This is a genomic window from Chryseobacterium subflavum (genome assembly GCF_055762745.1).
In genome coordinates, this window is sequence record NZ_JBVTMR010000003.1 from 417,678 (window position 1) to 533,020 (window position 115,343).

111 protein-coding genes, 1 other RNA gene and 1 pseudogene are annotated in these 115,343 nt (G+C 34.7%); 41 read left to right on the forward strand and 72 right to left on the reverse strand.

Going from position 1 to position 115,343, the window contains the following annotated elements; all coding sequences use genetic code 11:
- The 21 genes and pseudogenes from AC0INN_RS15440 to AC0INN_RS15540 all read right to left on the reverse strand — a co-directional run.
- Positions 1 to 344 (reverse strand): annotated as a pseudogene (locus tag AC0INN_RS15440) (glycosyltransferase family 4 protein); the annotation flags it as partial.
- Positions 345 to 410: 66 nt separating this feature from the next.
- Positions 411 to 1,337: a hypothetical protein gene (locus tag AC0INN_RS15445; protein ID WP_172280029.1), complete on the reverse strand. Its 927-nt coding sequence runs from the start codon at positions 1,335 to 1,337 to the stop codon at positions 411 to 413.
- A 32-nt stretch (positions 1,338 to 1,369) separates the two neighbouring features.
- On the reverse strand, positions 1,370 to 2,491 hold the full coding sequence (locus AC0INN_RS15450) for an EpsG family protein (RefSeq protein WP_273649096.1): 1,122 nt from the start codon (positions 2,489 to 2,491) through the stop codon (positions 1,370 to 1,372).
- Positions 2,492 to 2,529: 38 nt separating this feature from the next.
- Complete coding sequence (locus AC0INN_RS15455; RefSeq protein ID WP_306613950.1) at positions 2,530 to 3,729, reverse strand: glycosyltransferase family protein; 1,200 nt, start codon at positions 3,727 to 3,729, stop codon at positions 2,530 to 2,532.
- Positions 3,729 to 4,883, reverse strand: coding sequence for a polysaccharide pyruvyl transferase family protein (locus AC0INN_RS15460; RefSeq protein WP_172280035.1), 1,155 nt, complete (start codon positions 4,881 to 4,883; stop codon positions 3,729 to 3,731). The genes AC0INN_RS15455 and AC0INN_RS15460 overlap by 1 nt, the downstream gene beginning before the upstream one ends.
- Before the next feature lie 4 nt (positions 4,884 to 4,887).
- Positions 4,888 to 6,351: an oligosaccharide flippase family protein gene (locus AC0INN_RS15465; RefSeq protein WP_273649102.1), complete on the reverse strand. Its 1,464-nt coding sequence runs from the start codon at positions 6,349 to 6,351 to the stop codon at positions 4,888 to 4,890.
- Positions 6,352 to 6,364: 13 nt separating this feature from the next.
- Positions 6,365 to 7,573: a UDP-N-acetyl-D-mannosamine dehydrogenase gene (gene wecC, locus AC0INN_RS15470; protein WP_273649104.1), complete on the reverse strand. Its 1,209-nt coding sequence runs from the start codon at positions 7,571 to 7,573 to the stop codon at positions 6,365 to 6,367.
- A gap of 9 nt (positions 7,574 to 7,582) precedes the next feature.
- A complete protein-coding gene (gene wecB / locus AC0INN_RS15475; RefSeq protein WP_306613953.1) occupies positions 7,583 to 8,710 on the reverse strand; it encodes a non-hydrolyzing UDP-N-acetylglucosamine 2-epimerase in 1,128 nt (375 codons plus the stop codon).
- Between the two features lie 133 nt (positions 8,711 to 8,843).
- Positions 8,844 to 10,172, reverse strand: a complete 1,329-nt coding sequence (locus AC0INN_RS15480; RefSeq protein ID WP_306613955.1) for a nucleotide sugar dehydrogenase — start codon at positions 10,170 to 10,172, stop codon at positions 8,844 to 8,846.
- A gap of 73 nt (positions 10,173 to 10,245) precedes the next feature.
- Complete coding sequence (locus AC0INN_RS15485) at positions 10,246 to 12,582, reverse strand: GumC family protein (protein WP_273649109.1); 2,337 nt, start codon at positions 12,580 to 12,582, stop codon at positions 10,246 to 10,248.
- An 8-nt stretch (positions 12,583 to 12,590) separates the two neighbouring features.
- Complete coding sequence (locus AC0INN_RS15490; protein WP_228456987.1) at positions 12,591 to 13,298, reverse strand: polysaccharide biosynthesis/export family protein; 708 nt, start codon at positions 13,296 to 13,298, stop codon at positions 12,591 to 12,593.
- A 213-nt stretch (positions 13,299 to 13,511) separates the two neighbouring features.
- On the reverse strand, positions 13,512 to 14,318 hold the full coding sequence (locus AC0INN_RS15495) for a polysaccharide biosynthesis/export family protein (RefSeq protein WP_273649111.1): 807 nt from the start codon (positions 14,316 to 14,318) through the stop codon (positions 13,512 to 13,514).
- 72 nt (positions 14,319 to 14,390) lie between these two features.
- Positions 14,391 to 16,340 (reverse strand): polysaccharide biosynthesis protein, encoded by a 1,950-nt coding sequence (locus AC0INN_RS15500; protein WP_273649113.1) that lies wholly within the window; start codon positions 16,338 to 16,340, stop codon positions 14,391 to 14,393.
- Between the two features lie 437 nt (positions 16,341 to 16,777).
- On the reverse strand, positions 16,778 to 17,239 hold the full coding sequence (locus AC0INN_RS15505) for a regulatory protein RecX (protein WP_273649115.1): 462 nt from the start codon (positions 17,237 to 17,239) through the stop codon (positions 16,778 to 16,780).
- A 59-nt stretch (positions 17,240 to 17,298) separates the two neighbouring features.
- Positions 17,299 to 18,564 carry a serine hydroxymethyltransferase gene (glyA, locus tag AC0INN_RS15510; RefSeq protein ID WP_273649117.1) on the reverse strand — a complete coding sequence of 422 codons (1,266 nt, stop codon included), beginning with the start codon at positions 18,562 to 18,564 and terminating at the stop codon, positions 17,299 to 17,301.
- 224 nt (positions 18,565 to 18,788) lie between these two features.
- Positions 18,789 to 19,694: an NAD(P)/FAD-dependent oxidoreductase gene (locus tag AC0INN_RS15515; protein ID WP_306613960.1), complete on the reverse strand. Its 906-nt coding sequence runs from the start codon at positions 19,692 to 19,694 to the stop codon at positions 18,789 to 18,791.
- Positions 19,695 to 19,768: 74 nt separating this feature from the next.
- The gene (locus AC0INN_RS15520) at positions 19,769 to 21,289 is read right to left on the reverse strand and encodes a glycosyltransferase family 39 protein (protein ID WP_273649119.1); all 1,521 of its coding nucleotides are present in this window, start codon (positions 21,287 to 21,289) and stop codon (positions 19,769 to 19,771) included.
- 155 nt (positions 21,290 to 21,444) lie between these two features.
- Positions 21,445 to 22,638: an efflux RND transporter periplasmic adaptor subunit gene (locus tag AC0INN_RS15525; RefSeq protein ID WP_172280061.1), complete on the reverse strand. Its 1,194-nt coding sequence runs from the start codon at positions 22,636 to 22,638 to the stop codon at positions 21,445 to 21,447.
- A gap of 31 nt (positions 22,639 to 22,669) precedes the next feature.
- Positions 22,670 to 23,941, reverse strand: a complete 1,272-nt coding sequence (locus AC0INN_RS15530) for an ABC transporter permease (protein ID WP_172280064.1) — start codon at positions 23,939 to 23,941, stop codon at positions 22,670 to 22,672.
- A gap of 59 nt (positions 23,942 to 24,000) precedes the next feature.
- A complete protein-coding gene (locus AC0INN_RS15535; RefSeq protein WP_172280065.1) occupies positions 24,001 to 25,230 on the reverse strand; it encodes an ABC transporter permease in 1,230 nt (409 codons plus the stop codon).
- Positions 25,231 to 25,274: 44 nt separating this feature from the next.
- Positions 25,275 to 25,964, reverse strand: coding sequence for an ABC transporter ATP-binding protein (locus AC0INN_RS15540; protein ID WP_172280066.1), 690 nt, complete (start codon positions 25,962 to 25,964; stop codon positions 25,275 to 25,277).
- A 425-nt stretch (positions 25,965 to 26,389) separates the two neighbouring features.
- Between AC0INN_RS15540 and AC0INN_RS15545 the strand changes: the two genes are divergently transcribed.
- The 3 genes from AC0INN_RS15545 to AC0INN_RS15555 all read left to right on the forward strand — a co-directional run bounded on the left by AC0INN_RS15545 (position 26,390) and on the right by AC0INN_RS15555 (position 29,453).
- Entirely contained in the window at positions 26,390 to 27,364 is a 975-nt protein-coding gene (locus tag AC0INN_RS15545; RefSeq protein WP_172280067.1) for a ribonucleotide-diphosphate reductase subunit beta, read from the forward strand.
- An 82-nt stretch (positions 27,365 to 27,446) separates the two neighbouring features.
- Complete coding sequence (locus AC0INN_RS15550; protein ID WP_172280068.1) at positions 27,447 to 27,734, forward strand: antibiotic biosynthesis monooxygenase; 288 nt, start codon at positions 27,447 to 27,449, stop codon at positions 27,732 to 27,734.
- Positions 27,735 to 27,761: 27 nt separating this feature from the next.
- Positions 27,762 to 29,453 carry a ribonucleoside-diphosphate reductase subunit alpha gene (locus AC0INN_RS15555; protein ID WP_262888817.1) on the forward strand — a complete coding sequence of 564 codons (1,692 nt, stop codon included), beginning with the start codon at positions 27,762 to 27,764 and terminating at the stop codon, positions 29,451 to 29,453.
- A gap of 140 nt (positions 29,454 to 29,593) precedes the next feature.
- Here AC0INN_RS15555 and AC0INN_RS15560 read toward each other — a convergent pair whose 3' ends face one another.
- Entirely contained in the window at positions 29,594 to 32,779 is a 3,186-nt protein-coding gene (locus AC0INN_RS15560) for a TonB-dependent receptor (protein ID WP_172280071.1), read from the reverse strand.
- Between the two features lie 431 nt (positions 32,780 to 33,210).
- Between AC0INN_RS15560 and AC0INN_RS15565 the strand changes: the two genes are divergently transcribed.
- From AC0INN_RS15565 to AC0INN_RS15575, 3 genes are all read left to right on the forward strand, one after another.
- Entirely contained in the window at positions 33,211 to 35,250 is a 2,040-nt protein-coding gene (locus AC0INN_RS15565) for a T9SS type A sorting domain-containing protein (RefSeq protein WP_273649125.1), read from the forward strand.
- Positions 35,251 to 35,347: 97 nt separating this feature from the next.
- Entirely contained in the window at positions 35,348 to 36,238 is an 891-nt protein-coding gene (locus tag AC0INN_RS15570) for a DUF72 domain-containing protein (RefSeq protein ID WP_172280074.1), read from the forward strand.
- Positions 36,239 to 36,426: 188 nt separating this feature from the next.
- Complete coding sequence (locus tag AC0INN_RS15575) at positions 36,427 to 36,657, forward strand: hypothetical protein (protein WP_172280076.1); 231 nt, start codon at positions 36,427 to 36,429, stop codon at positions 36,655 to 36,657.
- A gap of 92 nt (positions 36,658 to 36,749) precedes the next feature.
- Here the strand turns inward: AC0INN_RS15575 and AC0INN_RS15580 are convergent, their stop codons facing one another.
- From AC0INN_RS15580 to AC0INN_RS15605, 6 genes are all read right to left on the reverse strand, one after another.
- Positions 36,750 to 37,343: a hypothetical protein gene (locus AC0INN_RS15580; protein WP_172280078.1), complete on the reverse strand. Its 594-nt coding sequence runs from the start codon at positions 37,341 to 37,343 to the stop codon at positions 36,750 to 36,752.
- Between the two features lie 39 nt (positions 37,344 to 37,382).
- On the reverse strand, positions 37,383 to 38,027 hold the full coding sequence (locus AC0INN_RS15585; protein WP_172280079.1) for an HD domain-containing protein: 645 nt from the start codon (positions 38,025 to 38,027) through the stop codon (positions 37,383 to 37,385).
- A complete protein-coding gene (locus AC0INN_RS15590) occupies positions 38,020 to 38,868 on the reverse strand; it encodes an alpha/beta hydrolase family protein (protein ID WP_273649129.1) in 849 nt (282 codons plus the stop codon). The genes AC0INN_RS15585 and AC0INN_RS15590 overlap by 8 nt, the downstream gene beginning before the upstream one ends.
- An 89-nt stretch (positions 38,869 to 38,957) precedes the next feature.
- Positions 38,958 to 39,851 carry a ribokinase gene (locus AC0INN_RS15595; protein ID WP_172280083.1) on the reverse strand — a complete coding sequence of 298 codons (894 nt, stop codon included), beginning with the start codon at positions 39,849 to 39,851 and terminating at the stop codon, positions 38,958 to 38,960.
- 57 nt (positions 39,852 to 39,908) lie between these two features.
- Positions 39,909 to 40,544 carry a DUF4241 domain-containing protein gene (locus AC0INN_RS15600; RefSeq protein WP_273649131.1) on the reverse strand — a complete coding sequence of 212 codons (636 nt, stop codon included), beginning with the start codon at positions 40,542 to 40,544 and terminating at the stop codon, positions 39,909 to 39,911.
- Positions 40,545 to 40,716: 172 nt separating this feature from the next.
- Complete coding sequence (locus tag AC0INN_RS15605; protein WP_273649133.1) at positions 40,717 to 43,332, reverse strand: valine--tRNA ligase; 2,616 nt, start codon at positions 43,330 to 43,332, stop codon at positions 40,717 to 40,719.
- Positions 43,333 to 43,461: 129 nt separating this feature from the next.
- Between AC0INN_RS15605 and AC0INN_RS15610 the strand changes: the two genes are divergently transcribed.
- Complete coding sequence (locus AC0INN_RS15610) at positions 43,462 to 43,932, forward strand: DUF1573 domain-containing protein (protein ID WP_172280089.1); 471 nt, start codon at positions 43,462 to 43,464, stop codon at positions 43,930 to 43,932.
- Between the two features lie 77 nt (positions 43,933 to 44,009).
- A complete protein-coding gene (locus AC0INN_RS15615; RefSeq protein WP_273649135.1) occupies positions 44,010 to 44,879 on the forward strand; it encodes a PPK2 family polyphosphate kinase in 870 nt (289 codons plus the stop codon).
- 130 nt (positions 44,880 to 45,009) lie between these two features.
- Here the strand turns inward: AC0INN_RS15615 and rnpB are convergent.
- Positions 45,010 to 45,333, reverse strand: an RNA gene (gene rnpB / locus AC0INN_RS15620) — RNase P RNA component class A.
- 214 nt (positions 45,334 to 45,547) lie between these two features.
- Here rnpB and AC0INN_RS15625 point away from each other — a divergent pair.
- The 3 genes from AC0INN_RS15625 to AC0INN_RS15635 are packed head-to-tail and all read left to right on the forward strand — an operon-like array spanning position 45,548 to position 48,391.
- Positions 45,548 to 46,039, forward strand: coding sequence for an RNA polymerase sigma factor (locus AC0INN_RS15625; RefSeq protein ID WP_172280093.1), 492 nt, complete (start codon positions 45,548 to 45,550; stop codon positions 46,037 to 46,039).
- Positions 46,032 to 46,706 carry a beta-carotene 15,15'-monooxygenase gene (locus AC0INN_RS15630; protein WP_273649139.1) on the forward strand — a complete coding sequence of 225 codons (675 nt, stop codon included), beginning with the start codon at positions 46,032 to 46,034 and terminating at the stop codon, positions 46,704 to 46,706. Before AC0INN_RS15625 ends, AC0INN_RS15630 begins: the two co-directional genes overlap by 8 nt.
- 59 nt (positions 46,707 to 46,765) lie before the next feature.
- A complete protein-coding gene (locus tag AC0INN_RS15635; protein ID WP_306613969.1) occupies positions 46,766 to 48,391 on the forward strand; it encodes an AMP-binding protein in 1,626 nt (541 codons plus the stop codon).
- A gap of 43 nt (positions 48,392 to 48,434) precedes the next feature.
- On the opposite strand, the gene rpoN is transcribed toward AC0INN_RS15635, so the two are convergent.
- Positions 48,435 to 49,898 (reverse strand): RNA polymerase factor sigma-54, encoded by a 1,464-nt coding sequence (rpoN, locus tag AC0INN_RS15640; protein ID WP_172280097.1) that lies wholly within the window; start codon positions 49,896 to 49,898, stop codon positions 48,435 to 48,437.
- Positions 49,899 to 50,056: 158 nt separating this feature from the next.
- Positions 50,057 to 51,505, reverse strand: a complete 1,449-nt coding sequence (asnS, locus tag AC0INN_RS15645) for an asparagine--tRNA ligase (RefSeq protein WP_172280099.1) — start codon at positions 51,503 to 51,505, stop codon at positions 50,057 to 50,059.
- 461 nt (positions 51,506 to 51,966) lie between these two features.
- On the opposite strand from asnS, the gene AC0INN_RS15650 reads away from it, so the two are divergent.
- Positions 51,967 to 52,071 (forward strand): helix-turn-helix domain-containing protein, encoded by a 105-nt coding sequence (locus AC0INN_RS15650; RefSeq protein ID WP_273649143.1) that lies wholly within the window; start codon positions 51,967 to 51,969, stop codon positions 52,069 to 52,071.
- Between the two features lie 30 nt (positions 52,072 to 52,101).
- On the opposite strand, the gene rimM is transcribed toward AC0INN_RS15650, so the two are convergent.
- Together rimM and AC0INN_RS15660 are read right to left on the reverse strand one after the other, a co-directional pair.
- Positions 52,102 to 52,644 (reverse strand): ribosome maturation factor RimM, encoded by a 543-nt coding sequence (gene rimM, locus AC0INN_RS15655; RefSeq protein ID WP_172280103.1) that lies wholly within the window; start codon positions 52,642 to 52,644, stop codon positions 52,102 to 52,104.
- A 12-nt stretch (positions 52,645 to 52,656) separates the two neighbouring features.
- Positions 52,657 to 53,226 carry a 30S ribosomal protein S16 gene (locus tag AC0INN_RS15660; protein WP_172280105.1) on the reverse strand — a complete coding sequence of 190 codons (570 nt, stop codon included), beginning with the start codon at positions 53,224 to 53,226 and terminating at the stop codon, positions 52,657 to 52,659.
- A 229-nt stretch (positions 53,227 to 53,455) separates the two neighbouring features.
- Between AC0INN_RS15660 and AC0INN_RS15665 the strand changes: the two genes are divergently transcribed.
- Positions 53,456 to 55,072, forward strand: coding sequence for a serine hydrolase (locus tag AC0INN_RS15665; protein WP_306613974.1), 1,617 nt, complete (start codon positions 53,456 to 53,458; stop codon positions 55,070 to 55,072).
- A 38-nt stretch (positions 55,073 to 55,110) separates the two neighbouring features.
- Here the strand turns inward: AC0INN_RS15665 and AC0INN_RS15670 are convergent, their stop codons facing one another.
- From AC0INN_RS15670 to AC0INN_RS15680, 3 genes are all read right to left on the reverse strand, one after another.
- Positions 55,111 to 55,623 (reverse strand): nitroreductase family protein, encoded by a 513-nt coding sequence (locus tag AC0INN_RS15670; protein WP_273649147.1) that lies wholly within the window; start codon positions 55,621 to 55,623, stop codon positions 55,111 to 55,113.
- A 137-nt stretch (positions 55,624 to 55,760) separates the two neighbouring features.
- Positions 55,761 to 56,210, reverse strand: coding sequence for a hypothetical protein (locus tag AC0INN_RS15675; RefSeq protein ID WP_172280109.1), 450 nt, complete (start codon positions 56,208 to 56,210; stop codon positions 55,761 to 55,763).
- Positions 56,211 to 56,320: 110 nt separating this feature from the next.
- Positions 56,321 to 56,851 carry an SRPBCC family protein gene (locus AC0INN_RS15680; RefSeq protein WP_273649149.1) on the reverse strand — a complete coding sequence of 177 codons (531 nt, stop codon included), beginning with the start codon at positions 56,849 to 56,851 and terminating at the stop codon, positions 56,321 to 56,323.
- 183 nt (positions 56,852 to 57,034) lie between these two features.
- On the opposite strand from AC0INN_RS15680, the gene AC0INN_RS15685 reads away from it, so the two are divergent.
- The 8 genes from AC0INN_RS15685 to AC0INN_RS15720 all read left to right on the forward strand — a co-directional run bounded on the left by AC0INN_RS15685 (position 57,035) and on the right by AC0INN_RS15720 (position 63,827).
- Positions 57,035 to 59,053: a M3 family metallopeptidase gene (locus AC0INN_RS15685; RefSeq protein ID WP_306613977.1), complete on the forward strand. Its 2,019-nt coding sequence runs from the start codon at positions 57,035 to 57,037 to the stop codon at positions 59,051 to 59,053.
- A gap of 68 nt (positions 59,054 to 59,121) precedes the next feature.
- Complete coding sequence (locus AC0INN_RS15690; RefSeq protein WP_306613979.1) at positions 59,122 to 59,853, forward strand: class I SAM-dependent methyltransferase; 732 nt, start codon at positions 59,122 to 59,124, stop codon at positions 59,851 to 59,853.
- A gap of 82 nt (positions 59,854 to 59,935) precedes the next feature.
- Positions 59,936 to 61,366 (forward strand): RCC1 domain-containing protein, encoded by a 1,431-nt coding sequence (locus AC0INN_RS15695; RefSeq protein WP_306613980.1) that lies wholly within the window; start codon positions 59,936 to 59,938, stop codon positions 61,364 to 61,366.
- Between the two features lie 20 nt (positions 61,367 to 61,386).
- Entirely contained in the window at positions 61,387 to 61,746 is a 360-nt protein-coding gene (locus AC0INN_RS15700; RefSeq protein WP_306613981.1) for a hypothetical protein, read from the forward strand.
- Positions 61,746 to 62,054, forward strand: a complete 309-nt coding sequence (locus tag AC0INN_RS15705) for a hypothetical protein (RefSeq protein ID WP_306613983.1) — start codon at positions 61,746 to 61,748, stop codon at positions 62,052 to 62,054. The genes AC0INN_RS15700 and AC0INN_RS15705 overlap by 1 nt, the downstream gene beginning before the upstream one ends.
- A gap of 305 nt (positions 62,055 to 62,359) precedes the next feature.
- On the forward strand, positions 62,360 to 63,343 hold the full coding sequence (locus AC0INN_RS15710) for a serine hydrolase domain-containing protein (RefSeq protein ID WP_306614236.1): 984 nt from the start codon (positions 62,360 to 62,362) through the stop codon (positions 63,341 to 63,343).
- 37 nt (positions 63,344 to 63,380) lie between these two features.
- Entirely contained in the window at positions 63,381 to 63,581 is a 201-nt protein-coding gene (locus AC0INN_RS15715) for a YqaE/Pmp3 family membrane protein (protein ID WP_194304243.1), read from the forward strand.
- A 93-nt stretch (positions 63,582 to 63,674) separates the two neighbouring features.
- A complete protein-coding gene (locus AC0INN_RS15720) occupies positions 63,675 to 63,827 on the forward strand; it encodes a hypothetical protein (RefSeq protein ID WP_306613986.1) in 153 nt (50 codons plus the stop codon).
- Here AC0INN_RS15720 and AC0INN_RS15725 read toward each other — a convergent pair.
- On the reverse strand, positions 63,824 to 64,636 hold the full coding sequence (locus tag AC0INN_RS15725) for a helix-turn-helix domain-containing protein (protein ID WP_306613987.1): 813 nt from the start codon (positions 64,634 to 64,636) through the stop codon (positions 63,824 to 63,826). The genes AC0INN_RS15720 and AC0INN_RS15725 overlap by 4 nt on opposite strands.
- Before the next feature lie 70 nt (positions 64,637 to 64,706).
- Here AC0INN_RS15725 and AC0INN_RS15730 point away from each other — a divergent pair, with 70 nt between their 5' ends.
- The 5 genes from AC0INN_RS15730 to AC0INN_RS15750 all read left to right on the forward strand — a co-directional run bounded on the left by AC0INN_RS15730 (position 64,707) and on the right by AC0INN_RS15750 (position 71,271).
- Positions 64,707 to 65,858, forward strand: coding sequence for an Atu1372/SO_1960 family protein (locus AC0INN_RS15730; protein ID WP_306613989.1), 1,152 nt, complete (start codon positions 64,707 to 64,709; stop codon positions 65,856 to 65,858).
- Between the two features lie 30 nt (positions 65,859 to 65,888).
- Positions 65,889 to 66,689, forward strand: coding sequence for a 4-hydroxy-tetrahydrodipicolinate reductase (dapB, locus tag AC0INN_RS15735; protein ID WP_273649167.1), 801 nt, complete (start codon positions 65,889 to 65,891; stop codon positions 66,687 to 66,689).
- A 126-nt stretch (positions 66,690 to 66,815) separates the two neighbouring features.
- Positions 66,816 to 67,922 (forward strand): TlpA family protein disulfide reductase, encoded by a 1,107-nt coding sequence (locus AC0INN_RS15740; protein ID WP_273649168.1) that lies wholly within the window; start codon positions 66,816 to 66,818, stop codon positions 67,920 to 67,922.
- A 193-nt stretch (positions 67,923 to 68,115) separates the two neighbouring features.
- Positions 68,116 to 68,784 carry a hypothetical protein gene (locus AC0INN_RS15745; protein ID WP_306613992.1) on the forward strand — a complete coding sequence of 223 codons (669 nt, stop codon included), beginning with the start codon at positions 68,116 to 68,118 and terminating at the stop codon, positions 68,782 to 68,784.
- Between the two features lie 108 nt (positions 68,785 to 68,892).
- The gene (locus AC0INN_RS15750; RefSeq protein ID WP_306613994.1) at positions 68,893 to 71,271 is read left to right on the forward strand and encodes a TonB-dependent receptor; all 2,379 of its coding nucleotides are present in this window, start codon (positions 68,893 to 68,895) and stop codon (positions 71,269 to 71,271) included.
- A gap of 21 nt (positions 71,272 to 71,292) precedes the next feature.
- On the opposite strand, the gene AC0INN_RS15755 is transcribed toward AC0INN_RS15750, so the two are convergent.
- Positions 71,293 to 71,652: a hypothetical protein gene (locus AC0INN_RS15755; protein WP_306613996.1), complete on the reverse strand. Its 360-nt coding sequence runs from the start codon at positions 71,650 to 71,652 to the stop codon at positions 71,293 to 71,295.
- Complete coding sequence (locus AC0INN_RS15760) at positions 71,645 to 71,776, reverse strand: hypothetical protein (protein WP_306613998.1); 132 nt, start codon at positions 71,774 to 71,776, stop codon at positions 71,645 to 71,647. Before AC0INN_RS15760 ends, AC0INN_RS15755 begins: the two co-directional genes overlap by 8 nt.
- A 91-nt stretch (positions 71,777 to 71,867) precedes the next feature.
- Here AC0INN_RS15760 and AC0INN_RS15765 point away from each other — a divergent pair, with 91 nt between their 5' ends.
- The 5 genes from AC0INN_RS15765 to AC0INN_RS15785 all read left to right on the forward strand — a co-directional run bounded on the left by AC0INN_RS15765 (position 71,868) and on the right by AC0INN_RS15785 (position 76,064).
- The gene (locus AC0INN_RS15765) at positions 71,868 to 72,500 is read left to right on the forward strand and encodes a TetR/AcrR family transcriptional regulator (RefSeq protein WP_306614000.1); all 633 of its coding nucleotides are present in this window, start codon (positions 71,868 to 71,870) and stop codon (positions 72,498 to 72,500) included.
- Positions 72,501 to 72,589: 89 nt separating this feature from the next.
- A complete protein-coding gene (locus AC0INN_RS15770; RefSeq protein ID WP_306614002.1) occupies positions 72,590 to 73,414 on the forward strand; it encodes a helix-turn-helix domain-containing protein in 825 nt (274 codons plus the stop codon).
- Positions 73,415 to 73,489: 75 nt separating this feature from the next.
- Entirely contained in the window at positions 73,490 to 74,140 is a 651-nt protein-coding gene (locus AC0INN_RS15775) for an NAD(P)H-dependent oxidoreductase (protein ID WP_306614004.1), read from the forward strand.
- A gap of 240 nt (positions 74,141 to 74,380) precedes the next feature.
- Positions 74,381 to 75,580 carry a tyrosine--tRNA ligase gene (gene tyrS / locus AC0INN_RS15780; protein WP_273649181.1) on the forward strand — a complete coding sequence of 400 codons (1,200 nt, stop codon included), beginning with the start codon at positions 74,381 to 74,383 and terminating at the stop codon, positions 75,578 to 75,580.
- 46 nt (positions 75,581 to 75,626) lie between these two features.
- The gene (locus AC0INN_RS15785; protein WP_273649183.1) at positions 75,627 to 76,064 is read left to right on the forward strand and encodes a GNAT family N-acetyltransferase; all 438 of its coding nucleotides are present in this window, start codon (positions 75,627 to 75,629) and stop codon (positions 76,062 to 76,064) included.
- A gap of 26 nt (positions 76,065 to 76,090) precedes the next feature.
- On the opposite strand, the gene AC0INN_RS15790 is transcribed toward AC0INN_RS15785, so the two are convergent.
- The 4 genes from AC0INN_RS15790 to panD all read right to left on the reverse strand — a co-directional run bounded on the left by AC0INN_RS15790 (position 76,091) and on the right by panD (position 78,829).
- Positions 76,091 to 76,759, reverse strand: coding sequence for a TerD family protein (locus AC0INN_RS15790; RefSeq protein WP_172280159.1), 669 nt, complete (start codon positions 76,757 to 76,759; stop codon positions 76,091 to 76,093).
- A 2-nt stretch (positions 76,760 to 76,761) separates the two neighbouring features.
- Positions 76,762 to 77,337: a TerD family protein gene (locus AC0INN_RS15795; protein WP_172280161.1), complete on the reverse strand. Its 576-nt coding sequence runs from the start codon at positions 77,335 to 77,337 to the stop codon at positions 76,762 to 76,764.
- 109 nt (positions 77,338 to 77,446) lie between these two features.
- Positions 77,447 to 78,475 (reverse strand): lysylphosphatidylglycerol synthase transmembrane domain-containing protein, encoded by a 1,029-nt coding sequence (locus AC0INN_RS15800; protein WP_273649186.1) that lies wholly within the window; start codon positions 78,473 to 78,475, stop codon positions 77,447 to 77,449.
- A gap of 3 nt (positions 78,476 to 78,478) precedes the next feature.
- Positions 78,479 to 78,829 (reverse strand): aspartate 1-decarboxylase, encoded by a 351-nt coding sequence (panD, locus tag AC0INN_RS15805; RefSeq protein WP_172280165.1) that lies wholly within the window; start codon positions 78,827 to 78,829, stop codon positions 78,479 to 78,481.
- A gap of 397 nt (positions 78,830 to 79,226) precedes the next feature.
- On the opposite strand from panD, the gene AC0INN_RS15810 reads away from it, so the two are divergent.
- The gene (locus AC0INN_RS15810) at positions 79,227 to 79,517 is read left to right on the forward strand and encodes an HU family DNA-binding protein (RefSeq protein WP_034682524.1); all 291 of its coding nucleotides are present in this window, start codon (positions 79,227 to 79,229) and stop codon (positions 79,515 to 79,517) included.
- 73 nt (positions 79,518 to 79,590) lie between these two features.
- On the opposite strand, the gene pdxH is transcribed toward AC0INN_RS15810, so the two are convergent.
- On the reverse strand, positions 79,591 to 80,232 hold the full coding sequence (gene pdxH / locus AC0INN_RS15815; RefSeq protein ID WP_273649191.1) for a pyridoxamine 5'-phosphate oxidase: 642 nt from the start codon (positions 80,230 to 80,232) through the stop codon (positions 79,591 to 79,593).
- A gap of 24 nt (positions 80,233 to 80,256) precedes the next feature.
- On the opposite strand from pdxH, the gene AC0INN_RS15820 reads away from it, so the two are divergent.
- Positions 80,257 to 80,805: a YqgE/AlgH family protein gene (locus AC0INN_RS15820; protein WP_273649193.1), complete on the forward strand. Its 549-nt coding sequence runs from the start codon at positions 80,257 to 80,259 to the stop codon at positions 80,803 to 80,805.
- A gap of 327 nt (positions 80,806 to 81,132) precedes the next feature.
- Here AC0INN_RS15820 and AC0INN_RS15825 read toward each other — a convergent pair whose 3' ends face one another.
- From AC0INN_RS15825 to AC0INN_RS15865, 9 genes are all read right to left on the reverse strand, one after another.
- The gene (locus tag AC0INN_RS15825; RefSeq protein WP_172280171.1) at positions 81,133 to 81,942 is read right to left on the reverse strand and encodes an aminotransferase class IV; all 810 of its coding nucleotides are present in this window, start codon (positions 81,940 to 81,942) and stop codon (positions 81,133 to 81,135) included.
- A 73-nt stretch (positions 81,943 to 82,015) separates the two neighbouring features.
- Positions 82,016 to 82,402, reverse strand: a complete 387-nt coding sequence (locus AC0INN_RS15830) for an START-like domain-containing protein (RefSeq protein ID WP_172280173.1) — start codon at positions 82,400 to 82,402, stop codon at positions 82,016 to 82,018.
- 189 nt (positions 82,403 to 82,591) lie between these two features.
- Positions 82,592 to 83,773, reverse strand: coding sequence for an aspartate aminotransferase family protein (locus AC0INN_RS15835; protein WP_373428025.1), 1,182 nt, complete (start codon positions 83,771 to 83,773; stop codon positions 82,592 to 82,594).
- A 106-nt stretch (positions 83,774 to 83,879) separates the two neighbouring features.
- Complete coding sequence (locus tag AC0INN_RS15840) at positions 83,880 to 85,625, reverse strand: OstA-like protein (RefSeq protein ID WP_306614013.1); 1,746 nt, start codon at positions 85,623 to 85,625, stop codon at positions 83,880 to 83,882.
- A 3-nt stretch (positions 85,626 to 85,628) separates the two neighbouring features.
- Complete coding sequence (locus AC0INN_RS15845; RefSeq protein ID WP_089027587.1) at positions 85,629 to 86,102, reverse strand: Fur family transcriptional regulator; 474 nt, start codon at positions 86,100 to 86,102, stop codon at positions 85,629 to 85,631.
- 65 nt (positions 86,103 to 86,167) lie between these two features.
- Positions 86,168 to 88,159 (reverse strand): KUP/HAK/KT family potassium transporter, encoded by a 1,992-nt coding sequence (locus tag AC0INN_RS15850; RefSeq protein ID WP_172280177.1) that lies wholly within the window; start codon positions 88,157 to 88,159, stop codon positions 86,168 to 86,170.
- Between the two features lie 103 nt (positions 88,160 to 88,262).
- Positions 88,263 to 89,246, reverse strand: a complete 984-nt coding sequence (locus AC0INN_RS15855; RefSeq protein ID WP_273649199.1) for a pyruvate dehydrogenase complex E1 component subunit beta — start codon at positions 89,244 to 89,246, stop codon at positions 88,263 to 88,265.
- 110 nt (positions 89,247 to 89,356) lie between these two features.
- Positions 89,357 to 89,776, reverse strand: a complete 420-nt coding sequence (locus AC0INN_RS15860; RefSeq protein ID WP_172280181.1) for a DUF2147 domain-containing protein — start codon at positions 89,774 to 89,776, stop codon at positions 89,357 to 89,359.
- A gap of 144 nt (positions 89,777 to 89,920) precedes the next feature.
- Positions 89,921 to 91,849 carry an LTA synthase family protein gene (locus tag AC0INN_RS15865; RefSeq protein WP_306614018.1) on the reverse strand — a complete coding sequence of 643 codons (1,929 nt, stop codon included), beginning with the start codon at positions 91,847 to 91,849 and terminating at the stop codon, positions 89,921 to 89,923.
- 89 nt (positions 91,850 to 91,938) lie between these two features.
- Between AC0INN_RS15865 and AC0INN_RS15870 the strand changes: the two genes are divergently transcribed.
- From AC0INN_RS15870 to AC0INN_RS15890, 5 genes are all read left to right on the forward strand, one after another.
- Positions 91,939 to 92,637, forward strand: coding sequence for a CDP-alcohol phosphatidyltransferase family protein (locus AC0INN_RS15870; protein WP_273649205.1), 699 nt, complete (start codon positions 91,939 to 91,941; stop codon positions 92,635 to 92,637).
- 75 nt (positions 92,638 to 92,712) lie between these two features.
- Entirely contained in the window at positions 92,713 to 93,477 is a 765-nt protein-coding gene (locus tag AC0INN_RS15875; RefSeq protein ID WP_273649206.1) for a 3'-5' exonuclease, read from the forward strand.
- A gap of 2 nt (positions 93,478 to 93,479) precedes the next feature.
- A complete protein-coding gene (locus tag AC0INN_RS15880; RefSeq protein ID WP_273649208.1) occupies positions 93,480 to 93,878 on the forward strand; it encodes a putative signal transducing protein in 399 nt (132 codons plus the stop codon).
- A 69-nt stretch (positions 93,879 to 93,947) separates the two neighbouring features.
- A complete protein-coding gene (locus AC0INN_RS15885) occupies positions 93,948 to 94,553 on the forward strand; it encodes a fumarylacetoacetate hydrolase family protein (RefSeq protein WP_172280191.1) in 606 nt (201 codons plus the stop codon).
- 59 nt (positions 94,554 to 94,612) lie between these two features.
- Positions 94,613 to 95,050, forward strand: a complete 438-nt coding sequence (locus AC0INN_RS15890) for a universal stress protein (protein ID WP_172280194.1) — start codon at positions 94,613 to 94,615, stop codon at positions 95,048 to 95,050.
- Positions 95,051 to 95,128: 78 nt separating this feature from the next.
- Here AC0INN_RS15890 and AC0INN_RS15895 read toward each other — a convergent pair whose 3' ends face one another.
- On the reverse strand, positions 95,129 to 95,362 hold the full coding sequence (locus AC0INN_RS15895; protein ID WP_172280196.1) for a DUF6341 family protein: 234 nt from the start codon (positions 95,360 to 95,362) through the stop codon (positions 95,129 to 95,131).
- A gap of 42 nt (positions 95,363 to 95,404) precedes the next feature.
- Here AC0INN_RS15895 and AC0INN_RS15900 point away from each other — a divergent pair, with 42 nt between their 5' ends.
- On the forward strand, positions 95,405 to 96,310 hold the full coding sequence (locus AC0INN_RS15900; RefSeq protein ID WP_172280198.1) for a DUF6427 family protein: 906 nt from the start codon (positions 95,405 to 95,407) through the stop codon (positions 96,308 to 96,310).
- A gap of 7 nt (positions 96,311 to 96,317) precedes the next feature.
- Positions 96,318 to 96,902, forward strand: a complete 585-nt coding sequence (locus AC0INN_RS15905; RefSeq protein ID WP_172280199.1) for a DUF3109 family protein — start codon at positions 96,318 to 96,320, stop codon at positions 96,900 to 96,902.
- Positions 96,903 to 96,962: 60 nt separating this feature from the next.
- On the opposite strand, the gene AC0INN_RS15910 is transcribed toward AC0INN_RS15905, so the two are convergent.
- The 12 genes from AC0INN_RS15910 to AC0INN_RS15965 all read right to left on the reverse strand — a co-directional run bounded on the left by AC0INN_RS15910 (position 96,963) and on the right by AC0INN_RS15965 (position 110,058).
- Positions 96,963 to 97,649 carry a hypothetical protein gene (locus tag AC0INN_RS15910; protein WP_172280201.1) on the reverse strand — a complete coding sequence of 229 codons (687 nt, stop codon included), beginning with the start codon at positions 97,647 to 97,649 and terminating at the stop codon, positions 96,963 to 96,965.
- A 111-nt stretch (positions 97,650 to 97,760) separates the two neighbouring features.
- A complete protein-coding gene (locus AC0INN_RS15915) occupies positions 97,761 to 99,095 on the reverse strand; it encodes a trigger factor (RefSeq protein ID WP_172280203.1) in 1,335 nt (444 codons plus the stop codon).
- A 137-nt stretch (positions 99,096 to 99,232) separates the two neighbouring features.
- Positions 99,233 to 99,823, reverse strand: coding sequence for a hypothetical protein (locus AC0INN_RS15920; protein ID WP_273649218.1), 591 nt, complete (start codon positions 99,821 to 99,823; stop codon positions 99,233 to 99,235).
- 47 nt (positions 99,824 to 99,870) lie between these two features.
- Positions 99,871 to 102,255 (reverse strand): TonB-dependent receptor, encoded by a 2,385-nt coding sequence (locus tag AC0INN_RS15925; RefSeq protein ID WP_273649220.1) that lies wholly within the window; start codon positions 102,253 to 102,255, stop codon positions 99,871 to 99,873.
- Positions 102,256 to 102,486: 231 nt separating this feature from the next.
- Entirely contained in the window at positions 102,487 to 102,843 is a 357-nt protein-coding gene (locus AC0INN_RS15930; protein ID WP_172280208.1) for a hypothetical protein, read from the reverse strand.
- An 81-nt stretch (positions 102,844 to 102,924) separates the two neighbouring features.
- The gene (locus AC0INN_RS15935; protein WP_273649222.1) at positions 102,925 to 104,865 is read right to left on the reverse strand and encodes an ABC-F family ATP-binding cassette domain-containing protein; all 1,941 of its coding nucleotides are present in this window, start codon (positions 104,863 to 104,865) and stop codon (positions 102,925 to 102,927) included.
- A 159-nt stretch (positions 104,866 to 105,024) separates the two neighbouring features.
- Positions 105,025 to 106,341 (reverse strand): T6SS phospholipase effector Tle1-like catalytic domain-containing protein, encoded by a 1,317-nt coding sequence (locus tag AC0INN_RS15940; protein WP_273649224.1) that lies wholly within the window; start codon positions 106,339 to 106,341, stop codon positions 105,025 to 105,027.
- 153 nt (positions 106,342 to 106,494) lie between these two features.
- Complete coding sequence (locus AC0INN_RS15945; RefSeq protein WP_273649225.1) at positions 106,495 to 107,172, reverse strand: response regulator transcription factor; 678 nt, start codon at positions 107,170 to 107,172, stop codon at positions 106,495 to 106,497.
- Positions 107,156 to 107,854: a sensor histidine kinase gene (locus tag AC0INN_RS15950; RefSeq protein WP_273649227.1), complete on the reverse strand. Its 699-nt coding sequence runs from the start codon at positions 107,852 to 107,854 to the stop codon at positions 107,156 to 107,158. The genes AC0INN_RS15945 and AC0INN_RS15950 overlap by 17 nt, the downstream gene beginning before the upstream one ends.
- Before the next feature lie 65 nt (positions 107,855 to 107,919).
- Positions 107,920 to 108,543, reverse strand: coding sequence for a hypothetical protein (locus AC0INN_RS15955; RefSeq protein ID WP_273649229.1), 624 nt, complete (start codon positions 108,541 to 108,543; stop codon positions 107,920 to 107,922).
- Positions 108,544 to 108,551: 8 nt separating this feature from the next.
- A complete protein-coding gene (locus AC0INN_RS15960) occupies positions 108,552 to 109,280 on the reverse strand; it encodes a hypothetical protein (RefSeq protein ID WP_273649231.1) in 729 nt (242 codons plus the stop codon).
- Between the two features lie 157 nt (positions 109,281 to 109,437).
- Positions 109,438 to 110,058, reverse strand: coding sequence for a DUF5715 family protein (locus AC0INN_RS15965; RefSeq protein WP_273649233.1), 621 nt, complete (start codon positions 110,056 to 110,058; stop codon positions 109,438 to 109,440).
- Between the two features lie 219 nt (positions 110,059 to 110,277).
- Between AC0INN_RS15965 and aqpZ the strand changes: the two genes are divergently transcribed.
- On the forward strand, positions 110,278 to 110,994 hold the full coding sequence (aqpZ, locus tag AC0INN_RS15970) for an aquaporin Z (protein ID WP_273651061.1): 717 nt from the start codon (positions 110,278 to 110,280) through the stop codon (positions 110,992 to 110,994).
- Between the two features lie 33 nt (positions 110,995 to 111,027).
- Here the strand turns inward: aqpZ and AC0INN_RS15975 are convergent, their stop codons facing one another.
- From AC0INN_RS15975 to AC0INN_RS16000, 6 genes are all read right to left on the reverse strand, one after another.
- Complete coding sequence (locus AC0INN_RS15975) at positions 111,028 to 111,573, reverse strand: hypothetical protein (RefSeq protein ID WP_273649235.1); 546 nt, start codon at positions 111,571 to 111,573, stop codon at positions 111,028 to 111,030.
- Positions 111,574 to 111,668: 95 nt separating this feature from the next.
- Positions 111,669 to 112,658: a LuxE/PaaK family acyltransferase gene (locus AC0INN_RS15980; protein ID WP_273649237.1), complete on the reverse strand. Its 990-nt coding sequence runs from the start codon at positions 112,656 to 112,658 to the stop codon at positions 111,669 to 111,671.
- Positions 112,659 to 112,831: 173 nt separating this feature from the next.
- Positions 112,832 to 113,623 carry a UDP-2,3-diacylglucosamine diphosphatase gene (locus AC0INN_RS15985; RefSeq protein ID WP_273649239.1) on the reverse strand — a complete coding sequence of 264 codons (792 nt, stop codon included), beginning with the start codon at positions 113,621 to 113,623 and terminating at the stop codon, positions 112,832 to 112,834.
- 25 nt (positions 113,624 to 113,648) lie between these two features.
- Positions 113,649 to 114,095: a 6-pyruvoyl trahydropterin synthase family protein gene (locus AC0INN_RS15990; RefSeq protein WP_172280225.1), complete on the reverse strand. Its 447-nt coding sequence runs from the start codon at positions 114,093 to 114,095 to the stop codon at positions 113,649 to 113,651.
- 72 nt (positions 114,096 to 114,167) lie between these two features.
- A complete protein-coding gene (locus AC0INN_RS15995; RefSeq protein WP_273649242.1) occupies positions 114,168 to 114,551 on the reverse strand; it encodes an acyl-CoA thioesterase in 384 nt (127 codons plus the stop codon).
- 149 nt (positions 114,552 to 114,700) lie between these two features.
- Positions 114,701 to 115,276, reverse strand: coding sequence for an OmpH/Skp family outer membrane protein (locus AC0INN_RS16000; RefSeq protein ID WP_172280229.1), 576 nt, complete (start codon positions 115,274 to 115,276; stop codon positions 114,701 to 114,703).
- Positions 115,277 to 115,343: the final 67 nt, after the last annotated feature.

Genomic DNA, 115,343 nt, shown 5'->3' on the forward strand with positions numbered 1-115,343 from the left:
TCAAAACTATTTTCATATGAAGCAGTCACTCCGATTCCCCAATATCCAATCTTATATTTTCTATTTCTTCTTAAGCAAAGTAACATAAGACTAATCCATCTGAGATTAGATAATCCAATTACCTCATCATATTGAGATGCAATATTGTACAAATTATCTTTATGAAGCTCAAAAGGTCCTGCTTTTTTAACGGGCAGATACATTGTTTTAAAAGAAAACTTTTTATTTTTAAATTTCTCATCAGAATAGGCAACAGTTAGGTCAAACTCTTCATTGATCAGTTCAAAAATTCTTTCTCGATAAGACCATACTTTGTTGTAAATGATTAAAACTTTGGTTTTCATATTTTTTTAATATTATTCATCGGAAAATTTAATCCGAAATGCCCTTTATTGGTTTAAAATTTAGAATTATTTAGTTGCATTATAATATGTTTTAAAAACATCTAAATCATATTGTTCAACGTCTTTTACATTTGAATATTCTTTCTGAAGTGCTGGGTATTTTTGTCTATTTAAATAAAAATACTTTTGACTATCCCACCATATTACACCACTTACTTTTTTCCCGGAAGAAACACGAGAGGTGATCATCTTATAATAATTTTTAAAAATATCGATTGGAATAAGTGACATCGCCATATTGGAGTTTCCTGAATTTCTCTTTTGCCATATAAATGGATAAACGTCTTTATTGTACTTTTTACCTACCTCTAAAGCATAATCAAGGTTAGTATATAAATAATCCCCACTTCCCACTTCTAATATTGGAGATCGGGCATTATATACTCTTGGATTAGCATTATACATATATAAAGAAGGAGCTATAATATCTACAGCGTTAAAAACCGGAGCCAGCCTCGCATTTACATCTTTCCATCCACTACTGTTTCCTTTGAAGGTTCTAACAGGTAATCCATAAAACCCCCATTTTAAATTGGGACGAAGTTTCTTAGCTGTTTCAACAGCTTTAACGAACTGCTGGATAGCCAAATTGGCACTTTTATCATCAGAACCTGAAATTGCTTTAATGGCAGGACCTTCCCAATCAATAACTGCAATCCCAGTACTTCCAGCAGATGTCTTATCATTAATATTCTTTGTAAATAATTCAACATCAAGATTACTTCCATCTGTTGTAACATCTTTTTGATAAAAGATAATTGCTTTTTCTAACCCATTCTGTTTAATGTATGTCTCCTGCAATTGATTCAGGCCGGTCATTCCTATGTATAATTTAGGTTGTTGTCCATACATTCTGTTTGAAAATACCAACAATATGATTGTTATTAAAAATAACAATGGACTGTTTAATTTTAAGTATTTTGTTGTTTGCATTGTTATAAAATTTAATTATTTCTTATAAACGTTTAATCTGGTATATTTATACTTTTCTCTTTTATTGTCTCTCCTGTACGTTTGTGATATGCATTCTTATTGAGATTGCTTCTATAACTTTTTGGTAGGTGATCTGATGACAAAATATGATATATACTGTTTGTATAAGGGAGATATTGATAACTACTCCAAATTGTTTTAAAAATAGTTAAGCCTATTAATAGATAAAGAGAGTATTTAATTTTGAAATTTGCAGATTTTATAATTATTGCTAAACAAACGGCAAAAAATAGTCCAAAATATAAAGTAATTCTAAAGCCTGTTGGAAAGATCAATAAAATCCTAAATAAATACATGTATAATAATGCAAAAAAATACAGTATATCACCATGAGGATTATTTAAAATTGCTTTTCTATAACGTAACAAAACGAAGAATAAGAAAAACATAATCAATGAACCAATAGTGAATATTGCGTTATTAGATTCCGCTACATAAACATTTAATAATTTATATGCTATTGTTGGAAACAAAGAGGCAAAATAATTTGAAAACTCATTTAAAATTTGTGGAAAAAAACCTATAATACAAGCTATAATATACCAAATTGATAAAGTAACATTTGACCGATATATCATTTTTTTCCTAAATACAACTAGTAAGGATAATAAAATTGGAGCAATTAATGAAATGTGAAATAAAAGTCCTAATAATGCAACAATAATAAATTTAACATACTTCTTATCCAGTAAATATACTGTACTCCAAACTAATATAACTGACCCACACATAAACCTTAAAGGATTATCAATCAGCATAAAAAGGAGGTTATAATTAAGCATGATCCCAATCGCTAAAAACTCACCTTTAATAAATCTTTTTATGAATTTTATAACTGAATATAAATAGAGACATTTTACAAGTCCAAGAAACAACCAAAAATCAGGTATAATATGTCGTATCAAGTATATGAGATAATAAAATCCCTGCTCATAATCTCTTCTTAAAAGGTCTTTATCTGTAGCAAAATTATATAAGTCTTCATAATGTCTCCAGTCTGTTCCAACAGTATAGCCAAAACATAAAAATATATATATCCATACAAGAAATAGCTTCTTACCCAATATATGTTTTCTATCGGGTAGATTATCCATAATGATACACAACAAGAATGTTACAATATAGAAAAGCATTATAATGTATTATATAAATTCAAAATATACTCTTTACCATAAGTGTGATTAAAGCTACTATTTTTTAGTTGGCCATTTTTATAATCATTATAAATTTTTTTAAATTCATTATATATCATACTATGATCACTAATATCTGCAAAATATTGTACATCATTTTTTTGGTAAAGATCATTTAAAACACCAACTGAAGGACTAATGCTAAATATCGGCGTATTGTGAGACATATAATCACCAACTTTAGTAGGCAGAAAAATACCTTCACCACAAGGTGCTTCAATTATTAACGCTACGTCGTACTCTTTTAAAAGTTCTAAACTCTTTTTGTATTCCACAGGAGGTAACAGATTGATTTGATTATTACCTTCCACATTTTTAATTAATTCCTTCAAATCATTATCAAATATTCCTATAAAATCAAGAGTAATATCTTTTGCACCACTTTCTGCAATGAACTTGGCAAATGCCTGAACAACAATCTTAGGATCACGCGGAGATCGAACATTTCCAGAATGAATTAATCTTAACTTCCCGTTGTTTTCTTTTTTTCCAATAATTGGCTCATATGCCAAATGAGGAATTATTACAGTCTTTGACTTATCGGGATTAAGATAGTTCAACATGTAATCTCTTAACCGTTCATTAGGGAAAATATGCTTATCTGCAAAATCCATTATAGTAATAATACCTTTGTTATAAAACGGCATCTTGGCATCTAATCCTCCACCATAAGGAACTGGATATTTAAGTGGCGGATAAGGATCATTCCATGTAGAAATCCATTTTAACCCCAGTTTCTTTTTAAGATAATATCCGATTAAAAAACTAGGCGTATCTTTTGTAATAACATAATCGTATTTTTCATTTTTAAAAAATGACTTATTATTAAAAATGACTTCATAGGCCCAGTGAGCTCCTTTAAATACTGTTCCAAACAAAAAATAAACGTATAAATGCTGAAATAGTGTTTTTAAGGTAAATTTGTTATCTACTTCTACAACAATACTTCTATTAATTTTGACATTTAAATCTTCTAAAGACTGAGTGGACGGATAATTACTCCATTTTATTTTTTTAGAAATGAGGTCGATTTCATATCCATTATTACTTAATAATTCCAGCAGCTTAATGTTAACAATAGCTTCAGGAGAATTAACCGGATATGAACTGGGTGCAATAAAAAGTACTTTCTTTGACATTATTCAAAATTTCTTAAAACATTCAATACATCTTCCACCATTGCGTTTGCTCTGGCATTAAGAGTTTTATAGCTATTTCTTATATTCTCTTGATGTTGCTGATAATTACCTTTTATATTTTGTATGTATTTATCCAGAACAGAGATTTCTTCTTCAGGATTCCAATAATAAAATCCACTAACTTCGTCACAAAGCGCTTTTAGTTTTGGATCAATTCCTAAACATATAGTTGGTATTCCCAGATTAAGAGCAAAAATTGCAGCATGATAACGAGATGTAATTAAAATATCACATTCATTTAAATACACATAAAACTCTACAAATTTGTACTTTAAGGGGTGCCAGATAATGAGATTCCTTATTCCTAAATCAGATCTTTTTTTAACCTGTTGAATTAATACATCATCTTTTGATTCAGAAAACATGAATAAATTTCTTTCGAAATCTTTTTGTTCAGGTAACCAATTAAAGATTTTGCTGTTAATGAGTTCTCCTGTATTGTTATGAGGCCAATCTCTAAGTACTACTCCAAGCTTTAGCCTGTCTTCTTTAGTGGCTTCATGATTTAATGGATATTTATTCTTGAACAAGTCCGTTAAGCATAGATCTGCTCCAAATTGCCTGTTTTTTAAATCCCATTTTTCTAAATATTGCAATGAAATACTATCTCTGCAATAAATTTTATCATACAATGCCAAGTCATTCTTAACATTAACTTCATCCTTCTCTGTACCAAAAGGTCCAAGCCCTATTCCTAAAGCCAGTTTTAATTTGATATCTTTTTTCTTTTTACCTTTTGAAGTTAAAAAGCTGATCAACAAAGATGGTTCTTTTAATAAAAGATTAAAATAAAGTTGGTATCTGGAGCTTAATGATATGTCTCTTTGTGACTTTTCAAATGAAAAGAACTGGGTTCCACCACCTAAAATATAAACATCAGCTGACTCAAAACGAGATGCTGCTAAACTTAGAAATTTGGCATTGCTGAATTGCTGTTTAATATATTTTTCCTTTTTACAAACAATCTTTGCATCTATATTTCGATTAACATGAGAAAGTAGATCCAAAGTCATTTCTAACAATAAATCATCACCTACATTCGCATCTCCATACGCTCCTTTAATTAATATGTCGATTTTTCTATTTCTCTGCATTTGTTCAATTCTTTATATAAACATTATACCACCGCTTAATTGTAAGTAATACCAATAATAAACTCACCAACAATAAAACCACTCTAATAATTACGGAGACATTCATTTTAAAAAGAAAAAGCCCCCCAAGTACAATTCCAAAGTATAATAGATTATACCATGTTAGCACCAGTTTCTTATTTACCAGTTTATTTTTAATAAAATAAGGAATAAATAATACGGTGTTTAAAAAATAGGCAATCACAAAGGCTACTCCTCTGCCAATGGCTCCATAATCAACAAGTAAGTAACTGAATGCTATTGCCGTAATACCCCAGAAACCATTACTAAAAACACTAAACCACATGAAATTACCTGCAGCAAAATTTCTGGCAATACCCTGTTTTTGTGAATTTATAATAGTAAATATAGAAACTAATATTGTCGTAATATACATATCATTGTTATGATACTGTGATCCAAATAAAGAGGAAAATACCTCAGGTAAAAAAACAGTTGGCAGACATATAATTAAACCAAAAAACATTGGATGGATTATATTTAGAAATTCAAACTTTTTATTTCCATTTCCAAAGTTCTTCATAGCGTAAGGATAAAAAACCTGTCCAATAATACTCAATAAAATCATTGAAATTTGTGAGTAGTTATTGCTGGCATTAAAAATACCCATTTCGTATAAACCATTATGATTTCTCTTTATCAAAATACTATTACAAATTAAAATAATTGGGTTAACCATTAAACTGCTAATGAATGCAGGTAAGCTAAATTTTAGTATAATATCAAAATTTGATTTTATATTATCAAGAGAAAACCATATTCCATGTTCTTTGCATACTTTTCTAAGTAATATCGCGGAACATAGCCATATAGAAAAATTAGTGATTAGAAGTGCAAAAGCAAATCCATTCACTCCATATCTTTCCGTTAGTATAATAATTAAAGGAAAGGATAATAATCCATTTACAATATTAATTATAGAAATGGATTTAAAGTTTTCAAATCCTGCCAATGCACCGGTTTGCAAACCATTCAGAGAAGAAAATAAAATAGCAATAGAACAATACAACATAGGTTGCCATATTTCTTCTTTGCCTGTCAATAATACACAAAGCTCCTTATTAAAAAATAAAGAACACACTAACACAAGTATGGCTAGTAAAAAAGAAGATAATCGTACTAAAGAAAATATTTCACTTGTTTTTCTCTTATTTTCATGAAGATTTATAGCAATGTATTTAGTGGCAGTAACTCCAAAGCTTGCAAGACTTAGCAATGAAAAAGTGGTAATATAGGATTGTAGAATCCCAATATTACCAAAATCAGCTACGGACAATTCTCTTGCAACAAAAAACATTGCTAGAAAGCCTAATCCTTTAGAGGCTATTACTCCTAAGAAAGACCAAAAAATACCTTTTATAAGCGTATTTTTTTTAAAATCGTTAATAAGATTTTTAATTTTTATCATTAAATATTAATGATTATAATTTAACGCCACAAAAATCTATAACGATTTTATCGTCAGCAATTTCCAACTTCTTAAATTCATTATGAGCAACAAGGAAAACAATGATATCCGCCTTCTTTACTGCATCTTTGTAATCTGTTAATTTAAAAATCTTGTGTTCTTGTACATTAGGTTCAACAATAAACAAGTCAGCATCTCCTGAATCTTGTAATACCCTTTCTGCAATATGAATAGCTGGAGATTCTCTCAAGTCATCAATATTGGGTTTAAAAGCAAGTCCCATAATAGCTATAGAAGGTTGACGCCCTTGTTTTAATTCGAATTCTAAACGTGCTGTCTTAATTTTTTCAGCACACCAGAATGATTTATAATTATTAGTTGCACGGGCTTGCGCGATGATACGAGATTCCATAGGGAAATCAGCAACAATAAAGTACGGATCAACAGCTATACAATGTCCTCCTACTCCGCAACCTGGTTGTAATATGTTTACACGTGGATGTTTGTTCGCCAATTGAATTAGTTCCCATACGTTAATACCTGCTTTATCACAAATCAATGATAATTCATTAGCAAATGCAATCTGAACATCTCGAGAGGAGTTTTCAGTTAACTTACACATTTCTGCAGTTCTAGCATTTGTCGGATGAAGGTCTCCCTTAACAAATTGACGGTAAAATTCAAGTGCTTTTTCGGTAGATTCTTTATTTACACCTCCAATTACACGATCATTATGAACCAGTTCATACATTACGTTCCCAGGAAGTACTCTTTCTGGACAATAAGCCAAATAAATTTTATTTTCCAATTCCGGACGCTCTGAAAAAATGTATTCCATCATTTTTTCGGTAGTCCCAATAGGGGATGTAGATTCAATAATATACAAGTCTCCCTCTTTTAATAGAGGGATCAACACCTTTGTGGCTGCTTTTACATATGAAATATCAGGTTCATGATTTCCTTTAAATGGTGTTGGAACGACAACCAAATAAGTATCAGCAATCACTGGTTTTGTGTCCGCCTTTAAATAGCCATTTTTAACTGCATCTGCCACAGCTTCATCTAAATCCGGCTCTACAATATGAATTTTACCAGCATTAATGGTATCCACTACATGTTGAGAAATATCTACTCCATGTACTGGTATGTTATTATTAGCAATTAAAGCGGATGTTGGCAATCCGATATATCCTAAACCTATCGTTACTACTTTTGGTTGCATACTTTTATTTTAAATATTACTATTTTGTTTAATGAATTGGACAATACGTTGACATGCCTTTCCATCACCATAAGGATTATGCAAGGCACTCATCATTTGATACCGTTGGGTATCTGTCAGTAAATTTTGTGCTTCAGAAACAATTTTGTTTTTATCAGTTCCTACTAGAATTACCGTCCCAGCATCTACAGCTTCAGGACGTTCAGTTGTATCACGCATTACTAATACTGGTTTTCCTAAGCTCGGAGCTTCTTCTTGTACGCCACCAGAATCTGTAATAATCATATATGATTGTGTCATTAACCAAACAAAAGCCGGGTATGCTAAAGGATCAATTAACTTAATATTATCTATTCCTGATAAAATTTCATAAACAGGCCCTTTAACGTTTGGATTTAAATGTACAGGATAAATAATCTGAACATCAGAATTTACTACCGCTATTTCCTTTAATGCTTCACAAATATTAATAAAACCTTGTCCGTGATTTTCTCTTCTGTGTCCGGTTACTAATATTAATCTTTTGTTAGTATCTACAATATTTTTTAGAGATTCAATCTCATCGTTTTCTATTTTCGTAACTCTTTCTGAGCTATCCAATAATGCATCAATTACAGTGTTCCCGGTTACTAGGATATCTTTCTCAGCTACACTTTCCGAAATCAGATTGCTTTTTGACTGCTCAGTAGGTGCAAAGTGATAATCAGCAATACGTCCTGTAACCTGGCGGTTTATTTCTTCTGGAAATGGAGATCGTTTGTTATGAGTTCTTAAACCAGCTTCTACGTGACAAACTTTTGCACCGGAATAAAATCCAGCTATACTTGCGGCCATAGTGGTTGTAGTATCACCGTGAACATAAATAAAGTCAGGTTGAAAATCGTCCAAAACAGATTTCATTTCTGTAATAATATCTGCTGTTAATGAATATAAATTTTGATTAGGTTTCATCAAATTTAAATCATAGTCAGGTTTGATATCAAAGAATGACAGAACCTGATCAAGCATTTCTCGATGTTGTGCAGTCACACAAACCTTGGTTTCAAAATCAGCATTCTTTTTAAACTCTTTTACCAACGGAGCCATTTTTATAGCTTCAGGACGTGTCCCAAAAATGATAAGATTTTTAATTTTCATAAGTTAATTTCCCATTCTTTTTTTAATAAATCTATGATGAACTCTTAATATTAAAGTTACAATCATCAAAAAACACGTGCGATTTTTAATTTTGCTAATCTACCGCACAGTAATATAATTTTATTTTTTAGGGTTATAGTCTAGAATCGTAATGACTTAAAAAGCCTTTAACATCATAAATGGCTCCCTCTTCCTTTAAAAGTTTTGATAAATCAACGTCTAAAAATTCCTTATGAGATACAGTAAGTACTATGGCGTCAAACTTTTGAGAGCTTATTCTACCATTAATTTGTTCAATATCTTTAATGATTTCAAATCCATACTCCTCTTTGACCTCCTCATTTTTTGCCCAAGGATCATAAGTTGTGACTTCTACACCATATTCTTCTAATCCCTGAATAACGTCAATAACTTTAGAATTACGGATGTCCGGACAATTTTCCTTAAAAGTGATACCCAGGTTTAAAACTCTTGCACCCTTTATTTTAATATCTCTTTTAATCATCAACTTAATAACCTGAGAGGCTACAAATGCCCCCATAGAATCATTTAGTCTTCTTGCTGCCAGTATTAATTCTGAATAATATCCTATTTCCTGAGCTTTTTGTGCTAGATAAAAAGGATCTACCCCTATACAATGCCCCCCAACCAAACCAGGCTTAAAGGGTAAAAAATTCCATTTAGTTCCAGCTGCCTCTAAAACATCATTAGTATCAATGTTCATAAGCGAAAAAACCTTAGCTAATTCATTTATAAAAGCAATATTAATATCCCTTTGGGAGTTTTCAATAACTTTAGATGCTTCTGCAACCTTAATGGATGGAGCCAAATGTGTTCCAGCATTAATGATTGACTTATATAAGTCATCTACAATAATTGCAACTTCTTTTGTAGAACCTGATGTTACTTTCAAGATATTTTCTACAGTATGATTTTTATCTCCAGGGTTTATACGTTCTGGTGAGTATCCTGCAAAAAAATCTTCATTAAATTTTAAACCAGATACTTTTTCTAACACTGGAACACACTCTTCTTCTGTGACTCCGGGGTATACTGTGGATTCGTAAATAACAATGTCACCTTTCTTCAGAACTTTTGCTACCGTTTCTGAGGCTTTATATAATGGTGTTAAATCGGGTCTGTTATGTTTATCAACAGGTGTAGGTACTGTGACAATATAAATGTTTGCTTCTTTAATATCATCTACTTCTGATGAACAATACAATCCTTTTTGTGAGATGTTAGAGTTTGAAGCCTCTTTAAAAGGGTTTGTTTTAGATAAGACAGATTGTAGTATATTGTTATCTACTTCTAATGTATGATCTGTGCCGTGATTTAACTCTTCGATTCTTTTCTGGTTAATATCAAAACCAACAACTGGATATTTCGTAGCAAATAAACGTGCTAATGGTAACCCAACATATCCTAAACCAATTATACTAATTCTAATCTGTGTATCCATCAATATTGTACCTTCTAAAAGTCACTCCTAATATTATAATATCTCTTGTTAATCCCATAGCTTAGTAACAAAATTATTTTTTAAATAATCTTTGCCACCAGCTTTCCTTTTTATCTTTAGTATATCCATATCCATAACCATAATTATATCCATAACCTCCAGCACTTTTGGATACATCATTAATAACAAAGGATACATTAGAAAGTTTAGAATCTTTAACTAAATCATTTGTAAAATCTATTAATACATTTCTTGACACCCCAGACCTTACCACGTAAAGAGTTGTATCCGCAACATCTGCAATATTAAGAGTATCCGATACTAGTACAAGGGGTGCAGAGTCGATAATAATATATGCATATTGTGATTCCATTTGGTGGATAAGTTTTTGGTATCTACCATTAGAAAGAAGTTCCTGAGGATTAGGAGGAATACTTCCAGCATAGATTACATCACAATTTGGATTGGTATCTGAAGTATGAATAAGATCTTGGACATTAGTTGATTCATCGTATAGATATTCTGTAAGCCCCTTTCTTTTCACTGGTTCACTATCATAACGCTGAATCTGCGGATTTCTGATATCAGAACCAATAAGTAGAGCCCGCCCATTTTTATTTCCTAATGTAAGTGCTAAATTAACTGATACTAAAGTTTTTCCCTCTCCCTTAACAGATGATGTAACCATAATAATTTTAGCTGATTCCTTAACAGGTAGCACAAATTTAAGATTGGAAACCAATACTCTGAAAGATTCTGCTAATTCAGAAAAATCATTTTTTTGCACTAAATGATTTTCTTTATCATTTAATGTTGGTATATCTGCTAAAATACCTAAAGAAGAACGCTCCTTAATATCGTCACGATTATAGATTTTATCATCCCACATAAAGAACAAATAAAATATGGCAAAGGGAAGCAGTATTCCAAGGAACAGAGCTCCCAGAAAAACAATACTCTTTTTAGGTGATATGGGAATATCATCGGTAAATGCGGGATTTACAATTTTTGCTTTTGGAACATTTACAGATAAGTTGATTGCATTTTCTTCTCTCTTCTGTAATAAAAATAAAAATAGTTGCTCCTTAAGATTCTGCTGACGCTCTATTCCACGATACACTTTTGATTGTCCAGGTACCTTCTCAATAAGTCCGTTACTTGTTGCAATCTGATTATTAAATTGTGATATAGTTGCCTGCACAGTCTCCTTTTGCTGGCGAATATTCTCACGAACAATCTCTTTTAATGAAGCTATTTCTTTATTCATTTCCACTACAGCAGGGTTTTCATTAGTCGCCTGCTTTAGTGTTTTATTTCTGGTAATAAGAAGTGTATTATATTGAGAAATAGCTTGTTCCAGTGAAAGATTGAGTCCAAGATTGGAAGGCATGAGCTGGTTTCCCCCTTTTGCAGCTTCTTGCGCTAAAGAGTTCAAAAGCTCCAGCTGCGCTTGTTGCTGTAAAAGCGCTTTGGTATTATCGTTTGTATTTTGAAGTGCCAATTGTGCCTGGATTTCAAGATCAACGATACGATTGCGATTCTGGAAATCCTCCTTTTGATTTTCTACTCCAGATAGATCACGGGTAATAACCTCTAACCTTTTATCAATAAATTCTTGTGTATTTTTTGCCTGTAAATTTTTATCTCTCAGACCATCCAAATTATATTGCTTTGTGACTTCATTTAGAATAGCTTCTGATTTTTCCGGAACTCCACCTATCAAACTGATATCCATCAACAATGCTTTTTGATCCGGTAGATCTACTTTAATCTTTTCCTCTAATTTTTTAACTCTCTCAATCGGATTCCAAAATACTATTATATATTTTGAACGAAATTTAATTCCAGAATTTTTATGTAGAATAACTGTTCCGAACTTCAAATGTAGAGGTTTGTCAAATTCTCCTTTAAACTCAGCTTTCTTATCATCAATTAATGTAAATTGATGATCACCTACTTCACTAACATTATATTCTGCAGATTTAAATTTCTTTTCATTTTTAAATGAAAGTATTTTACCTGTAATCGGTATCTGTGTAAATAATTCCGAATCCTTAATTTCTCCCGCACTAAAGTATTGAACACTTAGGTTTAAGTTTTTAACAACCTGCATAAGTATTGGACGGGATGTAACTACAGCTACTTCACTTTTCATCTCATCAGCATTTCCTAAGCCTATCCCCAAATTATCCAAATCCGCAAGTGCAGAAGTAAGATCTGTTTCCTTTTTATCAAATTTAAGAGTAGTTTTTGATTGATATTGAGGAATAGAATATCTTAGATAGATGTAGGCTCCAATCATAAACATTAAAATGGATCCAATAAACCAGGGCCATTTTCTTAGATATTGCCCGATAATTTTCTTTATATCTAATACTTCTTCTTTTTCCTGAAATTCTATATGCTGCATGTTCTAGTTTATCGGGTTAAAGAAATAACGAGGGTTGCTGCTGCCAATGCTGAAGCAATAATTTGAAATGTAAGAGCTCTATTTGGATTAGAGTTTGCCTGTATTTGCTTATTATGATCAGGTTCTACATAAAGAACATCATTTTGTTTCATGTAGTAGTAAGGTGAATTTACTATATCCGATCTTGATAAGTCTAAATTAACAACCTGATCCGAACCATCGTCTCCTGAACGAATAAGTTTTACGTTTGTACGATTTCCAAAATCTGTCATATCTCCCGCAAGACTTAATGCCTGAAAGATATTAAGCTTTTGTGTAGGACTTTCTTTTTGGCCAGGAAGCTTAACCTCACCTAAAACACTAACATTGAAATTTTTCAAAGTAATGGTAACTAAAGGATCTGTAAGATATCTTTTTAAACGGGACTCTAATTCCTGCTTTAACTGTATTTGTGTCATCCCTTTTGCATAAACATTTCCTAACACAGGAAAATTAATATATCCTTCTTCATTTACCATATACTCACTGGGTTGTACATATTGAGTTATACCATTTGGAGACTCACTTCCAACACGATTTGCAGTATTTAGGTTAAATGGTTTTACTGCTATCTCATCAAGCGCAGAAACGAGAATCAGAAGCACATCACTTTCTTGTATATGTAACCCCTGAAATTTTGCTTTAGCCACTTCCTCCTCCATATTATGCTGTGCCATATATACCATATTTTGTTTAGGCTTGCAAGATGCCAAAACCGCTGACAAAATTATAAGGTAAGTAATAATAGTTTTATTCATGATATTATTTAATCTACTGTCGCTTGACTTTAATTTTATTTATTGATTACATTCCGTACAAGCTATTTTTTTCTACTAATTTGTGATTTAATGTTCACCTGCTGGTGACAATCTATTCTAAAATTTTATTTATTAATTTTTAATCAATGCCAATATCCCCACAGTTATTGAAGCAATTACAGAGGCAACAGAAATGTAAAGTCCAGTATTAGGATCTACCCTAGCTGCTTTTTCCCTGTTAGCATTTGGCTGAACATATACTACATCATTTTGTTTCAGATAGTAGTAAGGAGAATTTATAAAATTAGCACTTGTAAGATCTATTCTTTCTTTGCTGATCTGTCCGTCAACATTTCGAACAATTAAAATATTATTTCTTACTCCATATGCAGTTAAATCTCCTGCTAGACCAATCGCACCTAATAAAGTTGTATTTCCATCAGGTATTACATAAGTTCCGGGTTTAGCAACCTCACCAAGAACAGAAACTTTAAAATTAATCAGTTTTATGTCTACAATAGGACTTTTTACGTACTCCGAAATTAATCCCGTAAGCTTGGTTCTTAATGTTTCAATATTTTCGTTTTTAGTGCTTATTTTTCCAATCTGAGGAAAAACAATATCACCATTGGTATCTATAACATAAGTCGGTCCTGACATAGGAACCTGTTGAGGAAGATTATTGGAACTCGGCAAAGTATACTGAGCAACTGTACTAGCTGAAGAATAATTCTGATTAAAAGGCTTTACTACATCCATATCTTTTGCTGAAACTGTAATAATTAATTGATCCCCAGGCTGAAAATCAACTCTGCTATTTTTAATCGAATTTTCGAGTGTAATACTATCAATATCTTTCATATAATTGATATCCTGTCTCGTTGTACAAGAAAACATTGCTAAACTTACAGCACCATAAATAAAATACTTTAAACTCATTCCTGATAATTTTTCCACAAAAATAGGATAATTATTTTTTTACAAACTATTCATTGATTTCATTGCACTCAATTACTCTTCTACTAATGGTTCTTTATCCAAAATTTCAAACTCGGAGTTATTGCTTATAAACTCCTGAACAATAGTTTTTAAAATTCTAACTACCTGTAATTTATCTCTTTTAACAGCAGCTAATATAATCTGCTTGCATAGCATATCCACCTCATCGAATTCCATTATAGGATCTCTTGAGATCAAAATCTTTTCATGGTGTGTAGGAATGGTAACAGTATTATTACTTAAAAGTTCCTCATATAATTTCTCTCCCGGTCTTAAACCAATGAAGGTAATTTTTATATCTACATCTGGCGTATAACCAGATAGTTTTATCATTCTTTTAGCAAGATCTAAAATCTTAACAGGTTCACCCATATCAAATACATAAATCTCTCCTCCATTACCCATAGTTCCTGCCTGAAGTACAAGTTCACATGCTTCAGGAATTGTCATAAAGTAACGAATAATGTCCGGGTGAGTAATCGTAACGGGACCTCCCTTTTCTATTTGCTTTCTAAAGTGAGGAATAACCGAACCGTTTGATCCCAATACATTCCCAAAACGCGTAGTAATAAACTTAGTAGTATTTCCCGGTGAATTCTGTAAAGACTGAACAAACAATTCTGCTGCTCTTTTTGACGCCCCCATAACATTGGTAGGGTTAACAGCCTTATCGGTAGAAACCATCACAAAACGGTTTACTTTATACTTTTTTGATAATAAAGAAACGTTCTTTGTCCCTAAGATATTTACAAAAATAGCTTCATGCGGATTTTCTTCGATTAACGGAACGTGCTTGTATGCAGCGGCGTGATATACCATTGAGAACTGATAGTCTTCAAACACTTTTTCTAATCTGTAACTGTTAGAAATATCCGCCAGTACAAATTTAAACCGTTGCTCAGGAAATTTTTCCAGAAGCTCTAATTCCAATTCATATAATGGGGACTCTGCCTGATCAAGAACTACAATTAATGCAGGATTGAACTGCGCAACTTGCCTAACAATTTCACTTCCAATAGAACCAGCACCTCCTGTAACTAAAACATTTTTATCAAAATGTCTCTTTTTTACGTCTTCACTCTCTATTTTTATAGGTTTACGATTCAATAAATCTTCAATCTGAAGCTGGCTGATTCCTCCAACGAGATCACTATCTCTCATTTTACTAAGTGTCGGAGCTTTCAGTACTCTCAAACCGCTGTCCAAAGCTAAGGTCATCCACTCTTCGATTTCCTGCTTTGTCATAATCTCCTTAATCAACAATACAGCATCAAACTGCTTGATTAATTTTTCGCTTTTAAAAAACTGATTTTTATTATAAATCTTGTAGCCCAATAGTAAAGCTCTGTTTGAGTCCGATCTTCCTGTAAGAAAACCCTGCAAACGATAGGGATAGTTAGGATTATGCATAATGGCGCGAGCCAATGCTACAGAAGCCTCTCCAACGCCTACCACTGCTATTCTTACTTTAGAAGAAGCACCTTTAATATCAATTAGCATATTAAAGAATTGCTTAGTAACCATCCTAAAAAAGAACATGATGGATACCGAAATAAGGAAATACAAAAACAGATTAGGATACAGGAAAAGTGATGTACCCATGGCCATCTGTGAAATGTAATTGATAATCAAAAGACTGACCAATGTACTTCCTGATGATAGTATAATCTTGAAAAAATCAAAGAAAGTAGAATGTCTTATAATACCTGCATAGGTTTTGAAGACATACATAAACAGGATATTAATCCCAATTACTAAAATCCTTTTCTGAACAACATATTCCGGAAAATTAACTTTTACATCCAGATTCCTTAAGAAAAGACGTGAAAGCAAAATTGAAAAAAAGATAATTAAAATATCGATAATGATAACCAACCATCTCGGTATATATCTCAATTTCGTGATTTTCACAATGTTATCGCCATTGTAAAGAGCATTAAAAGCTTCATGCAACTTTTTCATTCAACATTAGGTGATTTTATTAGCGGGGCAAAGGTAATAGATATTATTCATAATTTTAATGCAATTGTTTAATTTCTTTTTTCTACTTTATCTATTTCCAATAAAAACTATTTCTAACACATATTATTGTCTATAAAAAAATTTATATACAATCTCCATACTTTTTACGCTATTTATATCATATTTTCATTGTTTTTCAGATATAAATTTCAAAATATAAATATTGCAAACCACATGCATTTTTCGTGCCACTTACTTTAATTTCTATTAAAATTTTAATTTTTTTTTAAGGAAACAATGTAAGATATTACATATAAAAGTCTTATAAAAACCAATACTAAATTCACAGTATAATTATTATAATTTATTATCCTTAAAATTTCAACAAAGCTATTTTTTTTAAACAGAAAATAAACGGAACGTAAATTACATATATATTAATTCTCAAGAACCTGCAGGATTATTTCATATTCGTACCCCTTGCCTATTAAATAACTGATTGTTTTCGTTTTTCTCTGGTACTCTTTCAGCTCACTGGATTTGGAATAGTGATCATCAAACATCTTTTTAAGGGTTTTAAAATAATCGTCCTCATCTATTTCATTAAAGCAGGATTGAATAAGCTTTTCGGAAATTTGCTTTTGCTTTAAATTCATCCGAATCTTATTTCTCCCCCAGTGCTTTATATAAAACTTTCCCCTGATATAACTTCTTACAAACCTCTCCTCATTCAGATAATTTTCCTGAATCAGATATAAAAGAATCTCCTCTTTAGCTTCGTTGATCAGCATGAATTCTTTCATCTTTTGTTCAACTTCAGCATGACATCGGTCCTGATAAACACAATAGTTAACCAGCTTTTGTTTGATTTCTTCAAAAGTATAAGATTTCTTATCCATATATTATAAAAAAAGAATGAGCAAAGTGCCCATTCTTAGTATTTAAATTGAAGTAAAATTTAGTAATTAAACAAAGCTTTCCCTTCCATTAATTCATTTACTTTCTTTTTTACAGATGCAATAACTTCTTCATTCTTGATATTATCAACAACCTCGGAGATTAGCTCTGAAATAGTTTCCATATCCTGTTCTTTTAATCCTCTTGTTGTAATTGCTGCCGTTCCTAGTCTGATTCCAGAGGTTGTAAATGGCGATTTATCATCAAAAGGAACCATATTTTTGTTACATGTAATATCTGCCAGAACTAATGCTTTTTCAGTCTCTTTACCATTAACGCCTTTATTTCTAAGATCCACAAGCATTAAGTGATTATCTGTTCCCCCGCTCACAATATCAAATCCTCTACTGATCATTGCTTTTGCTAAAGCCTGAGCATTAGATTTAACTTGTTTTGCATAAGTCTCAAACTGAGTATCCAAAGCTTCTCCAAAAGCAATTGCTTTACCAGCAATCACATGTTCAAGAGGTCCTCCTTGAATTCCAGGAAATACTGCACCATCTAAAACCTGACTCATCATTTTGATCTCTCCTTTAGGTGTCTTATGACCATACGTATTTTCGAAATCTTTACCCATCATGATCATTCCTCCTCTTGGCCCTCTTAGTGTTTTATGAGTAGTTGTAGTCACTACGTGGCAATGTTCAAATGGGGAATTCAGTAATCCCTTTGCAACCAAACCTGCCGGGTGCGCAATGTCAGCCCACAGAGTAGCACCTACTTCATCTGCCACCTCTCTGAATTTTGCATAATCCAGGTCTCTGGAGTAAGCGGAAAAACCGGCAATAAGCATTTTCGGTCTTTCTCTCAAAGCAACTTCTCTCATTTGATCGTAATCAATCAAACCTGTTTCCTGTTGTACGCCATAAGAAACAACATTATACTGAATTCCTGAAAAATTAACGGCTGAACCATGAGTCAGATGTCCTCCCATGGAAAGATCCATTCCCATAATTTTATCTCCGGGTTTCAAAACGGCAAGGTAAATAGCTGCATTAGCCTGAGATCCGGAGTGAGGCTGAACATTTACATAGTCAACTCCAAAAAGCTCCTTTGCTCTGTTTATTGCTAATGTTTCGACCTCATCTACTACTTCGCATCCACCATAATACCTTTTACCAGGGTACCCTTCTGCGTATTTATTTGTTAATACACTCCCCATCGCCTTCATTACATTATCAGAAACAAAATTTTCCGATGCTATAAGCTCCAATCCATGAGTTTGTCTTTGTTTTTCCTTTTCAATCAGGTCGAAAATAATATCCATTTACTTTTAGTTTTTGAGATTTTTCACCCCAAATGTACGGAATTTTCAACAAGATTTTATTCATAAAAATATGATTTTTGGGATAAAATAATATAAAACACAATTTATTTCTCAATCCCTATCTAGCTTAAAATCTTAGTGAAAAAGTGCCCATCACTTCTTATAAAAAAATATTCCCTGCTATACTAATACAGCAAGGAATACTTAAAACACTTAAAATTTAATTAAAATTCTTCTTCAATAAGCTCCTTATTTACCATAGCACCAACGGTATTTCCAGATCCGACAGCATTTGCTACAGATCTCATCATTGAAGAGCTATCACCACAGGCATAAACACCATACACATTGGTTTTATAAAAAGCATCTGTTTTTATATGGCCTGACTCAGTTATTTCGATGCCTAAATCCTGTGAAACGTTTATATTTTGCTCAAAAGGAACTTTAGCATAGACAGCTTTTAAAGAAACTTTTGATCCGTCTTTAAAGACGACACTTTCAATGATCCCGTTCCTATGCTTCAATTCCGTAATTTCATTTTCATTGATATTAATTTTTTTTTCTTGTAACTTTCTGATCTGATCTTCTGTGAGCTCTGCCTTTCCATTGGTAAACAGAGTAAGGTCTTTCGTCCAATGTGAAATCATTTTTGAAAACTCATAGGCAAAATCGCCATTACCCATAATTCCTGTTTTCTCATTTTTCACTTCGTACCCATGACAATACGGACAGTGTAAAACAGAAATCCCCCAACAATCTTTGAATCCTGGAATAAGTGGCTTTATATCATTAATTCCAGTGGCAATAATCAATTTCTTAGATTTGAATCTTTCTAGTGACTGAGTTTCGACTTCAAATCCGTTATCTATTTTCAGAAGTTTACTCGCAATACCATCATAAAACTTTACAGAACTATATTTTTTCACCTGAGATTTAGCCTCATCACTAATCTCCCGGGGAGTCCTTCCATCTTGTGTCAGAAAATTATGAGAATAAGGTGTTTGCTCATTGCAAGGTTTTCCTCCATCAATAATTAATACATTTCTCAAAGATCTTCCTAAAGCCATTGCAGCTGAAAGACCAGCATAACTGCCTCCAATTATTATAACATCATAAGGGTTTAATTCCATGGTCTGAAATAAAATTTAAGACAAAGATAAAATAATTTTTTAATAATGCAATAAAGTTGCAATAATGAATTATTTCAAAATTCCCTTTTATTATCATCGATCTCATTTTTTAATTTCGGCCTAACATCTATTTTTGCCCGACTGAAACTAAAAATAAGAGTACCTTTTTCTCTGGCAAAAGGATTGGTAATAGAATCAGCTTTTCTTGAAATTTCAAAGTAAGGACCAGTCTCTTTTAACTCATCATCATTATCATTATCTTTTATTCTTATCAAGTTAAAATATTTGTCTTTAAGATCAAACCAGTTGATATAATCGGCATTAAATGAGACAGCTTTTATTCCCATCTTTGAATAATAGTTAATAGCTCCAGCTTGACCATAATTATCACATAAAACTAAAGTCTTTCCTATCTTTGATAATTTATAATATTCTTTATCTACTTTTTGTGCTAATTCTTTCCACCCTTGCATATCTGCAAAATCCTGAGGTAATGAGTGATCCTTTCCATCCTCCCATCTCAACAATCCAAATTTTTTATAACGCTCCGGATTATTCACAATAAACTCAGGACTCTTATTAGGAAACAAAATACGATACATGGGAATAAATAATAGTATGGGAAAAAGTATACAGAGTGGTTTAAGAAATCTTTTCCATCCGCTTTCTAAAATGTGATCCAAATAAGCTGACCCAAAGGCAATATAAACAGGATAAAGACCAATTGCATAATAATCTTTAGCTTTAAAAAAGACAAACAGAGATATTGCAATTACATATCCCCAAAAGAAAAATCTGAACTTTTCAAATGGTTTGTAAAATAACAGGGCGTAGAAAGCCAATATGATAACAAACGTAACTCCTATAAAGAATAGTAATTGAGATTTAAAAAAGTCAAATCTATTCACATTGACCAATTGATTCTCTGAAAGCTGCTTCATATGATGAATAACAGGGAAGTTATTATTATACTGCCATAAGAGATTAGGAAAAATAATAACTAAAGTTACAAGTGCAGCCCAATAGGTGTGCTTGTTTGCAAAGATCTTTCTTTGGCCTGTTAACAAAAGTGCAGGGATAAAACCCAATGCCAGAAAAGCAATATTATATTTATTTAAAATACCCAAACCAAAAATTATCCCACCGGAATAAAGCCATTTTATTTTCTCTGTATATATGTATTTAATTAAAATATAAAAGAATAAAGTCCATAAAAACACTTCCGAAGAGTTAGGCTGAAAAAACATATTTAATCGCAAAAGCACAGAAAATAATAGCCCAAAAGAAGCCAAAATCTGAGCAAACAATCCTCCTTTTAACTCTTCAATGATCTTCCACACCACAACTATAGTCAGCGCCCCAAATAAAGCCGGAAAAAATCTAACCCAGAATACTGATCTACCTAATATTTTAATTAACCATGCCACCCAAGAACTAACTGGTGGAACGGACAAATATCCCCACGCAATATGATCTCCCTGATCAATATGAAGAAACTCATCCCGGTGTAATTCGTATTCGGGGTTAATCAATAAATATTGAAGAATAAATTTTGCAATAATAAAAACGAAAAGAATAAGATAGCTTTTCTTCATAGGTCAAAGTTTGAAATTAAAATTAAGACATTTTAAGCTTCTTATTCATTACATTTTCAAACATTGTTTAACGGAATAGGCAACAACCTTCAGGAGCAAAAAAATCCCGGAAATAAATTCCCGGGACTGTAGATAAAATGTATCTGATTAGTTTATTATTTTTTCTTTTCTTTAAGTTCCTCTTTGTCCTTATCTGATGGGTTCCACACTTTCACTTCAGAATTTTTATCTATTCCTGAAAGAATTTGAACATTGATCCCGTCACTGGCACCTAATTTCACATATACTTTTTTGAATTTTCCATCAGGTTGCTTTACCTCAACAAAAGATCTGTCTTTACCGTTGTTTTTCTCATATTGAATAAGAGATTCATCAAGCAATAATGCATTCTTTTGGGAATTCAATACAATCTCTCCATTTGCTGAAAATCCAGCTCTGATGTATTCATTATTAGGATTGGTTACATCGCCTTCTACAGGAAATTTTATCGTTCCCAGATTGTCTTTTCCCTTAGGAGCAATCATTGTTAATTTCCCCGGAAAAGTTTTGTTCTGCAAGGCACCAATCACAATATTCATTGGCATCCCCTGCTTCAGTTTTCCCGCCTGAGCTTCATCAATCTCTCCCTGAAAGATCAGTGAATTAAGATCGGCAATAGAGCAAATCGTTGTTCCCGCGTTGAAAGAGTTCGCTTCAATAACCTGGCTTCCTACTTTTACAGGAACATCAAGTACCGTTCCTGCAGCTTTTGAACGTATTTGCGTTGTAGCAAAACCCTGAAGTTCAGGAGTTGCTCCGGTTTTCACAATTTGTAATCTCTTCTGAGCCGTCTGGAATTGCTGGTTTGCGTTTTTAAGAGTCTGTTGCTGAGAATACAATTGTTGTTGAGAGTTTAAATAATCCTGCTTGGAAATAACTCCCTGACTATACAATTTCTGTTGCATATCAAATTGTTTCTGCATGTTATCTACATTCAGCTTGGCATTGCTGATCTGAAGCTGCGCATTCTGAACTTCCTGCTGTGCATTGTTTACATCCGCGATATTTGGAATAATCCTAACCGTTGCAACCAATTGTCCCGCAACTACTTTATCCCCTTCATCAACTAAAATTTTATCAATAATCCCTGCAATATTAGGCTTGATCTCGATTTCTTCTTTTGGTATAATTTTCCCTGTCGCCATGACTTTATCATCCATATTCTGGACCGTTGGTTTTCGCGTAAGGAACGCTTCACTCTCTTTAGAATTGGATTTGATCAGATAACCGATTCCCGAGAATAATGCCACTGCAAATAAAAGCCCCAACAGTATATAAATGGCTTTTTTCCAAGTGAATTTCTTTTTCATATATCTAGTTTATTTTTTATTTAAATGGTTTTTATTCAGTTCTTAACGCTTCAATAGGTCTGATTTTAACAGCTCTCTGAGCTGGAATCATTCCGATAATCAATCCTAAAACTACCATCACCGCCATGGCAGCAAATACATTTCCGTAGTTTACCGTAGGATTATAAAATGGAAAGGCATCCTGATTCTGTGTAGCCATATTAAGGACCATCAGGACAAATATTCCCAACATGAATCCTAATAACCCTGAGGATAGTGTAATTACAACACTTTCCAGCAGAATCTGATTTCTTACTTCTGAAGGTTTGGCTCCTAATGCTCTTCGGATCCCTATTTCTTTTGTTCTCTCTTTTACCGTAATCAGTAAGATATTTGAGATCGCAATAACTCCCGCAAGAATCGTAAGTGTTCCTACAATAATTGTTAATAGCTGCATTCCGGTTAAGAATCCGGTTAATTTTCCAAATTCTTTTCCAAGGTTGAAGCTTCCAAATGCATTTGTATCTTCAGGTGAAACTTTATTTTTAAGCTTTAATACCTGTTTTACTTTTTCTTCCACAATCTTTAAATCGGCATCCGGCCTGCTGACAATAGCAAACATATCGATATTGTCTCCCGCATTATACATTTTCGTGTATGAAGAAAGAGGAATGAAAACAGTACGGTCATTTTCAAAACCGCCTCCTTTTTTCACTCTGAAAACACCGATAATATTAAAGAAAAGCCCTTTTATATTTATTGATTTACCAATAGGATTTTCTTTCTTTTTGGAATTAAAAAAGTTTTTATATACCTCTTCTCCGATCACGGCAACATTTTTATTGCCTGATAAATCGGCATCGTTTATATAGCGTCCGAAAATAAGTTTCTTTTCAGAAATTTTATTTCCCACAGGATAATCCCCTGTAAGAGAATAGGTAGCACTTTTCCCGTTTCTTGACATAGATTCTCCGGGTGTTCCTGTAAAACTTCCCCGAGCATTCTGTGGTGAAATGTAATCTATTTCAGGAATTTTTCTTTTAAGCATTTCCATATCCGGCAAGTGCAGTTTCATCTCTCTCCCTTTTGGAAAACCTTCGTATGGAATAGAGGTTTTCTGAGCCCATAGAAAAATAGAATTCGTTGCAAAGCCTGAAAATAATTTATCGAAACCATTCTCCATTCCTTTTGCTGCTCCCAGCAAACTTACGTATAAAAACATACCCCAACCCACCCCGATCATGGTAAGGAATGTCCGAAGTTTATTATTTCTCAGTGAATAATAAATTTCCTGCCAGGTATCCTTTTTAAATAAGATGTTCATTGGTGTTAGTTATGAGTTTGATTTATACTTTTTTTATAATTATGTACGAACATCAGCTATTACTCTGTTCGTAATGCCTCTATAGGTTTAATTTTCGATGCCCTGTAAGCGGGAACAAAACCGGCAATCAATCCTGAAAAAACCAATGCCAGAAATGCCATAAAGATCTCGGTCCAGCCGACACTAGGGTTCTTGATAAAAAATTCTTCAAGACTGTCTCCCATAAGGCTAAGCGCTAAAACTCCCAAACCTACCCCAATTAAACCTGAGATCACAGTGATCACAACACTCTCCTGTACAATTAATGCCACAATGCTTTTTGGTTTCGCTCCAATAGCCTTTCTAACACCTATCTCCTTGGTTCTCTCTTTAACGATGTAAACCATAATGTTACTGATTCCAATGATTCCCGCGATCAAAGTCCCCATCCCGATAAAACCAACAATACCTGTAAGTACAGCCATAAACATAAATGTATCATTCATATTTTCTGCATTATTCCATACCCGGACCCCATTTTCATCGTCAGGAGAAACATTCTTCCTGGCTTTTAATCTATCTTTAAGCTCGTTACCATATTTTATAGCTTGCTGAGGTGTTAGCTTTTCGTTATAGGCTATATAAACCGTTGTTACAGTATCTGAACCTTTTTTCATCTGTTGCAAAGTAGTAATGGGTACTGTAATATGTCTTTCGTCCCAGTCTCCACCGTCGTCGGAAAATACTCCAACTACTTTGAACATTGTTCCGTTAATATTCAGTTCTTTTCCTACCGGACTTCCGTTTTTGATCAAATCTCTCTGTACCATTCGTCCGATCACGGCAACATTTTGTTTTCTTTCAAGATCGGAAGGATTGATATAACGTCCCTCAAGAATTTTCCTGTTTTCAATGAACTTTTCTTCAGGATCTCCTCCGTTAACCTGATAATTCCCACTTTCTTTTCCGTACTTCACCAGCAAACTGGTTTGATACCTTGGAGTTGAATAGCCTACTTTTTCCTTATCTGCTTTAACCAGAAAGTCATAGTCATCATTATTCATGGTTACGTTACGATCCGACTGTAATCCTTTGTAGGCAATGGTTGTTTTTCCTGTAAAGATGGAAATAAGATTTTGAGCATCCCTTGCAAAACCTTCTGTAAAAGCGTTTTGTAAACCTTTACCGATTCCGAAAAGAACGATAAAGATAAACAGCCCTAATGCCACCGTAAATCCGGAAAGCACCGTCCGCAATACATTACTGCGAATGGAACTGAATATTTCCTGCCAACGATCCAGGTCAAACATATTTTTATTTTTTTACTTTTTTAAAGTCAATGTACATTCACTATTTATAGAACAACCTGTTTGATAAATTCATCACTTTCGATAACTCCATCCTTTAAAATCACATTTCTTTTTGTTTGTGCTGCAACATCAGGTTCGTGGGTTACTACAATGATCGTTTTTCCTTCATTATTAATATCCTGTAACAATTTCATGATATCATGGGTTGTTTTTGAATCCAAGGCACCTGTAGGCTCATCGGCCAATACCACTTTAGGATTTGTGATCAGCGCCCTTGCAATAGCTACCCTTTGTTTTTGTCCACCAGAGAGCTCATTGGGAAGATGGGTTGCCCATTGGGCGAGTCCTACTTTCTCCAGGTATTCCATGGCGATCTGATTACGTTCTTTTCGGGGTACGTTCTGATAATATAAAGGGAGAGCAACATTTTCTAAAGCCGTTTTATATCCTATCAGATTAAAAGACTGAAAAATAAATCCTAAAAATTTACTTCTGTATTCTGCAGCCTTTACTTCGGATAAATGCTCGATGGGAACACCGTCCAGCTCATAAATCCCGGAATCCTTTTCATCCAGAATCCCTATAATATTAAGGAGGGTAGACTTTCCGGAACCCGAACTTCCCATAATAGAAACAAACTCGCCTTCGGAAATATTGAGATTAATTCCTTTGAGAACGTGCAGTTTACTTTTCCCTGTATCGTATGATTTGTTTAAATCCTGAATTACTAACATTAAGTGATCTATGTTTTATAGTCAATAAGTAGAAGATATTTTCAATTTGTTACAAGAATCAAAATTTATTGTATTTTTTTAGTGTTTAATATAATACACCTTTATTTATAGTATTTTATGATTTTATGTTTAACTGTAACTTATCAAAAATATTTATTTTATGCTTATTATTGTATCTAAACCAATATCAGTGCTTGTTTCATGTAAATGTGGAAAACTTTTACGATTAAAAGTCAACCAATTAGTGTTTAGCCCTTTCAAAATCGTTTCTTTTTTTCGAACTTTGTGCTTCGCATTAGCAAATAATAAAGACACTTTTCTTGTGAAAAACTTTTAAATATAAGTTCCAACAAATCAAGCTGTTATTTATTCTTTGATTTTTATCCACAGTGATCTAATTAGTTTAATTTAAAGACATTTTTAATATGGGAATTTTTGATAAGAGAGTAAGTTACAAGCCATTTGAATACCCTGAGGTTCTTCAATTTGTAGAAGCGATCAACAAATCGTTTTGGGTGCATTCGGAAGTGGATTTTACTGCAGACATTCAGGATTTTCATTCGCAGCTGGAACCACACGAAAAAAATTCTGTGAAAAATGCTTTACTGGCTATTGCACAGATCGAGGTGTCTGTAAAGACATTTTGGGGAAACCTATACAATCATATGCCAAAACCTGAACTGAACGGTTTAGGTGCTACTTTCGCTGAATGTGAATTCCGTCATTCCGAAGCCTATTCGCGTTTATTGGAAGTATTGGGATATAATGAAGAATTTACCAACGTTATAGCAGTTCCTGCTGTAAAAAAGAGAATAGACTTCTTATCAAATGTTCTGAAACATGCTAATTCTTCCACCCCTAAAGAATATGTTTCTTCTCTTTTACTATTCAGTATCCTGATTGAAAATGTATCGCTTTTCTCACAATTTGCGATCATTCTTTCTTTCACAAGATTTAAAGGATACATGAAAAACGTTTCCAATATTATCGCGTGGACTTCTGTTGATGAACAAATCCATGCTAACGCAGGAATTTATCTGATAAACAAAATCCGCGAAGAACAACCTGATTTATTAACTGATTCAGACATTGAAGATATTTATACTTTAGTAGATCAATCTGTAGAATTGGAAGGTGAAATCTTAGACTGGATCTTTGAATTGGGAGAATTGAGTGTATTCTCAAAAGAAGACTTACTCAACTTTATGAAATACCGTGTTGACGACAGCTTAAAGAAAATCAATATGGATACACGCTACAACATTTCGCCGGAACAATACCGTCCGATGAAATGGTTTGAGGAAGAGGTTTTTGCTAATTCTATGGATGATTTCTTTGCTAAAAGACCTGTTGACTATACGAAACACGACAAGAGTATTACAGCCAACGATTTGTTTTAATTAAACAAGCTCTGTATATAGCTCAACAATCTTTCATTAGAAAGTATCCTTTTCGGATGAAATAAAAACCAAAACACAAAAGATGATTAATGTAATTGTAAGTTATACCGTAAAACCAGAATTTGTTTCAGAAAACAAAGAAAACATTCAAAATTTCCTGAATGATTTCAGACAATTGGATCTGTCGGCATTTGAATACAAGGTTTTTCTTAAAGAAGACGGTGTTACATTCTTACATTATTCTAATTACAGCAATGAAGAGGTACAACATGAGGTTTTGAATACACCATCTTTTAAAGAATTTCAACGATTAAGAGATGAGAGTGGACTTAACGGTTCCCACAAGGTAGAATTTTTAGAATCAATTTAATAACACAAAATTCCTGGATATTACGACATGGATATCCGGGAATTTGAAAATATAACAACTATGGAGGAACAAAATACTAATATATGGTGGCTCAACGAGGAGTCTGAGCAAATGCTAAACAGAGGATATCTGTTAAAAGGGGAAACTGTAGACGGAGCTATCGACAGGATTACCACTGCTGCTGCCAAAAAGCTATACAAACCGGAATTACAACCTGCTTTTAAGGAAATGATCACCAAAGGATGGATCAGTTTTTCCTCTCCGGTCTGGGCAAATATGGGAACACAGAGAGGTCTTCCTATTTCATGTTTCAATGTACACATTCCGGATAGCATTGAAGGGATTACTCATAAAATGGGTGAAGTCATCATGCAGACAAAAATCGGGGGTGGAACTTCAGGATATTTCGGGGAACTTCGTAACAGAGGAACTGCAGTAACAGATAATGGAAAGTCTTCGGGAGCGGTTTCCTTCATGAAATTATTTGATACAGCAATGGACGTAGTATCACAGGGAGGAGTGAGAAGAGGAGCTTTTGCAGCTTACCTGGATATCGACCACGGTGATATTGAAGAGTTCTTATCAATTAAAGATATCGGAAGTCCTATTCAGAATTTATTTACCGGAATTTGTGTTCCTGATTACTGGATGCAGGATATGATCGATGGAGATATGGAAAAACGTAAGATCTGGGCAAGGGTTTTGGAAAGCCGTCAGCAAAAAGGTCTTCCTTATATTTTCTTTACGGATAACGTTAACAGAAATAAACCACAGGTTTACAAAGATTTGGGACTTACTGTAAATGCAAGTAATCTTTGTTCTGAGATCATGCTTCCTTCTACGAGAGAAGAATCATTTATCTGCTGTCTTTCTTCCATGAACCTGGAATTATATGATGAATGGAAAGATACGGACGCAGTGAAGTTGGCTGTTTATTTCCTTGATGCTGTTTTAACTGAATTTATTGATAAAACAGAAGGCAATTATTACCTACAGGGAGCAAGAAACTTTGCAATGCGTCACAGAGCTCTTGGGCTTGGTGTTTTAGGATACCATTCTTACTTACAAAAGAACATGATCCCGTTTGAAAGTTTTGAAGCAACTCAGTTTAATGCAAGAGCATTCAGACATATTAAAGAGCAATCTGAACAGGCATCAAGAGAACTGGCTAACATCTATGGAGAACCTGAATTGTTAAAAGGTTATGGGTTAAGAAATACTACCACAATGGCTATTGCTCCTACGACTTCAAGCTCTGCTATTTTGGGACAAACTTCTCCGGGAATTGAACCTTTCGCATCCAACTACTATAAAGCCGGTTTGGCCAAAGGAAATTTCATGCGTAAGAATAAGTACCTGGCAAAATTATTAGAAGAAAAAGGACTAGATAACGAAGAAACATGGAGAACGATTATGTTGAACCATGGTTCCGTTCAGCATTTAACTGAACTAACTGACGAAGAAAAAGCTGTATTTAAGACATTCAAGGAAATTTCTCCGATGGAGATCATTTCCCAGGCCGCTCAGAGACAACAATATATCGATCAGGCACAATCATTGAACTTACAAATTCCATCTACCATGCCCGTAAAAGATGTAAACTATCTGTACATCGAAGCATGGAAAAAAGGAGTAAAAACATTATATTATCAAAGAAGCTCATCAGTATCTAAGGAAATGATGGTGAACTTTGTATCTTGTTCAAGCTGCGAAGCTTAGACTACAAATAATAAACAATTATATATTGAAGCACGTTTTTTAAACGTGCTTTTCTTATATCTTGTTTTGTAAAGAATTACAAAATAAAAAAAAGCCCAGAAAGAAAATCTGGACTCTTGAAAGAATATATAAAGTAAAAATTAAAAATTATATCGAACTCCCAGCTGTGCCTGGAATCTTGATGCAAACTGATCAATCGTATAAGGCAACCCCGGAGATTTGAAATTATAGGTTGGATCTCCAGCTCCCGGCTGTCCCGCTGCCACATTTCCAACTTTAGTTAATCCAACACTTGCTGTTGAATTAAAAGTATTCGGTACAAAATAGATCTTACCCCAATCCTTATTCAACAGATTGGTGAAGTTGATGATACTTAAAGAAATCTGGATATTATTTTTAGACTTCCGGCTCAGTCTGATCTCATCCATAATTCTGATATCTGCCTGAATATTCCAAGGAGTAAAGTCTCCGTTTCTCTGAGTAAACGTTCCTCTTCTGCTGCTCAGGTATTTATTATTATTAACGAAGCTTTCATAATCAGCCACCTGCTGTTGGGCTGTTACCAAAACATTCCCTGCAGCATCTTTTATCGGAACAATATACTTAGCAGCTTCAGCAGCATCTTTAAAGATATATGCCAATCCGGCAGCTTGTCCTGTATTAGCAATCGTACTGTTTACAAAGCCCCATGAGAAAGGATTTCCTGACTGAGCATTGAAATATACGTTGGCCGACAATCTGTTGGACTCTGAAACATTGAAACCATATCCGAGATTGGCAACAATTCTATTTTTAATAGCAAAGTTAGAAGTTGTCAACTGAGGATTATTAGGTGTAAGGGATTGATTCATCTGCCAGTTACTTTCCATTGAGTTTCTGATCCCGTTGGTAATATCTTTAGCATCTCCGTAAGTATATGCTGCAAAGAAGTTAAATCCGAAATTATAAGATTTAGAAATCTGTGCTGTTATATTATACCTGTAACCTTCTTTCGTATTGGATAACATGTACGCATTAGAAAAATTACTGTTGATATTCGTTGTATAAATAGGCATTTGGTGATTCACGTCATAACTGTAATACGTTACGTTATCCGTTTTATTCACCTGCTGGAATTTCAGATCATAAAGTACTTTAGTATAAATACCTTCTAATGTCAACTTATATCCTCCAACGGTATAATCTACTCCTAATGAACTTCTCCACACTTTAGGCATTTTGAAGTTATTATCAATAAGGTCTACCTGAACTTTGGAAGAGTTTTGCCAATTAGCAAAGTTTCCGCTTACCAATGGGTCTCCATTAGCTGCCATTTGAGCTGCCGTCGGACCATTATAATCATAACTTCCGAAACCTACTCCATCATTATAATAAGCATAACCCAGCCATGCAAACGGTATTCTTCCTACGAAAATACCAGACCCCCCTCTTAATACAACTGATCTGTTTTCTGTAAGATCCAAAGTAAATCCTAATCTTGGAGACAATGTGGGTTTATTAAGATATTTGTTTGTAAGCTGATTTAATGGTGTATAGCTGTAGGTATTCCCCATATTAGGATCGGTAGGAGAATTAGTAACTTTTGAACTCAAAAGAGGTTTGTTTGGTAAATCAGTATAATCTACTCTTACACCCGGAGATAAACGGAGTCTTCCTAAATTAATCTCGTCCTGAAGGTATAATGAAAGAAGGTTCACTTTATATGATGCATACGGATTATTAAACAGCGTCTCTCTGCTGTCTCCATTGAAAGGATAAGTCCCTCTTATCCTTGCTGGTTTTGAGTTATAAAAATCATCAAGATTCTTATAAGAGATTCTTCCGTTCAATGCATTTACAAAACCATAATCGATATTGTATAATTCATTATGCGTTCCTAATAAGAAAGTATGATTTCCTGTCTTATACGTTAAATTATCGGTGATCTCAAATGTTTTCTGCTTCATATTGAAAACCGTTGCCTCTCTATCATTTCCTAATAAAATAGTTCCTCCATTATACCCTATTTCCACTTGTGGAAACATAGCGTTGGAAGAAGTAGGATCCCTGTAATCATTAATAGAAGAATATCCTAATACTAAGTTATTATTCCATTTATCATTAAAACGGCTTTTTAGTTCCAAAGTCGTCGTTGAAGCATTGTTCTTTTGAATATAGTCCATGCTTGAAAACCTGAAATTGGCACCATCTCTTTCAAGGTTGGAAGCCTGGGAGAATACAGTGTTATTTTTAATGGACAATGTATGTTTATCATTAATCTTCCAGTCTAATTTGTTGAAAAGCTTTGCACTTTCAGAAAAATTAGTGTACTGATTAAAGCTTCCCACATTAAAGCCATACTTGGTTCGAACAAAATCTGAGATCTGTTGAGCAACAGCGTTATTAACCAACGCATTAGGATCATCAGCATTATAAAAAACAGGATCTTTTCTTTTTGTATATTCAAGATTGGTGAATAAAAACACCTTATCTTTAACGACAGGTAATCCTACTCTCCCTCCATAAATAAAATCCTGAAAAGAGCTTGGCATTTTTGAATTATCTCCTACCCTATTTCTTCCTGTAATAGCAGCATTACGTCCGTATACATAAAAAGATCCTTCCACATTATTACTACCACTACGTGTAACGGCATTGATACTTCCTCCAAGGAAATTTCCTAATTTCACGTCATAAGGAGCAATATAAACCTGTACATCCTGAATCGCATCCAAACTAATTGAGTTGGAGCGTGTACTACTTCCCGGCATTCCCGATGTTCCCGTTTGTCCACCCAAAGACGGACTAAAACCAATCGCGTCGTTATTGATCGACCCGTCAATAGTAACGTTATTATACCTGAAATTGGTTCCGTTGAAAGAGTTGTTAGCACTTTGAGGGACCAACTTGGTAACATCCTGGATACCCCTGTTAATATTTGGGAGTCCGGAGATCTGAGCCTGGCTAATTGCAACTCCGTTTTTCACAGTGGTTCTCTTCGAGGTAAGCTTTACCTCGTCGATCACTTTTTCTCTGTTTTTGATTTCTACTACAGGCAAATCATTACTTCCTAATGAAAGCTGTAAATTGGTATTCGAATAGATAATTTGCGAACCATCGGAAATCTCTATCGTGTAGGGTCCTCCGGGTTGTAGATTATCCAGACTAAATTGTCCTTTGTTATTACTTTTAGTTTCAAAGGTACTGTTGGTGGGAACGTGAACTACTTTTACCGTAACTTCAGAATTTACCCCTTTTAATCTTCCGAAAATTTTAGAGCTGGTTTCTTGTGAAAACGCTAAGCCAAAAGACAAAACAGCAAAAGCACAGATCAATTTTCTCTTCATATTTTTATACTTCTAAATTTTATGGCAAAATTAGAAGCAACAATCATGAATTGTGGTAACATACAGTTAACATTATATAACATAATGTTTAATATTTCCTTAAAAAAAACTTAATTGCTTAAAGTAAATATGTAAGATGAGATCTAGGTAACATTTTACAAATAAATCTTTTACCGCATTGAAGCTATTTTAAGATATATGAACACAATATGAACAACGTTCATTTTACTAAATCAATGCCTTGATAAAAAAGGAAAACATGGTAGAGGCACTCATCAGTATTTGTACGGATAACAAATATAGTATTAATACTATAGTAGTATTTCTAAGTTGCTAGGTTTAAAAATATAGTACTTTTGTAAGGTTGAGGTTTATAATTTCCTTCATTGGATATATCCTTATTAAAATTAGCAACCCCTTAAAAACACAATATGTACAAAATGCTATTTATCTTCTGTGTAAGCTTTTCCTGCATGGCTTATTCTCAGAACCTTAATTTTACAGATGCCAAATTTAAGGCCTTACTACTAACTTCAGGTCCGGGTAGTCAGATTGCAAAAGACATCAATGGCAACAATATTAAAATTGATGCAAATGGAGATGGACAGATTCAGCTTACTGAAGCCCAGCAAGTAAAAACTTTAAATATAAAGTTCAATGTGCTTCCCACTTACAATAGTCTTCCAAACCAAATCACCGATGCTCTTTTATTCCCCAATGTCGAAGAACTTTACATCCATGACACAAAATCAGCGGTCATTAGTTTTGTTAACAACAATAAAATTAAAAAAGTTCTTTACACCGGAAGTGGTGGATTTGTAAACAATGTAGGAGTTAGCCACCGTGTTCCTATTGATTTTTCATTCGATAATTGTGGTGCCGTAGAGAATGTGAATGACTTTGTTGCAGACATCAATTTATCTCCTTACGACCCCTCCACAATTTTGAGATATAAAAACTGCCTTCTCATCAAGGATGATATTGTCTTAAACAATAAAAACATTAAGGAGCTTCATATCAAAAACTGCCATGTAAAAACGCTCACCTTCACATCCTGTAAGCGTTTAAATAAGATCAGTGTTCCAAATTTAAATTCACTGACCAAAATTTCAGTTTCCGGATCTACCGGAACCATATTACCATCCGGAAATCAGAATATCCACCTTGTTGCGAAATCTTGTACAAACCTGGAAGAAGTTATAGCAGATACGGATCATTATGAAACCACAGGAGCTTATTTTACTTCCGTAGATCTAAACGGCTGTACTTCGTTAAAAAGAATCAAAGGTCTTAATGCATCCTCAATCAATTTTTCCAATGCTGGATTAATCAATTTAGAAGAGCTTGATGCATCATTCTATAACCGGTATGGCTATTATACTACTTCAGGAGTATATTTTGGAAATGTAACCTCTTTGGATGTATCCGGACTTCCCAAATTGAAAATACTAAAAGCTTTCAATCAGCCAATAACCAATGCTACTTTTAATAGTGCGGCTGCTTTGGAAGATATGGACATCACAAATTCCTGTGGCTACATGGCTGTTTTGAATGTAGACAATCTTACCCATCTCCAAACTCTGAAAGCAGATATTCCCGGTGATCTGAATTTCCTGAATCCACATACTGATCTGCAGCAGATTTCTGCACAAAACTGTATTTCTTTGGTCAATCTATCGATAAAAGGAAATAAAGACCTGAAAAGCTTAGACCTTCAGAATTGTTCGGCTATACAAACATTGAACCTTGGACCTAATTTACCAGGCAACTCACCTTTTGATACCTTTACTGAATTAAATAGCCTTAATATCAATCAATGTAACTCCTTAAGGGAATTAGGTATTGCTAACACAAAAATTTCTACGATAGACCTTTCACAATGTCCACAATTGGAATCTGCTGATCTTGAATATAATTCATTAGTAAACAATATTAACTTTTCACAAAACGGTCAACTCAAGTATCTTACCCTGAGAAGCTGTCCGCTCATTACCAATCTGAATTTATCGGATTGCAATGTTTTAGAAGCTATTGCATTCTTTAACATGTCCGGATTAACCCAGGTGAATATCAAAAACAATGCATTGGAGGGTTGTGAATTTTCCGGGTACAATAGTAATTTAACCATTTGTGTTGATCCTGCTCAACTTACCGATCTTCAAACTATGTATCCGGACATTAATTTCAGTACTAATTGCCCGGCTACTACCAATTCAAAAAATACGAAGCTAGACCATATAATAACCAAAATTGATGTATTTCCTAATCCTGTAAAAAATATCCTTCAGATAAGATCCCCTGAACCCGTGAATACAATAGATATATTTGACAGTATGGGGAGATCAGTATCACATCAGAGCTGTGGCAAAGGAGATTGCACTATTAATACGTCAGGTTATCCTGCAGGAATTTATCTTATCAAAATAAAGACGAAATCTACTGAAATTTCAAAAAAAATAATAAAAAACTGATTCCCTTTTCCTTGATATCTTTAGCTTAAATTCATAAAATAATTGTCTTATTTTTATTTTATATTTGTTAGATACTTAATTCTTAAAAACTTCAAATATGAAATTCGGACAAGTAGAAGATCCTTCAAAAATAGATTTTACATTACCCAAAGATCACAGCAGAACCAAAGAGATCCTCAAACAAAATAAAAAGGGATTAGAGAATATCTCCATCGGATGTGCCAAATGGAATAAAACCGACCTCAAAGGATTTTATCCAAAAGGAACCAAGGACGAATTAACCTATTATGCTACCCAGTTCAATTCTATAGAACTCAATGCGACATTCTACGGAATGCCAACTCCTGACCAGGTATTGACATGGAAAGAAAAAACACCGGCAGGGTTTAAATTTTTCCCAAAGATTACCAATACAGTTTCCCATTTCAGGAGATTAATTGATGTAACAGAACCTGTAACCCAATTTGCAACATCGGTTCTTAATTTTGATGAAAAACTGGGTATGGTATTTCTTCAGCTTCATGATAACTTTAAACCAAAAGATTATGACAGATTAGAGAAGTTTGTCAAAGAATGGCCAAAAGAAGTCCCACTAGCTATAGAGCTCAGAAATACGGAATGGTTTAATGATGAAAACATTTTAAATACAACCTGCGATCTTTTTGAAGCCCATCATATCACTAATATTATTGTGGATACTGCCGGAAGAAGGGATATGCTTCATATGCGTCTTACCACTCCCAATGCTTTCATCCGCTATGTAGGAGCAAATGCAGAAAGTGACTACGAAAGATTGGATGATTGGTTAAAGCGTGTTACACAATGGAAAAAAGAAGGCCTCCAAAATTTATATTTTTTCGTCCATCAGAATATTGAAAAGGCGTCCCCTTTATTATCTGCTTATCTCATCAAAAAAATGAATGAGGAATGGAAAACCGACCTCCATGTGCCTCAAATGGCAACAGAAAGTATCCAAAGTTTATTTTAGCATAAAAAAAATATTCAGCTATTTAATCATTTAATTTAAGATTTTATAGCTTTTTTTTATGTTTTAACAGTAAATATATCACTGTTTGGTGTGAAAAATTTTTTATCAGCAAAAGTCAATATTTTTCACCAATAAATGATATATTGTAAGGTATAAAACCCTTATTACCAACTGTAAAAATCAAAACTATGGAAAAGGAAATATGTACTATCAGCATTACAAACAATTCTCTTGGTGACAATTACACCTTTTACGAAAATGAGAAGATTAAAAGAATCTACGACAGTACCAGCCAGCATCAGGATGTAACAGAATGGCTGACCTATGACCAGATCAGCAGTCAAAGCAAGGATAAGCTCATCAAAAACTGCCCGGAAGAGCTTAAAGAAAAAATCATGATAATTTTAAATTATCCGTGATGTAACAAGAGACATCGACACTATATTTAACTAAAAAAGAAAGATGATCTGCTGGCTTCAGCAGATCATCTTTTATTTTGAAAGGTTTACATTTATTTTTTAATTCTAAAAAGCAAGACCAAATTCAGAAATAGCAAAAGAAAATCGAGAGATACCCAGATCCCCAGTTTTACATTTTCATAATTATAGGCTTCCACCTGCTTTTTAGCAATTTCAGATAATTTTACACTTTGATTGATATAGTTGTTCACCTCAACGATCTGATCAATATTTTTGTTAGGAACAGAATGCTGTGAAAAATAAACCAGGTTTTTCTTTCCTAAATATCCGATAACCCAATACTCATCAGATTTATCCATCTTGAGGTATTCTATTCTGTAATATTCCGGGCGTATCTTTCCAATGTGCTTTGCCTCGTGCATTGCATTTTTATCCGGATTATTGACGTTGATGACATAAAAATCCAGGGTCTGAGGAAGTTTATTAATAACCTGCAAACCAACGGAATTACTCACCACTCCAACAGCACTTTTCTTGATAAACCAATAAGTGAATACCGAGATTGAAAAAATAAGCGTTGCGATACGGAACAGTTTTGCCCATTCAGCACCTTTTCCTGATTTTACCTTAGATAAAATAAGAGAGAGGACAGAACAAAGAAAGATAACAAAGATGATTAATCCCATGCTGCAAATATACTGATTTAAGAATTTTAAGAAAGAACGTTAATCAACATTCCATTCTTTATAAAACTGATCAAGAAATTGAAGCATCACCTCATGCCTTTCCTGAGCCAGTTCTTTTCCTTTCTCTGTGTTCATTAAATCCTTTAAAAGTAATAATTTCTCGTAGAAATGATTGATTGTAGTGCCGTCAGATTTTTTGTATTCCTCTTTCGACATATTCAGCTTTGGCTTAATATCCGGATGGTACATCAGGTTATTTTTAAATCCACCAAAATTAAAGGTTCTTGCAATACCTATTGCTCCTATAGCATCCAAACGGTCTGCATCCTGAACAATCTTTAATTCAATAGGTAAATTCTGCGGAGCTTCTCCTCTGTTTTTAAATGAAATATTCTTAATAATAAAAAGGACCTGCCCGATAATTTCTTCTGAAACATGCTGCTCTTCCAAAAACTCACGTGACACTTTTAACGCAATTGTTTCATCACCATCATGAAATTTAGGATCTGCTATATCGTGAAGCAAAGCTCCCAATTCTACTACTTCTTTGTTACAGTTTTCATTTTCAGCAATTTTCCTGGAAAGCTTCCAGACTCTTTCGATATGAAACCAATCATGTCCTGCTTCTGCTCCTTTAAGTTTTTCCTTTACAAAATCTATTGTCTTTTCAATTACACTACTCATTATGTATTAATTCATTTAAAATAATATTCCAAAGCTTCTTGTTATAGCTCCTGAAAAAATTAACATGTCCTATTTCTCCTTTTTCAGATTCTGAAGTTTTTACCAGGCGATATGTCGGTTTAAGGTTGGGATACGTGTCGTTTAATAGACTCTTTACTCCTTTATCCGTAAGCCAGACATCATCTTCAGCCCTGATTACAAAAACTTTTTGAGTCAATTTTTTAGAATAATCATCAATTTTCTCCAGTAAACCGTTTGTTGATTTTTTATTCAAAATTAAGGTTCTCCAATCATAAGCGCAATTTTTAGGAAGACTTTCTCCAAGTCCAAACCAATGAGCCGGAAAATAACCCAGAAGCTGCGTGGCTAAAGGCTGGACAATCCCAAATCCAAGATAAGCTTCTATTTTCGTCCTGAATTTCAGATTCCCAACAAACGCATTTTGTGTTCCCACAAAAAAGAATTCTTTAAACATCTCCGAATCCTTATTCATCCCAAGGATCAATGCTCCAACAGAATGTCCCAGGCAATATTTCTCATATCCTGTAAAGCGGATTCTGATGTAGGTGGTTACTGCTTTATAATCCTGGGAACCCCAAATTCGCATGGAAGCCTCGAAACCTTTCATCTGCTCCGGTTTTGAAAGCCCAATTCCCCGATAATCATACGTGATCACTGTAAATCCCTGCTCTGAAAAATATTGTGCAAAGGAAAAGTAAACGTGCTGTTTTACGCCCGTGGCAGAATTGATTAGTAATATTTTATTATTGCTCTGTTCCGGCAGGAAAAGGTGGGCGACAATAGAAATGTGATCTGTGGTTTTTAGAATTAGTTTTTCCATAGTGTAAAAAGAAAAAATCCACTCAAAAGTGGAAATTTTTACTGTTTATTTTATGTTAATTATATACTTTCGATATGTACCAAATAGCTTTAAATAACATAATCGGACATTCTAGGCAATCCGGTTTGCGATCCTTTTCTCGTAGAGACTTTTAAAGAAACTTCATTTCCAAACTTTACACACTCCTCAATAGGATTATTATGACATAAGGCTATGGCAAATCCGGATGTAAATGCATCTCCCATTCCCATTTTATGTACCGTTTTATTATCGTTATGGTTTCTGAAGTATTTCATTTCAGTTCCATCAAAATAAATCGTGGAATTCGTATCATCTCTTACAAAAACTTTATTAAAATATTTTTCAAGAACCCGCTCTTTTTCCTCCTCACCAAAAACAATATAGAGTTCACTACTTTTTACGATTACAAAATCTACATTTTCCAGTACTTCTTCACTAAGCTTCATAGCCGGTGAAGCATAGAGACCAACTTTTTTTCCGTATTTTTTTGCCTTTCTAATGGTATATTCAACAACTTCTATAGAAACTTCTAACTGAACCAGGATAAGATCTGCCGTAGGAAAATACCGGTCTGCATCTTCAATATGTTTGGTACTTAAAAGCTTATTTGCAGCCGGTACCACAACAATGGCAGCATTACCATCAGAAGTCGTCACATAAGCTGTTCCTGTAGCTTCTTTGTCTGTTTCTGCAACAAATCCCACATTCACATTTTCATTCACCAGATTACGCATAATTTGCTGTCCCAGTGGGTCCATTCCCACACATCCAATGAAATAAACACTGGCTCCCAATCTTGCAGTTCCTACAGCCTGATTGGCTCCTTTTCCACCAAAATAACTATCCGAATTAATGGCTAAAACAGTATCGTTAGGAGCCGGAAGTTTTTCAGTTTCCAGAACAAGATCTATGGAAGAGCTGCCAACAACTATAATTTTGGGTTGTACTGAGGAAAAGTTCATTGCGGTTAAATTGGTTTATACAAAAATAAAAAATTAGGAATACTAATATAACAATAATTAACTTATTTCAATAAATTCCGTAACTACCTTTACAGGCGCATTATTTTTATCATACGCGATATAGCTGGCATAGAAACCTTCTCCATATCCTGTCTCGAAAGCAAAGATAGTTCCCGGATGCTCATCCGCAGGTTTCAAAAAGGCATATTGATCGATCGCTCCGTTTTCATCGAAAAAATATTCGTGGAAAAACTCCTCATAAATTCCTATAAAGTCGGCACCTTTACTGTGATACAATCTTTTTTCCAGTTCATTAAGTTTTTCTTGGGTATCAACATCCATAAAACAACCCATCCCACTTTCTACAGGATAACCAAATATCTCACCCTCTGCAAGGTCTTTTATATCCTGACCGGAAGTAGTTGCCAATTTCCATTCTGTGATTTCTGAGTGACTGAAAATAATTTCAGCATAGGCTACGCAGTTACTTTCTCTCTCCTTATGTAATAGAACTGCAAAATCCCCTTTTGGGAAATCTGTAGTAAAAGGCTGCATATCATTTGTGATCAAGGGGTCACAAGCTACCAATTTTCCACTGGAAAGGTAAATTTTCCCAACCTCAAAGCTTTCTAACAATGGACTTTCTACAAAATCTCTTGAAAACAGCTTTTTTATATTCTCTACGTGCGTCATTTTTATTGTCTTTAGTTATTTTGGCAGCTCATCTGCTCTTCAGATATTATGTCTGAACTACTGTATTAAATTCACAAAAGAAGACAAGTTAAACTGGTCTTCTTTTATGGATATAGTTTCCGGGATTGTCCGGATTGATATTTGTTTTATTTCAAGATAAGTGCCAAAAGATTTATAAGCTCTTCAGCTTCTCTTCCAAAATAGCAATTTTATCCTGTGCATCTTTCTGTTTCTTACGCTCCGCTTCTACAACCTCTGCTTTAGCATTGGCAACAAATTTTTCGTTGGAGAGCTTTTTTTCTACAGAAATTAAAAATCCTTTCAAATACTTTATTTCATCTTCCGTTTTTGTTTTCTCTTCAGCAAGATCCAGATTTTCGCTCAATGGAATGGACACTTCGGTAGCACCTACCAGGAATGTAAAACTTGGTTTATTTGTTTTTTCACCAAAATAAATGTCTGAAATATTCGCCAGTTTTCTGATAACAGCTTCATTGGCAAACTCTGAAGAACCCGTATAAATTTCAGCTGCCTCTTTAGGAGAAATTCCCTTCGTCTGGCGATAGTTTCTAACTCCTGAAATAAGTTCCTGAGCCATTTCAAAGTTTTTGATAATAGTCTCATTAAATTCTCCTGCTTTTTTCTGCTGAGAGATAATCAACGCTTCCTCTATACTTCTTTCCGAAATCGTCTGCCATAATTCTTCCGTAAGGAATGGCATAAAAGGATGAAGTAATTTCATTAATTCTTCAAAGAAATAAATAGTCTTTTCGTATACTTCTCTCGAAATCCCTTCACCATAATTAGGTTTGATAGCCTCCAGATACCACGAACAGAAATCATCCCAGATTAACTTATAAACCAAATGCAAAGCATCAGAAATTCTGAATTTCTCAAACTGATCATTAATTTCAGCAATCGCTTTGTTCAATTTATTTTCGAACCACTCTATTGTCTCGTTTTCCGTTACGTTAGCCGGTTTATCTTCATGATTCCACATATTGATTAATCGGAAAGCACTCCAGATCTTGGTCATGAAATTTCTCCCCTGAAGCATAAGATCTTCATCAAAAAGGAGATCATTTCCTGCAGCTGCACTTAGTAAGATTCCAACACGCACACCATCAGCACCATATTTATCAATTAATTCCAAAGGATCCGGTGAGTTTCCTAAAGACTTGGACATCTTTCTTCTTTGCTTATCTCTAACAATACCGGTAAAATAAACGTTTTTAAAAGGAACTGTCTTTTTATATTCTAATCCGGCCATGATCATTCTCGCTACCCAGAAGAAAATAATATCCGGACCTGTTACCAGATCAGAAGTAGGATAATAATACTGAATATCTTTATTTTCAGGATCAAGAAGCCCGTCAAATACAGACATAGGCCATAGCCATGATGAGAACCAGGTATCTAAAGCATCCTGATCTTGTGTAAGGCTTTCAGCTGTAAGATTTTGGTTCCCTGTTTTTTGTTTTGCTAATTCTAAAGCTTCTTCTTTTGTTTCTGCAACTACAAAATCTTCATCTCCGCTTCCATAATAATAAGCAGGGATCTGCTGCCCCCACCAAAGCTGGCGGGAAATATTCCAGTCACGGATGTTTTCCATCCAATGTTTATAGGTATTTTTGAATTTTTCAGGATAAAACTTAATTTCATCGTCCATTACTACATCCAAAGCAGGCTGAGCAAGTTCAGACATTTTCAGGAACCATTGAACAGAAATTTTAGGCTCGATCACTGCTCCTGTTCTTTCAGAAGTACCTACCTTATTTACATAATCCTCAGCTTTTAAAAGAAGATCTTTTTCTTCCAACTCTTTTGCAATCTGTTTTCTTACCTCAAACCTGTTTTTCCCGGCATAATGTAATCCATACTCATTAAGATTTCCATCATCATCTAAAGCATCAATCATTTTCAACTGATGTTTTTGCCCGATCTCGTAGTCATTGGTATCGTGAGCAGGAGTAATTTTCAGTGCCCCGGTTCCAAATTCAATATCCACATATTCATCTTCGATGATAGGTACCGCACGGTTCACGATAGGTACGATCACATTTTTACCTTTCAGGTGAGCATATCTTTCATCATTAGGATTGATACAAACAGCAGTATCCCCAAAGATTGTTTCAGGACGCGTCGTCGCAACAGAAAGGAATTCTTCTGAACCTTCTATTTTATATTTCAGGAAATATAATTTCCCGTTCTGTTCTTTAAATATTACTTCCTCATCAGATATGTTCGTTTTTGCTTCCGGATCCCAGTTAACCATTCTGTAGCCTCTGTAGATCAATCCTTTATTATAAAGATCAACAAAACTTTTAATTACCTGTGCTGAAAGCTTATCCTCCATCGTAAATCTGGTTCTGTCCCAGTCGCATGAACAACCCAATTTTTTCAGCTGTTCGAGGATGGTTCCCCCATATTTGTCAGTCCATTCCCATGCATGTTTTAAAAACTCCTCACGGGTAATATCAGATTTATTGACTCCCTCAGATTTCAGTTTAGCAACAACTTTAGCTTCAGTAGCAATTGAAGCGTGATCTGTTCCCGGAACCCAGCAGGCATTAAAGCCCTGCATTCTTGCACGGCGGACCAGAACATCCTGAATGGTATTGTTCAACATATGTCCCATGTGTAAGATCCCCGTCACGTTTGGCGGAGGAATTACGATGGTATATGGTGGCTTGTCATTAGGCTCCGAATGGAAAAACTTGTTTTCCAACCAGTAGTTGTACCATTTTTGTTCTGTTTCCTGTGGATTATACTTTTCTGAAATCTGCATAAATTCTATTTCTTTAGCTTACAATTTGCAAAAATAGCTTAAAGAAAAAAAATTTTCAGTATGAATTAAAATAATTTTTAACTTTGTTTCTTAAAGTTTATCTAAACAAACATATTAACATTCAAGAATATGAAAAAATTAATTGCAGGAATTGCACTATTTGGAACATTTGCTATTGCATCTGCACAAACTATTACTTTTGATAAAACCACTTTCGATTATGGTACTATTAAGCCTAGTGCAGACGGTACAAGATTTTTTACAGTAACTAACACAGGTGATAAGCCTTTGGTAATTTCTAACGTAAAACCTTCTTGTGGATGTACAACTCCTGAATTTAGTACAGATCCTGTAATGCCAGGAAAATCTGCTAAAATCAAAGTTGGATACAATACGACAATCAACGGACCATTCAACAAAATGATTGAAGTATTTTCTAATGACCCGGCAAACAGCAGAAGTGTAATTTACATCAAAGGAAATGTAGATGCTAACGCTCCTGAAGTTGCAGCTACTCCTGCAAAGGTTGAAACTGCAGCAGATGCTAAAGCGGCAAAAAAAGCGGCTAAGGCAGCAAAAAAAGTTGCTGCGGCAAAATAAGCTCTACTCAGAAAAAATAAAAAAACCGTCTACACGTAGACGGTTTTTTTATTACATTTATTTCAAATATATAAGTTATGGACACCAATTTCTCAGACGATTTTGAAGTAAAAGGAAAATTTTCCATCAAAAAAACCTCAACGGAATATAAGGGACCTCTTACTAAACAAGAGGGACAGGCAATGCTGGCTATAGAAAAAGAAAAACTTCGTAACCTTCAGGAGAAGTTGTATGCGGATGGAAGCCAGTCTCTCCTTATCATCTTACAGGCGATGGATGCCGCAGGAAAAGACAGTCTTATTGAGCATGTGTTTGGTGGAGTAAATCCACAGGGCTGTAATGTAACAAGTTTTAAAACCCCAAGTTCAAAGGAATACGCCCATGATTTTTTATGGAGACATTATATTGCACTACCTCAAAAAGGAATGATCGGAATCTTTAACCGTTCACATTATGAAAGTGTTTTGGTTTGTAAGGTGCACCCGGAATACAATCTCAGTGAAAAAACATGGAAGTCCGTAAAAGATTTTGACGCCAAATTCTGGGAAAACAGATATGAGAGTATAAGAAATTTCGAAAAACACCTCTCTCAGAACGGAACTAAAATCATTAAAATATTTTTAAATGTTTCAAAAAAGGAACAAAAGCAAAGGCTGCTGGACAGAATTAACGAGCAAGAAAAAAACTGGAAGTTCTCGGCTGCTGATCTTCCGGAAAGGGCATTGTTTGATCAATATATGAGCGCTTATGAGCAGGCTATTAATGAGACTTCAAAAGATTATGCTCCGTGGTATGTGTTACCTGCAGACAATAAATGGTTTGCAAGAGTAGCCGCTATCCAGATCATTATTGATGCATTAGAAAAGATGGACCTTAAATATCCGGCACTTTCTGATAAGGACAAGAAAGGACTTGTTGATGCTAAAAAAGCCCTTGAGAACGAATAGCATCATAAACAATGCTTCAACTTGTAAAATTCATATTTTCAAGTCGATATTAATTATCTTAACAGGCTCAGAAATACAAAAGCGGGGAATAATCCCCGCTTTATTTATAGTCATTTCGTTATCTAAAAAAATCACGAGAAAATCTATAAGCCGGATTTTGTACTTCCTGAGAAGTGCCTGTTATTTATCTGCGTCTTACATTGCTGCAAAACTTTTGCTGATTACCCCTCGGCTTTCAGAGCGAGCAACTCCTATTTTCATTACTGAAAAGAACCGATATACTTATCATTGCACCGCAAAGAGTTTACCTGGTTTCACTACAGCCGAACTGTACTTGCTTTCTGTTGCACTTGTCCTACCCTCACGGGTGACGGATGTTATCCGCTTTGCTGCTCTATGGTGTCCGGACTTTCCTACCCTTGCCGAAACAAAGATCAACAGGCCGATTTTCTCGTGGGCGCAAAGATACGAATTAAAGGCTTTACATTATATGTTATGACGATTACTTATAAGCCTGCCGAACAATACGCTTTCTTAATCAAAGACAAACAATCCGATAAAGCTTAAGTATATGGTAAGTGCCGATTACCAAAACTTGCAATTTATAATTCATAACCCTTCACTAATTAGCACATTATTATTATCTTCGTGCCGTTATACATCTAATTGTGATTTCCAGAGAAAAAGAATTTGCGCAGCTCATAAAAGATAATCAGGGATTGATTATCAAAGTTTCGCGTCTTTATACCAATTCTCTGGAAGATGAAGAAGATCTCTTTCAGGAAATTGTCCTGCAGCTTTGGAGAAGCTATGACTCCTTTAAAGGGAACTCAAAGATCTCCACATGGATGTATCGTGTTGCCTTAAATACAGCCATTACCCTTTTCAGAAAAAAAAGCAAGAGCCTTCCTACAAATGAGCTGGACATCAATCATAAAGACTTCATTGAGGATGATGATGAAAAACAACAGCAGATTTCACTTCTATACACCGTGATCAAGACATTGCCTAATGTAGAAAGAGCTATTGTAATGATGTATTTAGATGATTTGCCCTATAAGGATATCGCAGAAAACCTCGGGATAACTGAGGTAAATGCCCGTGTGAAAATGAACAGATTAAAGAAAACCCTTAAAGAACAGATGGAAAAATATGCCTGATTTTGATTTAGACAGCTTTAAGAAAACATGGCAGGAACAGCCTGTTCAGCAAAAATACGACAATAGTGAGATTCTTAATATGCTCAACAGAAAGTCACGTAACTACGTGAAATATATTTTCTGGATAAGTGTTTTTGAATTTTTACTTTTCTCCGTAATGGGGCTATTTTATTTCTTTCAGGGAGAAGAAACCAATGGATTCCTCAACGTTTTAGAAAAACTGGGTGCTCGAAAAACTCCCGAAGTGGAAAACAGTTTTGACAAGATATATCTGATCCTTAAGATTCTTAGTTTACTTGTTACTGCCTATTTTGTCTATAAATTTTATCAGAATTATCGAAGAATAAAAATCGAAGAAAACCTTAAAGGCCTTATTACCCGAATTATTAAGTTCAAGAAGACGGTTAATGCCTTTATTTTAATCAGTATTGTTTTACTCGTTGCTTTTACTTCTATTTTTACAGTCTTTATTTTTTATGCGTTAAACTCTCAAAATGTAGAACCTGCCAACTCGGCCGTTATAATTTTCATCATAGGTACTGTATTGAGTACCGGACTGTGTGTTTTGCTGATCTGGTTATACTACAGACTTGTTTATGGAATTATCATGAGAAAACTTGATAAGAATCTTGCACAGCTAAGAGACATTGATTCCCTGGAAAATTAACTTTTCCCAGGCGCTATCTTAGGATTTATTTGTTATTTTAGATCAATAAATCTTTTTGTATGGCTTTATCTTATGTATCCGGAGCTTCAAATATTCCTTTACTTGGAGAAACAATCGGTAAAAACCTTAAAAGAACAGTTGAAAAATACCCTGATCATGAAGCTTTAGTTTCTGTTCAGCAGAACTATCGATCAAGCTACAAAGAATTTTATTACCAGACCACAGCCGTTGCTAAAGCTCTTATTCACTTAGGCACAAAATCTGGTGACAGGATAGGAATCTGGTCTGCCAACAGGTATGAATGGGTACTGCTTCAATATGCTACTGCAAGAATTGGCAGCATTTTAGTGAATATAAATCCTGCATACAGAACTCACGAACTCACATACGTTCTCAATCAGTCAGAAGTTCGTTTTATCTTTTCTTCTTTATCCTTTAAGACCAGTAATTATAAAGAAATGGTTGAATATGCAAAGGAAGTATGCCCTACATTGGAAGGTGCTATTTTCTTTGACGACAGTTGGGAACAGTTTCTGGAAAAAGGAAATTCAGTTTCCGATGAAGCCTTACGAAATTTTGAAGAAAATATCGAATTTGATGATCCCGTCAATATCCAATATACATCCGGTACAACCGGTTTTCCCAAAGGAGTTACCCTTTCCCATCATAATATCCTGAATAATGGTTACTTTATCGGAATACGGCTGCATTACACAGAAAAGGATAGAGTTTGTATTCCAGTACCTTTTTATCATTGCTTTGGGATGGTTATAGGAAACATTTGTTGTACTGCACATGGCGCCTGTATTGTAATTCCCAATGAGAGCTTTGATCCGGACATTACCCTACAGGTGGTTTCTGATGAAAAATGCACGTCATTATACGGAGTTCCTACCATGTTTATCGCCGAATTGGCAGTAAAAGATTTTAATACATTTGATTTCTCTAATTTAAGAACCGGAGTTATGGCAGGGTCTGTATGTCCACCAGAAATTATGAAAAAGGTGGAAAGTCTTATGAATATCAAAGAAATGAGTATTTGCTATGGAATGACGGAAACCTCACCGGTTTCAACCCAGACATTAATAGGAACATCTTTGGAAAAACAGGTAAGTACCGTGGGTACCGTTCAAGATCACCTTGAAATAAAAATCATAGATGAGAATGGCAGAACGGTGGAACGTGGTGAGCATGGCGAACTTTGTACCCGGGGATACTCTGTAATGCTCAAGTACTGGAATGATCCGGAAAATACAAGAAAGGTTATTGATGATGCCCGATGGATGCATACCGGCGACCTTGCTGTAATGGATTCTGAAGGTTATATTACCATTTCCGGAAGAATAAAAGATCTCATTATCCGTGGCGGTGAAAATATTTCCCCAAAGGAAATTGAAGATTTTCTATATACCTATCCCAACATCCTGGATGTGCAGATTATAGGTGTTCCCAGCGAAAAGTTCGGAGAAGAAGTAATGGCATGGGTGAAGGTGAGGAATGGCTTTGATGTGACCGAAGATGAACTTCTTAACTACTGTACCGGGAAGATTGCCCATTACAAGATCCCTAAATACTGGAAATTTGTAGAAGAATTCCCAATGACGATTTCAGGAAAAATAAGAAAGGTTGAAATGCGTGAAATCTCTGTCAAAGAATTAAAACTAGACCACTTAAGGAACAATTAATATAACCATAAAAAATGCCCGGCTCTCCGGGCATTTATATTTTTTAAAGTTCTTTTCTTAATCTTGCAACTGGAATGTTAAGTTGTTCCCTGTATTTTGCAATTGTTCTTCGGGCAATATTATATCCCTGTTCTTTTAAGATAACCACTAAGGCATCATCGGTAAGAGGCTTTCTTTTATTTTCTTTACTGATCACTTCCTGAAGATGAGTTTTAATTTCTTTAGTAGAAACTTCTTCTCCATCATCGTTTGTTAAACTGTCAGAAAAAAGGTCTTTAAGATAAATAATACCGTTTGGTGTATCAGCATATTTACTTTTTACTACTCTTGAAATCGTAGAAATATCAAAACCTGTGATATCTGCAATATCTTTAAGAATCATCGGTTTTAGAGATTTTTCATCTCCGGTAATAAAATATTCCTTCTGAAACTTTACAATAGCCGTAATCGTCTGCAATAAGGTATTCTGACGCTGGTTGATTGCATCAATATACCATTTCGCTGCATCCAGCTTTTGCTTGATAAATAATGCAGCTTGTTTATGCTCTGAAGAGTTTTTATCATGAGAATAGGTGGTAAGGATATCTTTATACTCCTCAGAAACCCTTAATGTAGGTGCATTCTTACTATTAAGCATCGGAATAACCACCCCATCCTTCACCTGAATTACAAAATCCGGGATAATTTCCTGATTGATCGTTATCGTTTGCGTATCAAAATTACCTCCGACTTTAGGAGATAGTTTCGAAATTTCTTCCAGAGCATCTTTCAGATCTTCTTCTTCGATATCATACTTCTGGATGATTTTATTATAATGCTTATTGGTTAAAGCATCAAACTGATGTCTCAAAATATTAGCTGCTAAAGAAACAGCTTTATCCGAACTTACCTTCTTCTCGATTTGCAGAAGAAGACATTCCTGTAATCCCCTAGCTCCTACTCCCGGCGGGTCCAGTTTCTGTACATAATTTTCCAGAATATCTTCAGCCTTTTCTATAGTTGTATAAATACCCTGTGAGAAAGCAAGATCATCTACAATAGACTTGATCTCCCTTCTAAGGTATCCATCGGTATCCAGATTCCCAATGATATACTCGGCAATTTTTATGTCCTCAGGATTGATGTTGGCCAGGTGGATCTGTTCCAATAGATAATCATATAGAGACTGCCCTTCGGTCAGAAGGCTTTCATTATCGAATTCCTCATCGTCCGCAGAATAATTACTCGAAGCAGTTTTATAGCTTGGCTCATCGTCATAGATATATTCATTCACATCAAAATCAGTTTCAATGCTTTCATTTCCTTCATTCTCATAAGAATCCTCAAGAGAAGCATAATCATCCTCTTTAGATTCCTCCTTTGCGATTTCCAGGGCTGGGTTTTCTTCTAACTCTCTCTCCAGTTCCTCTTCAAATTCCAAAGTATGGAGTTGAATCAGCTTCATTAATTGGATCTGCTGAGGAGCCAACTTTTGTCCTAGTTTGAGTTGTAAGTGTTGTTTAAGCATATTACTCTTTGTGTTTTAACATAAGATATTCCACGAATTTAATCAATTTTTTTTAAAAATTTCATATTTAGCATGATTTTTGCATTATATAATTTAACATAATAAGCTATTATTAAAAATAAAAAAGCCTTAAATTAAATTTAAGGCTTTTTTTGTATCTAGAATTCAGCACTTTTCGGCGTTCTTGGAAAAGGAATCACGTCTCTGATATTCGTCATCCCTGTTACAAAAAGAACAAGCCTTTCCAGACCTAATCCAAATCCTGAGTGAGGTACCGAACCAAATTTTCTGGTATCCATATACCACCAAAGTTCTTCTTCCTCAACATGCATTTCCTTCATTTTCTGTCTAAGAACCTCAATTCTTTCCTCCCTTTCAGAACCTCCGATGATTTCTCCGATTCCAGGGAAAAGAACATCCATTGCTCCTACTGTTTTGTTATCATCATTCAAACGCATGTAGAATGCTTTGATATCTTTCGGATAATCAAAAAGAACTACCGGACTTTCAAAATGTTTCTCTACCAGGAACCTTTCATGCTCAGACTGGAGATCAGCCCCCCAGCTTTCGATTGGGAACTGGAATTTTCCTTTCTTATTCTCTTTAGAATTCAATAATATTTCAATAGCTTCCGTATAGCTTACACGCATAAAACGTTTAGCCACTACATTTTGAAGCTTCTCTATAAGACCTTCTTTAGCTCTTTCCTTTTCAGGCTTAGCTTTTTGTTCTTCGGCAAATCTTTTATCTAAAAATTCAAGATCATCTTTACAGTTATCCAATACATACTGGATCACATATTTCAGGAAATCTTCTGCCAGATCAATGTTATCTTCAAGGTTGTTGAAAGCAACCTCTGGCTCTACCATCCAGAATTCCGCAAGGTGACGGGTAGTATTTGAATTTTCAGCACGGAACGTAGGTCCGAAGGTATAAATCCTTCCCAATCCCATTGCAGCAGTTTCGCCTTCCAGCTGTCCGGAAACAGTAAGATTGGTTTGCTTTCCAAAGAAATCCTGACTATAATCAATAGCTCCATCTTCTGTTCTCGGAATATTATTCAGATCAAAACCAGTCACCCCGAACATCTCTCCCGCTCCTTCAGCATCTGCACCTGTAATGATCGGTGTATGAATGTTGAAAAACTGATTTTTGTTAAAGAATGAATGAATAGCAAAAGTTACCGCATGACGTACTCTGAATACAGCCCCAAATAAATTGGTTCTGAATCTTAAATGCGCCTGCTCACGAAGTTTTTCCAGACTGTGTTTCTTTGGCTGAAGAATCGTTGTCTGTAGCTCCTCCGTAAAGTTATCTCCTAAAATAACAATCTTCTTAGCAATAATCTCTACCGTTTGTCCTGCACCCTGGCTTTCAACAACCTCTCCTACCACTTTTAGGGAAGAAGCTGTACTGATCTTATTAATAAGAGCCTCATCAAAATTTTCAAAATCAACAACTATTTGCAAATTATTAATTGTAGATCCATCATTTAATGCTATAAAGCGATTTGAACGGAAAGCTTTTACCCAACCGTATACCGTAATGTCATGATGTAATACCTTTTTGTAATCCTGTAGGATTTCTTTAATCGTTTGCTTTTTCATTTGTTGATTATAAATTTTCGTATAAAAATTAATGTCTGCAAAGTTACAAAAAAACAGCGCAAGTTGATGATTGCGTCGTCTTTAAAAAATCACCGACCCATTATTTAATATAAAATCTATTATTTACCTGATTTTAATTAAAAAACAGGCCTCATTCTTTGTTTTTCACAGCTTATTTTCCGTGCTGGGGAAAAGCTCAACAACACCATACCGTCACTTTGAAAGTAACTAAGTGATTAGATCAATCAAATCAATTTTCAAATATTTGCCAATGATTTAATAGTTTCTAAACAATTGCATTGTAAAATACCATATAAGAGCCGATTAATAATTTAATAGAAAAATGATAATGAACACACTTCGTAAAGGTGAATTTTCGGGCAAACCAATCAAACTCTTTATTTTGATGGTTTAACCAAAATTAAAAGTAAATAAATCACTTGATTTTCTTCATAGAAATTATGGATCCCCTAACAGATATTGCTCTTGAATGCGGTTTTTCTGATCAGAGCCATTTCATCCGTTGCCTCAGGGAAAACATGGGAGTTACCCCCGTTAAAATATAGAAATCTTTTAAATAAGTAATGCAATATATTTTACTCGTCCTTCTTAGATGGAACTAGAAAGACATCAATAAGCCCTTCAGGCAATTGCATCTTAATAAACCTTTCTTCTCTGTTTACTTCGAGAATCCAGTCTTTAATGATAGGAATAACAACTTCTTTTCCATCCAGGTTGGTTACAAAATACGTTTGAGCCGTCTGATCATTGATTGAACGAATAACACCACAGTCATTATCATGTTCATCAAAAATAGTAAAACCAATTACTTCGTGGTAATAAAATTGTTTTCCGGTGAGTTTAGGAAGGGAAGCAAGCGGTAAGTATACACTTTTCCCCAATGACTGATCCACTAATGCTTCAGAAGAGTTTCTAAACGCAATATTCAGAGCATCAGACTTGCTCCAGGATGATTTTTCAATAAAAAAAGGAACCAATAGTCCGTTGATTTCAACGAATATTGATTCCAGTTTATTGTAAAGTTCGGGTTGATCGGTATCCAATTTAAGGATAACGTTTCCCGCAAGGCCATGTCTGCGTGTGATTTTACCTAAAAAGTAGCAATCTTCTTTACGCATACAGGGTGTTTCTTAAGCTTCAGTGTTTTCTTCAGTTTCAGCAGCTGGAGCCTCTCCTTCTGCAGTTTCTTCAGCAACAACTTCTTCAGCAGGTGCATTAGCAGCTTCCTCAGCAGCTTTAGCATCAGCCTCAGCTTGTGCAGCAGCAGCTAGTCTAGCTTCATTTACTTTAACTTCAGCTTCTAAAGCAGCTTTTTTAGCATCAGCCTGAGCTTTAGATAAACCTTCTACTTTCCCTTGCACTTTTTGTTCTTTAGCATCTACCCAAGCAGCAAATCTTTTTTCAGCCTCAGCCTCATCAAAAGCTCCTTTAGCAACACCACCTTGTAAGTGTTTTTTGTAAAGTACTCCTTTGTAAGAAAGGATAGCTCTTGCAGTATCAGTTGGTTGAGCACCGTTGTTTAACCACTTTACAGCAGAATCAACGTTCAAATCAATTGTTGCAGGGTTAGTAATTGGGTTGTAAGTTCCTAGTTTTTCGATGAATCTACCGTCTCTTCTAGCTCTAGCATCTGCAACCACGATGTGGAAAAAAGGTTTTCCTTTTTTACCGTGTCTTTGTAATCTGATTTTTACTGACATAATGTTTGAATTTTAAGGGAACTCGTCCCAGTTAAATATTTAAGTGTGCAAAGATAAATAAAATTTCTAATGTATCAATAAAAATGTAATAATTTATCTGTCTTATCGTATAACAAGTAAAAAAGAAATCCGAATTACAGCCAGGTTCGGTTAAAGTGGAAACAATTATTTTTGGAGACAGGTCCCGGATACATTTTTTTTTAGATCTTTGGGAACAAAATCTAAATTGATGAAAAATTTATTGCTGTTTGCTACAATTCTGTTGTTCTGCCAAAATGTACAAAGTCAATCTAAAGAGGAAAAGATTGAAAAATTAATTAGCGCTTACAGCCAACTCAATCGTTTTAACGGGAGTGTTCTGGTCTCAGAAAAAGGAAAAATAATTTTTGAAAAAAGTTACGGTATCAAAAACTTCCAAACACAGGAAAAAAACACCAATCAAAGTATCTACAGAATATACTCTACAACAAAGTCATTTACTGCAACGACAATTTTACTATTAAATGACATGGGAAAATTATCCTTACAGGATAAACTGACAAAGTATTTCCCTAACTTTCCAAAAGGAGATAGTATCACTATTGAACAATTATTAACTCATACTTCCGGAATTCAGAATAATGCTAATCCTGAAGATACAAAAGATGAGAAAACATTTATAAATTTTATAAAAGCTCAACCCTTGGATTTTTCTCCCGGAAGCCAATGGAATTACAGTAATTCCAACTATTATTTATTAGGATATATCATCAACAAGACTGCTGGAATGTCTTACCAGAAAGCTATTCAAAAGTACATTCTCGATCCGTTAAAAATGACCAATACCGGTTTTGGGTTTAAAGAATTGAAAAATAAAAACAAAACAACGGGGTATGAATTTTTATCAAAGAATAATTTCCAGGAAGGTATAGTCTATGATTACGACCATCCCCATACTGCAGGAGCAATATATTCTACAGTGGAAGATTTGTATAAATACGAGGAGGGACTTAAAAGTTATAAAATTCTGAAAAAGGAAACTTTAGAAAAAGCACAAACACCATTTCATAATTACCATTATGGTTATGGCTGGGATATGTCTCCGATAAAAGGAAAAGAAACTGTTGGGCATGATGGTGGTGGCCCTGGATTCGTTTCAAGATTCTTTACAATTCCACAAGACAACATCAGCATTATCATATTAAGCAATCTGCGAGATGACAGTCTTTATTCAATGACAAGCAAAATAGTCTCTATTTTTTATAACCTGCCTTATCAGATTCCTACCCGTATTAACATTGATTTCAACAGGCTAAATCAATTAAAAGGAATTTACAACACCTCAGACTCTAATTTTTATATTTCCGTTAATGATGGTATGCTTACTTTGGTTGATTCTGACACAAGAAACAAGGTTTTCTTCCCGGAAAGTGACAGGAAGTTTTACACTGAAGATAATGACGGGAACAAAATTCGATTTGAATTTGAATCTGATAAAGACGGAAAAGTCAATTTGTTAAAAATAACCTCTCCAGATGGGAAGATCACAGAAGCTAAAAAGACCAGTGATTCTTTTTCTTGGGGAATTACAGGAAGTGCTACTCCAAACGGATGGGGCGGACCAGATATAAAATTAATTTCTGAGAACAAAAACACCAATATTTTGAAAGCTCAAAATATCCTTTTGAAACCGGGTGAAATAAAGTTCAGAAGCAATAATGAATGGGTAATAGAATTAGGTATCAACGGATATGGGAAACTGGTAGAACATGGCAATAATATAAAAATAGCCAATGAAGGTACTTATGATGTAATTTTGGATATGACCGATGAAACTAATCCTACCTATCAGGTGATTAAAAAATAACTTCCTTCGGTAGAATTAATTTCACAGACATAATTAATTTAATCCTGTCTTCCCATATAGAAAAGCCCTAAACATCTTTGGTTTTCTTCAATGGTTAAAGAATCTTTCAGGTGATTGACAATTCCAGGAGAACTCCAATAACACCCTATTTCATTGGCTGTGCAAGTAAGATACATATTCTGTACAGCCATTGAAACAGCTGCTATTTCCTCCCATTCCGGTACCATTCCACTGAAGTTGACGACAATGGAAACAACAACATCAGCTTTGTTTATTTTAAAGCCTATGTCATCATATTTCTTCTGCAGGAAAGTTTGTTCGGACTGGGTTGCTTTGTAAATATTCTGCATTTCTAAAGCCAGCTGAGCTTTTTCTTCACCCCGGAAGGTTTTAAAACGCCATGGTTTTGTACGTTTATGATTCGGAGCCAGTGTTGCGGAATGTAAAATCTCATCAAGGATATCCTGAGAGATTTTTGTTTCGGTATAATCTTTAGGGAAGATACTTCTTCTTTGTTCTATGATCTCTTTTAGAATTTCTGCTTTATTCATAGAGACAAAATTACGAAAAAGTTGATGTGAGACGATTGCGAATAAGCATATTATTAATTATGAATATTAATTTTTCTTATTCAGTAATCGCCGTATTATTGATGTTTAATGATAATCATAAAATACATGGTACTAATTTAAAGTACTTCAACAATTTTCTGATGAATATTATTCAAGGTAAAAGCATCTCCCGGTTTCATTCCCATCATCTTTTTAGCCATGGGGCTTTGCGGTGAAATGGCATAGAAACGATCTCCTTCAAAAAAGAATTCACCCAAAGAAACCGAAATGTAAAATCTTGCTTTATTGGTTATCACCAAAGAACCCAATTGAACTTTTTCCGTGGCATTATTTAGAACTTTCGACATATTCCTTTTCAGGTCATTAAGTGCTCCAAGCTGCTTCTGCATCTGATAAATTTCTTCCTGCATTTCTTCGCGCATGCTGTCATATTTTGGAGTCTTCTTAATGTCTCGGCTCGCATCCAAAGTGAATTCTATAAAATTCTTTAGCTTCTCAATCTTTTCGGCGATCACGTTTTTAACATAATTTCTTATGTCACTTTTCTCAAATACGATCTTCTCCATAAATCTAATCTTTACATAAAGATAATATTTTTTTAAATAAATATATTTATCTCCGAAAAATTAAAAATCAGGTTTAAAAAGCCCTGTCTGCTGACAAGGCTTTTCTTATTTTACCGCTCTGTTAATTTCTTAAGTTCCCCGAGCCCCTGATCAAAAGTCTTTCCCATCTGGCTATCCATCATAGGCTTCATAGGTTTCATCATAGTGCTGAGCTCATCATCCATAGTCCAGGTTACTTTAGTTCCGTTTCCTTCCGGAGTCAGGATAAAATTTGCAACTGCTTCACCTTCGAAAGGTCTGATAAAGTGAAGTTTACTGGTTATTTTTTCATTGGGGGTTACTGCAGTAACGGTTTGTACTCCTTCTCCAACATCGTTATTCCCCTTCCATTTGTAAGAATCTCCTACTTCACCACTGGTACCGGAATAGCTGATTGCAATATTTTTATCCGGCTTAATGAAAGGATTCCAAGTATTGAAAGCTTTTGTAGACCCAACATGTTCCCATACTTTTTCCTTCGGAGCATTGATAACTACTGATCTTTCGAAATGATACTTGTTGCCGAAAGCCACCATAGCAAATACGGCATACAAAATAGCTAAAACAATGAGTATCCCTAAGATTTTCAAAATTGTTTTCATAGTTTTTAGATTTTAATGTTAAGCCAAAATTACGCATTCCTGTTATAACGCTGCTTTTCTTATGACAAGATTATGCTGATCGCTACTTTTTGTCATAACCGATAATTAAGGCATTATTTTTGACGAACTCATGCTTTATCAATTTTTATAAAAATTAAGTTTACATCAATAAAAAATAGAATAATGAATATTTTAACAGAAAACTTCAAAACACCTTACCATACTGCTCCTTTTGATCAAATTAGAAATGAAGATTATCTTCCCGCTTTTAAAGAACTAATACAGAGATCTGAGGAAGAAATCAACGCTATTGTTGATAATAATGAAGCTCCCACATTTGAGAATGTTATTGAAGCACTCGCCTACTCCGGTGAAAAATTAGATATTCTTTCCAATATTTTTTTCAATGTAAATTCTGCGGAAACAAACGATGAATTACAGCAAATCGCAGAAGAAGTTTCACCTATTTTAAGTGAATATTCTTCAAAAATTTCGCAAAACGAAGCACTCTTCAGCAAAATCAAAAAAGTGTATGAAGAGAAGGAGAAATATAACCTTAACGAAGAGCAGCAAATGCTTTTGGAGGAAACCTATAAAGGTTTTGTACGAAGCGGTGCACTACTGAATGATGAGGACAAAGAGAAGTTAAAGAAGATCAACATGGATTTATCTTTGAAATCCCTGAAATTCGGCCAAAATGTACTGGCATCAACCAACGCCTATTTTAAGCATATTACCAACAAAGAAGATTTGGCAGGTATTCCTGAAGCCATCATAGAACAATATGCTGAAGAAGCAAAAGAAAGAAACCTAGAAGGCTGGGTCCTTACATTACAATATCCAAGCTATGTACCATTCATTACGTATGCTGAAAACCGTGAACTAAGAAAAGAACTGGCTTTGGCCAATGGTAAAAAATCTTTTGATGGCGGAGAGTTTGACAATCAAAACCTTATCAAAGAAATTATTAATCTGAAACAGAAAAAAGCAGAATTGCTCGGATATAAAAATTATGCTGACTTTGTATTAGAAGAAAGAATGGCCAAATCTCCAGCTAAAGTTTTGGATTTTTTAAATGAATTACTGACCAAAGCAAAACCTTATGCAGGAAAAGAAATTGACGAATTAAAAGGATTGGCAAAAGAAGATGGTATTGAAGAAATGCAAGGTTATGATCATCCTTTCTACGCTGAAAAACTTCGCAAAGAAAAATTTGATCTTAATGATGAAGAGCTTAAGCCTTATTTTCCTTTAAATCAGGTTCAGGATGCGGTGTTTGGATTAGCCAACAAGCTATTTGGATTATCTTTTGAGGAAAGAAACGATATTCCTAAATATCATGACGACGTAAAAACCTATGAAGTAAAAGAAAACGGAGAGTACAAATCATTGCTGTATGTCGACTACTTCCCCAGAAAAGGTAAGAGAGCAGGTGCCTGGATGACCAGCTATAAAAGTCAGTATAAAAAGAATGGTGAGAACTCACGCCCACATATTTCAATCGTCTGCAATTTCAGCAAACCTACCAAAGATACTCCAAGCTTATTAACATTTCAGGAGGTAACCACGTTATTCCATGAATTTGGCCATGCTTTACATGGTATGCTTGCCAATACCCAGTATCCAGGATTATCCGGAACTTCGGTAAAGTGGGATTTTGTGGAACTGCCGTCCCAATTCCTGGAAAATTTCTGTTATGAGCCGGAATTTTTAAAAACCTTTGCTAAGCATTATAAAACAGGTGAAGTTCTTCCTGATGATAAGATTCAGAAAATTGAACAATCTAAAAACTTCATGGAGGGATATCAGACGATGAGACAGTTAGGTTTTGGAATACTGGACATGATTTACCACACCAATGCAGGTGAATTAGAGAGTGAAAGCGTAAAGAAATTTGAAGATAAATACACCAAAGCAACCCAGCTCTATCCCACGAATCCGGAAACAGCTATGAGTCCGAGTTTCTCTCATATCTTCCAGGGTGGATATTCTGCCGGATATTATTCTTATAAATGGGCGGAAGTTCTGGATGCGGACGCATTCCAATATTTTAAAGAAAATGGAATCTTTAATCCGGAAATTGCTGCCAAATATAAAATCCTTCTGTCTTCAGGTGGAACAAAAGATCCCATGAAATTATATAAAAACTTCAGAGGAAGTGAACCGAGAGTAGAAAGTTTATTAAAAAGAGCATTTGGATAATTACCATTCTAATTATGAGGCACTAAAACCGCTAATCTATACAACAGATTCACAAGTACATTTTTATTATGAAAGAAAACAAATACGATGATCCTTCTTTTTTCAGACAATATGAAAAAATGCTTCGCTCTCAACTTGGATTGGAGGGAGCCGGAGAATGGTATGTTTTAAAGGATATGCTACCCGATTTTACAGAAAAGAATGTACTTGATCTCGGTTGTGGTTTTGGCTGGCACTGCCGATATGCTATAGAGCAAGGGGCAAAATCTGTAATTGGAATTGATCTCTCTGAAAAAATGCTTGAAAAAGCCAGAGAGATCAATAACCTAAAAGGTATTGAGTACTTTCGGAGTGCTCTTGAAGAGGTAACTTATCCAAATCAAACCTTTGATGTAATTTTAAGTTCTCTTACCTTACATTATGTAGAATTATTTGATACCATTGCTCAAAATATCTACAAATGGTTAAAACCCGGAGGTCAGTTTGTATTTTCTGTAGAACATCCTGTTTTTACTGCCGAAGGCACTCAGGACTGGAGTTATGATACCCATGGAGAAAAGCAACATTGGCCGGTGGATAACTATTTTATCGAAGGAAGGAGAAACACTACATTTCTTGGTGAAAATGTTGTTAAATACCACAGAACATTAACGACATACCTTAGCTGTTTATTAAACCAAGGATTCAAATTAAAGGAAGTTGTAGAAGCCCAACCAAGTGAGGAAATGCTCAAACAATTTTCAGAAATGAAAGATGAATTGCGAAGGCCGATGATACTCATAATGAGCTATGAAAAGTGAAATTAATTTTTAATGAAATTTTAATCTTAAGTCATTCTAAAAAAAATTATTTTTACTGCCTAAAATAAAAACACAAACAGTAATGATCAAAAAAATTAGCTTAATAGTTATCTATTTTGCGCAATACCTTCTTATTCATGCACAGGTAGGCATAGGAACAGTTTCACCAAAAGGCATTTTACACCTACAAAACACAGACAAAGAATTGGGAATCGTTATTCCAAGAGTTTCTACTGCGGAATCTGTAACAGGAGTTACTGTAAGCCAGCCTTTAGAAGGCACTCTTGTTTATGACAACAGTAAGAATTGTTTAAGGGTCAGAAATTCAGCAACAAGCTGGTCGGATTGTCTTGCAGACGAAAATGATGTAACTCCGGAAATAAGATTAGGCCGTAAAGGAAGAAAAATTGGTGTCGTTAGGGATAATGCGATGGTGTATATTAATCCTATTGATAATGATGCAGTCTATGGTCTAGGAGCAAATACCGGTGGACAAATTCCTAGCTCAAATTCCTCCAATTATTCAATACCCGTTATTAAAAACAACTCTTTCAAAGATGTTTCTATGGGACAAACTTATGGACTAGCAGTTGCTAAAGATGGAACTTTATGGGGTTGGGGAACGAATACTTATGGAAGAATCGGTGATGGAAACACCGGAAATGTTTTTGCCCCAAAAGTTATTCCGTTACCTGGTGGAGTTCTTGCAGAGCGTGTTACAGCCGGATATTTTAATGCCCTCGTTTTGGGGGTGGATAAAAAGTTATACGTTTCAGGATACTATGCTTATTCTGTAACAGGAGGTGGAGAAACAGCTGATGTGAGACCTTTTAAGAAAATAGCCTTTTTTGATGACAAGGAAGTCGTTGATATGGAGGTTGGAATGCAGCAGGCAGTAGCCGTTACCAGTGATGGAAATATTTACGTATGGGGACTAAACGGTGGATATGTAAAACGTATCGGGCTTCCTGATGGAAATGTTTATCTTCCAACTCTACTCGACACATCTTCTATATTCAATTCTGGAGAAAAAGTCTCTCAAATTACCATGGATAATACAACCAACGGTGGTGGATTTATTACCAATCAGGGAAGATATTTTACTTTTGGATACGTGTACGATTATGGAATACAAGGTGTAACCAATACTACACCCATCGAAGTTACTTCAGAACTACTCGCTGCTGATGAAAAATTTGTTGGATTTGATTTAGATTACTACGGTGTTGCCTTAATTACCAATAAAAACAGACTTTTTGTGGCAGGGCGAAACACCAATGGAAGACTTTCCACAGGTGGCACCACACATCTTAAAACTTTAACATTAGCTGATACAAGTAATATTGACGGTCAGATGATTGATGTTGCCTTTGGAGTCAGCAATATGTATATTCATGTAAAAGATAAAAATGGGAATTTCAAACTGTATGGAGCAGGAAGCGGCTCTAATAACCAATTAGGCAAAGCCGGAAATTCTGGTAACAATCCACTACTCATAGATGTTTTACAATAACACTCACAAAAAATAAACTTATGATAAAACAATTGATAATACTATTAATATTTTTCAGCCTGTGTCCATTATTTTACGCTCAGGTAGGAATAGAAACAGAAAAACCAGAAGGTATCCTTCATATAAAGAACAAAGACAATAAAAATTTAGGACTTGTACTGCCTACAGTACGGAATGTAGATTCTGTAACTACACCCGATAATATGACTCCTGTGGAAGCAACCTTAGTATATGATATGAGTAAACATTGTTTACGAATTAAAAACTCAGAGACAAACTGGTCAGATTGCCTGCTGGACAAAACGCAACTTACACAAATGTCTGCTGGTAAAAGTTTTAACAATCCTAAAAATAATATTGAAACAAATACAAATAAATAATGGCTAATAAAGTTATATTATCAGTATTTCTATTTTGTTGTGCATTAGGAAAGGCACAAGTGGCTATCGGAACGAATAAACCAGAAGGTATACTACACCTCCAAAATAGTGATAAAGAAATGGGTCTTGTTATTCCACGTGTAACCTCTGCTGAATCCACAACAGGATTAACAAGTCTGATTCCTGTTAAAGCTACGCTAGTGTATGATAATGATAAAAAGTGCCTACGGATTAAAACCTCTGAAAATACTTGGTCTGGTTGCTTAATAGACGCTAGCAAACTAAAAAAAATTTCAGCTAAAAACTGATCTAAGGATTTATAAAAAATGAAATCATATCAGGCTACCAAATTGGGTAGCCTATTTTTTACCTGTATATCCACCTTCTATTCCATTCATTTTATTCTAATAGCAATCCAAGTTACCAATACCTATAATTAATACAAAAGAAATAACTATATTGTATTGCATAGTAATGAAATTAAATTATATCTTTGTATAACACAATAGATTATTATGAGCTCAAATAAAACTTTTAACCGATTCATTTTGTTATTCTTCTTTTCTTCAAGTCTTATTTTGCACAAACTCTGGAAAAAAGGATCGATGATGTAATTCTTAAAGAATTCAGTGATGCAAAAGCTCCTGGTGGTGTATTTCAGGTTACACAAAAAGGTAAAGTCTTATATCAAAAGGCTTTTGGAAAGGCGAATCTGGAACTTGATGCTAATCTTCATGCGGATTATGTATTTGAGATCGGCTCCATGACCAAGCAATTTACTGCTATAGCCACTTTAATGCTCGAACAACAAGGAAAATTAAGCGTTAATGACCCTATTTCTAAGTACATCAAAGACTATCCGAATGGTGATAAAATTACTATTCATCATTTACTGACCCATACTTCAGGAATCAAGGATTTTACGAAAATGAAATCGATCACAACGATTGCCCAAAAGGAAATGAAGCCAGAAATGATGGTTGATTTTTTCAAAAATGAGCCGGTAGATTTTGCTCCCGGAGAAAAGTTTGATTATAACAATTCAGGATATGTTGTATTGGGTCATCTGATTGAATTAATTTCAGGAGATTCCTATGAAAATTTCATCCAGAAAAATATTTTTGATAAAGCCGGCATGAACCATTCTTATTATGCATCGGACAGAAAAATAGTTCTCAAGAGAGCATCTGGATATCATAAGAAAGAATCCGGTTACGTAAACAAGACCCTTATCAGTTTCAGTGTTCCTTTTTCCTCAGGCTCACTGATGTCCACGCTTGAAGATATGCTGAAATGGCAAAATGCATTAAATAAAAATATTTTACTAAATTCACAGGAGACCGAAAAAGCATTTCAAAAATACAGGCTTAATAATGGTGAAGAATTTACCTATGGTTATGGCTGGCACCTTAAAGACATTAACGGAGTTGCTTCCAGAGAACATGGAGGCAGTATTTTTGGATTTAAATCAATGGGGGTATATATTCCGTCAGAAGATCTGTATGTAGTAGGATTCAGTAATTGTGATTGCCATTCACCTACTGAAACGGTAAGGAATATGACCAAACTTGCACTTGAAAATATCAACAGAAATTAATTAAAAGAAAAGTATCACTATTTAAAATCTTACAATCATGTTACTAGCAATTTTATTACCCTTTTTATCTTTTATCGTTCGTGGAAAAGTCCTAACCGGAATATTATGCCTGATTTTACAGATCACTGTAATCGGCTGGGTCCCTGCTGCAATTTGGGCAGCTCTCTCCCTGAATAATGAAAGAGCAGATAAGCGAAACCGTGACCTCATCAAAGCAGTAAAAGAAAGCCAGAGATAATTATTCTAAACTTATGATGTTTGGAAAGAAGATCAATTACTGAAATGAAGGCAACTGAATTGCTATTGATTATTCATAAAAACACACTTTACTATGCTGAGTTTTTATTGTATTTATGATGATCAGCCCACTCCTGTCTACCCTGAAAAGATTGATCTGGAACTAGCCGTAGATCTTTTTACACCTCTTCAAAATAAAGGAAGATTAAGCAGAAAACCAAACACAGAAAAAGTCAATGCAGACTAGAAAATAATATCTTTTTTGGCTTTCGGTGCTTCCTTCATAATGGAAGCATAAGAAGAGGTAAAAGCGGAAAGACTTTTATATCCTACTTTAAAAGCTATTTCACTTAAGGTATATTGCCGGGTATCGATAAGCTCCACACTCTTTAAAATCCTGATCAATTGTCCGTACTTCTGAAGAGTAATTCCTGTCTGCTCTTTAAATATCCTCTGTAAACTTCGCACAGACATTTTTGCAAGGTCTGCCATATCGCTCACATTAAAACTTTCCTGATAGTGGTTATTTATATAATCACAAACAGGTATTAAGCGATGATCTTCAGGAACAGGAATTTCCAGAAAACGACTTTCATTACAAAAGTTAGGCAAACTATTTAACAATGCTTTTAGAAAAACGGTTTGCTCCTGATCTTCAGCATCTAGTTGATTCCATTTTGAAGCATATAAAAGCATCTCTTTCAAAACAGGAGGTGCCGCAAAAACATGCACTTCTTTAAAAAAATCAGATGGTAAAAGCTTTTTAAATAAAATGACCATCAGATTTACTGATCTTGCATCAGAAGTAGTGCGGTGCTTAACTCCGGAAGGTATCCAGATCACATGATTTTTAGGAACAAGATATATTTTCTGCTGAATATGCAGATACTGATACCCTTCTTCCACATAAGTGAGTTGGGCCCTTTCATGAATATGCTCATATTCATCATGCTTCCAGTTTTCCTCATACCACACATAGGCATCCTTCGAGATGGTATCATTGTAGAAACCCTGATTCGTTTCAATCAATCCGCATTTAAGTTTGGCGTTTTGCATATTCTTTTTGGCAAAGTTAATAAAAACGACATTATTAATTTTGTATCTGAATGTTAGACCTTAAAAAAATATGAAAAATATAAGCAAGATCATCACTGCTTTCTTACTTCTGATAATAACCCAATCTATGATGGCACAAGAACATAAAGCTAGAGTTCTGGTTCTGTTTTATTCGGATAATGGAGGAACTTATGAATTAGCAAAAGAAATATCAAAAGGAATTGAAACCCAAGGAAATGTACAGGCTGTAATTAAACAGGTAAAAGCGTCAACCCATCCCAAATTAAAAGATATCCCTATAGCCAGCGTCGAAGAACTCTCTTCCTACGACGGAATTGCATTTGGATCACCCGTTTATTTTGGAAATATCAGTACGGGAATGAGTGAGTTCTTATCAAAAACGGTTGGATTATGGACCACCCATGCATTAGAAGGAATGCCGGCGACCGTCTTCATGTCTGCAGGAAGTGGTGCAGGAAAGGAGCTGGCTATTCAGTCTTTTTGGAATAGCCTGGCCGTTCATGGAATGGTACTGGTATCGAATGGTATTCGTGGTGCAGAAAACACAGACAAAAATACCCCACAGGGAAACACCGTTCTTGGAGTAACCAGCCTTGCTTCAGTTAAAAATGTAGAACGCCCCAGCGAAAGTGAACGTTATATTGCCAGAATGCAAGGAGAAAACTTTGCTAAGATAGCAGCAGCATTGAAAGATATCTTTCCCCATAAGATGACATCGGAAAATGATATCCAAGAAAAAACAGCTAATATCAACACTGTCTTAAAACAAAAGCAGATCATTCTTCCACAGGTTCCTAAACCTGCAGGAAATTATCAGCCCTATGTACGTTCAGGAAATCTGGTTTTCATTAACCAGGTTGCATTAAAAGACGGGAAAATCCTTAATCCTGGAAAACTAGGACTTTCACTTACTGAAGAACAGGTAAAAGAAGCTACGAAAGTGACCATGCTTAATGTTCTTTCTGTATTAAATGAGGCCTTGGGTGGTGATTTAAACCGTGTAAAACGTTGTGTACAGCTTACGGGAATATTTAATACAAAAGACGACTATACTAAACACGCAGATCTTATGAATATAGCATCCGATCTTACTGTAGAAGTATTTGGAGAAAAAGGAAAGCATGCAAGAGCTACCTTTGGAGCATCATCGATTCCTGTTAACTCTTCTGTAGAGATTCAGGCCGTATTTGAAGTGGAGTAAAAAATATTAATTAACTTAAACAAAAAAATCATGATCAAAATATTCGTTGCAGGAGCTACCGGATGGGCCGGCTCTGAGCTGAGCAAAGCTATTTTTAAACAAGAGGGAATGCAGCTGGTCGGTGGATTATCCCGTTCCGGCAGTGGAAAAAACCTCGCTGAGATCCTTGATTTAGGGAATGAAAAAATTCCGGTATTTGATACCATTGAGAAGGCTTTAGATGCCCTTGACTTCGATGTGTTATTTGACTACACAAAACCTGATGTCGCCAAAACCAATGTCCTGGCGGCCGTAAAAAGAGGTAAAAAAGTTATTGTGGGAACTTCAGGCCTTACAGGAGAAGATTATGCAGAAATAGAAAAAGCTGCCATTGAAAATGATACTTCCGTACTGGCGGTAGGAAACTTTGCGATCACAGTTGTTCTTCTTCAAAAGTTTGCTGAAATTGCTGCAAAGTACATTCCCAACTATGAGATTATAGATTATGCACATGAGCTAAAAATCGATACCCCAAGCGGAACTGTAAGGGAACTCGCTCACCGATTAGCCCAGGTTCAAAAACCCGTTGTCCCTATTCCTACGGATCAGATGGTTGGTGAAAAGGCAACTAGAGGAGCAGAAATGGAAGGGGTTCATGTTCATTCTGTAAGGCTTCCGGGGCATGTTATTGCTGTAGAAACTATTTTTGGGTTAAAAGATGAAAAATTAATCATCAGACACGATTCAGGAACCAGTGCAGAACCTTATGTAAAAGGTGGGTTACTTGCTATTGAAAAAATAGGCACATTCAAAGGCCTCAGAAGAGGACTGGATACAGTAATGGATTTTTAAATAAAATTACAAAGGGTAAAAAAAGGAGACTAAATAAGTCTCTTTTTTTTGTGATATTTCCTGAAAACAATAACGGAAGTTACTCATAAAACAATATCTTTAATTTTTTAAAATCTCGATTTATTTATGAAAAAAATTTCACAGGTCTTACTTTTTTTATCATTCTGTACTATTTATTCCCAAACCAATTTTAAAATGGATATCAGTGCTCCGGTATTTGCTAAAGATTCCATAACCATTGCTCCTCCGATGGGAATGGGAGAAACTCATAAACTGTACAATTTTACCATTCAACCGGAAAAAGGTGTAAGATTTATGAAGGGTTTTAATACCGCATTTATCACGATCGATGACTCAAAGACAGTGACCGGACAAATAGAATATCCTCAGCCTGTTATCTTTGGATATTTTAATGCTGTAGAAAAGGGAGGATATGGTTCTGATATTTTTTTCATTGAAAAAGGGGATTACAAGATCAGTATCGTGGATAAAAATCTGAATTTTACGTCAGGTTCTGAAACGCCAACCAACGCCGAATACAAAAAACTGAAGAAGTTACTTGAGATAGCAGACAAAAAATTAAAACCTTATGAAGACAATAATCCTGGTGATATTGAAAGTAAACAAAAGCTGCTGAGAACCTATATCACTAAAAATCCAAACTCCTATGTGGCGTTCTGGGAAATCGTAAATGATTTCTCAAAATACGGTTTTAACCCAAGCTATGTGGAAAATATGCCCTTATTTTCTAAAAAGATAAAAGGGATATTCAGTTATAAAGAATTTGAGAAAATCCTGAAAATAGAAAATGCTACAAGTGTCGGTGCAAATTTCCCGAACCTGAAACTTAATTCAACCGATCAGATAAATAACTCCAGTTTTTCTGACCACAAACTTACCTTGATAGATTATTGGGCTACAACCTGCAAACCTTGTATTAAAGATTTGCCCAAGCTGGTCACCTTATATGAAAAATATAAGGATAAAGGTGTGCAATTCATAAGTGTTGCTGACGATACTGTGAAAGACAGAATGGATCGGGCCAATAGAATACTGAACGAAAATAAAGTAAGCTGGAAAAATTATTTCGATGTGAATCAGGCATTCCTCAATAAGCTTCATGCTACCGGATATCCTCTACAAATTCTGGTAGATCAAAATGGAAAGATCATTGCCAGAAAGTTCGGTGAATTGGATCAGATTGCTGGGGAAATAGAAAAGCACATTCAATAATAAAAAAATGACAGCCAAACAGCTGTCATTTTTTTGGCCATCAGTAAAATCAGAATTGAACTTTATCCGACTTTGAAAAGACAGAAGAAAGCATTGCATACAAAACCAAAAAATATATTCAACTTATATCACCGCATATTTGTATCTTTAAATACATCTAAAGGTTTTATTGTTAATTTTTTGATACAAAATTATGGCAGAAAAAATTTATTTCATAAAAACTAACCCTACTATTGCCAAGATCAATTTGTACAATAAGCTTTGCCGTGAGGAAAATTCAGCACTCAGATATCTGGATGATGACAAAAAAACCAGCCTGGAAATTATTAAGGCTAAAGTAAAAGACAGTGTCGAAAATCTTACACCTGATGAACTATGCAGTATTTTTCACTGGTTTCAGGGTGAATATCATGATACAAGTGCAGATCCATCAAATTCAAAGGAAGAAGTAATTAATCAGCTTTTTATTAATGGGATTGATCAGTTTTACGAAATTTCTCCTCCTGACGTTACTCCATTCAACCAGATTATTTCCGATTATCAGAAATATTCTCAAAGCACTTTACCCTATAAGTTCAATACAGAAGAATTCAGTCCTTTTCTTATCTATGGAATATTTTTTACCGGACTACTCAGCCGGTTCCATAAAAAAGAAAACAGCCATATTCTTTTAATGGACTTTTTAAAGCCGGATCATAAGGATTTATATTCCTTCGCTGAAGACAAATTCAATGCTGTTCAAACCAATCCTGAAACAGGATCACTCTTTGACAGTGGTGTTAAACTTTCAAAATACTTCGGTGAACTCTATGACCTAACCCGATTTTACAAAGACCCAATTATCAAACTTCACGACTCTTAAAATATAGATTTATCTATAAGGATACCATATTTTTTTATAAAATTCACTATCAAATGAATAATGATGTAACATTATTTTCTTAAATTGCCCCTGTCAGTAAATAATGATATGGTTCGAAAGATATTTACCTTCATATTTTTCTTATTTTCTCTTTTCATCTATGCTCAAAGCATTGAAGGAAGTATTATTGACGGACATCACAAGCCTGCGGTAGAAACTGAAGTGGTTATAACAAACGATACTGAAAAATTTTCTGCTATTACAGATCAGAACGGAATGTTTAAAATAGTTCTGAATAAAAATGGAATTTATTTATTAGAGGTTATTCATGACGGAATAAAAGTAGAAAGCGAAAAAATAACTGTTAGCGGAAATCTTACTAAAGACATCCATATAAAAGAAAATACACCTTTTGAGCAAAAGATAGAAGGAGTTTCTGTTTCCATAAAGAAAAAGCTATTTGAAAGAAAAGTCGACCGATTGGTTTTTAATGTTGAAAACTCTATTGCATCACAAGGAATAGATGTCGTGGAAGCATTAGCAAAAACTCCAATGGTACGGGCTACAGATGATGCTATTTCTATTGCAGGAAAAAGTAATGTTGCAGTGATGTTGAATGATCGGATCTTAAATTTATCCGGGCAGGAATTGATCAATTATCTAAAAACATTACGCTCGGATGATGTCGCTAAAATTGAAGTTATCACTACACCTCCTGCCAAATACGAAGCAGAGGGGAAAAGCGGGCTGATAAATATTATTCTGAAAAAGAAGGCTGATATGGGATGGAATGGCTCTTTACAGACATCAGGAAGTTACTTTTATGGAAAACCTACCGTCAGTGCAAGAAGTGGAGCCGGTTTTAATTACCAGGGGAATAAATTATCTCTTACAGCCAATTTATCAGCAGGAGATAATTATTGGGACAGTTCATCTTACAATTATTTAACAGGGACTAATAACTCAAATTACTGGAACACCGATTCCAAAGAACTGTATAATAACAAATACAAAGGAGCCAATCTGAAAGGAGAATATAAAATCAGTGATAAACACCTTGTAGGATTCAATTATAATTACTCTTTCGGCAACCCATTCGAAAAGGCTGAAAATTATACATCTATTTTTAATGAAGGAGGGAAACTCAATGTATTCTCCGACAGTAAAAATAAAAATCACAGAAACCTTCACAATACCAATGCTTTTTACGATATAAAGCTTGACACAATTGGAAGTAAACTTAGCATATCTGGTAATGTATTAATTAATAACGCACACGCCGATAACTTTTACAATACCGTCACCGATACCAAAGTTTCTACTCTTACCAATCCTGTCAGCAGGTACCGGATCTATTCAGGCCAGGCTGATCTGGAAAAGAATTTTGTCAAAATAAAAACGGAATCAGGCTTGAAATACACCAAAATAAAAAACGCATCTGATTTTAATTTCTTCAACATTGAGAATGGACAATATATTTTGAATAGAGAAAGGACCAATACATTTATCTATAATGAAGAGAACTTTGCTGCGTACCTGTCTACCAGTTTTAAAATCAATGATAAATGGGATGCAAAAGCGGGCCTTCGTTATGAGTACACTACACTGGAAGGCGTTTCATTAAATGATAATTCTTCTGCCAACATCAATTACGGAAAATTTTTCCCTACGGCTTATTTAAGTTATAAACCTAACGAAAACAATACATTTACATTAAATTATTCCAGAAGAATTTCGCGGCCCTATTTCGGAAACCTTAATCCCTTCAAATATTATACTTCAGAATATGAATATAATACCGGAAACCCATATCTTCTTCCCTCTTTTTCAGACAATTTTGAGTTGGGTTACGTGCTCAAAAATAATTTAAACATTACACTCTACTACAACTATAATAAGGATAATTGGGATAGAATACAGGTCGTAGAAGGAAATCTGAAATACAGTATTGTCAAAAATTTCTATAATCAAAATCAGGCAGGTATTAACATCAGCTACAATTATAATAAGCTTACGTGGCTAGAATCTAGTGCATTCTTAAATGGGTTTTATGCCAAATCCAAATCATATCTTCCTGAAGCGGTGGCAGCACCGGCAGGATATGGAGCCAGTATTAACCTGGATAATAACTTCTTTCTTAATAAGGAAAAAACATTGACTTTAATGCTAGGTATATGGGCAAACATTCCCAACAGAAGTGGAAATACTTATTTCAATGGAAATGGATCGGTTTATACGGGAATAAAATTAAACCTGATGGAGAAAAAATTAATGATCAACTTATACCTGAATGATGCTTTAAATACCGACCGTAATAAGGGAACAGAATATTATCCCAATTATAATGTAGAGTATTATTCCAAAGGAACCTCACGAAATATGTTATTTTCAGTAACCTATAAATTCGGTAATAATGATATAAAGGGAGCAACCAAGCAAATGAAGTTCGAAGAATCAAACAGAGCTGGAGGAAGCAATGGTAATTAAAATAAGTAGGACAACAACAGTTTAGATTGGTACTTTTTTATGCTGAAAAAGAAGGTATCCAATTCCTCCGATGGAATAAGCCAGTACATCAAAAAAATCTCCAACAAAGTGATCAGAAACCAATGGACAAAACCATTCAAATAAAAGAGAGAGATAAATAACCGATCTTATGATAAACTTTAGATCGGGCTGCCACCGGAAACCCAATATTTTATTCATCCCATATTCTATCAGATAACCGTACATGGGAACTGTAATAAGATCTGTAAAATAATCATTGAACCAGGGAATAATAATTCCATTCTTTCGGAAAATGATAATGGCTGACCAGATGAATAAGCCACATAAGAATAAGACCGAGATCCTGTATTTTCTAAGCATGTAATACCGCCATAATGACTCCTAAAATGACCTGCAGAACCTTGACCATCACTTCCTGCAAGTCTTTTTCATCTTTTCCTCTCTCTGCCGCTTTTTCGTAATCAAATTTTTGTTTCCCTTCCATTGCATTTTGATTTCTGAGTACAAATATACAAAAATTAGAACAAATGTTCTAATTTTTAAAATATTCAAAAAATCTCTCTTATATTTGAGGCATGAAAACCAGGGAAAAGATTATTTCAACAGCAATCCAGCTTTTCAACGAAAAAGGATACAATACAATCACGACAAGACATATTGCGGCTGAACTCAATATAAGTCCGGGAAATCTGCATTACCACTTCAAACATTCTGAAGATATTATTAAAGTTGTTTTTTCCGAACTCCTACTGGCAATGGATGAAATGATGAATACACTTCAGCAAACTGATCATAAGACCTTACAAAACTTATTTGACTTTACTTACCGTACTTACGAAATTTTCTATTCCTATCGTTTTATCTTCCTCAATTTCGTTGATATTCTAAGAAAAATTCCCGAAATAAAAACTCAGTATGAACAAATTAATTTGCACAGGAAAACTGAGTTTGAATCTATATTTCTGGATTTTCAGAAGAACAGGATCTTCCGGGAAGATATCCCTGATTTTATTATAAACAACCTTAGCACCCAAATATTTATTATTGCTGATAATTGGGTTACCCATAATAGCCTAACACTCAATCTACCAAAAGAAGAAGCAATTAAGCATTACAGCCTTATCCAGATGAATTTGTTTTACCCTTTGTTAAATCCTGAACAGCAGAAATTATATCAAGTGAATTTTATTCAAAAACTTAAAAAATAAATCTCAATTTGTTTTTAATTTTACCATTCAGTTAAAACGATGTAGTAATAAAAATCCTTTATTTTTACATCATAATAAATGGCTTTTAAATGTCCGGATCTTCAGCACAATATAATGGTTACAGAATCTCAGTTCCGCCGGAATTCGAGAATATATTTTCACATTTCTATTTTGCTGAAAACAATTCCGAATTTCCGGTAACCAAGACATTGCTGCCCACGTATCAGACGATATTGCTATTTTGCTTTGGGGAAAGTGCATCAATGGTAACTAAGGAAAAAACGATGATAACGGTAGATACGTGTGTCGTTTTTGGGCCTATCAGGCATTCTTTCGACTATACGTTGCCTTCCGGAACTTCAATTCTTGTAGCTAATTTCAAAGATGATGCTTTTTATCGTTTTTTTGGAAAAGCATGCATCTCATATCAGGCCGCGATAAATCCTGACGAGCTTCTTGAAGAAAACTGTTTTACCAATCTATGGCATCAGATTTCAAAAATTAATTCTACTCAGGAACAGGTAGATTATATTCTTGCGTTTTGTAAACCCTATTTGCAGGAGCGGGATCTCACAGGTCAGCTCTTGAGTGATTTTACAAATAAAAATTTAAACCCCATTAAAACAATTGCTGAAAAGACCAATCAAAGTGAACGAAGTATTCAGCTAAAACAAAAAGAGCAATTTGGATATTCATCCAAAGAGATCACCCGGTATAACAGGTTTTCAAAAGCCATCCAGCTTATTGAGAAAGAAATTGCCAATCAAAACAAAGTCGAATGGTTTACCATTGTTGATGAGTGTAATTATTACGATCAAAGCCAGCTTATCCATGATTTCAAGCACTTCATACATCTTTCACCTTCACAGTTCCTGAAGTTTCAGCAGGACATCTGCAATCCAAAATCGGATTAGGCACTTCGTTTTCTTACAATTTTTGTGTACTCAGCTATTCTACCTTTGTCCTGTAACAATAAAAAAGTAGAAAAAATGAGACATCTAATTATTTACGCACATTATAACGAAAACAGTTTAAACCACCATCTGTTAGAAACTGTTGTTGAAAGCCTGACTTCCCAAAATCATGAAGTTATTGTAAGAGATCTTTATGCAATTAACTTTGATCCTGTGTTTTCTTTAAAAGATATACAGGAACAGAGAATGGGAATTCTTGCCGATGATATCAAATATGAGCAGGAGTTCATCACATGGGCAGAGCATATTACCTTCATCTATCCTATCTGGTGGACCGGAATGCCGGCTATTATGAAAGGATATATCGACAGGGTTTTCAGCTATGGTTACGCTTACCGTTATGACCAGGGCATTCAAAAGGGTTTATTGGCAGGAAAACAGGCCGTAATTATCAATACGCATGGTAAATCACATGCAGAATATGAACAAATCGGAATGGATAAAGCACTTTCATTAACTTCCGATAAAGGTATATTTACATACTGCGGTTTTGAGATCAACCAACATTTTTTCTTCGATAAAGCAGACAGGGTATCTCCTGAACAAGTGGAAATATGGAAAGAGCACATTAGAAATACATATTATGAAATCAATGATCGCTTAACGAATGCTAATGAATCTGAAATATTGAACACTCATCCATTGCAAACCCGTCAATCTTCTTAAAGAAAATAATCAGCCAGTTTCCTGATTGAATTCTTACAATAGAAAAAACTTTCTATCTTTGCTGTTCATATGAAACATTTAAACAGCATATTACGTCTTCCTTTCTTTAATAAGTATTATTACCCGATGTACTGTTCGGGAAGACTGTCTATGTGTATAATTCAATAACAAAATATTAATTAATTATATAGAGCCCGAACATTATAGTTCGGGCTTTTTTAATGCAAAATTTTAAAAGAAATGATTCATTTATTACAAGAAAATGTGGAAATTATTTTACCACAAAACGGTCTGGAAAAAAAATTACAACAGGCTAAAGACGAAAACAGGAAACTAAACATCAAACTGGGATTCGATCCTACTGCTCCGGACCTGCATCTCGGACACGCTGTTGTTCTAAAAAAACTCAGACAATTTCAGGATCTGGGACACCGGATTATTATTGTTGTCGGAAGTTTTACAGCAAGAATTGGGGATCCTACAGGAAAAAACAAAGCACGAAAACCGCTAAGCACCAAAGATGTTAATGACAATGCCCAAACTTATATCGATCAGCTATCTAAAATAATTGATATTAAAAAAACAAAAATTGTTTTTAATTCCGATTGGTTGGATCATTTGAACTTTTCTGAAGCGATCGGATTGCTTTCAAAAGTAACTGTAGCCCAGTTAATGCACAGAAACGACTTCAATAAAAGATTTTCGGAAAATACACCTATTGCGATGCATGAACTTGTATACCCTATTTTACAAGGATTTGATTCCGTAAAGATTGAATGTGATATCGAAATGGGAGGAACTGACCAGCTTTTCAACTGCACAATGGGTAGACAATTACAGGAAGTGTATGGGCTTTCACCACAGATTGTGATGTGCCTGCCTTTATTAAAAGGACTTGATGGAAAAGAAAAAATGAGCAAATCACTACATAATACCATTGGCCTGACAGATGAACCCAATGAGATGTTTGGAAAAACAATGTCTATTCCTGATTCTTTAATCGAAGAGTTTATGAATCTCACCACAGACTTTTCGGCTGTTGAAAAACAGAATTTGAAATCGAGGATGGAAAACGGAGAAAATCCCATGAATATTAAAAAGTTACTTGCTAAAAATATTATTACTCAATACCATGACGAGTCTTCAGCAAAAAGAGCAGAAGATTTTTTTGCTAATCAGGTTCAAAATAAAAACTTTGAAGAAAAGACATTCAAACCTGTTGGTATTGATTCCCTGCATCTCTCGGAAAATTATGTCCTTCTTACAGATTTGTGTCACCAGCTTAAGAGTGATCTGAGTAAATCAGCTATAAGGAGATTGATTGAAAATGGAGGAGTACAGATTAATCAGGAGAAAATAACAGATATCGATCGAAGAATTGAATTGAAAGGAGGCACCAAAATCAAAATCGGAAAAAGATTTTTTTTCGAACTTTTTTAAATCTTAAATTCAATATATTCGTGGTATTGAAAAGGCTGAATATACTATGAACTTTGCATTGAAATACAGGAAAGCTAAGGAAAGCGATATTGAATTCCTGCTCGATCTGAGAATGAAAACGATGACTGAGCATTATGCCACTTCGAATCTGCCAACCACAAAAGAATATGCTCTTCAAAGGATCCTTTACCAATTTGAAAATGCTCATATCATCATTTTAAATGATAACCCAATGGGATTGTTAAAAATAAACAGAACTGCAGATAATATAGATATTTTACAACTTCAGATTCATCCTGACCAACAAGGTCTGGGTATTGGAAAATCTATTTTGGAAAAAATTATCCGTGAATCGGTTTCGGATCAGAAATCAGTTTCCCTTAGTGTTTTAAAAACTAATCGGGCACAGAAACTTTATTCCAGCTTAGGTTTTAAAATCATCGATGAAGATGATCATTCTTATAATATGAAATTTTTTAATTAAAAAAAGTATGCTTTTCAGCATACTTTTTATTTATACGTATAAGGCACCAGAACATCTATAAAATTATCCGTACTGTAAGGATCTCCTATTGCCCTGAATTTCCAGTCTCCATGATGGCGATATGCTTCAGCAAAAACCATCGAGCACATGCCATTCATACTGCTATCTCCGGAAAGACTATATTTTGTAATTTCTTTTCCTCTTGCATCAACCGCTCTGATAAAAGCATTATCAATCATTCCGAAATGCTGTCTGTTGGTCCTTCCCTGATATATAGACACGACAAAAATTATCTTTTGATAACGTTCGTTTAATTGATCCAGCTTCACTATAATCTGTTCATCATCTCCATCGCCTTCCCCTGTTCTATTATCACCCGTCAACCAGATGTGACCTGAAGGATGACGCATCGAATTAAAGTAAATAACATCACTTTCATAAAGCACAACCTGTTTTCCATTATGCCCATGAAGAGTTCTTCCCATATCAGCAACTTTCCCGTTTTTATCCAGAAGAAAAGCAACAGCATCGAGATCATATTCGGGTTCATTGCTGAATAACCTCCCAAAGAAACCTCCCTGCTTGCGAACGTCCCAACCCAATCCGATAGTGACCTGAGAAAGATCATAAACGCTTTCACCAAGATTGTTTTTCCTGAGATCTATCGTTTGGCCTTTTTGTAAATTAATTGCCATTGTTATTTAATGATTTGCCCTTTATAATATTTTTCAAGGAAGAAAGAAAGGTCTGCCCTGTAACCAATTCCGGAAGCCTCAAATTTCCAGCTTCCATTCCTCTTGTATAACCTGCCGAACTCGATTCCCGTTTCTATAGAAAAATCCTCATCCAGTTCATATTTGGCGATTTCCTGGTTGCTATTATTATCAATGATCCTGATATATGAATTTCTTACCTGACCAAAATTTTGTTTTCTTCTTTCAAAATCTTCGATGGTAACCACAAAGAGTATTTCTTCTACTCTTCCATCAACTTTTTCCAAATCGATAATAATAGATTCATCATCATCCCCGTCACTGTTCTTTCCACTCGGATCATCACCCGTATGAGTCAATGCGCCATCCGGAGAGCTTAGATTGTTATAAAAAACAAAATAATCTTCACTTACAAGTTTTCTTTCCGCATCGATCATAATTGCAGAAGCATCAAGATCAAAATCATATCCTCTTCCATCATTAGGATCCCATCCTAGTCCAATCGTTAGTTTTGTTAATCCTATATCTATTCTTTGTCCTTTCTGTAGGTTAATTGCCATAATAAAATCTTAAATATCTAAGATAAATTTGATTTCCCGAATATCCAAATATTTTAATAGAAAAAGCCCGATCTAATTGACCGGGCTGTATTGTATATCAGAATGGATATTAACTTTCAAAATTATTGTGACTGACTCTGCTATTTCTTGCTTTCGCCAGCATTGGAATAGAAATCAATCCCATGACCAGCATAATTACAATTTGCAGAGGTAAGGAAATAAAAGAATAAGTAAGTCCCATTTCACCTCCTAATTCCGCACTTTTTCCCATGGATATAAATAATGCCATAAATCCGAATTTCATAGCCAGGTTGAAGGCTCCGATACCTCCACTGGCAGGAATGATCATTCCCAATGTTCCTACTACAATAATAAAGAAACCGTCAGCAATGGTGAAGTTTGAAGTTTCCGGAAGTGCAAAACATACAAGATAGGCTGCAAAATAATAGGATATCCAGATTCCCAGCGTATACAAAATAAACTTTCCTTTCTGTTTCAGCCTGAAAATCGAAGTGATCCCCTGGAAGATTCCATCTATAAAGCCAATAATCTTTCCTAAAAGAGGAATTGTTGCAAGCTTCTTTTTGAGAACAAAAAAAAGTATTGTTCCTACTACAAGAATTAAAAGAATGATTAAAATTTTATTTGGGTTGATATCTATTCCTGAGTTTTCGTAAAAAGAAAGAATGGCCTTGTATTTAAAGATTAAGGTTAATCCCAAGAATCCCAACATACAAATAAGATCAACTACTCTTTCCAAAATAATCGTTCCAAAAGATTTATCTACCGGAACTCCTTCCACTCCATACAATGCCGTAGCCCTTGCTACTTCTCCACTTCTGGGAATGGTAAGATTCATCAGGTAGCCAAATGAAATAGACCACAATGAATTGGAGTTAGAGATCTGATGCCCCATAGGTTCTAATAAAAGATTCCAGCGAACAGCCCGAAACCAGTAGGCTAAAATCCCAAAAACAGAAGCAAATAAAACCCACAGGTAGTTTGCTTTTGCCAATGATTTCTGAATCACCTTAAAATCAAGTCCCTTTAAAGCAAGCCATAAAAAAAAGCCTGCAAAAGCAAGCGAAATTACGACTGTAATTATTGACTTTATGGGATTCGTTTGTTTTTTCTCCATGAATCAGGTAAGAAGGTTTGTCTTTTCATCCGGGAAAACGATCTTTGGCTGGAAACTTTTTGCCTCCTCCGGCGTCATTTGTGCATAAGCTATAATAATGATGATATCATCCTTCTGAACTTTTCTTGCAGCAGGCCCGTTTAAGCATACCTCTCCGGATTTTCTCTTACCTTTTATAATGTATGTATCGAAACGCTCTCCATTGTTTACGTTTACGATATAAACTCTCTCACCTACCACCAATCCGGCAGCTTCGATAAGATCTTCGTCAATCGTTATACTCCCGATATAATTAAGGTCTGAGGCAGTAACCCGTACCCTGTGAATCTTTGACTTGAAAACTTCTATTAACATGCTGCAAATTTATTAATAAAAATTTATAAATTGAAGTTTATAACCATTTTAAAAGCATCAGATACACAGGTATTTATTTTTTTTTAAATTAAAATATTTGGATTTTACTTACTAAATCTACAATCATATCACCAAATACATTAATACTTAATACAAATTCAAGATTTAATAAATACAAAAAATAATATTCCGATTTAGCTAAAGTCAATACACATAAGCATTTGGCATGATTTTAGTAACGGGTAACGTAGATTTTTGGTGAAAAACCGAATTATGATATTTTGATGTTTTTTCGCCAAAATCAAAAAAATAACACAAAATTTAATAAAAAAATTGCACAATTAGAAAATAGTATTATATTTGCTATAATTACGAACCAACTTTAATATTAAAAATTATGAACAAGTCTGAATTAATCGACGCAATCGCAAAAGATGCAGGAATTACAAAAGTTGCAGCAAAGTCTGCTCTTGAATCTTTTATTTCTAACGTAACTACTACTTTAAAGAAAAAAGACGGAAAAGTTTCTTTAGTAGGATTCGGTACTTTCTCAGTAGCTGAGAGAGCTGCTAGACAAGGTATCAACCCTGCAACTAAAAAACCAATCAAAATTGCTGCTAAAAAAGTTGCTAAATTCAAAGCTGGAGCTGATCTATCTACAGCAGTTTCTGGAGCTAAGAAAAAATAATCATTCAGATTAGAAAATGCAAACCTCATCTTTTGATGAGGTTTTTTTATGTTTATTCAGTTTGATAAAGGGATTAAGGCGCTAAACGGGAAATTTTCCAGTCGAGACCTTCAAGCTGATAGATAATCCTGTCATGTAATCTATTGGGTCTGCCCTGCCAGAATTCTATCTCATAAGGTTTTGCGATATAGCCACCCCAATTCTCGGGTCTTGGAACTTCATCCGTTTCATATTGCTTCTCCAGCTCTTTTAATTTCTCTTCCAGAAACTCCCTGTTGGGAATAATCTGGCTTTGAGGCGACACTACTGCACCCAGCTGGCTGCCTTTTGGTCTGGAATGAAAATAGCCATCACTCAGATTCTCCGCTACCCGTTCCAAATTGGCTTTTATGATGATCTGCCTTTCAAGTGTTGGCCAGAAAAAATGGAGACAGGCCTTATGATTTTTTTCAATTGCCTTTCCTTTCTTGCTTGAATAATTGGTGTAAAAAATAAACCCTTCATACGTATATGCCTTTAAAAGAACCATTCTCGTCCTTGGGCATCCATCTTCCTCTACAGTTGATATAGCCATTGCATTTGCTTCGGAAACACCTGGATTCTCTGACGCTGTAAGAAACCAATCCCTGAATTGCTCAATCGGATTTTGTTTTATCTCACTTTCAATAAGTTGGGATTTCTCATAGATTTTTCTCTTATCGTGAAGGTTTTCCATAAATATTTTTTATTAAATTTGAGTATGCATTACTCATACAAAGGTAAAATATTAATTTCCACACCTGATATTTCCGGAGATATTTTTTCCAGATCAGTAGTCCTTATCGTAGAACACAACGAAAGCGGCGCATTTGGTTTAATATTAAATAAGAAAAACAATCAGGTGAGTGGCAAGTTCAAGAACTTCTTTGATTTTAAAATCGATGTGTACGATGGTGGACCGGTGGAAAATGATAAGATATTCTTTATTGTAAAAGGCAAAAAAGTAACGGAACTATATACTGATATTGCTGATGGATTTTATCTGACAGAGGATATTGAAAACATCATTAGCGCCGTTTTAAGTGGAGACCTCCTTATAGATGATGTCAAGATCTTTTCCGGATATTCAGGATGGACAGCCAATCAGCTGGATAGTGAGGTTCAAAGAAAAATGTGGACTGTAGTCGATATCTATAATCTGGACTATACATTACCCAATGACCAGACCTTATGGAAAACTATCATGCAGAATCTGGGTGGTGAATATCTACTCTGGGCTAATTCCCCGGAAGATATTTCATTGAATTAATTCTACTTATATTGGGAATTAGAGAGAAAATATTAACAAATTTTAAGCTTGCTTTAACCAATTTTTAAGAAAGAATTTCCGTTATTTGAATAACCAAAAAGTCGTGAAAATGAAAATCTTAAAACAACTTATTTTATTTTTCTTTCCGGAAGTATTTTTAACTCTTAAGCCTATTAAGGTGAAGCGAGGCAATAAATAAAAATAATATTGTAAATAAGTCTGCCAGATACATCTCAGCAGGTTTAAAAAAATACAATTTCTGATATATTCAGAATAAAACCCGGTAAAGGACTTTGGAACTTTTGTTGTTTACCGGGTTTGTCAATTTTAAAAACTTTCCTTCCATTTTTCCACCAATTCGGTGAATCGGGAATTTCCAAAAGTCTTATTTCTTATCTTTCCTACAGAAAATATGCCTTTCTCATCTGAAATCATTAAAATTTCTTCAGCTTTCTGAGATTCAAATGCAATAATTTCATGCTCCTGAATATCAGCAAGATTATTCTTATGTAAAAAAGTAACAAAATTTTCCAGTAAAGGAGAAATGTATGCACCTTCAGAATGTTTTGGAACTTTAATGATATTTCCTTCTAAAAACAGAAGGTTTCCAGAAGTAGATCTCGCAATCCTCTTATTCGGATTAAGCAGAATCACATCATCCAGATCGTTTTCCTGAGCATAAATCCCTCCATAGATGTTTTCCGGACAATGAACCCTGATATTACTCAAAAGATTATTATTTACATTAATTTCTTTGATAAGATCAAGCTCAAGAAGCCTTTGATGAATGGCCAGAATATCATCCTTTTCATCGACTTCATAAAAATAGGAAATTGATGATTTTGCTAAAGTAAGTTCATCTGAATTTCTGAAAACCTGAAAATTAATAATCGCATTTTTACTATTCTTTCCTTCAATCACCTCTTTTTGAAAAAGAGTTTGAAAAAATTCAAGAGTATAAGTCAAAGGAATATTCATTCTCATTTTTCTCATTGAGGCCATTAGGAAGAAATAACACTCTTCGTCCATAATGAGCTTAGAGTTTCTAATAAAAAAAGAAACCTTTACAGCATCTCCCAGGAGAAATGCCCTGTTCTTCACATTCAATTCGTCTGATGTAAAATATTGATTTTCCAATGTATGATTTATTTATAAAAAAATAATGAACGATAAATCGTTCATCAGTTTTATCATTTTGTACAGCCCACTATTAAGCAGCCCCTAGTTTTATTCTTAGGTTTTCTATAAGATTCTCCCAATACATCGCATTTTCTTCTTCATCTCCTTCTTCACAAAAGTCTGTGATATTTAAAGCCAAATCTTCAGTAATATCATCAATCGTGATGGTCATTTCAAAGAAATTCTTTGTTCCCTCATCTTCTTCCCATCTGAAACGCACGAAACCTTCTGGCTTATATCTAATCAAAGTCGCCTTTTCAGCAGGGCCTCCACCCCAGCTAAAAAAGAAGTCATCTCCTTTCTCTACTACCTCATCCGCAAACCATTCAGATAATCCTTCTGCCGTCGCCAGATACTCATATAAAATCTCTGAAAGACAATGCATTGGAAATTCGTAATGGACTTTAAGTTTCGCCATATAATCTTTGTTTTATCGTCCCGCAATATATAAATTAATTTTTTTATTACACAAAAATGTATTTACTTTTTTATACAATATGCATGATATTTGTCACAGTTGTTCTGACACTATCGTGAAGGATTTTAAAAGCAAAATTTACAGTGCTTGGCATAAAAAATTCTCTTCTTTGAAAGAAGAGATTGATATCTAATTTTCGTTTAAAACTTCAAGGATAATCTGGCATCCCTCTTTTATTTCCTCAAGAGATATGGTTAATGGTGGAGAAATTCTTAAATATTCATTCCTGTACAGTTGCCAGAACACTACAAGACCTTTTTCCATACACTTCTGAGCAACTTTTAAAGTATATTCCGGGCTTCCTAAATTTACAGCGAGCATCAACCCTCTCCCGTTTATATTACTGATCTTGGGATGCACCAGTAATGCCCTGAATAGTTCCTCTTTCCTGTCCACCTCATTCATTAACCCACTTTCTAGCACTTCTTTTAATGTTGCATAGCTGGATGCCGCTATAAGAGGGTTCCCTCCGAATGTAGTGATATGTCCCAACTTCGGCGAATGTGACAAACTATTCATTATTTCCTTAGAGCTCATAAAAGCCCCAACAGGGACTCCACCTCCCATTCCTTTCCCCATAACAAGGATATCCGGAACAATTCCATAATGCTCAAATGAAAACAGCTTACCTGTCCTTCCAAACCCCGGTTGTATCTCATCCAGGATAAGGAGAGCCCCCACCTCCTCACATCTTTTTTTTAATTTCTTCAGATAATCGTTCTGAGGAACTAAAAATCCTGCCGCACCCTGTATCGTTTCAAGGATTACACAGGCTGTCTTCTCTGTAATCTTATCCAGATCGTCTTCATTATTGAATTCAATAAATGATACCATCGGTAAAAGAGGACGAAATTCCCTCTTATGATACTCATTTCCCGAAACACTTAATGCTCCATGGGTATTTCCATGATAAGAATCTTTAAAGGAAATAATTTCTTCCCTTCCGGTATATCTTTTGGCCAGCTTCAGACTTCCATCTATAGCTTCAGCTCCACTATTGACAAGATAAGTAACTTCCAGCGGATCCGGAGTAGCTTCTGCCAGCAAACGACATAATGCCACAGGTTTATCCTGCGCATATTCACCATATACCATTACATGAAGGTACTTTTCCGCCTGTTCTTTGATTGCATTAACGATTTTAGGATGGGAATGTCCCAAAGTATTGGCAGAAACTCCTGCTACAAAATCAAGATATCTCTTTCCGTCCGTTCCAAAAATATAGCTTCCTTCTGCTTTTTCAACTTCAAAACCTGCTGCAAATTGTGTAGTTTGTGCCTGGTATGAAAAAAAACCTTTTTGCAATTCCATTTTAAATAAAATTTTAGCAAAGCTAAAAAACATTCATTAAATCCCGAAATTATCATTACACAAAAAAAGCCTGCTTTTTGGCAGGCCTTTTATATTTTACAGAAACTTATTTTCTGACTCTCTTAGGTTTTTTAGCTTCTTCCTTAGCTTTTTCCTTTTCAACAGCTTCTTTAGCCGCATCATAAAGTTCAGTGTCGGCTTCGTATTTTATCTCTTCATATCCAGGAGTATCTACGAGGATATCCTGCCATTTCCTGATTCTGTCTTTTGTATTCCAGTTAAAGTCCTGAAACTTTCTTCTGGCAGGTTCTATCTTACTCATAGGATATGTATCGGACGTTGCCCCGATATTACAGGATACAATCTGAAGTACTCTGCTTTCAAATATAGCATCAATAATTCCACATGAGGTAAGGGTAATACCTATTCTTTCATTCTCTTTAGTCTTTTCGTTAAAGTCATCCGCATAACTTATAGCCTGTGCATTTCCTATAACTTTGGTTTCTTTGACCTCGCTTTTTTCATAATAAACGGTCATGAGCTTTCCTTTTACCTGGTTGAACTCATCTTTCAGGTTCAAAGAATCAACTTTACTTATAGCAAATGCATTTCCTATTACTTTCAAGGAGTCAAGATCCTCGGTTGCCGTATTAAAATAAGCTTCGATTTTATCTCCTGTCACCTGCTTTTCTCCACTCCATAAGATTGGTGCAGTATACATATGCATAATACCATCCGTTTCGTTAAATGCAATGGAATCTGCTCTTCCCTGTGCATTGGACTTATAAAACCTTCCTTTCCTGAATGCTCTCAAAAAACTTTTTTTCTTTGTAGCATCAGTTTCATCAGGTTTCTGATAAGAGATTATCTTTTCAGCTGCAAAATATATAGAATCCTTTTCAAGGATCTTTACGGCATATGGATTTTTGGTAATGATCGAAGAATCTTTCTTTTGAAAAATTTCTCCATAACCTCCTTTCACATATCTTTTTTCTTTAGGATCATCTAATGTCACATTTCCGGTAGCTGTACCAAACCCTGTGAGCTGATTAAAATACATATCATCTCCGGTCAGAATTTTATCGTTATAATGTATCCCCGAATTTTTATTAAGGTAGGATTCTTTAGAACCCATTTTATAGGTACCTCTTTCGGTGTATATATAGTTTTTCGGATTGGCCCTGTTGGTTATCGTTGTCGGACCAAAGAACTCAGCAACTTTAGTATTCTGGTTCTGTTTAATGTTGGGACCTTCGATAACATAGTCCGGAGTATCAATTTTTACATTGCCTACAAAATCGATCATCTTCGTATCCAGAAAATAGGTCGCAGATTTTGTATACATCACATTCTGTCCGTCAGAAATCGTTCCTCCTGTATTAAAATAGGCAAGATTTGAAAGTTTATCGTAATAAAGAATATCGGTTCTGATGGTTTGCTTTGGGTCGGTAAGGACTACGTTCTTACGTGCAACGCCCTTTTGGGTATTCCCATCGTATTCCATTTCCCCAGCAGTAATTACCGATCCATCTGTGTTCTGGAGCTTTGTATTACCAATCGCTTTCGCAAAGTTTTCTTCGCTATACAGCACAACTTCATCTGCCGTAAGGATAGAACCCTGATTTTCGATTTTTACATTTCCCTCAAGATATTGGTTTCCGTCATACTTTGCAGGATCTTTTTTTACAAAATCCGCATGGATGATTTTAATTTTATCTTCAGGTCTTATTTGCTTGGGTGTATTATTATTTACAGGAGCTTTTAAATAAGGATCCCTTTGCGCAGGTTTTTGTTGATCTTGCGCAAATATAAAAGTAGAAACAAAGAGTATCAGAAAAAGAATCAGTCTCATTGATTAGTCATTCTTAATGCCATAAAAATACAGCGAATGAGAATCAATTTTTACGCCAAAAGCATCTTCTATAGCTTCTTTGATCCCTTGAATCCTAGGATCACAAAACTCTATAATTTCCTCAATCTCCTTATCAGAATCTTTTTTGTAGATCACCAAGTGATCGTGTTGCTTATCAAAATAAGACTTCTCATAAGATGAAGACGTCAGTGTTTTTTCTCCAAATTGGTGTTTACGAATTAGCCCTGCATCCAGGAAGATCTCAATTGTATTGTAAATTGTTGCTTTAGAAACATGATATTTCTTCTGCATCATCAACAGATAGAGATCATCCACATTGAAGTGGTGATCCATATTATAGATCTCTTCCAATATGGTGTATCTCTCAGGCGTGTTTCGGAAACCTTTTTCTAAAAGGTAGTTTCTCAAAACATCTTTGATAAGAGCTATATTTTTTTCTTTTTGTATAGTATCCATTAAAATAATTATCTACAAATTTATTAATTTTTATTTAAATAGATAGTATGCTTATAAAGTGGTGCTTAGAAGTTATGGCGTAAAAATCCCGCCTGTTCAATTTTTTTATCATATAATGTCTCCTCTGTAATCGGAGCAGATTCCACCACTACATTGTGTGAAGTGACTCCCCAGGCCTTGAAATCGTCACTTCCAATATACTTCACAAAATTGTAAATATTAAGCGTGATTTTTTGTTTTACCGTCAAAAGTATATCGTTGATATACGTATTATCTATAATCACATATTTAAGATCCGGAGGTATATTATGTGCTCTCAAAGAAGGGTGACTGCTTCTTGATGGAATAGTTCCATCAGCCATAAGATCTTTCAGAACCATACCGAAATAATCATTGATTCTGCGGTCTACTTTAAATCCTAAAAGAAAATTCACTTTAAATACAGTTCCTGGTAATATTTCATCTACCGTATATTTAAAAGTATAGGGATCTTCCTGATTTACAATACTTAAAACAAAATAATGATCTGCCCTTTTAGGCTGTTTCTTGATGATGGAATAAATAATCTTTGACTCTACCTCGTCATTTCTTTTTGCTCTGCTTAAGTAAGCAAGATTGGTAGCATATTTAGGAATGGTCTCATCAAGTTTCATATCCTTAATAATAGACACATATTTATCGATCTTTACATATTGTATAAAGTTAGCCTTGATCAGTCTGCCGTTATACCATGCATACATACATACTGCAATAAACCCACCTAATACCATTGTTAGCCATCCTCCATCAACAAATTTGATGACATTGGCATAGAAAAATCCTGATTCAAGGAAAAGATAAACCGCTCCGAAACCTATAATAAAGAATTTGCTTACCCGTGTTCTGCTTAACCAGAAAAGTAATAGTATGGTGGTCATTAACATGGTAATGGTAATCGTCAGACCATAAGCCGCTTCCATTCTTTCAGATTTTTGAAAAAATATAACCACAACAAAACAGAATACCATCAATCCCCAGTTTACTCCCGGGATATACATTTGTCCTTTAATACCCGAAGGATATTCAATGTGCTGATTCGGCCAGAATGAAACTGACATGGCTTCCGAGAACATAGTAAATGATCCGGTGATTACGGCTTGACTGGCGATAATTGCAGCGGCTGTTGCAAGGATAACCCCAGGTAAAACGGCCCATTGCGGCATAATTCCAAAGAATGGATTCACACCACTGAACACCTGATGATAATTATCCAGCAGCCATGCTCCTTGTCCAAGATAGTTCAGGATAAGCATTAATTTTACAAACACCCAGCTGATTCTTATATTTTTAGCACCACAATGCCCCAAATCCGAGTACAAAGCTTCCGCTCCTGTTGTACAAAGGAACACTGCTCCCATGATAACAATAGCACTTGGAGAGTGTGTAATAAGATTGTAGGCATATATCGGGTTAAATGCTCTTATAATTTCAATGTGATCAAAAAGGTGGATTGATCCGAAAACCCCTAAGGCCAGGAACCAGGTTACCATAACGGGTCCAAAGAATTTCCCAATAGAAGCCGTTCCAAACTGTTGTACCACAAAAACTACAAACAGGATGACCAGGGTAATGAGAACTACCGGTGTCTCGGGATTATATATTTTTAACCCTTCAATAGCAGACATAACCGTTAATGAAGGAGTGATTACACTATCTGCAACAAGTGTTGCCGCTCCTATAATGGCAACCACATAGAGCCATTTCTTCTTGAGTTTCTTTACTAGTGAATAAAGTGCAAGAATTCCCCCTTCTCCTTTATTATCTGCTCTTAGAGCAATAATTACATACTTTATAGTAGTTTGAAGGGTCAATGTCCAGATAATACATGATAATGCACCTTCAATATATTCATCGAATGGCATTGCCGCACCATCTTTTCGGGCATTCACAATTGCTTTCATTACGTACAATGGTGACGTCCCAATATCCCCAAAAACAATTCCGAGGGACACAATAACCCCTACAAATGAAAGTTTCTTTAGGTCAAAATGATGACCACCCTCTGTAACTTCTGACATATCAGCTAATTTTAAAAGCGCAAATCTACACTAAATTTATGACCTCATGAATTATTCTTCATGAATATAATAAATGAAAAAACTTCCTTTCGGAAGTTTTTCTCTATGATTTAATATACAACGCATTTTTAATCTCCTCTTTCACTTTTTCAAGTTTAGGGAACCATTCTGCAAATAAAGCTGCTGAATATGGAGCAGGAGCATCAGGAGTCGTAATTCTCTTGATTGGTGCATCCAGATAATCGAAAGCTTTTTGCTGAACCATATATGCAATTTCAGAAGAGATAGACGCAAACGGCCATGCTTCTTCCAAAATAACCAGTCTGTTTGTTTTCTTAACAGAATTTAAAATAGCATCATAATCCAAAGGACGGATTGTTCTAAGGTCGATCACCTCTACAGAAATTCCTTCTTTAGCCAAATCTTCAGCAGCCTGAATCGCTACTTTCATGATCTTACCAAAAGAAACCAGAGTTACATCCTTACCTTCTTTCTTGATATCTGCCTTTCCGATCGGTAGATAGTATTCTTCTTCAGGAATTTCCATTTTATCTCCATACATCTGCTCGGATTCCATGAAGATTACCGGATCATTATCCTGGATTGCTGATTTCAATAATCCTTTTGCGTCATAAGGATTAGAAGGTACGATCACTTTCAATCCCGGACAGTTTGCATACCAGCTTTCGAAAGCCTGAGAGTGCGTAGCTCCCAATTGGCCTGCAGAAGCAGTAGGACCACGGAAAACAATAGGACAATTCCACTGTCCTCCACTCATCTGACGGATTTTTGCTGCATTATTGATAATCTGGTCAATTCCTACCAAAGAGAAATTGAATGTCATAAATTCTACAATGGGTCTGTTCCCATTCATCGCTGCACCTACGGAGATTCCGGTAAAACCAAGTTCTGCGATCGGTGTATCGATTATTCTTTTAGGACCAAATTCATCCAGCATTCCTTTTGAAGCTTTATACGCACCGTTGTATTCTGCAACTTCCTCCCCCATTAAATAAATGGATTCGTCTTTACGCATTTCCTCACTCATTGCCTGTGCAATTACCTCACGAAAAGTATATTCTGCCATATTTCTTTGAAAAATTTAGACTACAAAAATAGTGTTTTTTTATTACACACATCATAAAAACGGCATCTCATTTAAATGAAATGCCGTTAATTAATTTTATTTAAAACAGATTAGTTTACTTTTTGCCAAGTCTGCGTTCTTCCCAACAGGGATAAACCTATGTATCCTCTTACATTCAACTGATCTCCGGATCTTGTAATCGTACATTTATACGTTTTTCCAGTCTTTGGATCTGTAATAGTTCCTCCGGTAAATTCGTCACCTTCTTTTTTTAATCCCCTGATAATTTCCAGTCCAAGAATAGGTTTTCCTTTTCTGTCATCTTTACAATTTGTACAGTTAGGATCAGCAGGCTTTATAAGTAATTGCGATACCTTGCCATAATAAGTCCCATCTGTTTTTTTATAGATTTCTACAATAGATTTTGCCTGTTTGGTTTCATCATCTATAGTTTTCCATTTTCCTTCTATCTGTGCAAAAGATAATATACTTGCCAAAGAAAATGCCAGGGTAAATAATAATTTTCTCATATACTTGTTATTTTAATTTTGATATACTGTTCTTGTTATCTATTTAACGCTAAAAATATAAATTAATTTTAAACAAACAAAAACATTTATTATACTGGGCATATATAACAAGACACATACCAATTTAAAAAATTAAACACCCTCTTAGTTCAGTTTACGGTTGATAACCCTGTCCATATAATCCTGATACCAGGCTTTGGCAATCTCCTTTCCTTTTTCAGTCTCCGGTGTATTCAAATGATCTGCCAGATTTTTCTCCAATCCCAGATCTGATTTATCATAAATGCCTACTACATTTTTTCCGTCGAAACGATAGATATAATTCCCAATAATAAATTGTTCCACACCGCCATCTGAATTTGCTATGATAGCAGGGTATTTTTTATCACTTACGAGACTTCTTCCCCAGCTTCTTATCCTTTTATTATATCCGATCAGATCTGCCAGTGTTGGGTAAATATCAATCTGCTGTGCTTCTTCCGTATTTACTCCTTTCAAATGATATTCGGGATTGGGAGAATATAAAATAATCGGAACGGCAAAACGGTTCATACTTTTCTGATATTCCGGATAATAGATTTCATTGGTATGATCTCCGGTAAACACGAAAATAGTATTATTATACCAGGGTTGTTTTTTAGCCGTTTCAAAGTATTTTTTTATTGAATAATCAGTATATTGTATCGGTTCATGCATTTGATTTTTACCTTTTTTAAATTTCCCCTGGTATTTTTCAGGAATTTTAAAAGGATGGTGAGAAGAAGCGGTAAAAACAGTAGCCATAAATGGTTGCGTTTTCCCAACATTTTTAGCAAAGTATTGCAAAAACGGCTCATCCCAGATCGCCCACATTCCGTCAAAATCGGCATCATTATTATACTCGGTCTTTCCAAAATAATGTTTGAAACCTAAAATATTTCCAAAGCCAAGGAATCCCATGGATCCATTGGGTGCTCCATGATAAAATGAGGTATCATAACCCAGATCATTACATATAGAAACAATAGATTGTATTTTCTGATTGGAATATGGTGAACTTGTAAAAGCATCCGTAAGACTCGGAATTCCGGCAAGCACACTGCTCATTCCATGGATAGACTGTCTTCCATTCGCAAAGGTGTTGGGAAAAATTAAACTTTCACCAGCTAAACTATCAATAAACGGGGTGTAAGAAACATAATCTTTAATATTCTTATCCTTATTAAAAGCTCCGGAATATTCCCTGCTGAAGGATTCAACAATAAATATTACGATATTCGGACGGTTGGTTACCTGCCTGTCGTATATTTTATAAGGCTGGATATTATCCTCTATAAACTTCGGGTCTACAAAGTGAACTTCTTTAAAATTATTGGTTCCTAATGTTCTGAAGAATGAAAACGTACTGTTCAAAACCATATTCCCCTGAGATGGAATTTTCACGAAACGATTTGCGTCCACAAGATTAATAGGCCTTGTGCTGTGTCTGAAGTCTCCACGGATCCCTCCTACTACCAAAACTGTAATTCCACATAGACAAAGGACAGAAAGGATAAAATAAGGAATAAGTCTTACCGGCTTCTGTTCTGTGATCTTTATCCTTTTGTAAAGAAAAACCCATAGTGCCATAAGAACAAAAAACCATATAAGAACAAAAGGATTCTGAACAATGGAAGCACCAAACACTTTTCCGATATTAGTTTCATGCTTGGCCACCTGAAATGCAGCCGACGTTAATCTTGTCTGGGCAAATTTATAATAAACAAAATCACCGAAGTTCATGGCATAGGCAATTCCATTTGTGATAAAGTAAAGCCAAAATAACATTTTTTGATATCCCTTTCTGGTATTGATTATAACAGGGATAAGACTCAGCAAAATAAATAAAGAATTGACATATAAAATTGCAGTAGTATCAAAGGCAATTCCATGAAAAGATAAACTAAAATAGTCTGAAACCGAATCTACCTTTATGAGCTCTCTATTAAAATACCAGAACAAAAATCTGGCAATCTGATAAAAAACATATGCCAAAAAAATCCGGTATACCAATACCAGAACTTCCTGTTTTCTAAATTCTTTAAAAAATTTCATTTGGCAAATTTACATCAATTTCAGATTAATGTATTTTTTAGTGGGGAATATTTTAACCTAGAATTCTTAAAAAATGTAATTTTGTGACTATGAATTTTATTAAAAACAATCTTGCGAACGTCCTAACCTTAGGAAATTTATTTTCCGGATGCATAGGGGCAGTGCATCTTATCCTTGGTGATTATAAAATAACTGCTATTTGCCTTATCCTTTCGCTGGTTTTAGACTTTTTTGATGGCTTTGTTGCCCGTGCTTTAAAAGCTAATTCGAATCTGGGGGTTCAGCTGGATTCACTAGCGGATATGGTAAGCTTTGGTTTTATTCCGGGATTGACCATGTTTGTTGCTCTCGCAGACAATTCTTATTCTCACATTCCATGGTATGCTTATTCAGGATTTTTACTTACTGTATTTTCATGCCTGAGGTTAGCAATTTTTAATCTGGATGAAGATCAGAAGTATTACTTTAAAGGTTTAAATACACCTTCCAATACTATTTTAATTTTTGGCTTGTATTATGCCTTTAAAAAAACTCAGAGCTATGAGTTTATATTTTCCAATCTATATCTGATGATAGCCATTACCATTGTCTTTTCGTTACTTTTGGTAAGCCCTGTTAAAATGATTGCCATGAAATTCAAATCCATGAAACTGGAAGACAATTATCCAAAACTTGCTTTATTAATAGGTTCCATTATCATTCTGATCATATTGGGAACAGTAGGAATCCCTATGGTTATACTTTATTATATTTTAATTTCACTTATATTTCAAAAACAACTTACATAAATTCAGAATTTTGACTAAAATAAATTGAAATATTATTACTTCAAAATTCACTATCTCAACTTATAAATCTTCAATATGAATTTAAAACTATATAAACCTCTTTGCATTTTCGACCTTGAAACAACGGGAACAAATATCGGAAAAGACAGGATTGTTGAAATCTGTATTCTAAAGGTAAATCCCGATGCATCCAGGGAAAGTAAAACCTGGCGTATTAATCCTGAAATGCCAATTCCTTTGGAATCGAGCCAGATTCACGGCATTTATGACGAAGACGTTAAGGACGCTCCTACTTTTAAATCCATTGCTTCGAAGGTAATGGAAATGATTTCAGGCTCAGATTTGGGAGGTTTCAACTCCAACAGGTTTGATGTTCCTCTTCTTGCAGAGGAGCTTTTGCGCGCAGGAATTGATTTTGACCTAAGCAAATTCAAGTTGGTGGATGCCCAAACCATCTTCCATAAGAAAGAACCGAGAAACCTTGGAGCCGCTTATCAGTTTTACTGTGGTAAGACATTGGAGAATGCACACTCCGCTGAGGCTGACGTTATGGCAACCTTTGAGGTATTAGATGCCCAGGTAGGAAAATATGATGACGTGCCGAATGAAATTGCTGCTTTGAGTGAATTTACATTTCATAATAAGAATGCGGATTTAGCAGGGTTTATTGGATTCAACGAGAAGATGGAGGAAACTTTCAGCTTCGGTAAATATAAAGGACAATGTGTAAAAGTAGTTTTCCAGAAAGACCTGGGATATTATGGTTGGTTACAGAACGCCGATTTTCCTTTGTATACAAAGAAGGTCTTTACAAAAATTCAACTATCAAGTAAATTCTAAGGATGTCAAAACTTGTTCGTTTTAAATTTTACGAAACGGCTCTTGAAGCCAATAGGGATAAACAGATATTGGCAGAAAAAGGCCTTAACAGCTTCATAGCTAATGAGCAGCTCATTCAGTCGGACTGGCTATTGTCTCAGGCAGTGGGAGGAATTCAGCTTCAGGTTTTTGAAGACGACCTGGGTAAAGCAACGGAAATTTTGAAAGATTACAAAGAAAACGAGAATATAGCTCTTGAAGTGGAGCATACCATCGAAGATCCCGAATTCGATTTTGTATGTCCAAAATGTGGCTCCAATCATATTTACAGAGATGATAGTGCTACAAGTTTTTTCGGAGTTTCTATCTTAACAAGTCATAAGTTCATCTGCTATTACTGTGAGAATGAATTTACCCATTAACAATTAAATAATTTTTGCAAGGTATCATCGTCAATGATTTCATACCATGCAATAAAAAAATATAAGCATATGAAAATTATCTGCATAGGAAGAAATTATAGTGAGCATGCGAAAGAATTAGGAAATGAAATTCCTGAAAAACCTGTAATCTTTATCAAACCTGATACTGCTGTCCTGAAGGGTAATGATTTTTACCTACCCGAATTTTCTAAAGATATTCATTATGAACTTGAGGTGGTATTGAAAATCTCAAAAGGAGGAAAATACATCCAAAAAGATTCCGCCCATAAACATTATGAAGAAATCGGTTTGGGGATAGATTTTACAGCAAGGGACCTGCAGACAGAGTTAAAATCAAAAGGCCTGCCTTGGGAATTAGCTAAGGGGTTTGATGGTTCAGCTGTAGTAGGAAACTTCTTTAATAAAGAAAATTATAATCTGGAAAGTTTAGGCTTTTCATTACTGCAAAATAAAGAAAAGGTACAGGACGGAAACACAAAGGATATGATATTCAGTTTTGATGATATCATCGCGTTCGTTTCCCAGTATTTCACATTAAGAGTGGGAGACCTTATCTTTACGGGAACTCCAAAAGGAGTTGGGAAAGTTGAAGAAAATGATATTCTGGAAGCATTCCTTGAGGATGAAAAAATTCTGGATATCCGAATATTATAAGTATTTAACAGCGTATTTCATATTTTTTTCACTATCTTTAGTTAACAAAATTAAAGGTTATGATAAACATTATATTGCCCGTGGATTTTGGGGATAAAACAGAACAACTCGTAGATGGTGCGATCAAATTTGCCAAAGAGATAAATGGCAAGATTCATCTGATCCATGTAGCACCTACTGACATTGGATTTGCTATTGGTGATATGGGATTTCAGTATTTTCCTGAAGTTGAAGAAAATGAGATCAGAGAAGAACTGGTACAGCTGAATAGGCTTGAACAGAGAATTATTTCTCACGATGTAGAATGCGAGCATCTTTTAAAACAAGGTATTGCCAAAGATATTATCCTGGAATACGCTAAATCAAAAAATGCCAGCTATATCGTAATGGGCTCTCACGGAAGAAGTGGAATTTATGATGTTTTTGTAGGCAGCCTGACTAAAGGTTTAACGAAAAGCTCTACAATTCCGGTTTTGGTACTTCCTATTCACGAATAAAAAAAGTAAATTTTAACCGTTATAAAAAAGCCGATCAAATAAATTATTTGATCGGCTTTTTACTATATAACCAATTAATTAACCTTCTTTTTTGTAGATACTTGGATCATAATAAGGGTGTTTTCCCTCTGTTGGAGAATAGTAGTCTTTATCTTTATCACCTCCCAGTGTAACCACCAGAACGTAACACCAATAGGTGAACAACACACAGCAAACAATAAATAGGATCCAGTTTAAAACATTTCCAAAGGAATCAAAAAAACCGAAAGACCATTTGAAAACTTTGCTTAAGAATAGAAAGAAAGACGTCATTATTTTCCTTTTTTAAATTAACTTTGTACAAATTTATAAAAAATGTTTAAATTACTTTCAAAAGAAAGCAATATTTTTTCAATTCCTGTTTATATTGGTTTTCTTCTTTTAATAGTAATAATATTTAACATCCTGAATTTCAATACTTATGAAGCAATTGTTGCCGGAATAACATTTCTGGGAATTGCTTTGGGATATTTCTGTTTTCACAGTATTGCACTTAATCACCAGACTCATCTTCCCTTATTTTTATATTCATTTTTCATTTTCGGGCTCTATCCGGGAAATCTTGATATCGGAATTGCCGTATCATTACTTACTAATTCCTTTCTTTTGCTTCTTCTGACGAGCGCTAATGAAGATACCCGGAAAAAATCATATGTCCTGGTAGGTGCCATCGTTGCATTGAATTTTATTTTTTTACCTACTACATGGCCAATGGCCGTTTTTGTAGTTATACACGTTATTGCAACCTCTGAAAAAATAAGTTTAAATATATTCAGATTTTTACTTGGAATTATCCTGATCGTGTTCAGTTATTTTTCTGTCATGTTCTTTATGGACTTTACCACCTGGAACCTTGATTATTTCCCATTTGGAAAGATGAAACTGATTACAGATTACAGAGGAATTATCCCTTTAATCCCGGTTGCATTAATGCTGATCTATGCGGTATATGATCACTTTAAAAATTACAACAAAAAAAGCCCGATAAGCAGATATAAATATACCTTCCTATTGGTTTTCTCTTTAGCTCAGCTGGTTACTATTATCCTGTATATGAATAAGAGCTATGAATATTTACTGCTCCTCGCATTTCCTTCCAGTATCATACTGAGCCGGATGATGCGTTTTTTGCCCAAATACTGGATGCAGGAAGTCAGCCTTTGGCTGATTATTTTGAGTTTGGTTACCTTTAAAATAGGTACGTATTTTAATTTATTTTAAAAAGATTATGATTCAGATAGACGATAAATTAATCTCCGAGGAAATATTTTCCGAGGAGTTTGTTTGCAACCTTACCAAATGTAAGGGAGCATGTTGTGTGGAGGGAGATGTTGGAGCTCCTTTAGATAAAAACGAGCTTGAAATTTTAGATAATATCTTTGATAAAATCAAACCTTATCTGACGAAAGAAGGTGTAAAAGCTCTTGAAGAACAGGGAACATGGACAACCGATCCCTCTGACGGAATGTATGTAACGCCCATGGTAGAAGACCGCGAGTGTGCCTATGTAACATTCGATGAAAAAGGTATTACAAAATGCGGAATTGAAAAAGCGTATGAAGACGGTGCTATTGACTGGCAAAAGCCGATTTCGTGTCATCTGTATCCAATACGAATTACGGAATACTCTTCTTTTACTGCTTTAAATTACCATGAATGGTCTGTGTGCAGCGATGCATGTACATTGGGAAGAGAATTGCAGGTTCCTGTTTATAAATTCCTGAAAACACCCCTTATCAGGAAATACGGTGATGAATTCTATACCGTTCTAAGTGAAGCTGCTGAAGAATGGAAAAAAGAATATGGAAATTAAAAAAATAAAAACCGCAGATTTTGCGGTTTTTATTTTTTATAAGCTGTAGGTTTTACCTTATTATAATTTAAAATCAGCGTCCGTAACACCGGAATTCAGAACAATTTTAGTGGTTTTAATAACTACCTTCTGTCCATTTCCTTCGGCATCTACTTCTCCAGGGAACTTCAATCCGTCTACAGTCATGTAATCTTTTACAATCGCTGTACCTTCTTTTGATTCGGACTTGTATAACAATCCTGTAGTTGCATCAAAGAAGTATTTTCCTTTATCTGAAGTTAGCACATTATAATCTTTACCATCTATCTTCTCTACATTTACGGATTGGAAAGAAGCAGGATCATATCCCAATGCATCAACTGTTTTGCTTTTTTTAAGGTCAGCAATTTTATCCGCAGGAATATCCATTTTTTGTCCCATCTGGTCAAAAGTTCCTTTTTCGCCATCGAAAACCTGAGTCATTTGTTGCCCCATTACGCTTTGTACGGACTTGAATTTATTTCCCATCTTTTTAGTCGTCATAGCAATTTCCATCCCTTGTACAGTAACGGTATTTTCTATAACGGTTGTTTTTATAGCTTCTAATTTATCTCTTCCCCCCAAAGCTTTAAGATAATTATCTATTACTTCTTTAGGTGTCAGTTTCGATTTTACTGCTTCTGTTTTAGCAGCGGTTGTTTTTTGCTGTGCTGCTACTGAAGTGGAAAAAAGCACTGCACAGAAAAACGGAATGATTATCTTTTTCATATAATTTATTTATTACGTAAATATAGGAATATTGCCCGATATAAAATCTATGTTTTTTACAACAAAAAACCACCAAAATTGGTGGTTTTAAAATATTTATTTAAAAATAAATTATTTTTTAAGTTCTTCTAAAAACTCGTCATGCGAAATTGCAGTTTCTTTTTTGCTTGCCTTTTCAAGAATTACATCTTTCAATTTAGTCATAGCTACTTCAGAAGAAATCTGTCTTACCTGCTCCTGGTCTTTCAACATTTCAACAGCATACTTTTGAATTTCTTCATCTCCTAAATGGTGAATTCCGTAGATCGCCAATTGGTTTCTTACTAATTGTTCAGCTTGTGCAAGAACATCAGCATAATCCAATTTAATATCGTTATCATTCATCAATTTACCTTCGATGATCTGATAGCTTAATTGTTTTTTCTCAGATTCAAGGATTTCTTTTGCCTGCTCTTCAGTCTGGATATTCTGGTTAGAGAATAGTAACCATTTTACAAGGAAATTTTCAGGAAGTTTTACTTCTTCTTTTTCTGTAATTTGTTCCAATACTTTATTCACAAAGTGAACATCAGCATTTTGCTGGAAATACTCATCTAATTCAGCCTTAACTTTATTTTTAAGCTCTTCTTCAGACTTGATGTTTCCTTCTCCGTATACTTTATCAAAAAGATCCTGATTAAGTTCTGCTAAGTTCAGGCTATAGAAATCTTTTACTTTAACTTCAACTTCAGCGTGGTGTAAATGCTCAACTTCTTCTTTAGTAAACCCTAATTCTTTAGCTAATTCTTCATCACCTGCCAATGTTTCTTTAGAAACTTTTACAGAACCGTCCATTTTTAAAGCTTTAACTAATTTGAAAGCTTCTTTGTTTTCAGCTGTAATAGTAACATTTTTCGGATGGTGGTGGTGTTCTCCTTCAGCATCTTCTTCTACAACCTGAGAAACCTCTAAAGCAACATAAGAATCCTTAGTGATCTTATCTTGAGGAACCTGCTCAGCGAAACGCTTCTGCATGTTTTCAATGCTTTTTGTGATTTCTTTATCAGAAGCTTCTACTTTATAGTGAGGCGCTTCATATTTAGCTAAATCTATAGTGAATTCAGGCTCGTATCCTACTTCAAAAGCAACTTCAAGTTGATCTGCATTATGATTGAAATCATTTACAGGTTGAGGTACAGGCTGGCCAACTAATCTTAACTTGTTTTCGTTTACATAGTTATTTAAAGCATCAGAAACTTGTTTGTTGATCTCTTCGAATGCAATACCTGCTTCATATTGTTTTCTAACCATACTTAAAGGCACTTTTCCTTTTCTGAAACCAGGAACTTGCGCATTTTTAGCATAATTAATCAACTGCTTCTCTACTTTGTCTTTGTAGTCAGATTTTTCCAATGTTACAGTAAGTAATGCACTTACGTCATCATGGTTTTGTGCGGTAACCTTCATTATTGATTAAAATTTTAGGTTGCAAAAATATGAAATTTTTATCAAAATAAACTATTAAAGATAAATTCTTCGGCATCAAATATTTATAAATAAAAAACCACTGAATTTTTCAGTGGTTTTATCTATTTGCTGTTTTTTTAATTTATAATCGTATAAGTAGCCTGAGCATCGGTTTCTCCTCCTGTTTGAGCTCCATACACTATTCCGTTTCCACTTACTGAAGAAGCTTCGGAAACGGTGGCTGGTTCGTGATACAGAGTAAGAATAAGCTGGCTTTGTGCTGATGCATTTTTTACGGCCTTGGTCACTACCCATTTTGTTTTAAGTCCTACATGTTTTCCATCACCTCTTGTAGAACTTGCATCATCGGTTCTGGTTAGTGTAAGATCAGAATTAGGGAAATTGTACACTAAAAAATGTTCATCTTTTGCATCTTTAATTTCCTGGGTTGCATCTTCATTACCATTCTTGAACTGCACTTCTACTTCATATGTCTTCCCGTTCTCTAATTTTATCGACTGTGCCCCTCCGGCACCTACACTATAATTGTAAGGTAAAGTTACCTGTGTGGCAACATCTTTTACCAATAAAATAATATTAGTAAGATCTTCTTGAGGCAGATCATCTTCTTCCGCTGAGTTATCTCTTTGACAAGATACGATAGAAACTGCGATGAATAAAATACCTATTAGTTTGATAATATTTTTAGTGTTAAATAATTTGTTCATTTTTTTTAATTTAAATTTTTAAAATCTTGATTTGTAATGGTAAAATATTAGAAACGATATCTAACATTAAGTATAAAATTTCTTCCTGCTTCATCTGCAAAAAATCTCATACGATTAAGATAATCTCTGTATGAAACGTTGAATAGGTTATTAACGATAAGTCCTGCAGAAAGGTTTTTGCTGATATTAATACCAGTCTGAATATTCCAAAGTGAATATCCGCTCGGGGGAGTGCTGAAATCTACTATCTTTTCTACTTCTACACCATTTTCAAAAATAGTAATGGGAGCATTATGAATAGGAAATCTATTTTGCTTTAAAAAGGTTTGATTTTCAAGGCTGAAATAGAATTGATTCCATTTTTCCATTTTAAACTGTAAGGCATTGGAAAAATTAGGAGGCATCATCAGGATTAGTGGTTCGTTATTTGAATCGTCCTGCCCATTAACATAACTTCCTCTTCCTATATAGGTAAGATTTTCTGTAAGTTTCCAGTTGACATCCACATCTACACCATACATTTTGGCATCAATCTGTTGATAAGACCATACAGGAAAAACACCTCTTATCGTATTCTGAACCCCGGTAGGAATTTCATTAATGTAATTTTTAGTTATGAAAAAATAAGGGTTTACTGATATGTTTAATCCCTTCAGTACATTAAATTTAGCATCAGCAACTAAATTAAATTGATGTCCCTGTTCATTTTTCAAGCCCATATCTCCAATTTCTATTACCGCTGCAGAATGATGCAACCCATCGGAAAATAATTCAGCAATATTAGGTGTTCTTCCTACTTTAGCATAATTAAATTTCAGATTAAAATTTGAGCTAGGATGATATTCCAGTCCGGCATTAAAAGAAATATTTTCATAATTAAGTTTCGGACGTGTTAAGACTCTGTTTTTATCTGTTTTCACATAAAACTGAGGATAAGTCGCTTTATATAATTTATCCCAATCACTTTTGTCATACCATTTTGTTACATCATATCGGTTAAAGTCATATCTTACACCTCCCTCTGCATTCAATTCATCTGAAATTTTGTATTTAAAAACAGAGTAAACGCCCGCAGAATATTTGTCATAATTAGGGATCAGACGTCTTGCTTTTGTGGCCGGATCTGAATAATTGTTCTGAAAACTTGCGTCAATTCCAGTTTCCAACGACCATTTTTCTCTTTCTAATAAATCGTTCACATTAAACTGATGAGTCATCAATGCCAGATCCAAAGAGGGAATATCTTTTAAATCTCCCCTTCTTATATCATATTCTTGCCTATGGTTGTATTGAAAGCTATAACTTGCAGATACCTTCCCAATATTTTCAAATCTTTTAAAAGCAGAAACTTTGGCAATATGATGTTCTATAACCTGTCGTGGGTTATCAATATCATAACTGAAATTTCCCGTATATACAGGAATATTCAACGTCATCGCATTATAAAAATCATTATTATTTCCAACATGCGAACCTCTGTAAATCCCAATATTCTGATTAGTAAGATAATAATCAAAAGAAATTCCCTGTTCATAGCTATTCTTCTGAACTGTAAAATTAAATGATGAAAAATCCATCCCGGTATTCATTAAGTTATAATCAGGAGTATGCTGATCACCTAATTTTTTAATGGATCCTCCGGATTTTACCGCCCATCCGTTTTTCCAGATCTTGGCAACATTTACATCTAACCCAAGACCTTTCCCGTTTGAAATACCTGAAAGATTCACAGAACCTTTTAGCGTGTCTTTTTTAGGGAAAATTTCAGGTTCCATAACTATAACTCCTCCGATTGCATCACTCCCATATTTCAGAGCAGACGCCCCTTTGATCACGTCTATATGCTGGAAATTATTAATATCCACATTAGGAGCATGCTCTACTCCCCATTCTTGTTCCGCTAGCTTTACTCCATTATTCATAATAGCTATACGGCTTCCATATAATCCGTGAATAATGGGTTTCGAAATATTATTTCCCGTCTTCAAAGCATTAACACCTGAAATCTTGGATAGTAAATTCCCTAAGTTATCAGTGGAATTTTTTTCTATTTCAGATTTATCAATGGTCTTAATAATCAAAGATCCGTTTGATTTATGGTTTCCATGAATAGTCACCGTCTCAATATCCTGAATATGATGTTCCAGGACGATGGTTAAATGAAGATCCTGATCCACTCCTATATTTTCAGTATAATCATGGCAATCAGGATGCTTTGCAATGAGATTATAAGATCCCGAAGGAATTTTGCTGAATAAAAACTTACCCTTTTTATCCGTTTTAGCCGTAAAGTCTCCTATTTTCACGACTGCATTTTCAAGCATGCTTTTATCATGAAAATCCTGAACGGTGCCTTCGACAGTATAAGTTTTTTGTGCGTTTGTTAATACCAATCCGCAAAAGATCAGTAATAAGCTATATATCAATTTCATTGTAAATAGATAGATTGCGTACTTAAAAAGTACATTTTTTCGTAAAAGTTTGTTGCTTTATTTTTTATACAATTCTAAATTGTACGAAGTAAAATGTATTGATGTAATGATAATTCTCCAATACATTTAGTCTTATTTCTATCGTACCTCATAATACCTACCTGATGTTTTTCTTGTCAGGCATACATTGAAGTCTCAGATATAAGACAAATCCGATAAAGATCTATGAATTTATGAAATTGCGGGTGGTCCCCGAAGCTGAAAAGTAAATTTGGTTTGAGACCAAATGATCTCCTGAATGGTAATAACCTGCTTTACCTCTTGTGTATACCCATCGAAAGAAAAATTAAATTCTTCGGGTACCAAAGTATGACCAGTAGCCAGGAAATGACAAGCTAAACAATCGCCTACCTTCTCTTTCGCTACATTTTTTGTAACGGTATTTTCAGATTTTTTGAGGTTAAAATTTCTAAAGTTATCCACTACATCATGGTGGTGAAAGCTTTGAGAAAACAGAGCAAGAAAATAGATCCCAAACAAAAGTCTGGAGATAAAATTCTTTAATTGTCTGGTTTCCTTAAAAATCATGCACCAAAAATAACAATAATAATTGTAATTATTCAATAAAAATAATAACCTCAATTAAAACACCTGATCATATTTCGAGGTTTACTCGAGTTGAGATGCTAAATGTTCCCACTCCTGTAAAGCCAGCTCCAGGTCTGCTTTTACTTTATTATATTTTTCCAGGCTCTCTTCTGAAGGGTTTTCTTTTGCAAAAGAGGCTTCCATTTCTTCAGATTGAGTTTCCAATTCAGAAATCCTTTCTTCTACTTTCTTTATTTTGTTCTGGATATTTTTTTGCTCCTTACTTACAAATCCTGATTTTGGCTGAGATACTGCTTCAGTTTTTTCAGGTGTTTCAACTTTTGGCTTTGCCTCTTCTTTTACATCATCATTATGAAGCTTTGCCTTTTCCGCAGAAATTTCCCTGATGGATTCTTTTTGTCTGTACTCCAGATATTCGTTGATATCTCCCAGAAATTCTTTCATTTTCCCATCACGGAATTCAAAGATCTTATCACAAAGACCCTGCAGGAACTCCCTGTCGTGAGAGATTACGATCAATGTTCCTTCAAACTTTTGCAGTGCCAGCTTGATGATCTCCTTAGACTGGATGTCAAGGTGGTTGGTCGGTTCGTCCATAATCAAGGTATTGAACGGACGCAATAACAATTTACATAATGCCAGACGGTTTCTTTCTCCCCCCGACAATACTTTGGTTTTCTTGGTAACAGCTTCCCCCTGAAATAAGAATGATCCCAGCAAATCTCTTACTCTAGGTCTGGTTTCTTCCGTAGCAGCATCTTCCGCTTCTTCCAGAACCGTTTTATCCGGTGTTAATACTTCTTCCTGGTTTTGGGCGAAGTATCCGATATTTACATTATGTCCTAAATTCCAGGTTCCTGTGTAATCTTTGATTTCTCCTGCAAGAATTTTTGCCAAAGTTGTTTTACCCTGTCCATTTTGCCCTAAAAGAGCAATCCTGTCTCCACGTTGGACCATAAAGTCTACGTTATCGAATATTTGCTTATTTCCATAAGCTTTTCCAAGATTTACAGCTTCAAAATTAACTTTCCCGGGAACAACCGATTGTACAAAACGAATATTGAATTTGGAAACATCTTCATTTTCCACCTCGATACGTTCTACTTTCTCAAGCTTTTTAATCAACGACTGGGCAAATGCGGCTTTGGAAGCACTTGCACGGAATTTATTGATCAGGTCCTCGGTGTGTTTTATTTCTGCATCCTGATTCTTTTTAGCCTGAATCAGCTTTTCTTTTCTGTCTTTTCTGAGTTCAAGATACTTGGTATAATTTGCCTTATAATCATCAACCTTTCTGTTATTAATATCAAAAGTTCTATTACAAACAGAAGTCATAAACTGTTTATCGTGACTCACCAGTACAATCGCTCCAGGATAATCTTTAAGAAAGTTTTCAAGCCAGATGATGGATTCCATATCAAGGTGGTTGGTAGGCTCATCGAGAAGCATTACATCATTCTTTTGAAGAAGCAGTTTTGCCAGCTCTATTCTCATTCTCCATCCTCCGGAAAACTCATCCGTAATTTTCTTAAAATCATCTGCTTTAAAGCCTAACCCGAATAATACTTTTTCCATATCGCCTTCCAGATTGTAAGCATCGTGGTGCATTAAGAGGTCGTTTAACTCAGTCATTCTGTTGATCAAATCCGTATAAGAATCACTTTCATAATCTGTTCTTACCGTCATCTGATGATTCACCTCCTCAAGTTCATTTTTCCAGGCATTGATCTGTTCAAAAGCCTGCATGGTTTCATCCCAAACAGTTCTTCCTTTCACAAAATCCAGATCCTGCTTTAAGAAACCAATGGTGATATTTCCATCAGGGACTACATTTCCTTCGTAGAATGTAATTTCTCCGGAAAGCATTTTCAATAAAGTGGATTTCCCAGCTCCATTTTTACCTACTAAACCAACTTTATCATCCTTTTTAATTGTGAAATTCACATTTTGAAACAAATAGTTTCCCGAATGATGTAACCCTAGACCTTGAACCGAAAGCATTTAATGATATAATTTAAGAATTAATACTGAATATTTTTCGGGTGCAAAAATACGGAAAAAGAAATGAATAGACCAGAAATAAAAAAAGCCTCCTGCATGCGGCACTTTATTATATAAGTTTCAAGTAAAAAAGGGCGAACATCTGATTTATCGGTTTACTTAATAAATAATAGACCGTATCCAATCATCATTGTTTGGAATATTACTTTCATAAGCAAAATCTGTAATGACCATATCTTCCGGAAAAAACATTTCGGTCCGGAGAGCAGAATGAAAGTTATTATCTAAGGATTTAAACGGAACATTCAGCCCACTGTTTATGATCTCCTTATACATTAAAGCTTGTGATTTTTGAAGTTGCCCTTTTTTATACAAACCGAAATTGGCTGAAATATGAATATAGCATGCAAGCTTTTCATAATCATATAAAGGTTTCTGGCATGATTTAAGATTAACTGCGTATTTTTCCAGCTCATTATAAAGGGTTTCCAAATAAAAATGTTCCGGATCTAATGTAAAATCACTTTCACTAAAGTCAGTGATAAAAACCGGAGCCACGGAATTTGTCTGCATGAGCATTAAACTCCCGTACACTTTTGAAAGATCATTATATACCATTTCTTTTTCAACATATGCCTGGGACAGGATATCCCCCTCATCGATCCGGTGATTCCTTAAAGGTATATCCCATATTTTATTTTCTTCTGTGTCTTTGGCTGTCTCTTTTACATGAGAAACATAATCATTAACATCTGAAACCTCAAAATAATTTCCTGAAATATATACCGATTGTGAGCTATTAAGATACCCTCCACCAACATCCGCATGAACACCCGGAACAAAAATTTCTTTCCAGACGCATTTGTCAGTCATAAATTCGGAATCATTCATAGTACGGGAGTTCTCAAAAAAACCGGTCAGCGGAAAAAAATACCGGCACTCGTTCATCGCACATAAGTGAAGGGCATTTTCCACTCCTTGCGATAACTTTACGTGGTATTGGTTAAATGGAGCTGATTCTACAGTATCGAACACTCCAAGGAACTTTATTTTTATATGCCCTGAAATTGAAGACCCCCGCTTTAACAGTTCATAGCAAAAATTCCTCGCCAGCATACCTCCTCTTCCAAATCCATAAACATAAAACTGATATTCTTTGGTTGTGTCTCTCATTTTATCTTCAATAAAAGCATATGCTCTCCGAAGTTTATCGTCTGAAGAATAGCCGGAACATCCTATAGGATTTTTACAGGTAGCCTTTGCAAAATCACTGTCTTCGGAGCCTGTTATTGTTCCTATTCCTTCTACATATAATTTTTCATTCCCGTCGAATACTTTAAAAAGTTTATATATGTTGGTTGGCAAAGCGTGATAACTTATGTGATCCGTCAATGTTTTTTTATCTGAAGTTGCATTGAGTCCGTTACTTCCTGCCCCATCAAAAAAAATTCCGACGGATATTATAGTATTCTCCATAATAACAATTTTAAACATTTACCCTCTGCACATTTAACAGTAAGCCTTAAAAATTTTAGCTTTCAGCAGGATAAACATTTCAAATTAACCGTGAAAAAAAATGGAATAGTAGAGTAAAAGCTACCAAATAAAAAATTCCGTATTTCTACGGAATCATATTTTTTCTATTGAATAAATATGATTGATGATGGCATAGATCACAATACCAACTGTATTTTTAGCTCCGATCTTTTCAAGGACTCTTTGGCGGTGGCTTTCCACTGTTCTAGGGCTTATAAAAAGTTTTTCCGCAATTTCATTATTGGTAAACTCCTGGCAGATGAGTTTTACAACATCTTTTTCACGCTCGGAAAGTTCATCTTCCATTTCAAATAAGGATTTCTTTTTACTGGAAGAATTCATATATGAAAAAAGCATTTGATGATCTTCTGCCGTAAAATAAACTCCGTTTTTATGTACCATGGTAATGGCCTCAATAAATGTTTTTTTATTGGAATTCTTCGGAAGGAAAGCAGACACGCCCAGTTTTACCATATACCCCAAAATGGAACTTTTATAATGAGAGGAAAGAATAATAATCTTAAGATCTGGATATTTCTCTTTAAGAATTCCCACCAACTCAAAGCCGTTCATAGGTTGCATCTGCACATCCACGAGGGCAATATCCGGAAAACTATTCTCCGCAAGACTTTCTAAATTATTTATAAAATCGGGACCGTTATCTGAAGTAAGGGTCACGGAAATATTCTGCTCGTTTGATAACAGTAACTTTATTCCCTCGAGAATTAACTGTTCATCATCTATCAGTGCTATTTTAATCTTGGAATTCATTGTTGCATGGAATTTTAATAATTAGACGACTTCTTTTACCCGGTACATTCTTCCACTTATGGATGGCATTAATGGATTTGATCCTGGATTCAATATTTTTGATGCCCATCCCTTTTTTTACCAGGTTATAATCAAATCCTTGTCCGTTATCTGAAACCACGAGTGCTGTAATTTTCGAATAATCTTTAAGATAAATCCAAATCTTCGTGGCTTCTGAATGCTTGATAACATTGGTCGTAAACTCCTGTATAATCCGGTAAAGCTGAACCTCAATAAATATATCTTTCTTTTTATAATGAGATGCCACATGTAATGAAATATTAACCCTGTTGGACAGATTTGCAATCAGTTCTTCGATGTATAAGACAAGTCCCACCGATTCCAGATTCACCGGATAGAGTGAATGAGATATTGTCCTTGCTGAATCGATAAGGGCAGACATTTGCCCGTTGATGTTCTTTTTGATCAGTTCATCGCCTTTTGTATCGAGATTATTAAGCCACAAAGAGAGAATATTGAGTCTGTTTCCCATATCATCATGAATCATCACGGCAATCCTTTTCCTTTCTTCCTCCTGGGCCTTAATATTTTCCAGTACAAGCTTTTTCTGATGAAGGACTTCAGCTTCATGCTGCACATTCTTTTCTTTGATGATCCGGTCGACAAAAGTTTTGTATGCCAACAAAATAAATACTACGATAATTGCTATGGTAACAATTATAAGTATTAAAAAATCAATATGTAAGGTTATTTCTTTAATTTGATAAAAGTGTATATAAATGAACCATACAAAATGCTTGACAGTATATTATTGGTTCCTAAAATTGTATAATAATCATCTTCTGACAAGGTGGCTATCTGATGTTGAATGATAAAAATAAAGACCGAAACAGAGTAATAGAAAAAAATACAGGCATCTACCAGGGTAAACCTGTTGATGGCTTTATTATTTTTAATTTGTTGCAGTAAAGTAGATCCTGCAAAGCAAATAATGATGATGTTGGAAGTTACTTTTACAACATCATCATTAAAGTAAATCTTAAACGTTTTATTCATCAGTAAAAAACCGAGAGAAAGAACCGCTACCGGAATCCATCCGTATTTAGATATTCCCAGCTTTCTAATGAATAAACTTGTCAAAAGGAAAAATTCGCCAGCTATATAAATAGGGTACAAAAATGAAGTGTCCTTGTAATGCAGAACAACCGTTAAAAAATTAGTGGCCGCTTCAATGAAAAAAAGAAATCCGATATAAAAAACATATTGTTTTTCTTCCTTTTTAAGAACGGAATACTTTGCTATCCCAAAAATAAGGGAAACAAGAAGTAAAAAATTAGTGATACCCCACGTAGTAATAAAATAGCTATGCATTTATTGTTCTATAATTGACAAATTGGAGGACATGGTCTGGACCAGTCGTAGGTATTGGAAATAACTTCTACACTTCCTGTATTTTGCAGATCTTTATAAAATGAAATAAAGATGAGTGTTACCAATGGTCTCTGATAAATTTCAGAAAATTTAATTCCGAAAGAGCATATGATGTAGCTCAATCCTTCTTTGGATGGACACAAATCTTCAACAGGTACATAGAATCTCTTAAAAATCCTTGCTCCTTTGAATTCATCACATTCCCTGTAAAACCAGGTAGATCCTTCATCTCTCCAGAGCTCAATAGCAGCAACAGCTTTATCCTGCTCCATTATCGGCATATTAGCTACCGGTAAATACATATCCGCTGTTTTATCTACCTGCTGAAGTTCCTTAGAAAGAACGGCGTTTTTTACTAATGTATATTCTTTGGTTTCTACTAAAGTAAGATTCGATGTAAGTTCTGCAAGAATACTGTATGGATATTCATTAACAGCAATTTTTTGTCCGTTGACATCAAGAGGGCAAAGGATCAGTACAAGCTGATTTTTGTAAACCCCTATTTCAGAACAAAAATCATCACATTTGTTGTTCTTTTTTAACCAATCAATCTGATCAAAGGAAAGGGTAAAAACATAATTGGGGGGAATAAGTTTTTTTATCGTTGAGTAATCTTTAGAACTGGTATCCCATGCGGCGATTGCAGCGGCATACTCTTCTCTGTTGAAAATTATCATATTTACATGGTTTTAGTGCCATAAAATTATGTAAACTAAACTACCTATGCAAATATCCCATCTATAATTGAAGATTTATTAATATTTTTAAATACATAAGAATAGCCTATTCAAAGGCCTTTCCAAAGGAAGTGCTATTGTTTCTTTTCAAGCAGACTTAATAGTTCCTCACTGTAATATGGTAACAGCTCTGTTGTTTTTCTTTGATGTAATAAATCCTCCCGGCATTCGCATAAAATTTCAACACCTTTTCAAGGGCAATTTCCATTTTAGGATTATACTTCAGGACATCATTAAACCGTATATAGGAGATATCAAAAGAGTTACCATAGTTGTGGGAGCTGATTCCGAGGGAAGCATTGGAGTTTACTCGTCTTAGCCTGCATTGATCCTCAAGCGTTCTTGTCATGGATGAAACCGTAAAAGTATGTCCTTTTGTTTCTTTACTGAACCTGGCTCCCATTTTCTCGAGTGTTGTTTTTGCCTTGGAAACCATATACGGCCTACTATAATCCAGTTTTTGAACCCGATAACCTTTTCCTGACTTTTTTATTTTATGAAATTTTCCACTGTTGATGTATTTCTGAACCGTTTTACTATTTGTTAATAACTTTACACCAAAGCTCCTTGAAGCATCGAGATGTGGCTTATAAAGCGGAGTCGGCTCTACCTTTAAAACCTCTGCAAGATCGTAACAGATCCCTATTTTTTTTGAAGATTGCCCATAATGAAAACATCCTATAAAACATCCAAAAATCAAACAAAGAATTTTTTTCATTCGCCGTTTTTTTTAATTAAAAAAATGAAAAATAAACATTTATGCAATGTAGTTCAACCATAAGAGATGTATATTTAAAATATATACTTCAATAAATTTCATATTACATTATCATATTCACACTTGTTAATCAAATTAATTTAATTCTTTTTAAAAATTAATTTGAAAATCTGAAATTTAAACTATAAATTTGGTTTCAATATAAAAATAAACATTATGATAAAAAAACTTTTTGCTGAATTTTTCGGCACATTTTGGCTTGTTTTTGGCGGTTGCGGTAGCGCAGTCTTTGCCGCCGGAGTTCCCGATATCGGTATAGGTCTTTTAGGTGTTGCTTTAGCATTTGGTCTTACAGTGCTTACCATGGCATACGCTGTAGGTCATATATCAGGTGGACATTTTAATCCTGCAGTTACTTTCGGCCTTTTAGCCGGAGGAAGATTTTCTTTCAAGGATCTGATTTCATATGTTGTCGCACAATGTCTCGGAGCAATTGCAGCAGCAGGATGTCTTTGCATTATACTGAATGGAGCCGGAGCTTTCAGCGCCGAAGGGCCCGGAGCCTTTGCAACGAATTTCTATGATATGCCAGGTTATAACAACAGAAGCTATTCAATGGGGGCAGCTTTCTTAGCAGAATTTCTGTTAACAGCTTTCTTCCTTATCGTTATTATGGGCGCAACGGATAAATGGGCTAACGGGAAGTTTGCAGGAATCGCTATTGGTCTTGCTTTAACCCTGATCCATCTGATTTCCATCCCAATTACAAATACTTCTGTAAATCCTGCAAGATCTTTGTCTCAGGCATTATTTGTAGGAGGAGCTGCCATGTCCCAATTATGGTTATTCTGGGTAGCACCTATCCTTGGTGGAGTTGCCGGTGGGATAATTTATAAGTTTTTACTTCAGCGGTCAGACAATGAGGTCGCTGCTTAATCATAAAAAAATCCTGTCGATCTGACAGGATTTTTATTTTCTTTTTTTAATATCGAACGGGTTTTTAAAAATCAGTTCTTCATGTTTTCCTTTAACTTCCATTTTTTTCTGAAGTAAATTCAAAGCCATTTTCCGGATAAAAAGGTCTTTATCATTAAGCTTCCAGTAAGAATCCATATGTACCTGTACCGGTTTTTTAATGTGATAAAATTCCGTTTCCCATGTATCCTCATTATGATAAAACTCAATAAGCCCACAATGTTCCGGAATCTGTTCATGATCGACCATTCCCATAGGAAGGAGAAAGCTAAATGCGTTACAAACATAATCACCACATGAGATTTTGTCGTGTTTTAAAAATTTTTCTCCTGTAGATGCATTCTGATAAGATTTTTTGAAATCATTCTTAAAATCACTTTTAGAGAGTTTAATCTCTATTTCATGACTTAACCCCATAGCATCAATAATCAGAATATCAGCTTCCCAATCTGAATGAAAATGATTGGTTAAAACAAGTTCTTTCTCAAAGTCACAATGAGAATGAATGAATGCATGAACAAGTTCTTCAATTTTTAGCATATTTCTTTTGGGCATAAGGTTGGGAACGAGAGATTTCAGAGGGTAAGCTCTGGAAACTTTGAGATGAAATCTAAGGCTTGCACATTACGCATACCTCAGCTCACCAATAAACTGCATCCCCTGATATCTGAATGATCTATCCTTCCGAGGATCTGAAATTTATTTTTCGGAAGCATCTTACCCAGATCCTGAGTCGCAATAAAGGAGCAGGAATGAAAATTCGCCAAATCGATAATATTCACAGCACCTGTTCTTCCTTCTTTTTCATAGGTTAAAGGATCTTCAGCATTTCTCACCAGCACCCGCATCCATTTCGGACATTCATACTCGTTATTTCCTAAAGAGTACGCCTGTGATAAAAGTTCTGTCATAGAATACTCGGAATATATGGCATTGGTGTTAAAACCTTTTTGTAAAATCACCAACAGTTCATCCTTTGTCATTTCTTCTTTACGCCCCTTCATTCCTCCTGTCTCAATTATTATAAGATTTTTAGAAAAACCAATCGGCTCATCACCTTTTTGGGAGGCACAAAAATCCAGAAAATCTAAAAGCGCAAAAGAAACCCCGAAAAGAATTACTTTTTTACCCTTCAGAATTTTTAAAAGTTCAAATAAATCAGCATGATTGTATAAAAAATATCCGTTTTCAGACTGGGCAGAAACATTCATTAAGTAATCCACCATATAAATCAGAGAAGAATTTTTCTTTTCCAGGTAGCTCGGAAGAAGGCCAAGAAATATAAAATCCTCAGGTTTTCCGATAAACTGTTCAAAACTCTTATAAATACTTTCCCTATACAGATTTTCATTAGCAATGAAATGTTTTGACAAATTCATCTGCGTGGTTCCGGAGCTTTGAAAATACAGATCAGCGACTACTCTTTTATCGAGGATCTGATGATTTTTAAACATCTCAATGGGTAAAAATGGAATTTTTGTCACTGTGTCAACAGTGTCAGGATCAATTTTCAGGTAATCTACAAATTTCCTGTATACATCAACATTTTCATATTGATAGCGAAATGTTTTTAAAGAAGCATTTAAAAAATCCTGTTCAGTTCGTATGTTGAATATATTTTCCAATTTTCTAAATTTTTAACATTCTTTTGATCTCATTTTTAACCGGTTATCCTTACAACATTCTTTTTTAATATTTTTTTAATATAAATTGAAATTTTTGGTCAAATTCTTGCAATACTATTTTCGGAATATGGATTAAAAACAGAGTGAATTTATTCATTCGAAGATTACCTCTTTTAGAGGTAATTTTTTTTTGCCTTATCGTCAAAAGTTTTTAATTCAAAATCTTTTTCAAAGACCCCGTAGGTAAAGTAAGAAATCCAATCTCCGAGATTGATGTATTTAGCTTTATGTTCGAGCTCTAAAACCATAGGAAGATGACGATGTCCATAAATGAAATAATCAATTTTCTCTGTTTTCAATTTTTCTTTTGAATAGATGATCAGAAACTCTTTATCCTCTCCTAAAAATGCTTTATCCTCTTCACCGGAAATCATTTTATTTTTCTGGGAAAGATATAACGCAATCTTCATGGCAATATCCGGATGAAGCCATTTAAAAGCCCATTGTGCAATAGGATTGGTGAATAGCTTTTTCATTCTTTTATATCCTTTATCCCCCGGACCCAAACCATCTCCATGAGCAAGAAGGAACTGCTTGCCACCCATTTCAAAATATTGCCTCTTATAGAATACAGTACATCCGATTTCCTCTTCCAGATAATCTTTCATCCATAAATCATGATTTCCCACAAAGAAATAAACATGAATCCCACGATCCTTCAGTTCAGCAATTTTTCCTAATACACGAACGTATCCTTTGGGAATAACATATTTCCATTCATGCCAGAAGTCAAAAAGGTCACCCATTAAAAATAAAACCTGAGCATCTTCCTTTATCTCATCCATCCAGCGTATAAACTTCTCCTCACGAACCTTGCTTTGTTTAGGATCAGGAGCGCCAAAATGCTGGTCGGATGCAAAATATACTTTTTTTCCAGGTTGTAAATTGATGGTTGTCTTTAGCACCGGTTGAGTTTTTTATTGAATACAATTATACATTATCTTCTGCAAACCATTCTCCGTAAGAGTTTTCAGTTTCATGAAGTTTAAGATAAGCTAAAGAAACCTCAGCAGGAAGCTTAGATTTTATTTTAGCAGCGATAGCATACAGCATATTTTCGCATGTAGGCTGGAAATTACAATAGATTACTTTATGCCCTCTTTCTTCAAGATCTTCACCCAGTTCCTTATGCGGCGATAATCCGTTGATCAATACTGCATGATCCCAAACATCTACAATTTCAGATTTTACGATACTTTTAATATCACCAAAATCCACTACCATCCCATTTTTAGGGTTTTCCAAATCATTAATAGGCTTTCCTTTCACTGTTACAAACAGCTTATAGGAATGTCCATGCATATTTTTACACTTTCCATCGTAATTATATAGCACATGTGCTGTTTCGAATGTAAAAATTTTTGTAATACGTATCATGATGCAAAGATAAGGAATTTGGGCTGAGTATGGGCCACATGCCAAGGAGTACAATCAAATGAACGGTGATATTTAAATCTTCTCCAGCCAATCACTTTTCAGCCTTTGAATCCTTTGTGTTTTAGAATCAATAAGAACCCAAAGTGTTAATGAATCTACCACAAGCTCTCCATTACAATAAAATTCAACCTTTCTGGGTTGCCTGATTCCTTCAGGATTTTTAGGATATGTTTTTACAGTAATAACATCATTCAGATAGACTTGCTTTTTGTATTGGATATGATGATCAAGCAGCATCCATATATCTTCGGGGTATTCAGTTAAATGCTTTACAGAATCCCAATGTTCGGTTGCAATTTCCTCTACCCAACTCACATATTGTACATTATTGACATGCTTATTCTGATCTATATTTTCTTCTGTTACCTTGATCTGCTTTTCATACACTAGACTCATCTCTCTTCAAAATTTATCCAAAAATAAGGCATAAAAAATAAAATCTGCTAAAACAGGAAATACCTTTCCTGTTTTATTATTTTAATTTGATCAAAAAAAGCAGAATCGAATAAATCCGATTCTGCTTTTATATTATAACTTAAAAGTTTTTACTTAGTTTTTGCAGCGGGTTTAGTGGCTGTTGCAGTAGCTCCCAGTTTGGTTTTTACAGCCGGTGTAATATCCTCGCTTCCGTCTGTATATACCAGATTGTTGGCTCCCTGCGCGGATGAAGTATCGAATACATAGCTCAGATTTCTTTCTTTTGCTACAGCAGAAATCGCATTTTGGATTTTTTGCTGTACAGGAGTAAATAACTCGGTCTGTTTAGCAGAAACCTCCTTCGCCGCCTGACCTCTGGCATCTTCTATCTTTTTACCTAATGTCTGTAATTCTGTTTGTGCAGCCATCAGCTCTTTGGTAACAGCCTCTTTATTGGCTTCACTCAATGTCTTCTCTTTATCTTGAGCTGCCTTAAGTCTGGTTTGATATTCTGTGATCAACTTCTCAATTTCAGCCTGCTTGGTTTTAGTCAGGTTATCAATAGTAGAGGTTACCGTTTTCACTTCAGACATACTTGCAAAAATATCATCAGAGTTTACATGGCCAATCTTCTGTTGGGCGTGAGCAGCGTTAGCCGTTAGCGTAAGTCCTGCTGCAATAAAAAGTACCTTAATTAACTTCATTTTTTTATTAAATTGTTTAAAAAACACTATTTTTTTAGTTTTCAAATATAATACAAATTTTCATTAG

Bases quoted from the DNA above. Each gene is read 5' to 3' on its own strand.
- AC0INN_RS15445 (WP_172280029.1), bottom strand. From the start codon at position 1,337: ATGCAAACAACAAAATACTTAAAATTAAACAGTCCATTGTTATTTTTA.
- AC0INN_RS15450 (WP_273649096.1), bottom strand. From the start codon at position 2,491: ATGGATAATCTACCCGATAGAAAACATATATTGGGTAAGAAGCTATTT.
- AC0INN_RS15455 (WP_306613950.1), bottom strand. From the start codon at position 3,729: ATGTCAAAGAAAGTACTTTTTATTGCACCCAGTTCATATCCGGTTAAT.
- AC0INN_RS15460 (WP_172280035.1), bottom strand. From the start codon at position 4,883: ATGCAGAGAAATAGAAAAATCGACATATTAATTAAAGGAGCGTATGGA.
- AC0INN_RS15465 (WP_273649102.1), bottom strand. From the start codon at position 6,351: ATGATAAAAATTAAAAATCTTATTAACGATTTTAAAAAAAATACGCTT.
- wecC (WP_273649104.1), bottom strand. From the start codon at position 7,573: ATGCAACCAAAAGTAGTAACGATAGGTTTAGGATATATCGGATTGCCA.
- wecB (WP_306613953.1), bottom strand. From the start codon at position 8,710: ATGAAAATTAAAAATCTTATCATTTTTGGGACACGTCCTGAAGCTATA.
- AC0INN_RS15480 (WP_306613955.1), bottom strand. From the start codon at position 10,172: ATGGATACACAGATTAGAATTAGTATAATTGGTTTAGGATATGTTGGG.
- AC0INN_RS15485 (WP_273649109.1), bottom strand. From the start codon at position 12,582: ATGCAGCATATAGAATTTCAGGAAAAAGAAGAAGTATTAGATATAAAG.
- AC0INN_RS15490 (WP_228456987.1), bottom strand. From the start codon at position 13,298: ATGGCACAGCATAATATGGAGGAGGAAGTGGCTAAAGCAAAATTTCAG.
- AC0INN_RS15495 (WP_273649111.1), bottom strand. From the start codon at position 14,318: ATGAGTTTAAAGTATTTTATTTATGGTGCTGTAAGTTTAGCAATGTTT.
- AC0INN_RS15500 (WP_273649113.1), bottom strand. From the start codon at position 16,340: ATGAAAAAGTTGCATGAAGCTTTTAATGCTCTTTACAATGGCGATAAC.
- AC0INN_RS15505 (WP_273649115.1), bottom strand. From the start codon at position 17,239: ATGGATAAGAAATCTTATACTTTTGAAGAAATCAAACAAAAGCTGGTT.
- glyA (WP_273649117.1), bottom strand. From the start codon at position 18,564: ATGGATATTATTTTCGACCTGATTGAAAAGGAAAAACAAAGACAAACT.
- AC0INN_RS15515 (WP_306613960.1), bottom strand. From the start codon at position 19,694: ATGGAATTAAACCCTTATGATGTTATAATAATTGGAGGCAGTTATGCT.
- AC0INN_RS15520 (WP_273649119.1), bottom strand. From the start codon at position 21,289: ATGAAGAAAAGCTATCTTATTCTTTTCGTTTTTATTATTGCAAAATTT.
- AC0INN_RS15525 (WP_172280061.1), bottom strand. From the start codon at position 22,638: ATGAAAAAGAAATTCACTTGGAAAAAAGCCATTTATATACTGTTGGGG.
- AC0INN_RS15530 (WP_172280064.1), bottom strand. From the start codon at position 23,941: ATGAACATCTTATTTAAAAAGGATACCTGGCAGGAAATTTATTATTCA.
- AC0INN_RS15535 (WP_172280065.1), bottom strand. From the start codon at position 25,230: ATGTTTGACCTGGATCGTTGGCAGGAAATATTCAGTTCCATTCGCAGT.
- AC0INN_RS15540 (WP_172280066.1), bottom strand. From the start codon at position 25,964: ATGTTAGTAATTCAGGATTTAAACAAATCATACGATACAGGGAAAAGT.
- AC0INN_RS15545 (WP_172280067.1), top strand. From the start codon at position 26,390: ATGGGAATTTTTGATAAGAGAGTAAGTTACAAGCCATTTGAATACCCT.
- AC0INN_RS15550 (WP_172280068.1), top strand. From the start codon at position 27,447: ATGATTAATGTAATTGTAAGTTATACCGTAAAACCAGAATTTGTTTCA.
- AC0INN_RS15555 (WP_262888817.1), top strand. From the start codon at position 27,762: ATGGATATCCGGGAATTTGAAAATATAACAACTATGGAGGAACAAAAT.
- AC0INN_RS15560 (WP_172280071.1), bottom strand. From the start codon at position 32,779: ATGAAGAGAAAATTGATCTGTGCTTTTGCTGTTTTGTCTTTTGGCTTA.
- AC0INN_RS15565 (WP_273649125.1), top strand. From the start codon at position 33,211: ATGTACAAAATGCTATTTATCTTCTGTGTAAGCTTTTCCTGCATGGCT.
- AC0INN_RS15570 (WP_172280074.1), top strand. From the start codon at position 35,348: ATGAAATTCGGACAAGTAGAAGATCCTTCAAAAATAGATTTTACATTA.
- AC0INN_RS15575 (WP_172280076.1), top strand. From the start codon at position 36,427: ATGGAAAAGGAAATATGTACTATCAGCATTACAAACAATTCTCTTGGT.
- AC0INN_RS15580 (WP_172280078.1), bottom strand. From the start codon at position 37,343: ATGGGATTAATCATCTTTGTTATCTTTCTTTGTTCTGTCCTCTCTCTT.
- AC0INN_RS15585 (WP_172280079.1), bottom strand. From the start codon at position 38,027: ATGAGTAGTGTAATTGAAAAGACAATAGATTTTGTAAAGGAAAAACTT.
- AC0INN_RS15590 (WP_273649129.1), bottom strand. From the start codon at position 38,868: ATGGAAAAACTAATTCTAAAAACCACAGATCACATTTCTATTGTCGCC.
- AC0INN_RS15595 (WP_172280083.1), bottom strand. From the start codon at position 39,851: ATGAACTTTTCCTCAGTACAACCCAAAATTATAGTTGTTGGCAGCTCT.
- AC0INN_RS15600 (WP_273649131.1), bottom strand. From the start codon at position 40,544: ATGACGCACGTAGAGAATATAAAAAAGCTGTTTTCAAGAGATTTTGTA.
- AC0INN_RS15605 (WP_273649133.1), bottom strand. From the start codon at position 43,332: ATGCAGATTTCAGAAAAGTATAATCCACAGGAAACAGAACAAAAATGG.
- AC0INN_RS15610 (WP_172280089.1), top strand. From the start codon at position 43,462: ATGAAAAAATTAATTGCAGGAATTGCACTATTTGGAACATTTGCTATT.
- AC0INN_RS15615 (WP_273649135.1), top strand. From the start codon at position 44,010: ATGGACACCAATTTCTCAGACGATTTTGAAGTAAAAGGAAAATTTTCC.
- AC0INN_RS15630 (WP_273649139.1), top strand. From the start codon at position 46,032: ATGCCTGATTTTGATTTAGACAGCTTTAAGAAAACATGGCAGGAACAG.
- AC0INN_RS15635 (WP_306613969.1), top strand. From the start codon at position 46,766: ATGGCTTTATCTTATGTATCCGGAGCTTCAAATATTCCTTTACTTGGA.
- rpoN (WP_172280097.1), bottom strand. From the start codon at position 49,898: ATGCTTAAACAACACTTACAACTCAAACTAGGACAAAAGTTGGCTCCT.
- asnS (WP_172280099.1), bottom strand. From the start codon at position 51,505: ATGAAAAAGCAAACGATTAAAGAAATCCTACAGGATTACAAAAAGGTA.
- AC0INN_RS15650 (WP_273649143.1), top strand. From the start codon at position 51,967: ATGGATCCCCTAACAGATATTGCTCTTGAATGCGGTTTTTCTGATCAG.
- rimM (WP_172280103.1), bottom strand. From the start codon at position 52,644: ATGCGTAAAGAAGATTGCTACTTTTTAGGTAAAATCACACGCAGACAT.
- AC0INN_RS15660 (WP_172280105.1), bottom strand. From the start codon at position 53,226: ATGTCAGTAAAAATCAGATTACAAAGACACGGTAAAAAAGGAAAACCT.
- AC0INN_RS15665 (WP_306613974.1), top strand. From the start codon at position 53,456: ATGAAAAATTTATTGCTGTTTGCTACAATTCTGTTGTTCTGCCAAAAT.
- AC0INN_RS15670 (WP_273649147.1), bottom strand. From the start codon at position 55,623: ATGAATAAAGCAGAAATTCTAAAAGAGATCATAGAACAAAGAAGAAGT.
- AC0INN_RS15675 (WP_172280109.1), bottom strand. From the start codon at position 56,210: ATGGAGAAGATCGTATTTGAGAAAAGTGACATAAGAAATTATGTTAAA.
- AC0INN_RS15680 (WP_273649149.1), bottom strand. From the start codon at position 56,851: ATGAAAACAATTTTGAAAATCTTAGGGATACTCATTGTTTTAGCTATT.
- AC0INN_RS15685 (WP_306613977.1), top strand. From the start codon at position 57,035: ATGAATATTTTAACAGAAAACTTCAAAACACCTTACCATACTGCTCCT.
- AC0INN_RS15690 (WP_306613979.1), top strand. From the start codon at position 59,122: ATGAAAGAAAACAAATACGATGATCCTTCTTTTTTCAGACAATATGAA.
- AC0INN_RS15695 (WP_306613980.1), top strand. From the start codon at position 59,936: ATGATCAAAAAAATTAGCTTAATAGTTATCTATTTTGCGCAATACCTT.
- AC0INN_RS15700 (WP_306613981.1), top strand. From the start codon at position 61,387: ATGATAAAACAATTGATAATACTATTAATATTTTTCAGCCTGTGTCCA.
- AC0INN_RS15705 (WP_306613983.1), top strand. From the start codon at position 61,746: ATGGCTAATAAAGTTATATTATCAGTATTTCTATTTTGTTGTGCATTA.
- AC0INN_RS15715 (WP_194304243.1), top strand. From the start codon at position 63,381: ATGTTACTAGCAATTTTATTACCCTTTTTATCTTTTATCGTTCGTGGA.
- AC0INN_RS15720 (WP_306613986.1), top strand. From the start codon at position 63,675: ATGCTGAGTTTTTATTGTATTTATGATGATCAGCCCACTCCTGTCTAC.
- AC0INN_RS15725 (WP_306613987.1), bottom strand. From the start codon at position 64,636: ATGCAAAACGCCAAACTTAAATGCGGATTGATTGAAACGAATCAGGGT.
- AC0INN_RS15730 (WP_306613989.1), top strand. From the start codon at position 64,707: ATGAAAAATATAAGCAAGATCATCACTGCTTTCTTACTTCTGATAATA.
- dapB (WP_273649167.1), top strand. From the start codon at position 65,889: ATGATCAAAATATTCGTTGCAGGAGCTACCGGATGGGCCGGCTCTGAG.
- AC0INN_RS15740 (WP_273649168.1), top strand. From the start codon at position 66,816: ATGAAAAAAATTTCACAGGTCTTACTTTTTTTATCATTCTGTACTATT.
- AC0INN_RS15745 (WP_306613992.1), top strand. From the start codon at position 68,116: ATGGCAGAAAAAATTTATTTCATAAAAACTAACCCTACTATTGCCAAG.
- AC0INN_RS15750 (WP_306613994.1), top strand. From the start codon at position 68,893: ATGGTTCGAAAGATATTTACCTTCATATTTTTCTTATTTTCTCTTTTC.
- AC0INN_RS15755 (WP_306613996.1), bottom strand. From the start codon at position 71,652: ATGCTTAGAAAATACAGGATCTCGGTCTTATTCTTATGTGGCTTATTC.
- AC0INN_RS15760 (WP_306613998.1), bottom strand. From the start codon at position 71,776: ATGGAAGGGAAACAAAAATTTGATTACGAAAAAGCGGCAGAGAGAGGA.
- AC0INN_RS15765 (WP_306614000.1), top strand. From the start codon at position 71,868: ATGAAAACCAGGGAAAAGATTATTTCAACAGCAATCCAGCTTTTCAAC.
- AC0INN_RS15770 (WP_306614002.1), top strand. From the start codon at position 72,590: ATGTCCGGATCTTCAGCACAATATAATGGTTACAGAATCTCAGTTCCG.
- AC0INN_RS15775 (WP_306614004.1), top strand. From the start codon at position 73,490: ATGAGACATCTAATTATTTACGCACATTATAACGAAAACAGTTTAAAC.
- tyrS (WP_273649181.1), top strand. From the start codon at position 74,381: ATGATTCATTTATTACAAGAAAATGTGGAAATTATTTTACCACAAAAC.
- AC0INN_RS15785 (WP_273649183.1), top strand. From the start codon at position 75,627: ATGAACTTTGCATTGAAATACAGGAAAGCTAAGGAAAGCGATATTGAA.
- AC0INN_RS15790 (WP_172280159.1), bottom strand. From the start codon at position 76,759: ATGGCAATTAATTTACAAAAAGGCCAAACGATAGATCTCAGGAAAAAC.
- AC0INN_RS15795 (WP_172280161.1), bottom strand. From the start codon at position 77,337: ATGGCAATTAACCTACAGAAAGGACAAAGAATAGATATAGGATTAACA.
- AC0INN_RS15800 (WP_273649186.1), bottom strand. From the start codon at position 78,475: ATGGAGAAAAAACAAACGAATCCCATAAAGTCAATAATTACAGTCGTA.
- panD (WP_172280165.1), bottom strand. From the start codon at position 78,829: ATGTTAATAGAAGTTTTCAAGTCAAAGATTCACAGGGTACGGGTTACT.
- AC0INN_RS15810 (WP_034682524.1), top strand. From the start codon at position 79,227: ATGAACAAGTCTGAATTAATCGACGCAATCGCAAAAGATGCAGGAATT.
- pdxH (WP_273649191.1), bottom strand. From the start codon at position 80,232: ATGGAAAACCTTCACGATAAGAGAAAAATCTATGAGAAATCCCAACTT.
- AC0INN_RS15820 (WP_273649193.1), top strand. From the start codon at position 80,257: ATGCATTACTCATACAAAGGTAAAATATTAATTTCCACACCTGATATT.
- AC0INN_RS15830 (WP_172280173.1), bottom strand. From the start codon at position 82,402: ATGGCGAAACTTAAAGTCCATTACGAATTTCCAATGCATTGTCTTTCA.
- AC0INN_RS15835 (WP_373428025.1), bottom strand. From the start codon at position 83,773: ATGGAATTGCAAAAAGGTTTTTTTTCATACCAGGCACAAACTACACAA.
- AC0INN_RS15840 (WP_306614013.1), bottom strand. From the start codon at position 85,625: ATGAGACTGATTCTTTTTCTGATACTCTTTGTTTCTACTTTTATATTT.
- AC0INN_RS15845 (WP_089027587.1), bottom strand. From the start codon at position 86,102: ATGGATACTATACAAAAAGAAAAAAATATAGCTCTTATCAAAGATGTT.
- AC0INN_RS15850 (WP_172280177.1), bottom strand. From the start codon at position 88,159: ATGTCAGAAGTTACAGAGGGTGGTCATCATTTTGACCTAAAGAAACTT.
- AC0INN_RS15855 (WP_273649199.1), bottom strand. From the start codon at position 89,246: ATGGCAGAATATACTTTTCGTGAGGTAATTGCACAGGCAATGAGTGAG.
- AC0INN_RS15860 (WP_172280181.1), bottom strand. From the start codon at position 89,776: ATGAGAAAATTATTATTTACCCTGGCATTTTCTTTGGCAAGTATATTA.
- AC0INN_RS15865 (WP_306614018.1), bottom strand. From the start codon at position 91,849: ATGAAATTTTTTAAAGAATTTAGAAAACAGGAAGTTCTGGTATTGGTA.
- AC0INN_RS15870 (WP_273649205.1), top strand. From the start codon at position 91,939: ATGAATTTTATTAAAAACAATCTTGCGAACGTCCTAACCTTAGGAAAT.
- AC0INN_RS15875 (WP_273649206.1), top strand. From the start codon at position 92,713: ATGAATTTAAAACTATATAAACCTCTTTGCATTTTCGACCTTGAAACA.
- AC0INN_RS15880 (WP_273649208.1), top strand. From the start codon at position 93,480: ATGTCAAAACTTGTTCGTTTTAAATTTTACGAAACGGCTCTTGAAGCC.
- AC0INN_RS15885 (WP_172280191.1), top strand. From the start codon at position 93,948: ATGAAAATTATCTGCATAGGAAGAAATTATAGTGAGCATGCGAAAGAA.
- AC0INN_RS15890 (WP_172280194.1), top strand. From the start codon at position 94,613: ATGATAAACATTATATTGCCCGTGGATTTTGGGGATAAAACAGAACAA.
- AC0INN_RS15895 (WP_172280196.1), bottom strand. From the start codon at position 95,362: ATGACGTCTTTCTTTCTATTCTTAAGCAAAGTTTTCAAATGGTCTTTC.
- AC0INN_RS15900 (WP_172280198.1), top strand. From the start codon at position 95,405: ATGTTTAAATTACTTTCAAAAGAAAGCAATATTTTTTCAATTCCTGTT.
- AC0INN_RS15905 (WP_172280199.1), top strand. From the start codon at position 96,318: ATGATTCAGATAGACGATAAATTAATCTCCGAGGAAATATTTTCCGAG.
- AC0INN_RS15910 (WP_172280201.1), bottom strand. From the start codon at position 97,649: ATGAAAAAGATAATCATTCCGTTTTTCTGTGCAGTGCTTTTTTCCACT.
- AC0INN_RS15915 (WP_172280203.1), bottom strand. From the start codon at position 99,095: ATGAAGGTTACCGCACAAAACCATGATGACGTAAGTGCATTACTTACT.
- AC0INN_RS15920 (WP_273649218.1), bottom strand. From the start codon at position 99,823: ATGAACAAATTATTTAACACTAAAAATATTATCAAACTAATAGGTATT.
- AC0INN_RS15925 (WP_273649220.1), bottom strand. From the start codon at position 102,255: ATGAAATTGATATATAGCTTATTACTGATCTTTTGCGGATTGGTATTA.
- AC0INN_RS15930 (WP_172280208.1), bottom strand. From the start codon at position 102,843: ATGATTTTTAAGGAAACCAGACAATTAAAGAATTTTATCTCCAGACTT.
- AC0INN_RS15935 (WP_273649222.1), bottom strand. From the start codon at position 104,865: ATGCTTTCGGTTCAAGGTCTAGGGTTACATCATTCGGGAAACTATTTG.
- AC0INN_RS15940 (WP_273649224.1), bottom strand. From the start codon at position 106,341: ATGGAGAATACTATAATATCCGTCGGAATTTTTTTTGATGGGGCAGGA.
- AC0INN_RS15945 (WP_273649225.1), bottom strand. From the start codon at position 107,172: ATGAATTCCAAGATTAAAATAGCACTGATAGATGATGAACAGTTAATT.
- AC0INN_RS15955 (WP_273649229.1), bottom strand. From the start codon at position 108,543: ATGCATAGCTATTTTATTACTACGTGGGGTATCACTAATTTTTTACTT.
- AC0INN_RS15960 (WP_273649231.1), bottom strand. From the start codon at position 109,280: ATGATAATTTTCAACAGAGAAGAGTATGCCGCTGCAATCGCCGCATGG.
- AC0INN_RS15965 (WP_273649233.1), bottom strand. From the start codon at position 110,058: ATGAAAAAAATTCTTTGTTTGATTTTTGGATGTTTTATAGGATGTTTT.
- AC0INN_RS15975 (WP_273649235.1), bottom strand. From the start codon at position 111,573: ATGCTAAAAATTGAAGAACTTGTTCATGCATTCATTCATTCTCATTGT.
- AC0INN_RS15990 (WP_172280225.1), bottom strand. From the start codon at position 114,095: ATGATACGTATTACAAAAATTTTTACATTCGAAACAGCACATGTGCTA.
- AC0INN_RS15995 (WP_273649242.1), bottom strand. From the start codon at position 114,551: ATGAGTCTAGTGTATGAAAAGCAGATCAAGGTAACAGAAGAAAATATA.
- AC0INN_RS16000 (WP_172280229.1), bottom strand. From the start codon at position 115,276: ATGAAGTTAATTAAGGTACTTTTTATTGCAGCAGGACTTACGCTAACG.